Raw genomic sequence first — 114,667 nt, 5'->3', positions numbered from 1 at the left:
CACCCGCGCTGCCGAGGGAACCGACGTCGACTTTGGCGCCCTGACCCGCGAGCTCATCGGCTTCATGGGCAGGCACGACGTCGAAATCAACTACGGCACGACGGTCACCGACGTCGCACGCACCACTGACGGCGCCTGGGATGTCTCGCTGAAGCACCGGGCGTCGGGCGAGCGCGGCAAGGTCAAGGCGAAGTTTATCTTCATCGGCAGCGGCGGCGGCGCACTTCACCTGCTGCAAAAGTCTGGCGTCCCCGAGGGTAAGGGTTTCGGCGGTTTCCCCGTATCGGGCCAGTTCTTCCGCTGCACGGACGAGAATCTTGCCTCCAAGCACAACGCCAAGGTCTACGGCCAGGCGTCGGTCGGCGCACCACCCATGTCGGTTCCGCACCTTGACACCCGCTATGTAGACGGCAAGCGTTCACTGCTGTTCGGCCCGTACGGCGGCTTCTCAACCAAGTACCTCAAGACCGGAAGCTACATGGACCTCCCCGGTTCCATCCGCCCCAACAACCTCATCCCGATGCTGGCAGTTGGCAAGGACAACCTGGATCTGGTGAAGTACCTCGTGAGCGAGGTGACCAAGTCGCGCAGCGGCAAGGTCGACGCGCTGCACGAGTACTTCCCGGAAGCCGACGGCACGAAATGGGAACTGATCACCGCAGGCCAGCGCGTGCAGATCATCAAGAAGGATGCGAAGAAGGGCGGCGTGCTGCAGTTCGGCACCGAGGTCATCACGGCAGCCGACGGCACCCTGTCGGCACTGCTCGGCGCCTCCCCCGGAGCGTCTACCGCCGTGCCGATCATGATTGAGCTCCTGCAGCGTTGTTTCCCGCGAAAGTTCAAGCTTGAATGGCAGGACTCGCTGCGCACCATGATGCCGACCTATGGCACCAAGCTCAACGAGGACGCCGACGCATTTGAAAAGAGCCTGGCCTCCACGGCGGCCTCCTTGCAGTTGAAGACGGAAAAAGCTTAAAGTTCCTTCGCAGCCGAACGGAACAGCCACAACACAACTGGGAGTGTTTTAATGTTTCGTTTGGCCGCGCTGTCCCTGGGCAACCGGGCGCTGATCGCGCTCATCACCATCTTCGCGGTGGTGTTTGGCGTGATCACGCTCGGTTCGCTCAAGCAGGAACTCATCCCCTCGATTGAGTTCCCGCAAATCACTGTCGTATCGGCCATGCCCGGCGCCTCCCCCGATGTGGTGGACAAGCAGGTCAGCGAACCGCTGGAAGCCGCATTGAACGCCGTCGAGGGCCTGGAGTCCAGTACCTCGACCTCCCGCAGCGGCGTCTCCACCATCAAGTTGGCCTTCGCGTACGGGACAGACCTTGACCGGGCCCGGAACCAGATTGACCGGGCCATCTCCAACGTCACCGCCCAGCTTCCCTCCGGCGTCCAGCCGCAACCCATCGCCGGCAGCATCGCCGATTTCCCGATTGTCTTCATGGCCGTCTCCTCCGATCAGAACCTGGCCGCCCTCAACACTGACCTGCAACGCATCGCCGTCCCGAAATTGATGAAGATTGACGGCGTCCGCAGCGCCGACGTCACAGGTGCCAACACCCAGCACATTGCCATCCTGCCGGACCCGGCCAAGATGGCAGCCCAGGGTGTCAATGTCGGCGGGATTTCCAGCGCCCTGAAGAACAACGGCTCCCTGGTCCCCATCGGAACCCTATCCGAGGCCGGCAAGACCCTGTCCGTGCAGGCCGGCAGCCCCGTGGATTCAATTGAAACCATCAAGTTGCTGCCCCTTGCCGTCAACGCCGGGCAGCCCGTCGCCATCGGCCAGGTGGCCAGCGTGGCACTTGCCGACGATCCCACCTCCTCGATCACCCGGACCAACGGCAAGCCCACCCTGGCCCTGTCAGTGACAAAGATCCCGGCCGGGGACACTGTCACCTTGTCCCATGAAATCGCCGCCCAGCTCCCCCGGCTGGAGGCGGAGTTGGGCCACAACACGAAGTTCACCACCGTCCTGGACCAGGCGCCCTTCATTGAAAAGTCCATCCACGACCTCACGGTGGAGGGGCTGCTGGGACTCGGGTTCGCCGTCGTCGTCATCTTGTTCTTCCTCATGTCGGTGCGCTCAACGCTGGTCACCGCCATCTCCATACCGTTGTCGCTGCTGGTGACGTTCATCGGCCTCTGGGCCACCGGCTACTCGCTGAACATCCTGACCCTGGGCGCCTTGACCATCGCGATTGGCCGGGTGGTCGATGACTCGATTGTGGTCATCGAGAACATCAAGCGGCACATGAGCTACGGCGAGGACAAGAAGTCCGCCATTCTCTCCGCGATCCGTGAGGTGGCCGGGGCTGTGACCGCCTCGACCCTGACCACGGTGGCAGTGTTCCTGCCCATCGCGTTCGTCGGCAGCCTCGCCGGGGAGCTGTTCCGCCCCTTCGCCCTGACGGTCACCTTTGCCCTGCTGGCCTCCTTGCTCGTATCGCTGACCATTGTTCCGGTGCTGGCGTACTGGTTCCTGAAGGCACCGGTGCACACCTCCGACGCCGGCACGGCCTTGGGCGGGAAGGCCCTGTTGGCTGCGGTGGAGGAGAAGGAACGCTCCTCCAGGCTCCAAAAGGGCTACCTGCCGATCCTGGCGAAGACCCAAAAGCACCCCGTCATCACGCTGGTCGCCGGCGGCGTGATCCTGCTTGCCACACTCGCCATGACGCCGCTGCTGCCGACGAACCTGTTGGGCAACACGGGCCAGAACAGCCTGACCGTGCAACAGGACCTGCCCCCTGGCACCAGCTTGGAGGTGACCAACGCGGCCGCCGAAAAGGTGGAGAAGAAACTCTCGGGCATCCGGGGGATCGCCGACATCCAGGTAACGGCAGGCAACAGTTCCGGCGGCTTCTCCGCCTTGTTCTCCTCCGGCGCCTCCAGCGCAAAATTCCAGATCATCACCGACCCCAACGCCGACCAGGTCAAGCTGGCGCAGACCGTCCAGTCGGCGATTTCCGGCATAAAGGATGCCGGGAACATCACACTTGGCGGCGGCTCCGGCGGATTTGGCATGTCCAGCACGGTGGACATCACCATTTCAGCCACCACGGGTGCCGAGCTGCAGCAGGCGGCGGACGCCGTCCTGAAATCCATGGTGGGCGTCCCCGGGGCCCAGTCGGTCACAAGCAACCTCGCAGCCGCCCAGCCGGTGGTCCAGGTGAGCGTTGACCGGGCCAAGGCCGTGGCCGCCGGCCTGGATGAACAACAGATCACGGGTCTGCTGGCCGCCACTGTCAGCCCCATCCCGGGAGGAACCGTGCGCATCGACACCACCGACTACAAGGTTCAGATCGGCACGGGCACAAACTTTGATTCCGTCGCTGCCCTTGCCGCCGCCCAGATTCCCACGCCGGCCGGTCCCGTTGCCCTGTCCTCCGTGGCCAGCGTCAAACAGGTGGACACGCCGTTGACCATCACGTCCTCCAACGCCCAGCGCACCGCGACGGTATCGGTCACGCCGGAGGGCGACACCCTGGGCTCGCTGAGCTCCGAGGTGCAAAAGCGCCTGGATGAGACCACCTTGCCTGCCGGGGTCATCGCAACGATCGGCGGCGCGGCAACACAGCAGGCCGACTCCTTCCAGCAGCTGGGCCTGGCCATGCTGGCCGCCATTGCGATCGTCTACGTGATTATGGTGGCGACGTTCAAGTCGCTCGTCCAGCCGCTGATCCTGCTGGTGTCCATCCCGTTCGCCGCCACCGGCGCCATCGGCCTGTTGCTGATCACCGGGGTCCCGCTGGGCCTGCCGTCGCTGATTGGCATGTTGATGCTTGTGGGCATCGTTGTCACGAACGCGATCGTGCTCATTGACCTGATCAACCAGTACCGCCGCCCGTCCGGGGACAGGCCCGCCATGAACGTCGCCGACGCCATCGAGCATGGTGCCAGGCAGCGCCTGCGCCCCATCCTGATGACGGCACTGGCCACCATCTTTGCCCTGACGCCCATGGCCTTGGGGCTGACTGGCGGCGGCGGCTTCATCTCGCAACCGCTGGCCATTGTGGTGGTGGGCGGGCTCGTGTCCTCCACGGCGCTGACGCTGATCCTTGTCCCCGTGCTCTACAGGCTGGTCGAAGGACGCAAGGAACGCCACGACCTCATCAAGGCACTCAAGGTGGTCCAAACTCCGGTGCCGCGGCCGGGTTCCGGTTCCACCACACTCGACGGTGCGAAGCCCACCGCCGAGTTCCAGGACTGGACCACGGGGGCCATCCCCAAGGTCCGCGGCCGCCGGGCAGCAGCTGACTGACCCCCTCACCCTTGGCAACTAACGGGTGCGGTCAGGCCGGCAGGGTTGCTCCGAACGCCAACTTCGGCACGAAGTACAGCGCCACGGCCGCGACGAGGGCAGTGACACCGCAGATGGTCCACACGAGCATGTAGCCAGACAGCGGCGCGGCCGTGCTGCCAGCCCCCGCCGTCAGGGAACCAAGTGCCTGACCCGCCAGTGCAATGCCGAAAATGCATGAGGCAAACGCGCCGCCCAAGGTCTTCGTCGCATTCGTGAGCCCGGTGGCCATTCCCGTCTGGGTCAGCGGCGCGGCAGCCGCGGCGGCCGACGGCAGCGCCGCAACCAGGGCGCCGCTGCCGATACCGGCAAGGGCCATGTTCGCCAACACCTGCGTCATTGAGTCGTGGAACGGCAGGAACAAAAGGTAACCCACAGCCACGAGGAAGGCCGCCCCCATCAAGGTGATTCTCGGCGTCGTCCATTTCGTGACAACGGGATACAGGAGGGCGCCGACCAAAAGGCCCAGCACGTACACCCCGATCAGGATCGAGACGAGGCCGGAGCTGGCGCCGAGGCCGTAGCCGACCTCGGCCGGGTCGGTACGCGCGAACGTCGACAGCGGCGCCTGCGCGCCAAGTACCGATACGCCAAAGAGGAACGCTGTCAGCTGCACAGGCCACATGCTCGGTTGGCGCAGCAGGCGGATGTCGATCAGCGGATCCTTGTGGCCGAGTTCGTACCGTGTGAATGGCACCAAGGCGGCAATTCCCAGCACGACGGCGGCCCACGCCCACCAGGTGCCGGGGCCGTTGATGCGCATGAAGGTCAGGCCAGCCGTGATCATCAGCAGGCCAGTGCTGAGCAGCGTCAGGCCCACCGTGTCGATCCGGCCGCCGGTGCGGTTTTCGGATTCCGGGACGCCGACGAGGATCACAAAGAAGCACAGCGTGACAGCGATGGCCGGGATCATGAGCGTCAGCCACAGCCTGCCGGGCAGTGCACCGCCAATGAACCCACCGGCGAGTGCACCGGCGATCACGCCGAATTCCAGACCCGCCACGAGGATCCCCGCGGACTTGCGTGTCAGGGCGGCTCCGTCGGGGCGGTGATGGGAGCGGCTGTAGATGAGAGCAATTTCCAAGGGGAGCCAGACAACGTAGAAACCTTGCAATGCCCAGGCCAGCAGAAAGAGCCAGAAGTTAGGCGCGAAGGCCACACCCCAGGAAGCGGCGGTTGTCAGCGCGGTGGCAAGCAGGAGCACCCGCCTGTGCCCGATCATGTCGCCCATCTTGGCCAGGACCGGTACCACGAGGGCACTGACCATCAGCTGGGCGGCCTCGAACCAGTTCACATCGGCGTCGTGAATGCCAAGGAAGCGGGCTATGTCCGTCAGGAGCGGTGTGTAATAGCCTTGAAGGATGCCGCTGGTAAGTTCCACCAACACCAAAAAGCCCACGATTGCCGTTGCTGTCGGGGCCATGCGGACACTTCTTCCGGCAATGCCGCGTTCCTGTGATGCCATGCGTTTCCTCCGCCCATGCAGTGACATGCGTTACTTATCTTCAGGAGCAGCCTAGTACCCGAAGGTAACATGACGGGGAAAGGGGCGGTTTTCGGCATTCCGGCGCCCGCACACGCCTAGTTTCCTCTCGGGAACATATTCGCCGTTCCGCGTGTTGACACGTATATTAGATACAAACGCATATATCTTGCGGTGACCCCGCGAGGCTGGAGGAGCAAGAAATGCAGTTCGGAATTTTCAGTGTCGGCGACATCACCATGGACCCCACCACCGGGGGCACCCCCACCGAACACGAGCGCCTGAAGGCGATCACCACGATCGCCAAGCACGCCGAGGACATCGGCATGGACGTCTTTGCCACGGGTGAGCACCACAACCCGCCGTTCTACCCCAGCTCCCCCACCACCATCCTTGGCTACATTGCGGCACAGACCGAGAGGATCATCCTCTCCACATCGACCACCCTGATCACCACCAACGACCCCGTGAAGATCGCCGAGGACTTCGCCACCCTGCAGCACTTGGCCGACGGCCGCGTGGACCTGGTCCTCGGCCGCGGCAACATGGGCGCCGTCTACCCGTGGTTCGGCAAGAGCAACCAGGACTCCGTGGAGCTGACAGTTGAAAACTATGCCCTACTCCGGCGCTTGTGGGATGAAGAAGTAGTGAACTGGGAAGGAAAATTCCGCACACCGCTGCGTGGTTTCACCTCCACACCCCGCCCGCTGGACGGCGTTGCCCCCTTTGTCTGGCACGGCGCCATCCGCACACCCCAGGTGGCCGAAATCGCCGCGTACTACGGCGACGGCTTCTTCGCAAACAACATTTTCTGGCCCAAGGAGCATTACCAGAAGTTGATCGGCCTCTACCGTGAGCGCTACGCACACTACGGCCACGGAACCCCCGAGCAGGCCATCGTCGGCCTGGGCGGGCAGTTCTTCATCAGGAAGAACTCTCAGGACGCCGTGAACGAGTTCCGCCCGTACTTCGACAACGCCCCCGTCTACGGCCACGGCCCGTCCATGGAGGACTTCACCTCCCAGACCCCGCTGACCGTCGGCAGCCCGCAGGAGCTGATCGAGAAGACACTCTCCTTCCGCGACTACTTCGGCGACTACCAGCGCCAGCTGTTCCTGGTGGACCACGCTGGCTTGCCGTTAAAGACCGTCCTGGAGCAGCTTGACCTGTTCGGCTCTTTGGTCCTGCCTACCCTCCGTGAGGAATTCGCGGCCAACCGGCCCGCTTCCGTCCCTGACGCACCCACCTTCGAAGCCCGCCGCGCCGCCGCCAGGGCCGCTGCCGCCGTCGACCCTTCAACAGATGAAACAACGCCAGCCAACGCATCGGGAGGGAACTAACATGTCCGCAGCCGCGCACCGCCGCCTCGCCACGGAGTCATGGGAATCGCTGCTTCGGGCGCAGGTGACCGTCATGCGCGAGCTGCATAAGGAGCCCATCTTCAAGGAGGTGGGCAGCCGGGAGTATGACGTGCTGTACAACCTTTCGCGCTGTCCCACCGGCTGGCTGCGTCTCAATGAGCTCAACGACAATGTTCTGCTGACGCAGCCAAGTATCTCCCGCATGGTTGACCGGCTGGAGTCGCGTGGGCTGATTCAGCGAAAGACGGCCGAGGACGACAGGCGCGGTGTGCTCATTGGACTGACAGAGGCGGGTTCGGCCCTGCAGAAGAAGGTCGGGCGGGCGCATGTGCAGAACATCATGGAAATCATGGAAGTTGCGCTGACTGACGAGGAAATGCGGACCCTCTTGGAGCTGACCAGCAAGCTGCGGGCATCCGTGGCGGGCAAGTAGCCGCAGCACCGACTCTCGTGTGTTGATGTTGGTTTGGCCGTACTGCTAGCCTCTGCCGCGTGGCTTTTGGATGGGGGCTATCAGTGCGGGCTCTGAATTAGGGTGTCCCATGGGTAGGTTCAACGGGCAACAACCAACTCGGCAGCGAGAAACGGCTTCCATGCCGGTTGCCGGAACTGCCGCCCTGCGATTGCCTGCCCTGACTCCGAGGGTTGTGGATAAGTTCTGGCAGGATTCTTCGCTGTTGTGTACGTTGGTAGGAAGCCAATACAAGCAAGCTTCAACGGTGAGGCCTGCTGCTCATAGAGGACGTATGGGGGCCGGCGATGAGGGAAATTCACAGCACAGCCAAACAGCAACACGAAACATCAGGGCCGGGGCGTGGCACGTCCCTCGTCGGTGTCCTGGCTGCGGGATTTGCAATGCTGATCGCACTAAGCGGTTGCAGTGGCACTAACAACGACGCTGACCCTACCGCTTCATACCCGAGCGGCACGACGCCGTCGGTCAGCGCTGCAGCCACCACGCACTCCCCTCCTCCCACCACGGCGGCGGCATACCAACCCGCCACTGCCGAGGGGCCGGCCCAAAACGTTCCCGTTCCTGTCCTGCCCGAAAAGGCCAAGGAATTCAGCAAAGAAGGCCTCATCGCCTTCGCCGAATACTGGTATAGCACGCTCGGCTACGCATATGAGACGGGCGATGCTGGGCCAATGATGGCCATCAGCGGCCCAGACTGCGGGAACTGCGCCGGGGCTAAAAAGTCCACAACCAGTGGACACTCGGATGGAAAGTGGATTGTAGGAGGACTCATGTATGTTTCCTCCACGGATACTTCGTTTGCTCCACTTGACGACGGAACCTTTCAAATCATCGCGATGGTTCGTCAAGACAAAGTGCAGTACTACAAAGCGGACAAGGAACTTTCGAAGGATCTCGGAACTACGATCTCGGCACCGGACATCCTGATCGCGACTTATCAAGACAACAACTGGATCGCCCAAAAAGTGGCACATCTCGAAGGCCGTAAAGGGCCGTAGCCATGGGAAATCCAGCGAGCGATGGGCCAATGCTTGGAGTCGAACAAAGTTGGCGCCCGGAGCTCGGGCAACCATCTTCTATCGTAAAAACTCTTGTCACTCTCCTGGTCGTGACATTGCTAGTCGCGGTGAGCCTGCCAGCCGCAGCTGGCAACTCTGACGAAGCAAATTGGCAAGACCAAAACATCGACGCTGGCGTCTATGTTCCAATCCCTGGTTCCGATGGACACTACGGTGAGGTCCCATCTAGTGGTTCCGAAGACCCATACGTCTACGAAGCCCGGCTTGCCTGCACAGATGGCGACAGCGCAATTTTTCCCGAATGCGCGGCCGTCATGCCAACATGCTCTTCGGGCTCCGGCACTCCCGACGGTAAACCAGGTACTGCCATATATTGGTACCGCGCACGCAAGAACGCAGTCCCTTCTGACTGGCAATATTATTCGGGTCCCGTCTGCGTTTTTGACGCCAAGCCCCGCGACATCCTGGCCGAGATTGCGGGACTGATCGCCCATGAATTCCAGCGCACCCCAGTCGCGGCGGCAACCCTTGGCAGCCAGCCGGGGCCACACACCCTCCGGGGCAAGGAAACCAACGTCTGGGCCCAGGCAGCAACCCAAACTTTCAACATCACCATGCTCGGCCAAAGAGTCATGATCACGGCCACCCCGGTCGCCTACACCTGGAACTACGGCGACGGCACGGTCTGGGGCCCAACCCCCATCCACGGCGCACCCTTGAACAGGGACCGGATCGGCGAGCAAACCCAAACCAGCCACGTCTACACCCAAACCGGCAGGCTCAGCATCATCCTCACTACCCACTTCAATGGGACCTACACTGTCAACAACGGCCCGCAGCTCCCGATCCCCGGCCAAGGAAACATCCCCTCGGCACCTCTGGGATTGACCGTCTGGCGGGCCGAAACCAATCTCTATGCCGACAACTGCTTCCAAAACCCGGCCGGCATCGGCTGCTGATAAAGGGCGCCGTCGCTACTGGAGCCCCTGTAGCAGCTCCCGGTAAAAAACCACGCCCGCCCCCAGCGAACTGATGCGCACACGCTCGTTGACGGCATGCAAGGTGCCCCGGTCCTCAGCGTCCATCAGCAGCGGTGAGAAGCGGTAGACCGCTGAACAGATGGAGGTGAAGTGCCGTGAATCGGTAGCGCCGGTTTGAACATAGGGCGTCACCACCGCATCAGGGTACGAGGCGGCCACAGCGCGGGTCAGCAACGCGAATTGTTCGTTTTCAAACGAGGATACCGGCGACGGGTTGTGGCCGGAATGCACTGTCAGCTCGACGGAGGGGTCGTCAATGATCGCCCGTACCTGCTGGACCACGGAATCCACCGTCTCCCCTACCGCAATGCGGATGTTGGCGTTGGCGCGCGCCGTGGAGGCCAGCACATTCTGCGCCTTGCTGCCCTCGAGCATCGTCACGGCAACAGTGGTGCGGGTGAGCGCGCGGGTTTCATCCCCCACAGCACCAAACACCTGGGTCAAAAGGGACTTGAACGCCCACATGTTTTCGGTGACAAGCCGCATGGAGAAACCGCTGTGCAGCCCGATCCGGCGGATCATCTCCACAATGGGCTCGGGCATCGAGGCCGAAAATGGTGACTCCTCGAGCGCCACAATGGCCTGGGCCAGCCGCGCTGTGGCGCCCATTCGGGGAGGGGTCGACGCGTGGCCTCCAGCGCTTCGGGTCAGCAGTTCAAGGTCCAGGAGGCCTTTTTCGGCCACCCCAATCACGGCCGCAGGAGCCTTGAGCCCCGGGAATGCCTCCAGGGCCACGGCGCCACCCTCATCGAGCACCAGCCAGGGCTGCACCCCGCGCCCGGCAAGAGTCTCCACGGCGGCCGGAGCACTGTCCCCGGCTGTTTCCTCGTTGTTGCCAAAAGAAAGATAAAGGTCGTGGTGAGGCCTGAACCCCTCATTCACCAGCGACTCAATTGCCTCCATGATGGCAACGACGGCGCCCTTGTCATCCAGGGCACCCCTGCCCCAGACGTATCCGTCTTCCTGATGACCGGAGAAACCGGGGTAAGTCCAGTCGTCGCGTGTGTCAACCGGGACGACGTCGTAGTGGGCCATGAGCACGGCCGACCGAGCAGCGGCATCATCGCCGGCACCTGCCCACCTGAACAGGAGTCCCTGCCCGTTGACAAACTCGCGGGTCAGCGCCAAATGGGTTGCCGGATACAGCCGCTCCAGCGCCTCAATGAAGCCGGTGAACTGCTCAAGTTCGATCTGGTCCCGGGAGCTTGAAAACACGGTGCGGAAGGTGATCAGCTCGCTGAGCCTGTCCGCGGCACGCTGGGCGAATTCGACGCCGATCCGGTCGGCGCTGACACCGGCACCGTAGTCGCCCACAGGCATTGAGGTCCCGGCACGATAGGCCCGTGCACCCATGATTGCCGCGGCTCCGGCGGCCCCCACGGTCAAGACGGCCGCCACTGCACGATTAATCGATTTGGCTGATCCTTTAGGCATGTCACGGATTCTATGCCACAGCTCTGGGAACGCACCGCCATGGGCACCCTTTTCCGCACCCCCAAGGAGGTAGGATGTCCACATGACCAACGTGACGTACCGCATTGCCCGTGTCCGCCCCCTCGACGCCGGAGCGGAAAGCACCGGTCGGCGCAGTGCCGCACCTGCCCCCTTGCCCGAACAGTTCTTTGTCCGCAATGACGCGGCCGACTTTGACAGCCCCGAAGGGCATATCTGGCAACTTGTGGACACACCCTTCCCCACCTCACCGGCCAACCAGAACAGCCCCGCCCGCGACGGCTGGACCTTTGGCGCCACAGTCACCGAGGACGAATTCACCTTCCTGGCCCCCTGCGCCCCCGTCAACGTCTTCGGCATGGCCCACAACACCGGAGCCCCGGGCCGCGCACTGCCGCCGCAGGCCTTCCACAAGGCCGCAAGTTCCGTGGTTGGCCCCGGCGACGCGATCGTGCTGAGCCCCACTGTTGGCTACGTCGACCCCGAGGCCGAGCTGACCGTCGTCGTCGGCACGGCAGCACGCAACCTCACCCTCGAGAACGCGCGCGAGGCCATCCTGGGCTTTACGATCGGCAACGACGTCTCCGCCCGTGACGCGCAAAAGTCCGACGAACTGTGGATCAGCGCCAAGAGCCCTGACACCTTCACCCCGCTCGGCCCGTGGATTGTCGCCGGCCTGAAGGACGACGGCGTGGCCATCAGCATTGTCCACAACGGCACAGAGCTTGCCCCCGCCACGAGCAACGACCTTGGCTGGGGTGTCGAGGAAATCATGGTGTATCTCAGCGGCTTCATGACTCTGCAGCCCGGCGATGTGATCCTCACCGGCTTCCCGGCCGAGTGCCGCCAAATCACCCCGGGCGACGAGGTCATCTGCCGTGTGGGCGGCATTGGCGAACTCCGCAACCCGGTGGTCGCCGGAATTTGATTCGCGCGGCGCCAGGCAACCGGCGCCCGTCGTCAACCCATGGCGTGGCATGGGGATTGGCTGTGACTCACAGCCAATCCCCATGGACCGCTTGGTGCTTTGTGAAGATTAAATGGCATGATTGGATACACATGGCAACAGCAACAGCACCCTCGGATCAAAACCCCGTGGATCCCGCCCAAGGCGCGGTGGACCTCGGGGTCTTTGCTGTGCCCATGGGGTGGCTGCGCAGGCGTCCTGCACTGGTGGGCCAATTGCGCGGGTTCGCCGTTGTCGCGGTGATCTGCACCGTCATTTCAATGACAATATTTGCTGGCCTGCGCCCCATGCTCGGCACGCAATGGGCCAATGCCATCTCCCTGGTGCTGTGTTCCGTCCTCAACACCGAGCTCAACCGCCGCATCAGTTTTGGCCTGAGAACGCGCGTCATGTGGTGGCGCGACCAGCGTCGCGGGATGTGGGTCATGCTCCTTGCCCTGGTCATGACCAGCGGCAGCCTGTGGCTGCTGCACGAGGTCGATCCCGGGGCCTCCATCATGCTTGAACTTGCGGTCATCGTGCTGGGCAATGTGGCCTCGGCCGTGACCCGGTTCCTGCTGCTGCGATACTGGATTTTCCACCGGGTGCGCCACGGGGTGTAGGGCATAAGGAAGGTGGGGCGGCGCCAATGGAAGCGACCACCTTCGGCAGGCGGAAGTGGACCCCGGTGTCGATGAAGGTGGCGCAGTGTGAGTGGTCGTTGAAGGAGCAGTCCTCCACCGAGCATTCTGAGACCGGGACAGTCTTGATGACCTCCTGGGCTGCGGCCATCCGGCCTCGGACGGGCCGGGTCGATTCAGGCGCCCAAGGTCCTCACCCTGGCGACGGCGGTTGCCAACTCCCTTGCCGCGGCTGACAACTGCGCGGCAGTGACGTCCGAAGCGAAGCTGAAGCGCAGGGCCGTTTGTGCCACCGTCCGCTCGACGCCCATGGCACTGAGCACGGCCGAGGGCTCGTCGGATCCTGCCGCGCAGGCCGACCCCGAGGAGCAGATAATGTCCCGCCGCTCCAACTCCAGCAGCACCGATTCACCGCTGGTGCCGGGGAAGCAGAACGACGCCAGGTTCGGCAGACGCCGGGTCCTGTGCCCCGTCAGGACGGCGCCAGGGACGTTGTCCAGGACAGAGTCGATGAAGTTCCGGCGCAGTTCACTGACATGTTCGACGGCGGCACCCCGGCCCGCTTCCGACAAGCCAAGCGCCGTGGCCATGGCAACGGCAAAAGCAACGTTTTCTGTCCCCGAGCGGGCCCCCCGTTCCTGCCCCCCGCCGTGGATCAACGGTTCATATTGCGTATCCGATCGCACATACAGCAGCCCGACGCCCTTGGGCGCACCGATCTTGTGCCCGGATATCGACAGCGCAGCAACGCCCAGCTCCTGCACGTTCAGGGAAAGCCATCCGCCACCCTGTACGGCGTCGCTGTGCAGGGGCACGCCGGCCTCGGCGGCCAAGCCTGCCAATTCGGGAATGTTCTGGACGGTTCCCACCTCGTTGTTGGCGTACATGACGGAGGCGACGGCAACATCGGATCCATCGCCGGCAAGCAGGCGGGCAAACTCGGCAGCATCAACGAGCCCGTCGGAATCGACGGGCGCCACGTCAATGGAAAAGCCGTGGATGCGGCGCAGGTAGTTCGCCGATTCCACCACGGCAGGGTGCTCCACGGCGCTGATGAGCAGACGGTTGCGTCGGGGGTCACCAGCCCTGCGGGACAGCGCAATGCCTTTCAAGGCCAGGTTGTCTGCCTCGGTGCCGCCCGATGTGAACACCAGCTCCTCCGGGTGCGCGCCAAGCACTGCGGCGCAGCGTTCCCGAGCGTCGGTGAGCGCAGCCGCAGCCTGCCCGCCCAGCTCGTGGTGGCTTGACGGGTTGCCGAACTGGTTGGTCAGGAACGGGAACATGGCCTCAATGGCCTCCCGCCTGACAGGGGTGGTGGCTGCCGCGTCGAGGAAGATCACAAGGCCCTGGCCAGCTCAATGTCGAGCCCGAGGTCAAGCGCCCTGACACTGTGGGTGAGCGCGCCGACCGAAATGATGTCGACGCCGGTATGCGCAATCGCGGCAATGGTTGAGAGGTTCACGTTGCCGCTCGCCTCAACCAGCGCCCGCCCGTTGACAAGCGCCACGCCCTCCACCAGCTGCGCGTTCGTGAAGTTGTCCAGCATGATGGTGTCGACGCCGGCTGCCAGCACGGGCTCAATCTGTTCGATCGAGTCGACCTCCACCTCGAAGTGCACAGTGTGGGGCAGCTGGGCCCGCACTCCTGCGAGCGCAGCCGTCAGCTTGGCGGGGTCGCCGCCGGTGAGCACGGCAAGGTGGTTGTCCTTGGCCAGCACGGCGTCGGAGAGGGAGAAGCGGTGGTTGTGCCCGCCTCCGCACCGCACGGCGTAGCGCTCAAGGATGCGCAGCCCGGGTGTGGTCTTGCGGGTGTCGGTGACCCGCGCCGTCGTTCCTGCGATGAGCTCTGCGTATACGGCCGTCTGGGTGGCGATGGCGCTCATGCGCTGGGTCAGGTTGAGGGCGATCCGCTCCGCCGTCAGCACCCCGCGGGCCAGTCCGCTCACACCCATGATGCGGTCCCCTGTTTCAAAGCGGGCGCCGTCTGAGATCAGCTGCTCCACCACGGCGGCGGAATCCTGCATCTTCATGGCGGCCTCGAACACGGCCCCTCCGGAGAACGTGCCGGGTTCCCGTGCCACCAGCCATGCGGTGGCCGTCGCATCGGCAGGCAGCAGGGTGGCCGAGGTAATGTCGCCGTAGGGGGCGTCCTCGGCAAACGCCCGGCGCAGGATCTCCTCCACGGCTGTGGCCGGCAGGGCAGCTGTTGCTTGGGTGGTGTTCAGGACAGGTGCGACGGCGTTCATACTGTTTCGCTTTCACGCTGGGTTTGGGCTGTGGCCAGGAGGTGGACGGACGGATCCGCAGGGATCGTGCCGTTCGGCAGGATCACGGGATGGGGATTGACCCAGAGATTGCTGCTGCCGGCTGGGTCCGGGGCCTGGGGGAAGTCTGACCTGAAGTGTGCGCCGACGGAGTTTTCCCGGGCCAGTGCGGCCCGGACCAGAAGTCCTGCCACCAGGTGCAGGTTTCTGTCCTCGGCTTCGCTGCGTCCGGAACCTGCAGCGGGGGCCGCGACGGTTGTGGGGGCGGCTGCCGCTGCGAGACTGTCCGCCGCACCGCGCAGGCCGGCGGCGTCCCGCACGACAGCTGCGGAGCTTCCCATCAGGTGCCGCAGGGCCTGCCGTGGCATGGCAGACGCAGGATCATTCACGCCGTCGAGCCACCTGGCCCCCGACGGCAGGACAGGCCAGGTGTACTCAGCGGTGTAAGCGTCGCCCGTTGCAGCGGAAGCGGCAAAGGCGTCCACTGCGCGGCGGCTGAACACCAGTCCTTCGAGCAGGGAATTTGAGGCAAGGCGGTTGGCGCCGTGGACACCTGTGCAGGCAACCTCGCCCGCGGCGTACAGACCGGGGACCGATGTCCTGCCGTGCAGGTCTGTGGCCACCCCGCCCATCCAGTAGTGTGCGGCGGGTGTGACAGGAAGCATCTCGTGCCGCCAGTCAAAACCGAGGGCGGTCGTCGCGGCGTCGATAGTGGGGAATCGGCGGGCCAGGTATCCGGCCCCGTTGGCCGCTTCAACGCCCGTGGCGTCAAGGTACACGCACCCGGCACCTCCACTACCGTTTGCCTTGTCCCCGCCATGGGCGCCGGTGGCTTCAGGCTGGGCTGCAAGGTGGGTGGCGATGCTGCGCGAGACAACATCGCGGGGGGCGAGGTCGCCGTCGGGGTGGTAACGGGTCATGAAAGCCTCGCCATTGGCATCGCGCAGCACGGCGCCGGCTCCGCGCACGGCCTCGGAGATCAGGAAGTTTCCGCCCACGGCCAGAGCCGTGGGGTGGAATTGGAAGTACTCAAGGTCCCCCACCGCCGCCCCTGCCCGCCAGGCCAGGGCGACCCCGTCCGCTGTGGCAACCTCGGGGTTGGTCGTGAACTCGAACATTTGGCCTGCTCCCCCGGAGGCCAGCAACACGGCATCGGCGGCCAACTGCCGCCGTTCGTCGGCAGGGCCAAGGTACGCCACACCCGCGACGACGGTCTCAGGCGGGGTCCCGCCGTCGTACGTGCCGGAGTGGGCCTCGGGAAGGGCAGCCCCCAGCAGCCCGGTGACGAAGCAGCCCTCCATGAGCGTGATCAGGCCCAGCTCCCGTGCGTCAAGCACGGCGCCGATGAGCCCGTTGGCGATGGCCGCACCCGTGGCATCGCCGCCGGCGTGCAGGATCCGCGCGGCCGAATGCGCCCCTTCAAGGCCCAGGGCACGCCGGCCGCCGGGTCCCTTGTCAAAAGCGACGCCGAACCGTTCGAGGGCGGCGATGTCCCAGGCGGCCTCGCCGCACAGGATGCGCACGGCTTCGGGGTCGCACTGGCCGGCACCGGCCTTGAGGGTGTCGGCAATGTGGGCCTCGACGGTGTCGCCGGGGGCTGCCTCCCCCGGGCCGAGCACCGCACAAATGCCGCCCTGCGCGCGGTGCGTGTTGCTCTGCTCCAACGTTCCCTTGGTCATGAGGGTGACACGCATGCCTGACTCGGCCGCAAGTAGTGCGCCATAGAGCCCGGCGATGCCGCTGCCAACAACAATCAGGTGCGAATTGCTCATGCCAAAACGGCGTTCGCAGGCTCAACGCGCTTAGGGGCAGTCTGGGGCAGGGCCGCGAGCATGCGCTCAAGTGCGACGCGGGCGTTGACAGCGGTGGCCTCCGGGACGGTGATCTGGTTGCGCACCTCTCCGGCAACGAGGCCTTCGAGCACCCAGGCAAGGTAGCCGGGGTGGATCCTGTACATCGTGGAGCAGGGGCAGATGACGGGGTCAAGGCAGAAGATGGTGTGTTGGGGGTATTGCGCGGCGAGCCGGTTCACCATGTTGATCTCGGTGCCGATGGCGAAAGTGCTGCCGTCGGGGGCGCCCTGGATGGCCTTGAGGATGTAGTCGGTGGAACCTGCCTCGTCGGCCGCGTCAACAACTTCCATGGGGCATTCGGGGTGGACGATCACGCGTACGCCGGGGAAGTCCACACGGGCCTGGTCAATCTGGGCCGTCGTGAAGCGCTTATGCACTGAGCAGAAGCCCTGCCACAGCACCACCTTGGCGTCATGCATGACCTGTTCGCTGTTGCCGCCCAACGGCATGCGCGGGTTCCACAGCGGCATCGCCTCCAGCGGGACGCCCATGGCCTTGGCCGTGTTGCGGCCAAGATGCTGGTCGGGGAAGAACAGCACGCGCTGGCCGCGCTCGTACGCCCATTCCAGCACTGTCGAGGCGTTCGAGGATGTGCACACGATCCCGCCGTGCTCGCCGCAGAACGCCTTGAGCGCGGCAGAGGAATTCATGTAAGTGACGGGGATGACGGGAACTCGGCCATCGGCGTCGGGCTCGGTGCCGTACAGCTCCTCCAGCTGCGCCCAGCACGCCTCAACCGAGGGCAGGTCCGCCATGTCGGCCATGGAGCAGCCCGCTGCCAGGTTGGGCAGGATCACCGACTGGTGCGCGCCGGAGAGCATGTCGGCGGTCTCGGCCATGAAGTGCACGCCGCAGAACACAATCGCCTCGGCTTCCGTGCGAGTCTTGGCCGCGTTGGCGAGCTGGAAGGAGTCGCCCACGAAGTCGGCAAATTGCACCACCTCGTCGCGCTGGTAGAAATGCCCGAGCACGACGACGCGTTCCCCGAGTTCCGCCTTGGCGGCGCGGATGCGGGCGTCAAGGTCGGCGTCGGAGGCGTCCTTGTACTCCTGCGGCAGCTGGCCCTGGACAGGGGTGGCGGCCGGCGCGGCATCCTCGTTGGAGGCGCCGGGGCCGTAGCCGGGGGTGCCTGCCAGTGCCTCGGCCAGGTCGAATTCCCAGGGACCCTTGGCAAGGTCGTCGTCGCAGCTTTCCTGCGCCCGGCCCGGCACACCGACGAGCCGGGACTGCTCCTCGGCCTGTTCGCGCGTGATGAGCTGGATGGCGGTGTTCACGGATGACATGGTGTGCTCCAAGGGTGAGGCGGCGAAAAGTGCGGGAGGGTTCGGGATATTTACGCAATAGCTGAGGGAGGGTTCGACGGGGCTAGGGGTGGGAGGGCGGATGTCCGGGATGGCCGCCGTCGTCCTGCCCCGTGTAGCGGTAGAGGCGCGGCGGGCGGTGCTTGCCGCCCTGGAGGAACTCCTCGGTGGCCTCGATGTTGGCTGCCTGCTTGAGCTGGCGGCGGAAGTTGGCGGGATCGACGCTGCGGTTCAGGACCGCCTCGTAGACCTCGCGCACCTGGGCCAGAGTAAATGTCTCACCAAGCAGGTGGTACGCGATGGAGCCGTACTCCATCTTGTTGCGCAGCCGCCACAGGGCATAGTCGACAATCTCGTTGTGGTCGAAGGCGAGGGCCTTCAGGCCGTCGGCGCGGAACCACTTGACGTTCTCGGACTCCCGCGCGAGCTCCGCCTCGGTGGACTGGACGAGCGCCCAGTACACAATCGATACGACCCTTTGGCTGGGTGAACGGTGCAACCCGCCAAAGGCGTAGAGCTGTTCAAGGTAGCTGGGCGCGAGGCCCGTGGTGTCTTGCAGGTTCCTGGCGGCGGCATCCAGCAGGGAATCGGCCTGGGTCAGGGGTCCGCCGGGAAGCGCCCATTCGCCCTTGAACGGCTCGCGGATGCGGCGCACGAGAGGCAGCCACAGGCTGGGCCGGCCACTGTTTTCGCTGGGGCGCAGCGCAAAGATGACGGTGGAAATGGCCAGTTCCGGCGGCAGTGCAAGCCGTTCGCTGATGTTTGCCGCGCTGACGAATGGCGTCCGCTCCATGACCTGCACCCCACTTTCTCAGTTAGAGTCATTTTGACTACAACTAATACTAGGCGTGGGCAGCCGGTGGGGCAAATCAGCCCCTCATCGTGGCCGGGCCCGTGACCCGTGCATGGCCGGATTTGGCTGGGCAATTCCATGGGGGATAATTCTTGGCAGGGGTCACCCTGCTCCACGGCCGGACCGGGCCGGTTCCACGAACGAAGGCCCCCTTTAATGATCACCGAGATTGACACAGCAGCGCCCGCCTCCACCGGCCTGGGCAACTCCCTCAAACAGCGCCAGCTGACCATGATGGGCCTCGGCAGTGCCATTGGCGCAGGGCTCTTCCTTGGCTCGGGTGCCGGGATCAAGGCCGCAGGACCGGCCGTGCTGATCTCCTATCTCGTGGCCGGGACCCTGATCATCCTTGTCATGTGGGCGCTGGGCGAGATGGCTGCCGCCAATCCCAACTCGGGCGCCTTCTCCGTCTACGCGCAAAAGGCCATGGGCAGGGTTGCGGGGGCCACCGTCGGCTGGCTGTGGTGGCTGCAGCTCGTGGTGGTCATTGCCGCCGAGGCCCTTGGCGCCTCCCAGCTGCTCGTGACGATATGGCCTGTCCTGCCGGTGTGGGCGCTGACCTTGATATTCATGGTCTTCTTCACGGCCGTAAACCTGACATCGGTGAAAAACTACGGCGAGTTTGAGTTTTGGTTTGCCTTGCTGAAGGTGTCCGCGATCGTGCTGTTCCTTGTCTTTGGCATCGCCCTGCTGCTGGGCCTTGTCCCCGGCACCACCTCCCCTGGGCTGCGTAATTTCGTCGACCACGGAGGTTTTGCACCCCACGGCATGGCCGGCGTTTCCACGGCGTTGTTCGTTGTGGCCTTCGCCTTTGGCGGCACCGAAATTGTGGCCGTGGCCGCCGCCGAAACAACCGACCCGGCGCGCAGCGTTGCCGCGGCCATCCGCACAGTGGTGTGGCGCATTCTGGTGTTCTACGTGGGCTCCATCTTCGTGATTGCCGCGGTCCTCCCCTGGACCTCGGATGCGCTCCGCTCGCCCTTCGCGGGCGTCATGAACGTGGCAGGCCTGCATTGGGCCGGCACGGCCATCACCCTGGTTGCCGTGGCGGCACTGCTCTCAGCCCTGAACGCCAACCTCTACGGCGCCTCCCGCATGATCTACTCGCTCTCTGAGCGCGGCGAGGCACCCGGGCTTTTCGCCCGCACCAGCCAGCGGCGGGTGCCGGTTCCCGCCGTCGCAATTTCCGTGGCGTTCGGCTTTGTCACTGTGGTCCTTGAAATCCTCTTCCCCGGCACTGTCCTTGATGCCCTGCTGAACCTTGTGGGCTCCACCTGCCTTGTGGTGTGGGGATCGGCACTTATCTCGCAGTTCATCTTGCGCCGCCGGGCCGACAGGGACGGCACCGAGCTGCCGCTGCGCATGCGCGGATTCCCCTACCTGAACATCGCCGGCCTTGTCCTGCTGGCGGCAATTTTCGCCGTCGGCTTCAGCGACCTGGCCGGGCGCACCCAGTTGTTGAGCACCTTTGCCCTTGTGGCTGCGATCGCCATTCTGAGCAGGGCCGGCCATTACATCCAGGACAAGCGCAGCGCGTTGCTGTAGCAGGCCCCGCGGGGGCGCAGTTTTCGCTATTGTTGACGTACGACGGCGGCACTGGCCACCGCGGGAAAGGTTGGGCCATGACTCCCCCCGGCAAGCACACGGCAGCGAAAGCCGAACCGGTCCTGCACGACGTTGAAGGCACCCCACCTGGGCTGAATGCTGAGGTCTTTGAGGCCGGCTCCCCCGCCGCCCTGCCCCCTGTCTGCCTGATCCATGGGTTTGCCTCCTCCATCGAGCTGAACTGGGTCAAAACCGGCTGGGTGAAGGCCCTGAACAATGCCGGGCGCAGGGTCATCAGCGTGGACCTGCCCGGTCACGGCCACAGCACCGCCCCTTACGACCTCGACTCCTACACCCCGGGCAAGATCCGCGCCGACCTGCTGCAGATCATTGTGGATGAGGGCGTCCGTCCGCTCGCCGGTGGGGATCCTGCCAGCGGTGTGGACCTGATTGGCTACTCGCTCGGCTCGCGGCTGGCGTGGGAATTTGGCGCGACCCAGCCTGAACTGGTGCGCAGGATGGTGCTGGGCGGACCCAACCCGCTGGACCCGCTGGCCGACTTCGACCTCGCTGCAGCACAGAACTTCCTCAACGACGGCACGCCCATAGACGACGAGTCGACCGCCTGGCTGCTGAACATGGCACAGACAGTTCCCTCCAATGACATCTTTGCGCTGCTGTCGCTGATCCAGGCCGTGAAGTTGGAGCCCTTCGAACCATCCGATGCGGTGCCGCGTATGCCGATCCTGCTCGTGGCGGGGGAATTGGATGAGCGGGCCCGCAGCATGTCGCGGCTTGCGGAGCTTAGCCCGGATGCGCAGCAGCTTGTCATTGCGGGACGCACGCACAACAACACTGTGACGTCACGTGAATTCAAGGAAGCCGCAATCAGTTTCCTGGCCTGATCGAGGCCGGCTGGCCGCTAGCGTCCCGTTGAAAGCTGGCGCCGCAGGACCACCGCGGCAAGAACACCCAGCAGGAACAGCGCCGAGGCTGCCACGATCGGCACAACGAAGGCTGCTTGGTAGCCGACGCCCTGCGCCAGTGATCCTGCCACCGAGGAACCCAGCGCCGTGCCTGCCACAATGCCGCTGGCAAGGGCCGTCATGACAGTGCCCATCCACTGCGGCGGGGCAACGACGCTGCCGACACTGAAGATTGTCACCATGGCCGGTCCAACGGGCAGCCCCACCAGCAGCAACACCCACACCATCTGTCCCAGTGACGTGGGCGCTAGGAAGACGACGGTCCCTGCAGCCATGAAGCCGGAGGTGAGCACCCAGCGCCACACATGGCTGAACTTCACGGACCAATAGGCAACCGACAGTGCCGTCACCGCCGAACTCGCACCCATGATGGCGTACATAAGGCCCGCCTGGTCCACCGAACCGTGGACACCCGTAAAGGCCGTCAGCGCAGTTTGTGAGGAACCGAAGAAGGCGCCCATGCACAGCATGGCGGCAACTGGGACGGCCACAAGGAACCAGTTGGGCTTCCTGCTGGTCACATAGCCGGCATTGCCCACGGTGCTGCTGGCCGCAGGGCGGGCGCTGACAGCCTGTTCCGTAGGATGCAGCGCAAACAGCGTGACGAGCACAAGCGTCATGGCGGCTGCCAGCACCAGCGGCAGCCAGGGGGCCACGAGTGAGGCAAGCAGTCCCACGAGTGCCGGCCCCAGCACGAAGGTCACTTCATCGGCAGTGCCCTCAAGGGACAGGGCAGTGTCGACGGCGGGCGCCTGCTCCCGCGCCGGCAGCTTCTTGCTCAGCGCCATCCACCGCACGCGCGACAACGGCCCCACCTGCGGTGATGTGGCTCCCGCGAGCAGTGCCGCGGCAAACACCACAAGGGTTGCCCCGTCCGTGGCCTTTGCACCACTGTCGGGCAGCAGGGAGTAGGCGAGGAAAACGACCGACGAGACCAGGATCGCGTTCACCACTGCAGCCACCAGCAGCACGGGCTTTTGGCCCAGCCTGTCGGCCAGGTACCCCGTGACGGGCGCCCCGATGGCCGCGCCGATGCCGATGCAGCCCGCGGCAAATCCGCCAATCGCATAGGAGTTGCTGACCTGGGTGACGAGGGTCAGCACACCAATGGTGAGCATGGCCAGGGGCACCCGGGCAAACACGCCCAGGGGGATGTAGCCCTTCCCTGCCAGCCTGGGCAGCACGGAATAGCGGCCGCCCTTGACGGCAGGGGTGGACACAGGTGCTTCCAGGGACGGCGTGGCGCTCAGCTTCTTTCGTATGTGGGCCCGGACAGGGAGTTTCCTGGGCACGGACCCATCAAGTCTAACCGCCTACGGTGTCTGCGCCCCCGCCATCGTCAGCTCCAGCGTTGAGCCGTGGCGACCCTTGTGCACGTGCAGGTGCAGGGGGATGCGCTGCTTCATTTCGGCCACGTGGCTGACTAGCCCGATCATCCGTCCGCCGTCACGCAATCCTTCAAGGGCGTCCATGACCTGCTCCAGTGATTCCTCATCGAGGCTGCCAAACCCTTCGTCGACAAAGAGCGTCTCAATGTCGAGGCCGCCTGATTCATATTGCACAACATCAGAGAGTCCCAGCGCCAGTGAGAGGGACGCCATGAACGATTCCCCGCCGGACAATGTTGACGTGTCCCGGCTGATGCCCGTCCACCCGTCAACCACCTCGAGGCCGAGCCCTGACTTCCGGTTCCCGGATTTCGCGTCGGTGTGACGCAGCGTGTACCGCGCGTCGCTCATGGTGGCAAGGCGCGCCGACGCCGCCTCGGCAACTTGTTCAAGGCGCGCAGCCAGGACGTAGCTTGTCAGCGTCATCTTCAACTTGTTCTCGCCCAGTCCCCGCACTGCGTCGGCGAGCCCTGCCAGCAAATCGGCCCGCTCACGCAGTGGCCCCACGTCCGCCTCCAGTGCTGCGAAAGCTTTTTCGGATTCGGCGAGCTGTGCGGCGGCCGACCTGGCCAGCCCCAGCACCAGCGCATCCGCCTTGGCCCGGGTTGCGGCGTCCTTGGCGTCAAGCCCCATGACCGTCAGGTCCGCTGCAGTGGGAACCCCAACGCCGGCGTCCACCTCCGCCTGCGCGGCAACGGCCTCGGGCGCGGCCAGCCTGTCGGCGTTGACGGCGAGCGCCCTTGCATGGTCCTTGATGTCCTTGTCCAAGGCAGCGGCAGCCGTCGGTGTCAGTAGCGCATCGTGCACCTGGGCCACGCCCTCAAACGGGGAGTCCGCGAGCGCCTGCACCAGGGCCGTGGCGGCCTCCTCGGCGGCCCCGACCGCCGTCGTTCGCTGGCGCACGGCATGGAGCAGGGCCTCCCCGGGCACCTGCGCCTGCGTGAGTGCCGTGCGGCGGGCAGCCAACGACGCGTAGCCGTCCCGGGCCCGTGTGAGGTGCTCCCCCAGCTCGGTGATTTCCTGCGCGAGTGCGGTGTTGGCTGCGCGCACTGAAGCAGCCTGGCGCGTTGCCTCGACGACACCCGCCTGCGCCAGCGCCTTGCGATCTTGGAGATCCGCCGCCTCGGCTGTCAGCGCCGCCAGCTCTGCAACGGCCGCCGCGGCCTGCCCATGGGCCAAATCCTTAAGCACGACGGCGTCCCTCGCCGCCTGGAGGTCGCCGGCTCCCCCACGTTCGGCCAGGACTGCGAGACTGTTCCTTGCCTCGGCCAGCTTGGTCCTTGCGGTTTCGGCCAGGGTTTCCGCTGAGTCGAAGGCCTTCTTGGCGGCCTTTTCGGCCTTCACGAGGTCGGCCCCGGTGCTGGCCAGGGGCGAAGGCTCCGGGTGGACGGTGCTGCCGCACACCTGGCATGGTTCCCCGTCGACCAGGTGGGCGGCAAGCTCGCCAGCGGCCTGGCTGAGCCTGGTGTTGAACGCGTCAAGCCAGCCCTCCTTGGCCTCAAGCGCCCTTACCCTGGCCTGGTTCTCCGCACTTGACAGTGCCGTCACCGCAGCCGCCTGCGATTGGTGCTCCTCGATGGCGGTGACAAGCTGCACTGCCTGTGCTGCGCTGGTGGCGGCGTGTTCCACATTCAGGCCGGCCCTGTGCAGTTCATCCTGCCGGGCCTGCACCTCGGCCAGGCGGAGCGTGGCGGCCAAGAGGGAGGCGGCATGACTTTCCTCCCGTAGGAGCGCCTGCGCCAGCTCGTCTTCATTGGTGGCGTGTGCCGCTTGCTTGCGGCTGTGCCTGGCTTCATCGGGAAGGGCTGCATCGACTGCCGCGATGCGCGTGGTTAGCTCGGTGCCGAGTCGCTCAAGGTCGGGTTCGCCTGCTTGGTCAGCGGCACTGCCAAGGATGGCGGATGCCAGCTCGTTGCCGTCGACGGCCGACGCGGCCACCGCGACCCGGGCACGCGCCTGCTGTGCCGCCTTTGACGACTTCTCCGCTGCGGCCACCACGGCTGCGATGACCTGTGCACTGTGGTGCTGCTTCTGGTCTCGGCGCCATTGGCTGGCCTGGTCTTCGAGTTCGGCAAGCCTGGCCTGTTCGGCCAGTGCCGATTCAAGCCCCTGGTGCCGGCTGCGGCGCTTGTCGGCGTCGGCAAGCGCCTGCGCCACAGCCTCGGAATGCAGTTGGGAGGCGTCGGCCCGCTGCGCGGCACTCCCCACGGCCTGGGCAACGGTGTTCGTGAGCCACCCGAAAAGCTCAAGTCCGTGCAGGCCTTGATCGTCCGGCTGGCCGCCCTCCGTGTCCCCTGCGCTGTCGGGACCGGAACCCTTGTCGGTTGCGTTCTGGTCGGCCTCGTCCTGGTCTGCGACGACTTTGGCATGGGTGGCAAGAACGGGCGCAGCCTGGCTGCGGCCCAGTTGTTCAATGGCGGCCAGCTCGGCCAATCCGGCAGCGACGGCGGCCTGGGCCACCTTTGAATCGGCGGCGAGGCGGGTCTCGAGGTCCTTGTAAATATCTGTGCCAAAAAGCTTTTGCAGCAGGCTCTGGCGCTCCTCGGCCGTCGCCCGGAGGAAGGCGGCGAAATCACCCTGGGCGAGCAGCACGACCTTGGTGAACTGGGCCATGTTCATGCCCAGCAGCTCCTGGATCTCGGCTGCGGCCTCATCGTTGCGTGTCGACTTCACCTCCCATCCGTCGGCGGTCCGCTCCTTCAGGTGCGTGCTTGCCTGTTCCTTGGTGAGACCGCCTCCGCGCTTGGCAGGGCGCATCCACTCCGGGCTGCGCCGCACCTCCAGGCGCCTTCCGCCTGCGCTGAACTCACACACCACCTCGGGGCCCACACCCTCGGCTGCGTGGTGGCTGCGCAATTGTGCCTGGGCACCCTGGCGCGCGCCGGGCACCCTGCCATACAGTGCGTAGGCGATGGCATCAAGGACGCTGGTCTTGCCGGCGCCGGTTGATCCATTGAGCAGGAACAGCCCCTGGGCGCCAAGCGTGTCAAAGTCGACAATTTCACGCCCGGCGAAGGGGCCAAAAGCCTGGATTTCCAGCCGGTGGATCCTCACAGTGATGCCTCCTGTTCCCGCACGCCGGCCAGGGCCTCGCGCAAAACCTGTTGTTCGTCGTCGTTCGCGCCGCGTTCACGCACATGGTCAAGGAAGCCGCAGCACAGCTCCAGCTCGTCGGCGGCCTTGGCCAGGCGCGCACCGTAGCTTTGTTTGTCGGACGCACGCGCGGTTTCGGGCTCAAACATGAGCACCAGCGTGTTCGGGAACCTGGTCCGCAGCCGTTCCATGGCCAGCGCCGGGCGGTCGTTGTCGGTGAGCGTGATTTGGCAGTAATTGTCCTCGGCAAAGGCCCATTGTTCGGACTGCAGCAGGTCATCAAGTTTCCCCGTCAGGACGCTCAGGGCTCGTTCGGGTGCCCAGTCAACCTTTTCAACGCCCACCAGGCCGTCTTCGGTGATTTCGACCAGCCATGCACCTTTGATGTGCCTGGCCTCGGAGAATGAATAATGCAGCGGGGAACCGGAGTAACGCACCGTTTCGCTCAACTTCTGCGGCCCGTGGAGGTGGCCAAGGGCGGTGTAGGTGAACGGGTCAAACAGGTCAAGCGGAACGGCGCCGACTCCACCGACCGACAATTCACGTTCACTTGAGGAGGTGAGGCCGCCACTGGCGAAGGTGTGGGCCAGCACAACCGATGCCGTTCCGGGCGCACGGGTGGCCAGGTCCGCGGAAATGAGTTTCACGGCAGCCTCGGTGACGCTGAAGTGGGTGCCGTTTTCGACGCCGAAGTCCTCGGCGACAAGCCGTGGTTCAAGGAAGGGGATGCCGTAGATGGCAAGCAGGGGGCCGTCGCCGGCGGCCTTGTCGGATGCGGGGCCGTTGAGTGGCAGCAGGACGGGGATTGCCAGGTCTGCCAGCCGTGTCCGCAGGTGCACTCCTGCGCGTTCAAGCAGGCGCCCGCCAAAGCCAAGCCGTGTGGCGGAGTCGTGGTTGCCGCTGGTGATGACCACCTGAACTCCGGCCTCGTTGAGCCTGGCAAGGATGTCGTCAAAGAGGTTGACGACGTCAACGCCTGGCAGTGCGCGGTCGTAGACGTCGCCGGCCACCAGGACGACGTCGACCTTTTCGGCGGTGACTGTGTCAAGAAGCTGGTCGGCAAAGCGCCGTTGGGCCGCCAGCGTGCCGACTCCGTGGAACGATCTGCCCAAATGCCAATCCGATGTGTGCAGTAACTTCATGCCTCAACGCTAGCGGAGGCCACGGACATTCAAGGACCGGATGTCGTTGCAGCCGTGCACGACGCGTTGCCGCAGGGGACTCAGGTGCCTTAGCGGCGGGGTGTTTCCACTGTCAGGGATTCGACGGCGGCGACGTTGGCCAGCCTTGTGCCGTAGGCGATGGACACCACCAGCAGCGCGCAAGCCAGCACCACCATGATCATTTGGGTGCCTGGCGCGTCAAGGAAGAGCAGCCCGGCCAGTGAAATGGCGGCCGCGGCAATGCCGCTGACCCACATGGGCTGGACGGTGACGGCGTGCCCCGCCTTCCAGGCATCGGCGCTGGCCATGGTCTTGGCCGTGCGGATCCCGACCAGGGGGTTGACCTTGATCCGTCCCCTCGCACATGCCTGGTTCAGCGCTGGTATCCCCAGGGAGCAGGCGGCCAGAAGCAGGAGGGAGAAGATCAGCATTGGTTAAGCCTACCCGTTAACGCGTACGGCCCGCGGCCGGCAGGCAACGGTTTCCCGTGCGTGCCGGCCTCCAGCTGTGGGCCGGGCGGTGGAACGAAGGTTACTTGCCGGGGCCGTCGAAGAAGGACTTGGCATCATCGGATGCCGCGACGGGCTTGGCGGGTGCTGCGCCCTGATCATCGTCATCGTCCTCATCCTCATCCGATGCGTCGCCCGCTTCCACGGGGTCCTTCGCCAAGGTTGCCGACGACGCAACGGCGACCGGAGCCGGGGCGGGGGTACCGGCGTCGTGAGTCAGCTCGGCACCATCGGCATGCACTGAAGGTGAGAACGCGCGGAAGATCGCTGCGGCCAGGGCTGCACCGACCAGCGGGGCGAGCCAGAACAGCCAGAGCTGCCCGGCGGCCCAGGACTCGGCGAGGAACACAATGGACGTGGCGCGGGCCGGGTTCAGCGAACCGTTGCTCAGCGGCATGGTGATGCCAACGGCGACGGCAAAGGCGAGGCCGATGGCAACGGGGCCAAGGGATGTCTTGTTCCGGGGCGAGGTCACGCCAAGGATCATCGCCGTCAGCAGTGCGACGAGAACAATTTCAACGATCAACACGCCAACCATGGGCACCTGCGAGGGTGAATGGGAGTCAAAGCCGTTGGCGAGGGCGCCGAAGAGCTTTGCGGTGTCCGGGGTGGCACCTGCAGGCATGACCTTCATCATGGCCAGCCACACAACCGAGGCCAGGAGGGCGCCGACAGTCTGGGCAACGATGTACAGCACCATGGCCGAGTACTTCAACCGGCCCGCGACGGCCATGCCGAGGGAGAATGCCGGGTTGAAGTAGCCGTTGGTGATGTGGCCGAAGGAAATGATGGCGGCAACCATGGCCAAACCGTAGGCGAAGCCGACGGTGGTGCCCGAGCCTGAGGCGCTGAACAACGCCGTGCCAAGTCCCGCCAGCACGATGAAGAAGCTGCCCAGGCCCTCAATGGCAACACGGATGCTGAGCGGATAGGCCTGCACCGGGGCCGTGGCCGTTCCGGATGAAGTCATGGTGTGTGGATCCTTCGGTAGGAAAACGAAAAAAGTCATGGGTGCCGGGGGCGCAGCGTGGCTCCGCCGACCTAAAAACCCAGGGCCAGGGCGCACATGGTGGCCACGGCCAGAGCCACTATAGCGGCCGATGCTGTGCGTAACATAAGAGCCCCGGGGGCAATGCCGGAGCTGTGCCCCAGCACTCCTACACCGGCGTGGAGCGTTCGGATGCGCAGGATGGCGCAGGCCACAAGGACCACGGTTGTCAGGGACGCGACCATGACGCACACGCCCAGGGCAATGACGTGCGCCGAGTGGCCCTCGGTGAACAATCCGTCGGTGTTTCTCTGCGAGCCAGCCCGTCCGAGGGCATGGAACCAGCCGCGCCAGATGAGGATGTCGGCGATGACGGCGCTCATGATGGTGCGCCGCCACGCCAGGGCCGTGCGCTCGGGCTGCAACCCGGGATCCCGCGAAGGAGCGGGGCCGGCCTCCTCGGTGCCTTCGCCCACGTCAGGGACGGACCAGGATCAGCACCGCAAAGACAAGCGCGGCCAGCGAGACAACAACAGTCATGCCCAGCATGAGCCAGGAATGCGGCAGTTCTTCGTCGTTGCGCATGGCCTGCTCCTGGTGCGCCCAGCGCCTGTAGCTGACGATGGCAAGGACGCCGCCGATCAGGGCCAGCATCATGCACAGCACGATCCGCACCACCGGAGGGGCGATCTCAGGGGCCAGTTGGTCAATGGCGACGGCGCCGGCGAGCAGAGCCAGGGCGGTGCGGACCCAGGCCAGGAACGTACGCTCGTTGGCCAATGAAAAGCGGTAGTCGGGGGTCTTGCCCGTCTCTCGCCAAGCCGGTCCGCGCATGGGTCTCCTCATCATGGTGGGGGTGGTTGTCCAGCTTCGATTCTACCGGGCACGGCAAAGTCGGCGCGGACAGCTCAGGAAACGGTAAATTGGATCCATGACCAACACATCAGGGCCCGTCAACACTCCCCCGGCCGACTTTGCCACCCGCGTCCAGGGCACGCTCATGGGCGGCGCACTGGGCGACGCCTTCGGATACCTCGTGGAGTTTGATTCGCTCGTGACGATCGAAGCCGCCTACGGCCCGTCGCTCCTGGTTGATCTGTCCCAGGCCGGCCGCACCCCGCACTTTTCCGACGACACCCAGATGATGCTGTACACCCTTGACGGCCTGCTGGATGTGCTGGAATGGGCCAACGACGGCATCAGCTCCGACATCAACGCCTGCCAGTGGCTTGCCTACCTGCGCTGGCTCAAGACCCAGGGCATCCCCACAGCGGAGCACGCCCCCGAGCAGCCCCCGCGCTGGATCGACCGCCAGAGCGTCCTGCACCACCAGCGGCACCCCGGCAATGCCTGCATCACGGGCCTGGCCACGGGCGAGATGGGCACCGTTTTCCGTCCCGTGAACCCCGATTCCAAGGGTTGTGGAACCGTCATGCGGTCGGCCCCCTACGGCCTGCTGCCCAATGTCGACACCGAAACCGTGTACAAGATCAGCTCGGATGCGGCCTCGCTGACCCACGGCCACCCCTCGGCCAGGCAGTCGTCTGCGGCCTTCAGCTGGCTCATCCATGGGCTGGCGATCCGCGGCCTGCCGCTGCGTGCAGCCGCGGAATCCGCAAGGGACCGCGCAGCTGCCGAGCCCGGCGCCGATGCCGATCTGATGTCCCGCCTTGAGTCTGCACTGACCCTGTCCGCGCACGACGGCGAACCCCTATCCGGCGATGCGCTCACCGGGGCGCTGGGGCTGGGCTGGGTTGCCGAGGAGGCCCTCGCAGTCGCGCTTTACTGCGTGCTCGCCACGACCAACGGCGCAGTGTCCGCTGTTGACCATTTCCTTAAAGCCATCCGGCTTGCCGCCAACCACAGCGGCGACAGCGATTCCACGGCATCCATTGCCGGGAACATCCTTGGCGCGTTGTACGGCGAGGCCGCACTGCCGCCGTCGTGGTTGACAATGTCAGAGGCACCACAGCTGATCCGCCGCCTGGGCGCCGAGTTCATCCGGCTCACGACAGGGGAATAGCCTGGCCCTTCCGCAGGCCCACGTTGGCGCATTCCTCGCAGATGCCGGCGGGGATGAGCCCGCGGCGCGCCAGGAAGCCGAAGATGATGCAGCCCAGGCACAGCCCGAGGAAGGCCTCAAGGGCAGCAGCCAGCACCAGCAGGACCATGAGCGTCCAGCCGGCCAGCGCGGCGCCGGACAGCAGCAGCCCGAAGGCCGTGGTGGACAGGACGGCCCCGATCCCTTGGGCGAAGCGCTTCGGCGGGCCGGGGACAAGTTTGGGCTCACCCATGAGCGGGGCAAGCACCTTCACCGATAGCAGGGCGGCCGGGGAGACCCGTGGGCCGAATGCCAGGCGCAGCACAAACCCTGCGGCGATGACGCCGACGAGCCAGACCTGTGTTGCCACAAGGGCCGCCAGTGTCAGCACAACAACAATGCCCGCGGTGATCCGTGCGGCGTGGTCGTTGACGGGGTTGGGGAACGCGAAGAAGCGACCCAGCCGCCCGGGCCTGGCTGCGCCGGTGGGAGCGGCTCCTGTCAGGCCTGCATCGGTCAGGGGCAGGCGGATCAGGTCGGTGGCGTCTGTGATGCCGGCACGCTGGGTCATAGGCCCACAGTAGGACCGTGCACTGGCGCTCCGAAAGGTTTGTTGCGCCCCGTGACGGGATCGGCGCCGGACTCCCGGCACCATGACGTCGAAACGGACATCCGCTGCCGATATATCACCAGCGGATGTCCGTTTCGGGGTCCTAGCCGACCATTTGCATGAATTCGCCCTCGGAGAGCACCTCGATGCCCTGTCCGCGGCGCTGCAGTTCAAGCACACGCGCGGCCTTGGACGTGAGCCGGCCGCTGCGCAGGTCCGTGGCCGTGAAGCCGCTGCCCACCACCAGGACGGTGGTTTTCAGGGTGACGCTGCTGGCGCACTGCGCGCCGTGGACGGCCGCGCGGCTCTTGGCCTCGGGCCGACCCAGGGCGAGGTCGCCGGTAAAGACAATCGTCTGCCCGAACAGGGGGTGGGAGATGTCTGCATGGGCGTTCGGGACGGGATTGGGGCCCTCGCTCGACCAGCTGGAACGGCGTCCGGGGGCCGTCCCGTTGGCAAGTCCAGCCTTCATTTCGGCCATCTTTTCAAGGGCCGAGCGCGTTGCCTTGGACATCTCGTCGGTGTCGGGGTTGTAGGCGTCGACGTGCGGCATGGCCAGCTTCATGGAATCAAACACGCCGCGCACCGAGGCGACGTTATGCTTGGCGGCGATGTCGACCATGATCCCGGCACAGGCGCGGGCGTCCTCGGTCGCATCGTGGTGGTGGAGCAGCGGCACGCCAGCAGCCTCGGCCACAAACGGCAGCGAGTACGACGGCAGCGAATAGTTCTTGCGCGAGAGCACCACGGTGCAGGCGTAGTCGAACGCCGGGGCGCGCATCCCCGAGACCTCGGCGGCAGAGCGGATCACGCCGACGTCAAATGCGGCGTTGTGCGCAACAAGTGCGTCCGTGCCGATAAAGGCGTGCACCTCGGGGAACACGTCGCGGAAGCGCGGGGCGGTTGCGACGTCGTCGGGGGTGATCCCATGGATCGTGATGTTGCGCGAGTCGAAGTGATCGTGCCCCTCCGGCGGGCGCATGATCCAATACCCCTCGTCGACGACCACCCCGCCACGGACCTTTGTAAGACCCACGGAGCAGGGTGAGCCCCTAAATCCGTTGGCGGTTTCGAAGTCGATTGCAGTAAAGTCCAGAGCCACGTTCCAAGGCTACCCCTCCGCGCCGGCACCGGCTGCAGAAGGTGAGCGTCCCCACCCCCTCACGGCACGTGACATACGACGGCGGCAGGCGGGGTTGGCGAAGGTGCGCGTCAGCGACTGGATACCCAGGCACGTCCAGTTGCTGGTGCGCTGCTTGTGCAGCATGGTGCGGCGAAGGGCTCGACGGTTGCGGCCTTTCCGGCAATAATGATGGCCGAACCGCGGATGTACTCGGCGTCGTCGTCGAGCAGGTGGTCGTAAAAGAGTTGACGCGCGGCGGCCGAAAGCTGGCCGCGGGAGAGCTTCTTGATCCGGCTAATCTCCCTTTCATTTTTGTAGGGGTTCTCCCCCGAGATCTCCACGTCTCCCGAGCTGGCAAAGCCCTGCATCGTCATGATCGACATCAACGTTCTCTTGCCGGCGCCGTTGCGTCGAGCGCCGTCACGTCGAGCGCCGTCACGTCAAGGGCAAGCGGCCTGACGAATTACTAGTAACAACCCTCCCGTCGCCGTCCTACTAGGACGGCGTGGGCTTCGGTGGCGACAAACATGCCTATTCCCGGGAGCTTTCTTTCAGAGAGGTGCCGTACGCTTGGACGGTGATACTTTCTGCCTTGAGCGATTTCGCCCTGCCCGCACTCATGGGTCACGGCCCATCCCCAACTCTAAGCATCCTGCCCGATTGGCTGGACCCCCAGGTGATCCTGGGCAACCAGGCCATCGGCTTCTGGGTCGTCGTCATTGCCTGCGCCATCATCTTTGCCGAAACCGGCCTCCTTGTCGGCTTCTTCCTCCCCGGGGACTCCCTGCTGTTCACGGCGGGACTGCTCGTAAGCACGGGCCAGATGCCCATCAACATTTGGGTCCTGACGGGCCTGCTGATCGTCTGTGCGTTCGTCGGCAACCAGGTCGGCTACCTGATTGGCGCGAAGGCCGGGCCCGCGATCTTCAACAAGCCCGACTCCAAGCTGTTCAAGAAGGACCACGTCGAGCACGCCCACGCCTTCTTCGAAAAGCATGGCGGCAAGGCCCTGATCCTGGCCCGATTCGTCCCGATCGTGCGCACCTTCGTGCCTGTCATCGTTGGCGTTGCACGCATGAACATGCGCCACTTCGTGATCTTCAACGCCATCGGCGCCGTGCTGTGGGCTGGCGGCGTGACGCTGCTCGGTTACGTCTTGGGCGACCGTTTCCCCTGGGTGCAAAAGAACCTTGACATCATCTTCATCCTGATCGTGCTGGCGTCGGTGGTACCGATCGTCGTCGAGTTCACCAAGGCTTTCCTTTCCAGCCGCAAGGCCAAGAAGTCCTAACCCTTACCTTAACCAACGACGGCGACCCACGGCTTGAGAGCCGGGGGTCGCCTTCTGTTTGTGGGCCGGATTAAGAGAGGGCCTTCACAATGTGCGGCAGGAGTGCCCTGAAGGCGTTGCCGCGGTGGCTGATGGCGTTCTTCTCCGCGGAGCTCAGCTCGGCGCAGGAGACCTCAAGGCCCATGGGCGCCAGGATGGGGTCGTAGCCGAAGCCGCCCTCTCCCCGAGGCGCCGCCAGCAGGGTCCCCTCAAGGGTTCCTTCCTCCACCACGTCAAGGGATCCGTCGGCGTTGGCCAGGGCCGCAGCACAGACAAAGCGGGCGCCGCGGTTCTCCGGGCCAATATCAGAGAGCTGGGCCAGGAGGAGGTCGAGGTTGGCCGCATCGTCGCCATGTTTGCCGGCCCAGCGGGCCGAGAAGATGCCCGGCGCTCCCCCGAGCACGTCCACGGCCAGGCCGGAGTCGTCAGCAATGGCAAGGACCCCACTGAACCGGGCCACGGCGTGGGCCTTCAGCCGCGCGTTGGCCGCGAAGGTGACCCCTGTTTCGGCGACGTCCGGCGCCTGGATCGCTGCGGCGTCGACCACGTCGTTGTCCACATCCAGTCCGGGCACCTGGCCGCGCAACAGCTCACGGAGCTCACGCAGCTTGCCCTGGTTGTGGGTTGCCAACACCAGCTTGGGTGTGGTCATTACGCGCTGAGGGTTTCGCGCTGGATCTGGGCGAGCTCGGTGGTGCCGATCAGGGCCAGGTCCAGGAGCTTGTTCAGCTCATCGCGGTCGAACGGTGCGCCTTCGGCAGTGCCCTGGACCTCGACGAACTTGCCCGATCCGGTGACAACGACGTTCATGTCTGTCTCCGCGCGCACGTCTTCCACGTAGGGCAGATCCAGCATGGGGACGCCGTCGATGATCCCAACGGAGATGGCCGAGACGGTGTCGATGAGCGGCTGGGCGTTCTTGGCGATCAGCTTGTTTTCCTTGGCGTACGCGATGGCGTCGGCCAGGGCAACGTAGGCGCCGGTGATCGCGGCGGTGCGGGTGCCGCCGTCGGCCTGGAGGACGTCACAGTCCAGGACGATGGTGTTCTCGCCTAAGGCCTTGGTATCGATGATGGAGCGCAGTGAGCGGCCAATGAGACGGGAGATCTCGTGGGTGCGGCCGCCGATCTTGCCCTTGACGGATTCGCGGGAGTTGCGGGTGTTCGTGGCGCGGGGCAGCATCGCGTATTCGGCCGTGACCCAGCCTGTGCCTTCGCCCTTGAGCCAGCGGGGGACGCCGGGGGTTAGGGAGGCGGTGCAGAGCACGCGGGTGTTGCCGAACTCGATCAGGGCCGAACCTTCGGCCTGTTTGGACCAGCCGCGGGTGATGGTGATGTCGCGGAGCTGGTCGTTGGTGCGCCCGTCGGCGCGCAGTGTTTCGCTTGTAGTCATGGGCTAAGCCTATCGGGCGGGGGGCCACGGGCGAGCGGAGCGAGGTCGGGGAGCCCGGTAGGCGCTATCGGGCGGGGGGCCACGGGCGAGCGGAGCGAGGTCGGGGAGCCCGGTAGGCGCTATCGGGCGGGGGGCCACGGGCGAGCGGAGCGAGGTCGGGGAGCCCGGTAGGCGCTATCGGGCGGGGGGCCACGGGCGAGCGGAGCGAGGTCGGGGAGCCCGGTAGGCGCTATCGGGGGCCGCCCCTACCTCCCCTTGCTGGCCAGGCGGAAGTCCTTCCTTGCCTTGAAGAACGCACCGGCGGGTCCTGTGAAGCACAGGAAAATTGCGGCGATGCCCAGCAGGACCTGCACGATGGTGGCTATTCCCCCGGGCATTGTCATCCCAAAGAGCCTGCTGATGGACACAATCGCCAGGACTAGGCCGACTGTTCGCGCCCAGCCCATGCCCTTGCGGATGAAGATTCCCAGCACCACATAACATCCGACAGCCACCACGGCCACGCCAATGGCGGTAACGAGAGAAAACGTCATGATCGTGTCGATCAAGGCAGGGGTGACGCCGGAGACTTTCTGGTTTGCCAGCTGCTGTTCCACCATGTCGCGGGTCTTGCCCGAGCTGGCATCGATGACGCCGAAAATGGCTGCGATGATGCCGAAGAAGGCTGCGCCGAGGAGCAGGTAGAAAATGGTGTTCATGACGGGCGGGGCAACAGGAACCTGCGGCGGCTCATACGCAGCTGGGCCCGGGGTGTAACGTGGCATCTCGCTCATGGAGTGTGTCCTTTGCCGTCGAAGTTCGACGGCGTCTGCCGTCCCTGTCTGCCATCGAGCCTAGCTGCCGCAACGGGAGAAAAGGATAATCCTTTGGGACGATTTTGGGCTGCCGCCCGGCACCCGGGCTAAATGGTGTAGTGGACGCCCGCCACGGCCGCCGCCACATCCCCGGAGTACACTGCGCGCGCCTCGGCCACCACCTTGTTACTGTCAGTCCAGACGGGGATGTGGGTCAGCAGCAGCCTGTGCACGTTGGCCCGGGCGGCGGCCTCGCCTGCCCGCTTGCCTGTCAGGTGGACGTCCTTGATGGCGTCGTCGCGTCCCTCTTCAAACGCTGCCTCGCAGAGGAAGAAGTCCGAATCCCGTGCGGCGTCCTCCAGGCCCTGGCAGGCGTCCGTGTCCCCTGAATACGTCAATGTCACGGTGCGGTCCATGCCCGTGCCGTCGAATTCTCTCACCTCAACCCGCAGGGCATAGGCTTCGGCCACGGGGTGGTTCACTGCATAGGGGGTCACCTTGAACGGGCCCACTGTCACTGGCTCGAGCGCGGCCCAGTTTTGGAAGTCGAATTCCTCGCGCATGCCTGGGTCAAGGTCCAGGCCGTAGGCGGTGGCAAGCCTGTCGGCGGTTTCTGCCGGCCCCCACACCGTGATCCTGTCGCGGTCCCAGCCGTTCGGGTTCCAGCGCACTGCCACGTACAGGCCGCACAGGTCCATGCAGTGGTCTGGGTGCAGATGGGTGAGGAAGATCGCGTCAATGTCTTCAATGTCCATATACTTTTGTGCTGCGCCCAGGGCGCCGCTGCCCAGGTCCATCAGCACCCGCCAGGGCCGTACGCCGTCGTGCGCCGTCAACAAGTAGCAGGACGCGGGCGACGCCGGACCGGGAAAGGACCCGCTGCATCCAACAATGGTCAATTTCATGTTTGCTCCCCCGCACCTGTTCCCGGAACAGCCAGTCTGCCCACCGAATCGGCTAAAACAAAATTGGAGACGCGGCTTGAAGCCGCCCCCGACGAGTTTTCGCGTGCTGCGGCGAGCATGTCTTCGGTAATGAGGGCCAGCGATCCCGTGGGATAGTGCGCCGAAACGTGGCTGACTTGCTCCACACCGCGCACCTCCGGTCCAAGGAAGCGCCTGGCCAACACGCCAAAACTGCCTGCATCACCCGTTGAGAGGAACTGGTGTGTGGGCGCCGTCCCTGACACGCGTTCCAGATCATGAGAGACAAGGGCCCGGTAGACGTCCTTGGCCGTTTCCTCGGCGCTTGAGACAAGTGTCACCGAATCGCCCATGACATAGGAGATCACACCCGTCAGCAACGGGTAATGGGTGCAGCCGAGCACCAGCGTGTCCACCTGTGCCTGCTTTAGTGGCGCCAAATATCTTTCTGCTGTGGAGAGCAGCTCCGGGCCGGCTGTGATGCCCGACTCCACAAAACGCACAAAATCGGGGCAGGCAACCGATGTGATGCTCAGGTCCGGTGCGGCAGCAAAGGTGTCCTCGTAGGCGCGGGATCCCACGGTTGCCACAGTGCCGATCACGCCGACGTTGCCTGTGCGGGTGGCGGCCACTGCGCGCCGCACGGCTGGCTGGATCACCTCAATGACGGGGATTCCGTAGCGCGCCGTGTACCGTTCCCGGGCGTCGCGCAGCACGGCGGCGGACGCCGAGTTGCACGCGATGACAAGCAGCTTCACGCCCGAATCGACAAGCTCATCCATGACGCCGAGCGCATTGGCGCGGACCTCGGCGATGGGCAGCGGGCCATAGGGGCCCTTGGCGGTGTCGCCGACATAAAGGATTGACTCGTTGGGCAGCTGGTCGATGACGGCACGTGCCACCGTGAGCCCGCCCACGCCCGAGTCGAAAATCCCGATGGGCCTGTCCGCGACGGGTCCTTGGTGCGTTCCGGAACGTGGTGCGGGAGATGCGGCTGTGACTGCTGGATGTGTGCTCATGTTCGTTTCAACAATAGTTGCTTTGTCAGGCCCGCGGGAATGCTCCTGCGGGCGGAGCACTCCTATTTTGTGCGCTGCAGTGCCGCCAACATGGCCTGGACAAGGCTCTCCTGGAGCCACGTGACGAAGTTGTAAACGAGAGAAAGGTAACTTTCGACGTCGTCCGCGTCACCCCAGTCCTGCACCTCGTGCACCTTCTCGGCGTCTTCCTCGTCACGGATTTCGAGGCGTTCGGCGAGCACAAGCCGAACATCGTTCAGTGCCATGGCCCACAGCCTGGCGGCATCCTTCTCAAGCACCAGCTTCTCGGAGTCCAGGCCCAACGAGGCCGCGCGCAGGGCGCCAATCTTTGTTTCCCGCAGCGATCGCTCTGTGAGCTGTCGGAACTCAAGGGCGGCCTCGTCGTCGTCCTTCACGGCGTTCGGCAGGAGCCGGAGCAGTGCGGGATCGGCGGGCACGCGCACTTCCATGTCGAGGCCGATCAGGGCCGCCAGCGGGTCTTCGTGGGCGGGGGTTTCGGGCTCCAACATCGTGATGATGTCGGCGAAAAGCTTGCGTAGGAGGTTGCGCTCGGCGGGCTCGAGGTAGCCGGTGATGCCGCGACGGCCGGCGGAAAAGGCCTTAGCCACGAGGGCCGCCCTTCTGGACTGTCGCCCACAGGCCGAAGCCATGCATGGCCACCGCGTGGGCTTCCATCTTTTCCTTGGCCCCGTGGGCCACGGCGGACTTGCCCTCCGTGTGGACCTCCAACATCAATTTCGCCGCCTTTGCCTCTGGATAGCCAAAATAGGATTGGAAGACGTAACTGACGTAGCTCATCAAATTGACCGGGTCATTCCACACGATCAATTCCCAGGGGATGTCCGGGGAGATGAGATCACGCGTTGAGACTTCCCGGTCTGTTTCCGGGGCTGTGCTGACACTCATGTGTCCATTCTAGTGTTGCCCCACTAAAGTGAATTCCGTGACTACGCCATCAAGCTGGGGCCATCCCCGCACATCACTGTTCACGGACCACTATGAGCTGACAATGCTGCAGGCCGCCCTGCACTCGGGAGCCGCGCACCGCCGCAGCGTGTTTGAGGCCTTCGCCCGGCGCCTGCCCGACGGCCGCCGCTATGGCGTTGTTGGGGGAACGGGCCGTCTGCTTGAAGGCTTGGAGCGTTTCCGTTTTGGCACCGATGAGCTGAATTTCCTGGCGAACAACAATGTTGTCAACGACGAAACCCTGGCCTGGCTGTCAGATTTCAAGTTCTCGGGCGACATCTACGGTTATGCAGAGGGCGAACTTTACTTCCCGAATTCACCCATTTTGACTGTCGAATCCACGTTTGCCGAAGCCTGCATACTGGAAACGTATGTGCTCTCGATCCTGAATCACGACTCCGCGATTGCCTCCGCCGCGTCCCGCATGATCGGGGCCGCCGGCTCCCGCCCCTGCATCGAGATGGGCTCCCGTCGCACGCACGAGGAATCCGCCGTTGCCGCCTCCCGCGCCGCTGTGATCGCCGGTTTTTACGGCACCTCCAACCTCGAGGCCGGCCTGCGCTACGGCGTCCTGACGCTGGGCACCGCAGCACACTCCTTCACCCTGCTCCATGACTCCGAGGAGGAGGCGTTCCGTGCCCAAATCGGGTCGCTGGGCGCCGGCACCACGCTGCTCGTTGACACGTACGACGTCGAAGCCGCCGTCCGCAAGGCCGTAGCCATCGCGGGCCCCTCCTTGGGCGGTGTCAGGCTGGACTCCGGCGATCTGCTCGCCCAGGCGCGCGATGTCCGGGCACTGCTTGATTCACTGGGCAACACCAACACCCGCATCACGGTCACGAGCGACCTCGACGAGTTCGCCATCGCGGCACTGGCCGCGGCCCCCGTTGACTCCTACGGCGTGGGCACCTCCCTGGTGACAGGATCTGGCGCCCCCACCGCGTCAATGGTCTACAAGCTCGTGGCCCGTGAGGGCGACGACGGCGGGTTCGTCTCTGTGGCGAAGGCAGCGAAGAACAAAGCCAGCGTGGGCGGGCGCAAGTTCGCCACCCGCCGCCTGAACGATGCAGGCATTGCCACCAGCGAGGTTGTGGGAATCGGACAGCAGCCCGCCGCAGATACCAATGACAGGATCCTGCTCCAGGAATTCATGCACGACGGCGTACTGGTCCCGGGCTGGACCGGCGCGGCCGGCGTGGTTCGGGCCACCGCCCGCCACACGGCATCCATGGCCGAGATGCCGGGCACCGCACGCCGGCTCCAGCGGGGAGAGCCAGTCATCCCCACCGAATACGTACAAGCAACAGCAGCAGCGAAGTAAAGAGGAACATCCCATGGCAAAGGCCCTAATCATTGTTGACGTGCAGAACGATTTCTGCGAGGGCGGTTCGCTGCCCGTTGCTGGCGGGGCCGACCTCGCCAGCAACATCAGCGAACTGCTCGAGACCGCGCAGGACTTCGACTTTGTCGTTGCCACCCAGGACTGGCACGTCGATCCGGGCAGCCACTTTTCCGAGAAGCCTGACTTTGTGAACAGCTGGCCCGTACACTGCAAGGCCGGGTCCAAGGGCGCTGCGCTGCACCGCAACCTGGACACCGAAGATATCGACGCCTACTTCCGCAAGGGCAGGTTTGATGCCGCCTACTCGGGCTTCGACGGCCTGCTTGCGCCCGAGGACGAAGTTGCCGTGGGTGAGCGCGAGGCGCACGAAGCCGCCGCAGAAGATGGCGACGCGCCCGTGAGCCTTGACGACTGGCTGCGCGAGAACGACGTCGAGGACGTCGTGGTGGTGGGCATCGCGACCGAGCACTGCGTCCGCGCGACTGCCCTGGACGCCGTGAACGCCGGCTACAACACCACAGTCCTGCGCGACTACGTTGCCGGCATTGACGATGACGAAGCCGAAGAGGCCTTCGACGAGCTAGAGGACGCCGGCGTCGAGGTCAAGTAGACCCTCAACAACTGGCCCGCAAGGCCGGCCCATGGGCCCACGCTTGCCAGGTTCCCAAAGAATCGCGCCAGCGATTGTTTGGGCCGGCAAGTGGGGACTATTTGCGGCCGATGAACCAGTCCTGGAGCTTCTTCATACGGGTCTGTAGTTGTGCCTCGTTGGCCTGGGCCACGGCAGGCCCACCGCAGATGCGCCGCAGTTCGCTGTGCACCATGCCGTGGGGCATCCCGGACCGGGCGCTCCACGCTGAGACGTTCTTTGCCAGCTCGCCGCGCAGGTCCATCAGCATGCGGTGGTCAACCAGCGGCGGGGCCTCTGGCTCTGCCGCAGGTGCCTTCTTGCGCCGACGGGTCTGCTGGTCTGCCTGGCGCTGGCGCAGCAGCGTGCCCATCTGGTCGGCGTCGAGCAATCCCGGGATACCCAGGAAGTCCAGCTCATCATCGCTGCCGATAGCCGCGCCCGTGCCGAATTCGCCGCCGTCGAACAGCACGCGGTCGAAGGATGCCTGGGATTCCAGTGCCTCAAACTTGAACTTCTCGAGGGTGTCGGAAGCCTTTTCCTCGCGGTTGGCCTCCTCCATTTCGGCGTCCTCCTCGATGAAACCGTCGGCGTCCTTGTCGGGACGGTCAAGGGCGTGGTCCCGTTCCAGCTCCAGCTGGTTGGCAAGTTCCATGAGGTTGGGCACCGACGGCAGGAAGATCGACGCCGTCTCGCCCCTCTTGCGGGCACGCACGAAGCGTCCCACGGCCTGGGCGAAGAAGAGCGGCGTTGCCGTCGAGGTCGCGTACACGCCCACCGCAAGGCGGGGCACGTCAACGCCTTCGGACACCATGCGCACCGCCACCATCCAGCGTTTTTCACTGGCGGAGAAGGAATCGATCTTCGAGGATGCCTTCGCATCGTCGGAGAGGATGACCGTGGGTGATTCGCCCGTAATTTTCTTCAGCTCAGCCGCGTAGGCCCGTGCATCCTCGTGGTCGGTTGCAATGACCAGCCCTCCGGCGTCGGGCACGGTCCGGCGCACCTCGGTGAGCCGCTTGTCAGCGGCGGCGAGGACTGCAGGGATCCACTCCCCTTCGGGATTGAGCGCCGTGCGCCAGGCCTGCGAGGTGACATCCTTCGTGACGGCCTCGCCGAGCGTTGCCGCCATTTCCTCGCCGGCACTTGTGCGCCAGCGCATTTGGCCCGAATAGGCCATGAACATGACGGGACGCACCACGTGGTCCTTTAGTGCCTCGCCGTAACCATAGGTGTAGTCGGCCTTGGAACGCCTGATTCCGTCACGGTCCTCCACGTATTCCACGAAGGGAATGGCGGCCGTATCTGAACGGAACGGGGTGCCTGTCAAGCCCAGACGCCGCGCAGCGGGATCAAAGGCCTCCCTGATGCCGTCACCCCAAGACAGGGCGTCACCGCCGTGGTGGATCTCATCCATGATGACCAGGGTGCGGGCGGCTTCAGTTTTGGCCCTGTGCAGCATGGGCTTGCTGGCAACTTGAGCGTACGTCACCGCAACGCCAATGAAGCCCTTTCCGTGGCGCCCGTCGGCGTTCTTGAAGTTGGGGTCAATGGCAATGCCGACGCGGGCGGCGGCGTCCGCCCACTGTTTCTTGAGGTGGTCGGTGGGCGTGACAATCGTGACCCTGTTGATGGTGCCGCGGGCGATCAACTCCGTGGCGATGTGGAGGGCGAACGTTGTCTTTCCTGCACCCGGGGTTGCCACGGCCAGGAAATCCTTCGGGCTCTCCTGGAAGTACTTCTCCATGGCTTCACTCTGCCACGCACGTAGTTTCTGGGCCGTTCCCCACGCCGCACGCTCAGGGTAGGCCGGAGGCAGCGACGGGCCACCAAACAATGTTTCCGTCACGAATTCTCCGCCATCCTTGTCACATCTTTCACGCTTCCGCACCCGAATCCGGGCGCAGTGAATCAACGGCGTTGGGCCGCATTAAAACTATTTATTGTCTAAGGGCTACTTCTTGGGATCTTTCGGACCCTTGCCCTTGCCGCCCTCGGGCTTCAGTCCGTCATAGATAGCCTTGCAATCGGGGCATACCGGGAACTTGTGGGGATCGCGGCCCGGCGTCCATACCTTGCCGCATAGCGCCACAACGGGATCGCCCGTCATGGCCGATTCCATGATTTTTTCCTTGCGGACGTAGTGCGAGAACCGCTCGCTGTCGCCCGGCTCAACTTCCTGGCGCAGTTCCTCGCGCTCAATGACGGCAGTTGATCCGCCGGTCTGGCCCGGTCCGTAGTTCGGATCGTTTTCAAAGGGGTCTGGAGGCAAACTCATGATTCCATTCTAGCGTCAACGCGATCGCGACTCGCCGGGTAAACGAACAACCGCGGCGGGGAAGCTGTGAAATTCGCTTCCCCGCCGCCCCGGCCGCATATTTCCTAGACGCCCTGCCAGGTCGGCTTGTTGTCGTAGGCGTGGCGGTAGGTTGCCGCGTTGGCCAGCTTGGAGGCTGCGGCTTCGTCGATGATGATGGTGGCTCGCGGGTGGAACTGGAGGACGGTTGCCGGGCACGATGCCGACACGGGGCCCTCAACGAAGTCGCGGACTGCGCTGGCCTTGCCCTCGCCAAAGGCCACGAGGACCACGTGGCGGGCATCAAGGATGGTGCCAAGGCCCTGGGTCACGACGTGGTGCGGAACCTGGTCAATGGTGTCGAAGAAACGCGCGTTGTCCACGCGGGTCTGCTCGGCCAGGGTCTTGATGCGCGTGCGTGATGCAAGAGAGGAACCGGGCTCGTTGAAGCCGATGTGGCCATTCGTGCCAACCCCGAGGATCTGCAAGTCGACGCCGCCGGCGGCTGCGATGGCTTCCTCGTAGTGCTGGCAGGCACCGGCGATGTCCTCGGTGGAACCATCCGGGCCGTGGACGTTCTCGGCGGCAACATCCACGCGGTTGGTGAACTCGCGGCGGATGACCTCACGGTAGGACTCGAAGTGGCCGGCGGGCAGGCCGACGTACTCATCCAGGGCGAAGCCGCTGACGCCTGTGAAGCTCAGGCCGTCCTCGTCGTGGCGGCGGGCCAGCTCGTCATAGATCGGCAGCGGGGAGGAACCCGTGGCCAGGCCAAGGACGGCGTTGGGCTTGTTGCGCACTAGTGCCTCGATGGCGTCGGCCGCAAGGGCGCCAACTTCCTTGCTGCTGGGGAGGATGATGACCTCCATGAAACACGCTTCCTTTCACGGCACGCATGTGCCTGTGCTGATCCAAATTGTTGCTGGTTTGCTGATTCCACCTTAGCGACCGCCGCACTCATTCAACTAACGGTGTCAACGGTCGGCGGAGACCGCCAGCAGCAGTTCGGGGGCGCGCTCGTTGTAGGTCCTTGCCCCTCTGCGGATTCCCACACTGAGGAACACGGCACCGAGCACACTTCCCGCCACCAGTGCCAGCCAGGCGAGCAGCATCTGCCCTGTGGCGACGGCCACAATGGCCAGGATGAGTTCGGGCAGGGCCAGCACGCCAAGCCCGGCAAATCCGGCGAGTTGGACAGCGGCTGAGGCGAGCCCGTTGCCGGGGCGGGTCTTCAGGGGGCTTTCCCCGGGCAGCGGGGCGTTCATGGTGAAGTGTGCCGAGAACACACTCGAGAGCCCCAGCCCCGAGCCGACGACGCCAAGGACCAGTCCAACCGTTGCCAGCAACTGCACCATGTCCCCCACCAGGATGCCACCGACGACGGCGTACAAGAGTCCCAGCGCAAGCCCTAGCATCCCTGCGGCCAGTGCGCGGCCGGTGCGGTCGGCACTGCCGTCCACACCCGTGGCAATGTGCAGCGCGAAGGCGGTGTTGTCATAGGAGATGTCGGAGCTGATGGACCAGACAACAAGGAACGCCGCCAGGGCTCCGCCGAAGCCGAGCGCCAGGCCCAGCGGCATTCCTTCACCGGTCTGCGAACCGGCGAAAACAAAAATCAGCGGCACCAGCGGGGCAATGAGCAGCCCCGCGCTGTAGCGCGGATCCCTGAACCAGTAGGTCAGGGACCGTGCGGCAACGGCTCCTGTCGGGGTGGCAGGGAACCAGCCGAAGAAGCCAAGCGTGCCGCCTCCGCGCCGTGATCCACCGGCGTAGGCAGGGGTGACCAGGGCCCGGGAAAGGCACACCTTCCACACCCAGAGCAGGACGGCGATGGTGGCAACGGCAATCAGGAATTTCAGCGCTGCCGGGCCGTAATGGCCTTGGGCAAAGTCGGCGGGAACCGACCAGACCGCGCCCAGGGGGGTCCAGGATACCGTGGCGGCCAGGGCAGGCAGGTACTCGCGGAGGTCGTTCACACCCTGGCCAATGCTGCTGATGATGGGGCCAAGGAACATCAACGGAACAAGCAGCACGATACCGCTGGCATCCTTGAAGCGCCGCGAGGAGGCCAGGCTGGCACTGGCAGCCGTGATGGCCCGTGAGGCGGCTATGCACGTCACCGCACCCAACACACCACACATCAGGGCCAGGAGCCCCGCCAGCGGATGGCGCCACCACGACGCGGCGGTGCCGATCGAGGCCATCAGGGTGACGGCTCCGGGAATGCCAATGAAGCTAGAGACGAGCAGGCCCGTGAGCAGGGATTTCATGGGGATGGCGTAGGTGGTGAAGCGTGCGGGATCAAGTGTCATGTCCAGCCCTGCGGCCACGACGGGAATGATCAGCCAGCCAAGGATCAGGGCGGCACCTGCCAGCACCACCACCATGCCGATGAGGTCAGGCTCCCCCGCGCCCAGCGCTGCCAGGCCCGCGATGAGAAGGCCCAGCATGCCCAGCCCGTACAGGCCACCAAGGATGAGGCCCACCAATTGCCAGGGACTGCGCTTGAGTGAATTGCGCAGCAGCGCCAGCTTGAGCCTTATCAGGTGCGCAACCATGAAAGCCCCGCCTTCTCATTGCGGCCGCCGACAAGTTCAACAAACTTCTCTTCCAGGCTTTGCCCGGCACGGACCTCCTCCACCGTGCCCGCGGCCAGGACATGCCCGCCGAGTAGTCCACCACCAGGGTGCCGGCATCCTTGCCCAGGTCAAGTGCCTGAAGCAGGTCCTTCACGCGCGATGCCACTGTGTCTTTGTCCATGCCCCGCAGCAGGCCGGCGTAGCTGACGAGCTGCTCGCCGCTGAGCCTGTCAAAGAGGCGCACTCCGTCGGGCAGCAGGCCCATCCGGCGCTTGGCCTCCAGCGGCTGCCGCCACACATCCACGCCGATGACGTGGACCTGTCCGGCATCCGGGCGCAGCAGCCCAGTTGCCATGGACAGTAAGGTTGTCTTGCCTGCACCGTTAGGTCCGACGAGGCCGTAGAAGGACCCCGCGGGGACGTCAAGGTCGATGTTGTCGACAGCGACCTTTCCACCAAACCGCTTGGTCAACCCGCGGATTGACAGGGCTGCCGGGCGCCCGTCGTCTGAAGACTGCACAAAATTATTGTTCATGGCCACACCCTAACAACCCCATGCATGGCCCCAACCATCCCAAAGGATGACATTGCAGCGCGCTGCATCGGATGGCACCGGATTAACTGACGCGGGTTCCTACCCCGGCTGCGATACGCACGGTATAAGCGTGCGGGTCTCAGCCAGGGTCGGAACCCGTGAAAAGGAAGTGCTGGAAACAGCCCTAAAACAGTGCGCGCGCCAGGGCCTGGCGTGAGGCCGATACGCGCGGGTCGCTGACACCCACGACGTCGTACAGCTCAAGCAGGCGGACCCGTACGGTGTCGCGCTCGGGGCCAAAGTGCGTGCCGATGAACTTCACGAGCCGCGCCAGCGCGTCCTCAACATGTCCGCCTGTGACGTCCAGGTCAGCCACTGCAAGGACGGCCTCAAGGTCCTCGGGGTCGGAGGCGGCGCGGGTGCGCAGTTCCTCGGCCTGGAGGACGTTGATTTCGGCCGTGCGGCGCATCAGCTGCACCTGTGCCAGCCCAATCTTTGCGTCGGCATCGTTGGGCTTTTCCGCCAGTGCCTTCTCATAGCTCGCCTGTGCCAGCGCGAGGTCGCCTGCGTCAATGGCGTCGCGCGCGGCCTGGTGCAGGGGCGGCAGCGGCGGTTCCGCCGGGGCCTGCGGATCCTGCGCGCCGCCCAGGTTGCCAGTGACGCCATTGCTGGCGGCAACTTTGAGCAGTTCCTCGAGGAACTCGCGGATCTGCTCTTCGGCAAGCTCGCCTTCAAACATGGGTACGGGCTGGCCGTTGATCAGGGCAATGGTCGTCGGCACTGCCGTGACGCCGAACGCCTGGGCGATCTGCGGGCTGGTATCCGCGTCAACGCGACCCAGGGCGATCCGCCCGCCGTACTCGTTCATCAGTTTCTCAAGCACCGCGGTGACCTGGGCCGACTGGTGGGAACGTCCCGATCCCAGTGCCACAACAACGGGCACCTTCTGCGACAGCTGGACGAATTCCTGGAAGCTCTGCTCGTTGACGTCAACCGCGTAGGGCGATCCCCCGGAGGGAGCTCCCGACTGCGCCGCTGTGGCGCGGTTTTTCAGGGCTGAAAGGTCGACGGCGCCACGAAGGTTGATCCCGGGCGTTGCGTTGGGCGGCAGGGGGCTGGTTTGGCTCATGGATTCACTCTAACTGTGCCGGCCCGCGGCGATCTGACTTCTCGCCGCGGGTGAAACTTGGCACTTCGGGCTTGACCGGCCGGTAGGCTGGCAGGCTACTTGAACGTTCCGCCCACGAGGTCGCGGGTTGCGGACAGGATGGTGATTTGGGCATCCCCGGTTGCCGGCGGGATGTACATGACAACCGGTTCGGCGTAGGTCAGGGTGAAGCCCTTGGTGGTTTCCTTGCCGCCGGTGAACACTGCGGCCTCGTCGTCCACGGTCAAGGTTGCGTCCTTGTTGCTTGTCGCGTCAATGCCGAAGTTGTAGCCAACAACAACCATTGCGCCGCCGTCGGCCGTGCGCATGGATACCGCCGACGTGTTATCGGCCTTGTGGCTGAAGACGTAGCTGGCATCCTTGGCGTCGGCAACAATCTTCTTTTGGAGATCGAGGACACTTGTGACGTACACGCTGTCCTTGAAAGAGTCCTTGAACTTGCTGTCAGCCTTGGTGAGGCGGTCGCTCAGGGCGGCAATGGCGGCTTCCGGGCTCATCTTCAGGCCGCTGGTGTCATCCAACGCAACTGCCTTGGTGCCTTCCTTGTCGACGGTGGGGAAGGTCTGCCCTGGCAGCAGGGGGGTTGCCTTGATCAGCTTGTAGTTCTCCCGGGCTGACTCCTGCACCAGCGTCAGCAGCTGCGGCAGGGCATTGTTCTCGCCCTTGGTCACGATCATGGCAGAACGCGGCCAGGTTTCAGTTGTGGTGACAACCTTGGCCAGCAGCTTGGTGGCATTGACAGGCTCCGCGGCTGCCTGCTTGGGAACGTTTGAGCGGATCTTGTAGTTGGCGGTGCGGACTTCCAGCGCCATGCCCGCAACACGCGATTCCAGTTCCTTGGCGTTCTTCGCATTGTCGCCTGCGGCGACAGCCGTTGCGACCGCCGTGGCAATGCGCTGGACTTGGCTGTCAAGCAGGTTGGGGAAGCCGGGCGCGGAAGAAGCGGCGCTTGCTGTTGCGTCCGCACCGGTGGTGGCCGGCGCGGTGGCCGTACTGCTCGGCGTGGGGGCAGGGGTGGTCGAGTCGTCGGCGATGGCCGGGCCAACGCTTCCCGCCACCAGGACTGCGGCAAGGGCTGCGCCCCAGCGGGCCTTCATCTTCACGCCGGAGGCAACCGTTCGTGTGGTCGTTGCGGAGAATTCGGACGTGCCGCCCTTTTTCTTCGGAGCAGCCTTCTTTGAACCGGCCGCATTCCTGGCCTTGCCCGGCTTCACGTCTTCGCCCGTGGCCTGCGAACCGTTGCCGGCATCCGAACCGTTGCCGGCATCCGGACCGTCGCCTGGGCCGGCATCCTTCTTCGACCCAGCTTCCTGCGCTGATTCCCCGGCGCCGGGATCCTTCGCGGGCTCTTCATCCTCGGACCCGGTCTTTTGACCGTTCGCCGCGTCTGCGGCGGTCCTGGCATCTGCGGCGGCAGTGGCCTTCGGAGCGTCATTGGGCCGCTTGGCAGTGGAGCCCTTGTCAGCGGATTCATTCTCAGGCGAGTCAACGTCAGGGGCATCAGCCCTCAAGGAAAGCGGGAGCGCGGAGGTTGCATCAGCCACGACGGGCGAGGAAGTTGGGGCGCCGTCGGCCGTTGCATCCGCGTCGGTCCCTGGAGCGTCGGTCTTCTTCTCTGCGTGCTTGAGCTCGGCGATGGTTGCGGGACCGGCAGCCCTTGGGCCCTTGCGTGCGGCCACAATCTTCTCGACCTCGATGGAGCCGGTGGCGGGGTCGGCGGGCCGGACTGCTGATCGGCGTCCGACAGCGGCCGCGGCTGTTTGGGGCTTGCGCGGGGCGATCAGGAACAGCAGGGCAGCAAGGGCCAGGAGGGCCGAACCAAGGACCATGAGCGGCACGGCCCAAGGGGTTCCGGCCTTGTTGTCAACGGTGACCGAAATGTTGGTGGGGGCCGGGGCCTTACCGTCTGAGGACAGCAGCAGCGCCCAGTCGCCGTGGCCGGGGGCCTGCCACGTGTAGCTCATCTCGCCGGTGGCCTTTTCCTCGGAGACCCACATGTCCGAACCTGCGGGGTTGGGCACGGTTTCAGCGCCGGCCTTGCTCTCACTGGCAAGCGATGTGAAGTCGGCATTGGCGCCGCCGACCTGAGTGTGGGCGGCATTGCCGATCCACCCTGTGACGTCATCGACGCGGCCAACGGCCAGTTGGATGGGGCCCGCGGACTTGATGGTCAGGGTGAACTGCCCATCGCGCGTTTTAAGCAGGTCGGGGCCAATCACTGTCAGCGGCGCAGCCTTCGCGCCTGCAGGCACACTGGCAGTCAGAGACGCGGGAGGGAGCCAAATGGTGCGCTGTCCAATCCCCGTTCCCAGCACCAAGAGGCCCAAAACGGCCAGGATAATTGCTATTTTTGAACGCAAGAATTTACCTAACATCGACGGAACACTGCTGTGATCGTTAGTTCAAGGGTAACCGAACCGTTATCTTTAGGTCATTTCTCTTTGACCATTCTCACGTTTTTTATCCTGCGGCTTGACGCCCTGCATGGCCCACGCTGATACTGTCGAGTCACAATTTACCAGCGGCGGCAATCCCCGCCCCGACCCCGATCCGAAGGCAGCCACCGTGAGCACGTCTCCTAACCCCACTGAAAAAAGCCCCGTCCCGGAGGAACCGCACGCCCAGACCGGGCGAGACACTCACGACAGTTCTAGGGAGGCCGACGGCGAAATCCCTCCAGCAGACGCCACCGGGGAATCCTCCGGGGACGTGCACGCCGCTGCCGCCCCTGTGGCTGCGGCAACCGCCTCCCAGCGGGACCAGGGTCCGCCCGCGGCTTCCGGATGGCGCGAATGGGTCAGGAAGAAGCTCCGCCAGCCGCTTCCGGGCGCCCAGCCACGGGTGCGTTTTGATCTTCCTTTCGACTCCCGCGAACACAACGGCGACGGCGCTGCGGCAGGTGTTTCCGGTGCCGGCCAGCCGTCAAGTATGTTCCGCCACCCCATTTACTTTGGCTTCATGGGCACCGTCGGCGTGGGCATTGCCCTGTTCCTGAGCTACATCCTGGCCAACACCCAGTCGCTGCTGCTGTGGATTGTCACCGCCTTGTTCATCGCTCTGGGACTGGACCCTGTGGTGCGCTGGCTCGAGCGGCGGAAGGTCCCGCGTCCGCTGGGCATCGTCCTGGTGCTCGCTGCACTCCTTGGGGTTGTGGCCATCTTTTTCGCCACCCTCATCCCCACCATGGTTGAACAGACTACCCAGCTGGTGACCAAGGCCCCCGTCTGGATCAAGGATTTCCTGGATTCCGAGTACTTCAAGCAGGTGGACGTCCAGTACCACGTGCTGGACACCGTCAACGAGCAGGTTGCCAAGTTCTTCCAGGACGCGCAGGCTGTCGGCGGCATCTTCGGCGGCGTGGTCGGGGTGGGCAGCTCCATTGCCAACGGGCTCTTTGGCACGTTGATCGTGCTGGTGTTGAGCCTGTACTTCCTTGCCTCGCTGCCGTCCATCAAGAAGTGGGGCTACCGCTTGGCACCGCGCTCACGCCGGGCACGCGTAGAGGAACTGAGCGAGGAAATCACCGCCGGCGTCGGCAACTACGTCATCGGGCAGGTCTGCGTTGCTGTCATCAACGCAACCTTTGCGTTCATCGTCATGACCATCCTGAACATCCCCTTCAGCGTCCTTTTGGCCTTCGTTGTTGCCCTGTTGGCCTTCATTCCCCTGGTGGGTGGCATGATCGCAGCCGTTGTGGTCATCGCCGTCAGCCTGACGGCCGGGTGGCAGACGGCCGTCATTTACGCCATCTGCTACTTTGCGTACCTCCAGTTCGAGGCCTACTTCGTCTCACCGCGCATCATGCAGAAGGCCGTGGCCGTGCCAGGCGCCGTCGCCGTGATTTCGGTGATCGCCGGTGGCAGCCTGCTGGGAGTGCTCGGCGCGCTGATCGCGATCCCGACTGCGGCCGCCGTGATGCTCCTGGTCAAGGAAGTGTTCATCGCCCGCCAGGACAAGAACTAGCGGGCCGACAAGAACTAGGCGGGCAGCTGGGCGACGGCGCCGGACCACTGTGCAGGAAGGACCGTCACGGTGCCCAGCACGGCCGAGGCAATTTCATTCAGCGCCCGGGCTGCGTACTTTTCACCCACCCACAGGTGTTTGGCACCGTCGACGGCCACCATCACGGCCTGCGGAACCAAGGAGAAACGCCCCGCGGCGGCCTCCGGCTGCAGGTAGTCGTCAAGTTCTGGCACCAGTACGCTCAGCGGCTTGCCGTAGGAGGCCCAGGCCGCCAGGTCCGCGTCAACGGCCCTGTGCAGCGGGGGTGAGAGCAGCACTGCGCCCTCGATGTCTGCGGCCACCGGCGGCACAGCACCATACTTGAGCACCAGTTCGGTACCGAAGGACCAGCCGACGAGCCAGCGGTTGGGCAAGCCGCGGTCGACGGCGAACTGCACGGCCGCCTCAACGTCAAGCCGCTCACCAAGACCCTCTTGGAACATTCCGCCGCTTGTGCCGCGCGGCGACGTGGTGCCGCGGGTGTTGAAGCGCAGCACGGCAATGCCGGCAAGGGCCGGCAGCCGGTAGGAGGCCTTCTTGAACACATGTGAGTCCATGAAGCCGCCGTGCGTTGGCAGCGGGTGGAGCGTGATGAGCGTGGCCTTGACAACCCCGTCGGCAGGCAGAGCCAGCTCCCCCACCAGGGTGAGCCCGTCCGCCGTGGTCAGTTCAATGTTTTCCCGCAGGGCAAGCAGGATGGTGGCTGCGCGCACGGCAACGGGGCCACCGGCGTCGACAAAGGAAAGGGAGGCGGGATCAAAAACCATGCCTTCAAGCCTACCTGTAACGGTAACTGCGCCCCCGCCAGCAGTTGCTGTGCCAGTGGCGGCGCTCTCGCAGGCCGGCCTCGGCGCCGAACATGGCGTCCTCCTGCCACACGACTAGGTGCTGCACGCCGGGCAGGACCTGGTGGTGGCAGCCGGGGCAGGTGTACACCTTTTGGGCGTTGCCGGCAGTGATGGTGCGCACCGCCCAGACGCCGTCGGGGGCAGATTCAGTGGCCGGAATGCCAAGGCGTGCGCGGTTGAGGCCAACCTCACCGTCGTCGTCATTCCAGCCGCCTGCAGCCTTGGCGCCACGTGCGGCGGAGGTGCGGCGGCGGGGATGGTTGGAGCGGGGCATGCAACCATTGTGCCGCACTCAAGGGCGCCCGCGCGAAGCGGCCTCCCCCGCCAGCGGCTACAGTGGAGGGCGTGCGTTTAGTGATTGCCAAGTGCTCCGTCGATTACGTCGGACGCCTCAAAGCCCATCTTCCCCTCGCCGTCAGGCTGCTGTTGGTCAAGGCCGACGGCTCCGTTTTGGTACACTCCGACGGCGGCTCCTACAAGCCGTTGAACTGGATGAGCCCGCCGGCAACCCTGCGAACCGTGGGACCTGCCGACGCCGAGCTTGAGGAGGGCGTTATTGCGCAGTGGATCGTGAAATCCACGAAGGCCGACGAGCAGCTCATCATCAACATCTATGAGGAACTGCACGAGTCCAGCCATAACCTTGGCACGGATCCCGGCCTGATCAAGGACGGCGTCGAGGCTGACCTGCAGCGACTGCTGGCCGAGCAAATCGACCTGCTAGGTGCCGGCTTCACACTGATCCGGCGCGAGTACTTCACGGCGATCGGGCCCGTTGACATCCTGGCCCGTGACGCCGCCGGCGGCACGGTTGCCATTGAGCTCAAGCGCCGCGGCGACATCGACGGCGTTGAACAGCTCACTCGTTACCTTGAACTGCTCAACCGGGATCCCCTGCTGGCCCCCGTGCGCGGCATTTTCGCCGCACAGCAGATCAAACCGCAGGCCAAAACCCTGGCCACTGACCGCGGCATTGAGTGCAAGACCCTCGATTACGACGCCATGCGCGGCGTTGATGACAGCGCGTCACGCCTTTTCTGACTGTTGGGCGCGCCACGCTGGCTAGACTTGGGACATGACTGATCCCACCACAGAGCCCACGTCCGTGAAATTCCTGATCCAAGGCGCCCTCGCCACGGAACACGGCATCATTGAAGGCGGACTGCTCGCCATCGACGGCGACCGGATTGTGTACGCCGGGCGGGTCGACCACTTCGATGAACAGGGCTTTGGCCCGGAAGACCTCGATGCGGCCAACATCATCTCCCTGCCCGCCGGCCACCGGATCCTCCCCGGCCTGGTTGACATCCACAACCACGGCGGCAATGGCGGTGACTTCCCCAGCGGCGACGAGGCATCGGCGCGGACAGCCGTCGACTTCCTGCACCGCGCAGGCACTACCACGCTGCTGGCAAGCATGGTCACAGCCTCCCCCGAGGACCTTCTGAAGGGCATCGGCCTTTACGCCGCCATGACGGACGAGGGGCTGCTGGCAGGCATCCACCTCGAGGGTCCCTTCCTCTCGCATGCACGCTGCGGCGCCCAGAACCCGGCGTTCCTACTTGAACCCGACCTGGATCTGACGGCGGCGCTGATTGAGGCCGGCCGCGGCACCATCACCACCATGACGTATGCGCCGGAGCTGCCCGGAGCCGCCGATCTCGTTGACCTGCTCACGAGCCACGGCATCACCCCGTCGGTCGGCCACACCGACTCCGACACCGCTACAGCGGCCGAGTCGCTTGAGCGCGCACGCGAGGGCCTTGATTCCACCGGGTTCGACGGCGTATCCGGACGCCCCACCGTGACCCACCTCTTCAACGGCATGCCTCCCATGCACCACAGGTCCCCCGGCCCCGTCGCTGCCTGCCTGCGCGCCGCCGGCGCCGGGCACGCCGCCGTCGAGCTTGTTGCCGACAACACCCACCTTGACCCCGAAACCGTCAAGACGGTCTTTGCCCTGGTCGGTGCCTCGAACATCGTGCTCGTGACGGATTCCATGGCGGCTGCCGGCCTGGCCGACGGCCAGTACATGCTTGGCCCGTCCCCCGTCACCGTGTCAGAGGGCGTAGCGACCCTTGATGCCACGGGCTCAATTGCCGGCGGCACAGCCACCTTGCTCGACGTCGTCCGCCGCACCACTGCGGCAGGTGTGAAGTTCACCGATGCCCTAAAGTCAGCCACTGTGGTCCCGGCCGCAGTCCTGGGCCTGACGGACGAGGTCGGTGCGCTGCGCCGCGGCCTGCGCGCCGACGTGCTGATTGTTGACTCCGAACTGCACCTCCAGCACGTCATGCGTGCAGGAGCGTGGCTGACGTAGTTAATATTTACGACTCTTTTGTGCACTTCGTTGACCTTGCATGTGACTCATGTCATGCTGAAATCGCGCCCGTCGAGGCAATAAGTCAAAGGCGGAGCAATACACAGAGCAGTACAGTATTGGCTTTCATCACAAGGAGAAATGTACATGGCACAGGGAACCGTCAAGTGGTTCAACGCTGAAAAGGGCTTCGGCTTCATCACCCCCGACAACGCCGAGGGGGATGTGTTTGTCCACTACTCGGAAATCCAAAGTGGCGGCTTCAAGACCTTGGATGAAAACGCCCGCGTTGAGTTTGAAATCGGCCAAGGCACCAAGGGCCCGCAGGCCACCGGTGTGACAACGCTCTAACCGGAATCATCAAGCCCTTCACAGGATTTGCACCACCCCAACAGCCCCCGGCATCGATGCCTGGGGCTGTTGGCGTTCGGGTACTACTGCCGCCGCAACATCTTGGCCACCGACCGCACCGACACGTTGGGCATGTAAGCCTCCCCCACGGCCCGTCCGATGGCGGGCAGCGACAACGGGTCCGGGTACATCAAGTACATTGAGCGGTGGCGCGGCTTGAATCGCTGTTTGAAGTTGGCCAGCGAGGCGAAACCGTAGACGGGTTCAAGGGTTCGCGCCAACAGGCCAAGGATCCGGCCAAGGCTGCTGCCCTCCTCCTGGCTGTTGGCCAGCGGGGAACCCGAGAGGGAAATGTACTCCACTGTTTCCTTGAAGTGGTGAACGGCCTGGGCGATCAGGTATTCCATGACGCCGTTGAAGGCCCCCGCGTTGCGGCGCATGAAGTCAAGCGTCCAGCTCACCACCTCGCCCTCGGCGAAGACAGGCAGCCAGCTTGTCACGGCATGGATGCGTCCCGTGTCGTCAATGGCCAGGCACAGCTGGACGTTGTCGTCCTTGAGTTGCTCTAGGCCGCCAAGGGTGAAGCCCAATTCCGGCAGCGCCTGGCCCGATACCCAGTCCTCTGAGATCTCGTTGACCTGCGTGCGCTGGCCGCCTGTGAGCTCGGAGTACGTGCACCAGTGTGCGGTGACCCCCAGCTTTTCGGCCTTGTTCAGGGCCGTTCTGACGTTTTGCCAGTCCTTACCCTTGAAATTCATCGTCTGGATGTCAAGGAGTGTCTCCGCGGCGACGGGCATGCGCCTGAACCCCCGGCGTTCAAGGACGTCCGCGGGTCCCTCTGTCACCGAGTAAAAGCATGCTGTGAGCGACTCGTGCGTGCAGAAGTCCAGGAACTCATCCATGGCGGTTTCGAAGTCCACCGGCTCCCCCACGGGGCCGCCGACGGTGAGTGCAACGCCGCTGTGGGCCTGGTAGGCAACGGCAACAGTCCCGTTTGTGTTGAACCAGTACTGGTTGTTCTCCCACAACGTCATCCAGGACAGGGAGTCACCACCACGGCGCACCAGTTCCGCGGCTTTGATGCGGTCGGTTGGGCCACTGCGCCGGTGCCTGCTCAGGAATACTGCCAGAACGCTCACGGTGGCCAGCACCCAGAAAACCGATCCGCCCAGGCCGAAAAGCAATTGGGAGAAGAAGCCGTGCGGGTAGACGCTCGCAGCATAGGAGAACGGGAAAGGGAACGGCAGGACGATTCGCGGGATTCCCGCCACCAGGCCCACCAGGCCCAGCCTGCTGTCCTCGTTGCCCTCGGCAAACCATGCGGCAGCGTACAAACCGATGAGGGCCAGCAGGGCCACAGTCACGAACACGAGCGAGCGCCTGCGCAACGCCGGATCGGGATCAACCGGGAAATGCCGACGGCGCGCCACCAGCAGTGCGGCGATCACGATAGGGACCAGCACCACGGGCAGGAGCTCCCACACGGATTCGCTGATGCTCAGGGTGCGGTGCCCGCTGCGCATGGACAGGCCAAGTCCCGCAAAGACCTGAAAATAGAACGCCGCTACAAGCCCAATGAGCAGGTGGAGGTAAACGGCGGCCCACAACGCCAGCCGGTTACCGCGCCGCAGCCCCTCGGCGCAGACGAGCAGGAGCACCATGGGCATCACCGCGAGCAGGTGCCCGCCGGGACCCATGAAGCCAAGGTTGTTGACAAGGCTGTGGCAGGCAGCGGTGGCATCGAGGCAGCTGGCGTGCCATTGGGGCAGTGTGGGGTCCTGGCCGGTGATCCAGGTGCGGAGCACGGCAAGGGGCCCCTCGGCCCCGTGTGCGACAGCGGCGGCGACCGGGCCCACGGCAAAGACGGCAACGACCATGGCAAGGTTGGTGCGTACTTCCCGTGTTGTCGACCGCCTGAGCACGCCCTCACCGACGGCCTTGACGAACAGCCGGCCCAGGGCAAGCCCGGCAAGCGCCGCCAACAAGATGAACACATGCTGCGCATGGCCAACATAGACGCTGAGCATGATCGACGTCGCAACGATCAGAACGCGCAGGCGCCGCCGCCACAGGAGGCTGATGGCCTGGCTCGCGGCCATCAACGTCCCCACCGACGCGGCAAACGGCCCCAGCAGCGTGGCACGGTTCATCCCGGTCGGCCAGTCAATCCCCGCTGCCGTGCCCCACTCGAGCAGCCCCGAGTAGAGCACGACGGCGACAAGTTGCGATGCGATGAAAAGTGCCCCTGCACGCAGGGTCCCCAAGGTTGTTTCCGCCAGTCCAAACACCACCCCCAGCACCACGACACCCAGCAGCATCGAAGCTATGTTGGTGCTCAGGAACAATGTGCTCAGGCTGTTCCACCAGTGGCTGCCAAACAGGTCTGCGGCCTGGAAGCCCCAGAACCCCGCGGCTGACGCCGGGAGGTGGTCCAAGAAGGCGCCCGAGGTCATGTGGATAACGATGATTGCAACCATCAGGGAGGTGGTCAACGGCGCCCGGCGGATCCATCCCAGCAGGGAGCGGGCCATGGCCTGCACTGTGCCTTTGCTTGCAGGGTCCCCCGGCACCGGTTTCGTTGCTGCGGGGCCTGGGGCGTGGGAACCGGGACTGCCAAGGCCGGGTGTATCGGAGCCCACGGCAGTCACGGCAGCCCCATGGCGGCATACATAAAGGCCAGGCCATGCGGCAGCGCTTCATTGGCAACCGTCCAGGAGTGGCCGCCGGGAAAACTTGCGCTTTCGGTGATCATGCTGGCCTTGCGTGCGGCGGCGTGGAGTACTTTCACATTGGCAGAGTACAAGGTATCGCCGCTTCCCGAGGCAAACCAGCCGTGGACTGTCGGGTATTGGTTCCTGGCCAGCAGCACCAGCGGCACCTGGGCATCGAAGGCTGCCTCATCGCCACCGAAGGCGCGGGATATGGTGATCGAACGCTCCACTGCGAGTGCGGGCTCGCGTTCGGGTGAAATGGCCATGAAGGAACGGTAGACCTCGGGATGCCGTGTCACCATCTGCACGGCGCAGGTGCCCCCGAAGGAGAAGCCGCCGACGGCCCAATGGGCAGGATTGGAGTCGACGTTCAGGTGCGTCTTGATCCAGTTCGGCACGTCCTCTGCCATGTAGGTGTCGGCCTGGGCAATGCGTGAATTCAGGCACATGGTGTTGGCGGACGTGCTGCCGTTGGGATCGGGAATGACAACCAGGGGGGCCAGACCGCCATGGCGGTCGGCGTATGAGTCAAGGTCTGCGATCAGCTTCGTTGTGCTGAGCCAGGACGTGGGGGCACCGGGCTGGCCGCTGACGAGGACCAGCACTGGCAGGAGTGGGCGCTTGGCGGAAAAATAGGCAGGCGGCAAATACACGACGGCGTTGCGTGCGGTGAAGCCCGAAAGGGTGCCGGGGATGGGTTCGGACATGACCTTGCCTGAGGCGGGCAGCCCGTCAGGTGCGTTCCAGCGTGCCGACACCGGGGTCTTCATGAACTGGGTGTCAGATGACTTCTCAAGTTGCGGCAGGGCGCCACGAACGGCAACGACAGGGTCGGCCGTCAAAGTGCCCACGGTGGGGTATAGCCCAAAGTTGGCATTGATGTGTACACCGACAAAAGCACACACGACGAGGGTGGCCACTGCGGCAAGGACCCTGCGTTCAACTGGCGTTGCCGCCGGACGCCTCCGCGCGGATTTTCCGTGCCGCTCATCCGGGAAGGCTCCGGGGACGTCCGGAGTGCGGCGGCGCAAACCGGCAAACGCCGTCGTGCCTCCCATGATCACGGCCCACAGAAGGAGGGCAAGGTTGATGACAACATCAAAGGAGAGGTCTTCGGGCCACCAGAAGAACACATGGATCACAGCCCAGCAGCCGATCATGCTGATCAGGTAGGCGGCAACCGCAGTCACCAGCGCAAACAGCCACCACCGCACCGAACGCCGCGCCAGAAGGAAAACGACTGCCACGGCGCACAGCACCTTCACGAGCAGGGGAAGGGGGCCATCAACCAAGCTGATGCCGTTAATCCAACGCACAGGTCCGCCGTACTCTTGTAGGAACTCCCGCACTTATAAGTGCAGGCACCTCAATAATATCGTCTACTGCTGGGAATCATCTGCACGGAGTCTGCGTGCACACTGCGCAACGCAGGGTCAGCGCCAGGTGCCAACACCCGTGTGCGGACCTGCCTCAAGCCAGGACGACAGGCCAGCGTAGGCGCCAAACCGCATGGCCAGCAGCACGTCGTCGCCCTCGTAGGACAGCATCACTATGACCACCCCGGGTGGAACCCTCGTGAGTTCGGCCTCGCTTGGCTCGCGGCGCCCGAGCAGCACAATCTTGCTGCGCGCCATGGTCCTCGCCGGGATCGGGCTTAACGAAAGAAGCCGGACCCACTGAAGGCCCGACTCCTGATAACGACAAACCCCCATGGCCCAGCGGTTGCCCGCTGTGGAAATGGAGGCGTCCACGGTGCCCAGGGCACGCCGCAACATCATGCGGCGCACCCCGAACAGGCACAGTGCTACTACAACCAGCAGGAAGGCTACTGCCAGCACGATGAACGTAATACCGAGTTCGTCCATCAATTGATTACTAGCGAATCCCTGAGCCAGACGTTGCGCCGTCAGACAGGTGCGCATTGTCAGCAACGATCACGACCCGGTTGTTGTCAACCGAGAAGAAGCCACCGTCCACTTCCACAAAGAAGCGGGATCCGTCAACAGGAGCGATCTCCAGCAAGCCCGGCGCCAAAACCGCGAGCAACGGGGAGTGACCGGGCAAAATGCCGATCTCGCCCTCGCTGGTGAAACCCTTGACAAGGGTCGCTGCACCGGACCACACAAAGTGGTCCGCCGCTACGATTTCAACTTCGAGGTTAGCCATGCTTACTTGGTCGATTCCTGGATCGCAGCCCACTGACGCTCAACATCATCCATACCGCCGATGTTGAAGAACGCCTGCTCGGCAATGTGGTCCACGTCGCCGTCGCAGATGGCGGTGAAGCCTTCGATGGTGTCCGCAATGGAAACCGTCGAACCTTCGACGCCGGTGAACTGCTTGGCCGTGTAGGTGTTCTGTGAGAGGAACTGCTGGATACGGCGGGCGCGGGCCACGACGATCTTGTCCTCTTCACCGAGCTCGTCAATACCGAGGATCGCGATGATGTCCTGCAGTTCCTTGTTCTTCTGAAGGATCTGCTTGACACGCACTGCGGTGTCGTAGTGGGCCTGGCCGACGTACTGCGGGTCAAGGATGCGTGATGTTGACGTCAACGGATCGATGGCCGGGTACAGGCCACGTGAAGCGATTTCACGGGAAAGTTCCGTGGTCGCATCCAGGTGGGCGAAGGTCGCGGCCGGGGCCGGGTCGGTGTAGTCATCAGCGGGCACGTAAACAGCCTGCATCGACGTAATCGAGTGACCCTTGGTCGAGGTAATGCGCTCCTGGAGGAGACCCATCTCATCGGCAAGGTTGGGCTGGTAACCCACGGCCGAAGGCATGCGCCCCAGCAGTGTGGAAACCTCGGAACCGGCCTGTGTGAAACGGAAGATGTTGTCGATGAAGAGCAACACGTCCTGGTTCTGCACATCGCGGAAGTACTCGGCCATGGTCAAAGCTGACAGGGCCACGCGCAGACGCGTTCCCGGCGGCTCATCCATCTGGCCGAACACGAGTGCGGTGTCCTTGAGAACACCCGACTCTTCCATTTCCACCCAGAGGTCATTACCTTCTCGTGTTCGCTCGCCAACCCCGGCGAATACCGAAGTACCACCGAAGTTGCGGGCCACGCGGGTGATCATTTCCTGGATCAAAACCGTCTTGCCAACACCGGCACCACCGAAGAGGCCGATCTTTCCACCCTTGATGTAGGGAGTCAGCAAGTCAATGGACTTGATACCGGTCTCGAGCATCTCCGTGGAGCCTTCGAGGCTCGCAAATGCCGGGGGCTTGCGGTGGATGGACCAGCGCTCGGTGTAGTCGAGCTCCGCTTCCGTCACGTCAAGGGGCTCGCCCAGGACGTTGAAGATGTGGCCCTTGACGCCGTCGCCTACCGGCACGGTGATGGGCCTACCCAGGTCCTGCACAACGCTGCCGCGGACAAGTCCGTCGGTGGCCTGTAGGGAGATGCCGCGGATGACGCCGTCTCCCAGGTGCTGGCTGGTTTCGAAGGTGATGGTCTTGGTCTCACCGTTGAGAGTGATCTCGGTGGTGAGTGCATTGTAAATAGCGGGAATGCCGTCAGCCGGGAATTCGACGTCGACAACCGGGCCGATAACGCGCGCAATGCGGCCTCTGGCACCGGCCTTCGCTGCGGTTCCCTGCTCGTTGAGTTGGGCAGTCATCTCTCTCACTTCACTTGTGTAGATGGCATTGAATAAGTATGAATTGGGCTGCTAAGAGGCGTTGAGCGCGTCAGCGCCCGCAACAATCTCGGAGAGCTCCTGCGTAACTTCAGCCTGCCGGGCATTGTTACGAAGACGCGTGTACTTCTTGATCAGATCATTGGCGTTGTCGCCTGCGGACTTCATGGCCCGCTGACGTGCCGCAAGCTCGGAAGCCGCTGCCTGCAATAGTGCCGAGAAGATGCGTGACTCAATGTACCGCGGCAACAAAGCGTCCAAGACGTCCTCGGGCTGCGGCTCGAACTCGTACAGCGGCAGCAGGTCGGATGAGGATTCAACTTCTTCCTCAACAACTTCCAACGGCAGCAAACGAATTACTGTTGGCTCCTGAACAACCATTGACTTGAACTGAGTGTAGACAACATGGATTTCATCCACGCCGCCGTCCTCAAAATCGGTTGCGAAGTCCAACAGCAGGGCCTCGCGGAGTTGACGTGCAGTTTCAAACTCCGGCGCGTCAGTGCCACCGGTCCATACCTTGGCGTAATCGCGGCCACGGAAGTCAAAGTACGCCTGTGCCTTGCGGCCGACCAGGTAGGTCGTGACGTCTTTGCCTTCTCCATGCAGCAACTCGATAAGGTGCTCTGCCTGCTTCAAAACACTGGCAGAGTAGGAACCGGCAAGACCACGGTCGGAAGTCATCACCAATACTGCAGCCCGGCGGATGGAATCCGGCTCGGTTGTCAGCGGGTGGTCGACCTCGGACTGGGACGCAACGGCAGAAACGGCACGGGTGATCGCATTGGAATACGGCAATGAAGCCGAAACGCGCAAGCGCGCCTTTCCAATGCGGGACGTAGCGATCAGTTCCATCGCCTTGAAGATCTTTTGCATCGACGTGGTCGAGGCGATCTTCTGGCGGTAGACCCGGATCTGGGCTCCCATGTTTTTCCTTTCCTTATCCTTGTTCGGGTTGTTGGCCCTTCACGGGCCAACAACCCGTATCAGGGATGGTGTCAGCGTTTCTGCTTAACGATCTTTTCCTGGTCGACATCCTGCGCGGAAAGCGCGTCGAACTCTTCGTGGCCGGCGCCAACAAGCTTGTCGTCGCCCTCCCCGAAGAAGCCCTTCTTGAAGTCAACAATGTTGGACTTGAGCGCGTCAACAGTCGAAGGTTCGAGCAAATTGGTCTGAGCCAAGGTGGTCAAAACCGACGTGCGCAGACGCAGGTGCTCGAGGAATTCGGTCTCGAAGCGGCGTACATCTTCCACCGGGACGTTATCCAGGTATCCGTTGGTGCCCATCCAGATTGAAACAACCTGGTTCTCGACCGGGAACGGTGCATACTGACCCTGCTTGAGCAGTTCCATCAGGCGTGCACCACGGGTCAGCTGCTGCTTGGAGGCGGCATCCAAATCCGAGGCGAACATGGCAAATGCAGCCATGTCACGGTACTGAGCCAATTCCAGCTTCAACGTACCGGAAACCTTCTTCATGGCCTTGACCTGTGCAGCACCACCAACGCGGGATACAGAGACACCGACGTCTACTGCAGGGCGCTGGTTGGCGTTGAAGAGGTCCGACTGGAGGAAGATCTGTCCGTCGGTGATGGAAATAACGTTGGTCGGAATGTAAGCCGATACGTCATTTGCCTTGGTCTCAATGATCGGCAGGCCGGTCATTGAACCTGCGCCGAGCTCATCGGAGAGCTTGGCACAACGTTCCAGAAGGCGGGAGTGCAGGTAGAACACGTCACCGGGGTATGCCTCGCGGCCCGGCGGGCGACGCAGCAACAGTGAAACGGCGCGGTATGCCTCGGCCTGCTTTGAAAGGTCATCAAAGACAATCAGAACGTGCTTGCCGGCATACATCCAGTGCTGGCCAATAGCCGAGCCGGTGTAGGGAGCCAGGTACTTGAAACCAGCCGGGTCCGAAGCCGGGGAGGCAACGATCGTGGTGTATTCCAAGGCACCGTTGTCAGCCAGGGTCTGGCGGACGGCAGCAATGGTGGAAGCCTTCTGGCCGATGGCTACGTAAACGCAGCGCACCTGCTTCTTGACATCGTTCGAAGCCCAGTTGGCCTTCTGGTTGATGATGGTGTCAACGGCCAGGGCCGTCTTTCCCGTCTGGCGGTCACCAATGATCAGCTGACGCTGGCCACGGCCGATCGGGATCATGGCGTCAATGGCCTTCATACCGGTCTGCAACGGCTCAGTTACAGACTGGCGCTGGGTTACACCCGGTGCCTGAAGTTCCAGAGCACGGCGGCCTTCGGATTCAATCTCGCCCAGGTCGTCCATAGGCTGACCCAAGGGGTCAACCACGCGGCCCAGGAAGTTGTCGCCCACCGGCACGGAGAGGATCTCCCCTGTGCGGTGAACCTGCTGGCCCTCGGCGATGCCGGCGAAGTCGCCAAGGACAACAACACCGATCTCGCGAGTGTCCAAGTTCTGGGCCAAGCCCAGTGTGCCGTCTTCGAAACGAAGAAGCTCGTTGGCCATGACGGAGGGAAGACCCTCCACCTTGGCAATGCCGTCACTAGCCGTTGTGACGCGGCCAACCTCGACGCGCTCTGCGTTGCCCGGTTCATAGGACGCTGCGAACTCATTCAAGGCATTGCGGACGTCGTCGGCATTGATGGTCAAGTCGGCCATCTGCAGTCCCTGCTCTCCTAAGTTGTGGCTGCCACCTGAAAAATTGTGTGGTGGCAACCTAAATTTTTGATTCAGTCTGTTGTGGACTGGCTGTCAAGGAAACTAAAAAGTTTCCTACACTGCCAACCGGCGGCGAAGATCGGAAAGTCGGGTGGCTGCGGATGCGTCAACAACCTCATCCCCCACGACAACCTTGATCCCGCCGACTAATGTCGGGTCGATGTTGACATTGATCTTCAAGTCCCGACCATAGAGATTGTTCAAGCCGGCCTGCAGGCGGTTGAGCTGCTCCACGCTCAGGTCACGGGTGACACTGACGTAGGCGATCCAACGCTGCTGGCGTTTGGCAACCAATTCCACGAAACGTTGCACCAGGGCCGTGGGCTTGAGCCCGCGGGGGGCGGCTACGGCCTGGCGGATCAACAGCGCCGAGACGGGGCTGGCGAGCGGAACAACCTTGAGCGCCAACGCACCCTTGGCTGCAGCCGTTGCCTGTCCGTCATCCAGTGCGCGCTGCAGATCATGACTGGATCCCACAACTCGGATAAACGTGAAGAGTTCCTCTTCAAGCGCATCCAGGTTGGCAGAACCGCCGCCTTGACCTTCAGCAACCGCGATCGCCGATGTTGCTGCCAAGACTTCCAGTGCATCGCCCAGGTCACGTGCATCGCTCCATCGTGAAGCAACCAAGTCCAGGAACACGCTCTGTGCCTGGGCACCGACCTTGCCTGCAAGAAGCTTGGTCGCCAGCGCTGACTTGTCCGCGCTCTCGCGAGTGGGATCGATCAGTGCGCGGCGCAGGCCGGCGTTGCTGTCCAGGACCTCAAGAATTGCGAAGAGGTCCTGGGCCAATGCGATCGACGCAGTGGCGAGCTTGGGTTCCAACGACTCCAGAGCCGCTGCCAATGACTTGCTCGATACACCTGCCATTACTTCGTTGCACCCGCGTTCGACTGGTTTTCCAAGTCGGCCAGGAAGCGCTCAACCACGCGGTTGGAACGCGCATCGTCTTCGAGGGCTTCGCCAACAATTTTGCCTGCCAGCGACGTAGCCAGAGTTCCGACCTCGCTGCGGAGGGCGTTTACTGCGGCAATACGCTCGGCTTCGATCGCAACCTGGGCCTGTGCGGTGATGCGTGCAGATTCCTCTGCAGCCTTCGCCTTCAGGTCGGCCAGGATCTGGGCGCCTTCTGAACGCGCGCTCTCACGGATGCCATTGGCTTCCGTGCGGGCGTCCATCAGCTGGGCCTTGTACTGCTCCAGGAGTGCGTTGGCTTCGGCCTGGGCCTCTTCCGCCTTCTCGATCCCGCCTTCGATGGCCTCCACACGATCTGTGTAGGACTTCTCAAAGGTGGGTGCGATGAACTTCTTCACCACGAAGAGCAGGACAGCGAAAGACACGGCAGTTACTAGTACTTCCCACACATTGGGAATAAGCGGGTTTGCACCCTCACTAGAAGCGAGGATTACTGCTGCGGTAATCATTTCTCACTAATCCTTAATCTGGTATTTGTCCATGAACACTTAGGCCCCTACGGGAGGGACCGGAAGGGTTCTTGAACTATGCGCCGATGACGAAGGCGAAAACCAAGCCCAGGATGGCGAGTGCTTCCGCAAGTGCGAAGCCAAGCAGGGCGATGGGCTGCAGGATGCGCTGTGCTTCAGGCTGGCGTGCCACACCGTTGATGTAGGCAGCGAAGATCATGCCCACGCCAATTGCCGAACCGATAGCCGCCAGGCCGTAGCCAATCATGTTAAGGGAGCCGTGCATTGTTTTGTTCCTTTCAAGATACCGGCGTTGTGCCGGCAGGTTGTGAGGTGATTCTTTATTCGAGAAAAACTAGGGGTGTTGCTGGGGGGAAAACTTAGTGTGCATCCGCGTCAAGGCTGCCCTGGATGTAGATCGCGGTCAGCAGGGTGAAGACAAATGCCTGCAGGACCATGATCAGCAATTCAAGGAAGTACATGGCCACTGAACCGGCGATCACTGCAACGCCGGTGGCATTGAGCAGGATGCTGTCCTGGACAACAATCAAGTACTGTGCACCTGCGCCTGCCAGTGACACGATCATGTGGCCGGCCAGCATTGTTGCCATCAAACGCAGCGAGTGCGTCAGCGGGCGGACAATGAAGTTGGAAATGATTTCCAAGGGCACCATGAGCGGCATGATCCAACCGGGAACACCGGAAGGAACAACTGCCAGCTTGAAGTAGCGGATGCCGTGCTTCTGCACGCCAACACCAATCCACGTGAAGTAGATGATGATGGCAATGGCGTACGCACTGCCTGCGTGAGCGAAGGAAGGCAGCTGCAACAGCGGAATCGCGCCGAAGATGTTGTTCAACAGCACAAACAGGAACACGGAGAAGAGCAGCGGCACCCAGGGGCGGAAGTTCTTCTCGCCCATGATGTCGCGGCCAACAGTGTTGCGCGCGAAGCTGTAGAAGCCTTCGGCAAAGAACTGAACCCGACCGGGAACCAGTTTCGGGTTACGGATCGCAATTCTAAAGAAAGTTGCGATAAGGACAACCGACAAGATGACCAGGATCATCTGCTTGCCGAGCCCGGTGCCGTAGTCGGACATCCAGGGAAGGATGTCGGGGAGGTGGGTGTCACTAATTGTCGGTGGAACGAAGCCACCGTCATTCGAGGCCATCGGAAGCGCAAACGCGGTCAACGCGCTGTCCTCTCTGCAGTTTCGGTCAAAGGGCAAGTATGGTGATCCATCAAGGATGGCACGCACCGTGGAAAAGTCTGATGGTGGCAATCAATGTTGCTGGTTATCATCTGGGCGACCATGCCTTTGATGATGCCGGGCCAGGAAATACCCGCAGACCGCCCCAACGGGCAAGGCCGCGAACACAATCCAAGCAGTGTGCAACAAAAAGTCCAATCCCCACCCTATCAAACCCCAGAGCAGGATTCCGCCAATAATGTAGGTGTAGTCCAGCTTTCCGGCATTCGACTTGGGGGGAACCACGACATGGTCGGGCTCGTTACCGGCAGGTGTCTTACTGGCCATCTGTCGGCTCCTTCGCTTCGCTTTCGCCGGAGTCTCCGTCATGCGCGGAAGCCCCGGGCGCAGGCACGGCCGACTCGTCAAACACCAGGAACCGCTGCTTGCTGAAGATGACAACCTCGGTTGCCTGCCACACAAGGACACAGACGACGGCGGCACCGGCAAACCAGGGTTTGTTAAGCCAGTCGGGGATGCCAAGCGCAAGGAGCACCGCGGCAAACCCGACAACCTTGACAATGTAGGTCAGCACGAAGGCGCCCATGACAGCAGACGGCATCCGCCTGCTGACAATGTGGCCAACCAACAGGCTGAGACCGAAGAAGGCAATCACCAGCAGCGAACCGGACAACACGCTGAGCACGCCGTGCATGTCCGTAAGGATGAATGCCGCAAGCACCATGGCAACCACGGCAATGCCGTCAACCAGGAGGCACTTTTTCAAGATGTTCCAGCTGGGACTCGCCGAGGGACCGGAGGCCGTCAACAGGCCGCGCTCAGCGCCGGGGTGGGCGCCTTTGTCCTTCATGGGAACTCCATCATCTGGAAATCATCGGGAAAAGTCCTCGCCTGCGGCGGTGGGGGTGAATGTCACCAGAGGAAATTCTACACGAGATAGAAGTTCATTACGACCCGTGGCCGCCGTCTTTTCGTGACGCAGTGTGACGAAGCATCATTTGGAACAGGGTGGGCGTGCGCAAATAAGCAAGCACCACGGCGAAGCCGGCGGCAGTCGCAAGAATCTGCGCGACTTCCCCGCCCCGGGCCGCCACAACGCCCAGGACGCTGACGAGGATGGTTGCCGCGCAAACAACGCCGGTGGCCTGCACATGGCTCAGGCCGACGATGGTCAGGCGCTGGTAGACGTGCTGGCGGTGGGCGACGTACCACCGCTCACCTGCAAGGAGCCTGCGCAGGAACGTCACAAAGGTGTCGATCAGGTAGATCAGTACCGGGGAGAAAATGTATTCAACGGAAACACCGGCGAGGAATGCGCACATGGCTGTGACGGCAATCGAGGCACCCAGCAGGTAACTGCCCACATCCCCGAGGAAGACCTTGTTCCGGCTCAGGTTCCACGGAAGGAACCCGGCGAAGGCCATCGCGATGGCAATGCCGGCATAAACCATCCAGCCGTGTCCTGTCATGTACCCTGCGTAGGCGTAGAAACCGCCAACCAGCAGGCCGTGCGTGCCCGATATGCCGTTGATGCCGTCCATGAAGTTGGTGACGTTGACGTATGCCGCAACAGCCACGGCGCCGGCGGGGATCAGCCACAACTGCTGCTGACCCGGGTCAAGGATGGCCACAACTGCGGTGGCCACGCCGCCCAAAGCAAGCTGCAGCCCTGCCCGGACCTTGACCGACAAGCCGCGGATGTCCTCGACCCAGCCAATCGCGGCTGCGCCAAGCACGACGGCGAGAATCACCGCAAGGGTCAGCGAACCCTGGAGCGCGTTGGCCGACTGGGGCAGGAACACCGCGACGATAACGGCGGCAGGCAAGGCGACCGCCGTCGTGATTCCCATGCCGCGGATGGTGGGCTCGGTGTGGGAGGAGCGGGCGTTGGGTACGTCAAGCACCCCGGCGCGAGCCAGGATCGGACGAACGAAGAACGGCAGCACCAGTGCAAGCACAAGCGCGATGGCACCTACGGTGACTTGTGCCCACAGTTCCATCAGGCACCCGCCGCGACGTCGCCGTCGGACTCATCAATGCTGGGGGCATCTGGCCCCGCCTCATCACGGCAGCGTTGCAGCCACAAATCGAGGTCGAGCTCTGCGGGGTCCAGCGGCTGGGCGTGCGTGTGGGAAATCTTGGCGTGTCCGTCGGGATCCTTCGACTCGTCGTCCCCCGTAAGCTGTTCGTGCAGCTTTTCCGAGGGGCGCAGGCCGGTGATCTTGATCTTGATGTCCTTGCCCGACATGGCGATCATGCGCTCGGCGACATCCATGATGCGCACGGGCTCTCCCATGTCAAGGATGAGCACGTCGCCGCCGTGGCCGATGGCGCCTGCTTGGATCACCAGCTGGCAGGCCTCGGGGATGGTCATGAAGAAACGGGTCACGTCCGGGTGCGTGACGGTCACGGGGCCACCCTTGTTGATCTGGTCGGTAAACAACGGGAGCATGGAACCGCGACTGCCGATCACGTTGCCAAAGCGGACGGAGACATAGCGCTTGCCCGTCTCGCCCGCCATCCAGGATGTGAGCTTCTCGGCTGCACGCTTGGAGTGGCCAAGGGCCGTGGTGGGGCTGGCTGCCTTGTCGGTGGATACGTTGACGTACGTCTCGACACCCACGCGGCGCGCGGCCTGAAGGACATTCAAGGAACCGATGACATTTGTCTTCCAGCCCTCCTCGGGGTACATCTGCAGCAGCGGCGCGTGCTTGAGCGCGGCAGCGTGGAACACGACTTCGGGGCGCCTGTCCGCAAAGATCCTCGTCATGGAGTCGGCATCCCTGATGTCAGCCAGCACAATGTCCTCGTTGTCCAGCAGACCGTGGCCCTCGATGGAGAGCTGGGTGTGCTGCAGGCCGGATTCGTCACGGTCAAGCATGATCAGCGCTGCCGGATCAAAGCCCTGCAGCTGGCGGCACAGCTCGGAGCCGATGGATCCGCCGGCGCCCGTCACGAGCACCCGCTTGCCCCGGATATAGCCAGCCACCTGCTCCACCTGCGTTTCCACGGGTGTGCGTCCGATGAGGTCTGCGACGTCGATCTCGCGGAAGTCGGTCAGGCCTCCCCTGCTGTCCCTGTTGGTGTCGGGGCTGAGCATTTCCTGCAGTGGGGGAAGGACCAGGACTTTCACGCCCAGGCCTGAAACACTGTCGGAGATTTCACGAATGCGCTTGGCGCTCAGGTGGGCCATGGCCAGCACAACAACTGTTGACTTGGTGCGCCTGATGATGTCGGGGAGCTCATCTCCCCCGCCCAACACCCCGACCGAGCTCAGGCGCAGGTGCTTCTTGGACGTGTCATCGTCAACAAGACCCACCGGGACGTAGGGCGATTCCGGGTCCTGGACCATGCGGTTCACGAGCGAGTTGCCAAGGAAGCCTGCACCGTAGACAAGGGTCTTTTGGGCTTCCTCGCCGAAAACCGGCTTGCCCTCAACGTAAAGGCGCTTGGCGTAGCGCACGGCGGCCATGGTCAGTGCGGCGAACGGGAAGGCAATGATGGCCACGGAACGGGCCACGTGGATTTCATTGATTAAGATTGAGAGGAAGACACTGGTAACAACTGCCACTATCAGTGTGACGGCAATGAGGACGCGGGCCTCCTGAATGCTGCCGAAGGTGTAGCGTCCGCGGTACAGCGCCATGTACCACCCGGCGATGAGCTGCGTGGCAACGGCGACAGCGATCAACAGCACCAGGCCCGTGACGTTGATGAGCTTGACATCGAGCTCGTAGCGCAGCAGCACGGCGAGCATCAGCGCCACTATCCAGCAGAGCGAATCCAAGACCGCCTGTGACAATAGCCATAGGCGCGGCTTCCTGTCACCGTCAGTTGAAGGGCGCCCGGGTTCGCCGTGTGCCTGTGTGCTGGAGGTATTCAAGGTGATTCGTATTTCCGTATTCTGCCAAGTGGTTGCCGGCTGTGCGCTGTTGCCTTCGCCGCAACAGTTCGTTGGATGGAGGCTGTACTAAAGTGGAAGGTACACATGAATAGTAATCCCTTCCGATGATTACTCACTGTTTAGCCGTGCCGGATGCCGCGCAATGCCGCGGGCACCACCCGAGAGGACTCCCCCTTGACTGATTCCGTAGCCGTCGCTGCCGTCACCTTTGACCGGCCTGAGGACGTGCGCACCTTGTTGGGGGCACTGTCACAGCAGACCCACACCCCCCACGCCATTGCGCTGGTTGACTCGGGCACACAGGACGTGCGGGCCATCGCGGCCGAGGCGCCGGCGGAGGTGACCTATGTTCGTTCCCTGGCCAACCTTGGCGGGGCGGGCGGCTTCTCACTGGCCATCCTGAACGCCATCGCCTCGGGCGCCGAATGGGTCTGGATCATGGACGACGACGCCCATCCCGAAGACCCTGCCTGCCTGGCAACCCTGCTTGAGGCTGCCAAGGCCCGCAACATGGATGTGGTGGTGCCCCTCATCGTGGCCCCGGGCGAGCCGAGCAAGCTTTCCTTCCCGTTCCGTCTTGAGGGCCACCTGACGCACGAGCGCTCGGAGGTTGAACCCTTGGGCTTCATTGAGAACATCGGCCAGTTCTTCAACGGCGCACTGATCCGCACCGACGTGTTCTTCAAGGTGGGCCTGCCGGACCTGCGCCTGTTCATCCGCGGCGACGAGGTGGACTTCATGCTGCGCCTGCGCCAGGCGAACATCAAGTTCGGCACCGTTACCACGGTGGCTCTGACCCACCCGGCCGGCTGGGGCGAGGTGAAGCTGGTTCTGGGTGACAGGCTGCACGTGCTTGTCCCCGAAACACCGTTCAAGCGCTTCTACTACTACCGCAACCGCGGTTTCCTCACCCGCAAGCACCGCCGCGTGCGCTCCTTCGTGGCCGACGCCGTCGGATATCCCCTGTACTTCCTGAAAAAGGGAGACCTCAAGGGCCTGGCCAAGTGGGCAGGAACCTATGGCGCCGGCCTGCGTGGTGCTAAGTTCGGACCCATTGAGGACCAAAAGTTTTGAGCACGGACCGCCACAGCGGGTTTTTCCTGGTCATCACCACGTACAACCGCTCCGACTACCTCGAAGGGCTGCTCGCCTCCGCCGCGGCGCTGAATCCCGCCCCGGCAGGTGTCATCGTTGTCAACAACGCGAGCACGGATGATACGGCAGAGGTCATCGAGGCCTCCCGCGCACAGTTCCCTGTGCCCCTGATCCACCACCTGCTGGCCGAAAATTCCGGCGGTGCGGGCGGCTTCTGCGCAGGTGTCGAGCGCGCCTTGGCCGAAGGCGCGCAGTGGATGTGGCTGATGGACGACGACGTCACATGCGTTCCCGATGCCATTGGCGCCTTCGCGCCGTGGATGGAAAAATACGACGCCATGGTGGGCCGCCGCTACGACGCGGCGGGCGGGCCGTTCTACTGGCAAAACGACTTCAGCGCGTTCCTTGGCTTCCCCCTTCCCGTGCGCGGGGACGTCTTCGCAACGTCGGATGAATTCGCCACCAATGTTGGCTGCTTCGAAGGCATGCTGCTGCACAGGGACGCCGTGGAGTCGGTGGGCCTGCCTGACCCCCGCTTCTTCCTCACCTGGGACGACGCCATCTACGGCTGGCTTGTCTCCCTGCAACGACCCGTCATGTACGTCAACGAGTTTGTGCTGCACAAGGTGCGTGCCCAGCGGACGATCGACCTGGGCATCCGCCACCTGAACGACTCAAGCGACCTCAGCCGCTTCTACGTCATGCGCAACCGCGGACTTGTGGGACAGTACCTGCGCGTCCACGGCCGTTTCAACCCTCTGGGGTTCGCCCTCGGCACGGCGCTGACGGCCGCCAAGGAGCTTGTGCGTCTTGTGGGCGTGGAAAAGACCCTGCGTGGCAGCGGCAGGCTCATTGCCGGCTGGCGCGAGTCGCGTCGGATCCTGGCAGCCACCGACTTCGAGCCGATGCCAGCGCTTCGCCACAAGCCTTAAGTGCCTTCTCACAGGTAACGGCAGTGCCTCCCTGCGACCCAGGCAGGGTTTCCCTACCACGGCGGCACCAGGTGGGTGAAGGAACTGCGGTGCGAGGAGGTTTCCTTGGCTGGCGGGTGTCAGCATCGACTATTACATGCCCATGGAACGCGGCAATGTAGGCGGCGTCAATCCTCAGGGACCCGCAAGCAAGGGGCCGGCCGACATGGTCGCCGGCAACGTCCCCTTTGGCGTCATTGCCGACGGCGGGCCACCCGCCGTGCCTCCTTCGCCTTGCTTGCGACCATGCGGAAATGGCCTCCAAACACAGAGTTTGGAGGCCATTTCCATGGAGTCGGACTAGGAGCTGGATCCGGCCGAATCCTTCGTTGCGTCGGCGTCCGTGTCGGCGTCGTCCTTCTTGGTTAGGTCCAGCGCCGGGGCAGGCTCTTCGCTTGACAGGTTCGACGGCGTCCACATCTCGGGCTCGGCCTCCGGGCCAAGGGCGCTGGGGATGACACGCTGGATCTCCGCCAGGGAGATGGCGCCTTCACGGACAACGCGCAGACGAAGTCCGGTGGCGTCAACGATCGTGGACGGGGCCGGATCGGTGCCCTCCAGCGGACGGAAGCCGCCCTCGAGGTACACCTCAACTGATTCGGCAAGCTGCACGCGTGCCTCAGACGCGGTCTGGGCGGCTGCGTTCCCTGTCCTGTTGGCACTTGATACGGCCAGCGGGCCGGTGATGGTCAGCAGGTCAAGGGCCAGTTGGTCATCGGGTACGCGCAGCGCTACCGTGCCCTGCGTTTCGCCAAGGTCCCAGGTCAGGGTGGGCTGGGCGTGGAAGATCAGGGTGAGGGCGCCGGGCCAGAACTTCTCGGCGAGCTTGCGGGCGTCGTCGGGAATCTCGGTTGCCAAACCCTCCATGGTGCCGATCCGAGGGATCAGCACTGGCGGCGGCATGTTGCGTCCACGGCCCTTGGCTGCCAAAAGGGTTGCCACTGCCTGCGGGGAAAAGGCGTCCGCTGCGATGCCGTACACCGTGTCCGTGGGCATGACGATAACCTGTTTTGCTGCAATGGCCTTTTGGGCGTGGGCAAGGCCCTCCGCGCGCTGGGCGTCATTGGTGCAGTTGTAAGAAGTGGTAGTCACAAACTCATTCTTTCATCACGGCGCCCATGCATTTGAACGCGTTTTTGCAAATCACTTTCGTGTGCGCGCAGTTATTCTAGCGCCGGTACCCGCTGGTTGCCCTATCACGCCCTGTGAGGTCAAGGTGTGTGCGCACGTTTGACCAATGCCCGCTCTCGCTCAGCAGTGCAGCCATCTGCTCGGCCTGCACTTGGGCATGCTCCATGACGAAGAACCCGCCGGGGCGTAACAGTCGCGCCGCGGTGGCAGCGGCGGCCGTTGGCATGTCCATGCCGTCCGCTCCCCCGCCGTACAACGCCATGTGCGGATCGTGCAGCCGCACCTCAAGGTCCCGCGGAATGGCGGCGGCTGGAATGTAAGGCGGGTTGGACACGACCACGTCGACCGTCCCGTCAAGCTCGGCCAGTGAGTCCCGCATGTCACCGTGGACAAGGGTTGCACCGGTTCCGGCCAGGTTTCGTTGCGCCCACGGGAACGCGTCGTCACTGAGCTCGACGGCGTACACGCGGCAGCCGGCGACCTCGGTGGCCAGGGCCGCCGCAATGGCGCCGGACCCCGTGCCAAGGTCGACGGCGAGGAGTCCGTCCTCAGCCCCACGTTCCTGGCGCATCTGTGCCAATACGTCAATTCCGAGCTGGACAACCGACTCGGTTTCGGGCCGCGGCACAAAAACTCCCTTGCCGACGGCAAGTTCAAGGTGCCTGAAGTACGCCACTCCGGTGATGTGCTGCAGGGGCTCGCGCGCCGCACGTCGGGCCACAAGATCCTCGTAACCCTCCGGTGACACGGATGTGCCAAATAACATCGCAGCCAATTCACCGCGGCTGACGCGCAGCAGGTGGGCGGCCAAAAGCTGCGCATCCACCGCCGGTGACGGCACGCCGGCGGCCGCAAGGACCGCCGTCGCACGCGTCACTGCATCCTCCAGGGACTGACGTTCATCAGTCACCCAGGGCGTCCAATCGGGCCTGCTCGTCCATCTCAATGGCCGACTGCACCACGGGTTCTAGGTCGCCGTTCATCACGGCGTCAAGGTTGTACGCCTTGTAGCCGGTGCGGTGGTCGGCGATCCGGTTTTCCGGGTAGTTGTACGTGCGGATGCGCTCGGAACGGTCCATGGTGCGGATCTGTGACTTGCGCACGGCCGAGTTCTCGGCGTCGATGATGGCCTGCTGGTGTGCCAGGATGCGGGCACGCAGAACGCGCATGCCGGCTTCACGGTTCTGCAGCTGGGACTTCTCGTTCTGCATGGCCACCACGATGCCCGTGGGCAGGTGGGTGATGCGAACGGCGGAGTCGGTGGTGTTCACCGACTGGCCGCCGGGGCCCGACGAACGGTAGACATCAATCTTGAGGTCGTTCTGGTTGATGTCCACCTCTTCAGGCTCATCAACTTCAGGCAGGACCAGGACGCCTGCGGCGGAGGTGTGGATGCGCCCCTGCGACTCGGTGGCCGGCACGCGCTGGACGCGGTGCACGCCGCCTTCGAACTTCAGGCGGGCAAAAACGCCTTCTGCGGGGTCGTTTGAGCGGCCCTTGACGGCGATTGAAATGTCCTTGTAGCCGCCCAAATCGGAGTGGGTGGCGGAGATGATTTCAGTCTTCCAGCCACGGTTTTCCGCGTAGCGGGTGTACATGCGCACCAGGTCGGCGGCGAACAATGCAGCCTCGTCGCCACCTTCACCGGCCTTGACCTCAAGGATCACATCACGGGCGTCGTCGGGATCGCGCGGGATCAACAGGCGGCGCAGTTTTTCCTGCGCGGCAGCCAGCTGCCCCTCCAACACCGGAACCTCGGCGGCAAACTCTGCGTCCTCCGAAGCCATTTCACGGGCGGCCTCGAGGTCGTCGCTGATGGACTCGACCTGGTGGTAGCCCTCAACGACGTTGCTCAGTTCCGCGTAGCGACGGCCAAGCTTGCGTGCCAATGCCTGGTCTGCGTGCACTTCAGGCTCGCTCAGGCGCATCTGCAGCTCGGCGTGCTCATCAAGGAGCCCATGGATGGATTCAAACATTTCAAAAACCTCTCTCGACGTCAGTCAAGTCTAATTTCTTGTGCACGGCCCATTTCAAGCCGCAAGTTAACGCACGAAACCGCCGTCGCTGCGCAGGGGCCGGGCGCAGTGTCACCTGCTGCCCCGGCCCCTCGCAACGGAGGCGGTTTCGCTACTTTAGCTATTTGTCGTGCTCGGCCTTGGAACCCAGGGTTGTCTTCTGGATCTGCATGAGGAACTCGACGTTTGACTGCGTTTCGCGGATCTTGGAGGTCAGCAGTTCAAGCGACTGCTGCATTTCCAGGCCGGAGAGCACCCGGCGCAGACGCCACATGATCTTCACTTCATCCGGGGAGAGCAGGTTCTCCTCGCGGCGCGTGCCCGATCCGTTGACATCGACAGCCGGGAAGATGCGCTTGTCCGCAAGCTGGCGTGAGAGGCGGAGCTCCATGTTGCCTGTGCCCTTGAACTCCTCGAAGATGACCTCATCGGCCTTGGAACCGGTTTCCACCAGTGCCGTGGCCAGAATCGTCAGCGAGCCGCCATTTTCAATGTTGCGGGCTGCACCGAAGAAACGCTTCGGCGGGTACAGTGCAGCCGAGTCAACACCACCGGAGAGGATGCGGCCCGAGGACGGTGCGGAGTTGTTGTACGCACGGCCCAGACGGGTCATGGAGTCCAACAGGACAACCACGTCCATGCCCATTTCAACGAGGCGCTTGGCGCGCTCGATGGAGAGCTCGGCGACCTGGGTGTGGTCATCGGCGGGACGGTCGAAGGTTGACGCAATGACCTCACCCTTGACCGTTCGCTGCATGTCGGTGACTTCTTCGGGGCGTTCGTCAACCAAAACCATCATGAGGTGAACCTCAGGGTTGTTAATGGTGATCGCGTTGGCAATCGACTGCAGGATCAGGGTCTTGCCGGCCTTGGGCGGAGACACGATCAGGCCGCGCTGGCCCTTGCCGATCGGGGCCACCAGGTCGATGACACGGGTGCCGATAACCTTGGGGTCGGTTTCCAAACGCAGGCGCTCCGACGGGTACAGCGGTACCAGCTTGGAGAACTCGACGCGGTTCTTGAGCTCCTCAGGGTTCTTGCCGTTGACGCTGGTGACACGCACCAGGGCGTTGAACTTCTGGCGGGCACTCTGGGCATTGCTGCGGTCTTCACCCTCGCGCGGTGCACGGATGGCGCCAACGACGGCGTCGCCCTTGCGCAGGTTGTACTTTTTGACCTGGGACAGGGAAACGTACACATCGTTTGAACCGGGCAGGTAGCCGGAGGTGCGCACGAACGCGTAGTTGTCAAGGATGTCAAGGATGCCGGCCACGGGCAGCAGGACGTCGTCCTCGGTCACCTCGGTGTCATCGAAGTCGGGGCCCTGGGTGCGGCCGCGGCGGCGTTCGTTGCGGTCACGGAAACGGTCGTTGCGGTCGTTGCGGCTGTTCTGGTTGCCCGAACGGTCATTGCGGTCGGTGCTGCGCTCGACTGAATCGTTGGCATTCCGGTCACGGCGGTTGCGGCGGTTGCGGTTGTTGCGCGAGCCGTCCTCGTCGTCGTTTGCGGCGTTATTGTTCTGGCTGCGGTCGTTGACCGAACGCTCGGCGGTTGCACGCTCGCCACCGTTGCGCTGGTTGCGGTTGTTCCGCTGGTTGCGCTGGTTGCGGTCGTTGTTCTCGCCGTTCTCGTCCTGCTGCTCGGCACCGCCTTGGGCGGATCCACCGGACTCGGCGGGAGCGGGCTCAACTGCGGCTTCGGAGACGGAATCCTGCTGGCGTCCACCACCCTGGGCACGGCGGTTGTTGCGGGTGCGCCCCTGGCGGCGGTTCTCGCCGTCGTTATCGCCCTGGCTCGGCGCATCGGCAGTGGCAGGCTCGACGGCGGCCGTCTCAACGGCCGCAGCGGGGGCCTGGGTGCTGGTTTCCTGGGCAACGGCGGCGGTGCCGGTGGTGATGATGCCGTCGCTGCTGGCGGCGCGGCGTGAGCGGCCGCGGCCACGGGCCGGGCGCTCGGCGGCGGTGCCGGAGTCGGCGGCGGGGGCATCTGCCGTCTTGGTGTCTGCTGTGGCTGCTTCGGCGGCCGGCTCGGCTGCCTTCCGTGCCGTGGAGCCACGCTTTGCGGCAGGCTCGGCGTCGGCAGCCTTGGCGGTGCGGACGGGGCGGTCAGCCACGGACGAGCCGCGCTGGTGCGCCGAGATGGCGTCAACAAGGTCGCCCTTGCGCATCCTGGAGCCGCCGGTGATGCCCAGCTGTCCTGCCAGAATCTGAAGCTGTGCCAATTTCAGGCCTGCCAAACCTGCGGACTTTGCAGGCGCGGCCTTGGCAACGGTGTCCAAATCAGCGGCCTTGGGAGCGGCGGCTGAAGTTACGGTTTCGGTCACGAAGGATCCTTCCCCCTCGATGGCGGGCCCAATTATTGGGGCCGCGATGATTAGTGTCAGATTCCCCTTTTGCTGCCGCACTGGCCTGCAATGGGAAAATTCTGAGGTTCCATTCCCGAATCCGATTAACCGGGCATGTCAGGGAATGGTGAAGTTCACTCTTTGAATCTTTTCTCAAATGGGAGCGATCCTTTAGGCCAATCCGGCGGCTGCCTGGGCTGGCCCAGCGGTCACCGCACAAGATAGTGCAGGCCGCAAGAGTGGCACCGGGAGCCGAATAAACATTGCTCATTTCCACGCTGACCGGTTATGGGCCATTGCGGGGAGAGTGTTTGTGGGCTACTGATGCACTTCCACTTTAGCACCTTCAAGGTCAACCTGGAGCCGTAAAACCCGCCAAGACACGCCGTGTCCGGCCGCTTTTGGGGAACTGTCCGGTCCCGTGCCACCCAATTCGGTGATGCGGCGCACAATTGCATCCGCCTCGTCGCCCCCGTTTGCGAGCACCATGACGGTCGGGCCGGCGCCGGAGATGAACGCTGCGTGGCCCTCTTCGCGCAGCCGTGCAACGAGTGCTGCGCTTTCGGGCATGGCCTCCGCGCGGTAATCCTGGTGCAAGTAGTCGCGCGTGCCGGCCAGCAGCTTCGACGGGTCAGCCGTGAGGGCATGCATCAGCAGCGCCGCGCGGCCGGAGTTCGCCGCAGCGTCGGCGTGCGGCACGGTGGCAGGGAGCATCCCGCGGGCGCGTTCTGTTTTCAGTTCGACGTCCGGAATGGCCACTACGGGAACCACCGACACGGACGGGGAAACTTTGGCGCTGGAGTATCCGGCGCCTTCCTGCCACGACACAGCCACCGCACCAAAGATGGCCGGGGCAACGTTGTCGGGGTGGCCCTCAAGCTCGGACGCCAATTGCAGGATCCAGGCCCGGTCCTTGCGGTCCTCGGGTGCGACAAGTGCGTTGGCCGCCATGATGGCGGCAACAATGGCCGACGCCGAGGAGCCAAGGCCGCGCCCGTGCGGCAGGACATTTTCCGCGGCGACCCGCAGGCCCCCGCGGGTGTAGCCAAGGCGCTGCCAGGCCAGGTCCATGGTCTTCACCACAAGATGGCTGGCATCCCGGGGGAGCTCCTCCACGCCTTCCCCGCTCAAGTCGAACTCCAACACCGGGGCGGCCAAAATGGTGATGCGCAAGGTGTCATACAGCGTCACGGCAAGGCCCAGGGAATCAAATCCGGGACCCAAGTTGGCGCTGGTGCCGGGGACCCGCACTGTGGCGGTGGCGCCGGCAGCGGGAGTCTTCAAAAGCGGGGAAGTCATGGTTTGCCCTGTCATGATGGTGTGCTGCTAGTCCGTCAAGCCCAGTGCGGTGGCAACCGTAACCACGTCAAAGGCAACCGACTTCGGCGCTGCTGTACTTCCATCGGCGTTCTTCAATGCCCAGTCGGGGTCCTTGAGGCCGTGGCCGGTGACGGTGATGACGAAGGTCTTGCCCGTGGGGACCTCCCCGGCTGCGTGCTTCTTGATCAGGCCTGCGACGCCTGCTGCCGAGCCTGGCTCGACGAAGACGCCTTCCTTGGCTGAAAGCCAGCGGTGTGCTGCAAGGATTTCCTCGTCGGTCACGGCCTCGATGAGTCCGCCGGACTCGTCACGTGCGGCAATGGCCATGTCCCAGGATGCGGGGTTGCCGATGCGGATGGCGGTGGCAATCGTGTCCGGGTCTGAGATGGGGTGGCCGGCAACGAACGGCGCCGCTCCTGCTGCCTGGAAGCCCCACATGATTGGGGTGTGCGTTGAAACTGCGTCAAGCGTGCCGGCCGTGGCCGACTCGTAGGGGGCCGAGTATTCCTTGTATCCGCGCCAGTAGGCGCTGATGTTTCCTGCGTTGCCCACGGGCAGCACATGGTAGTCCGGCGCGTCGCCCAGGGCGTCGACAACCTCGAAGGCGCCTGTCTTCTGGCCTTCGATGCGGGCGGGGTTGACAGAGTTCACAAGGAATACAGGGTAGGAGTCGGCGAGCTTGCGGGCAACGTCAAGGCAGTTGTCGAAGTTGCCGTCGACCTGCAGGATCGTGGCGCCGTGCGCCACTGCCTGGCTCAGCTTGCCCATGGAGATCTTGCCCTCGGGCACCAGCACCGCACACGTCAGTCCTGCAGCCTTGGCGTAGGCTGCTGCCGACGCCGAGGTGTTCCCGGTGGAGGCGCACACCACGGCCTTGGCACCGGCGGCAACTGCCGCCGTCATGGCCATGGTCATGCCGCGGTCCTTGAAGGAACCCGTCGGGTTCATGCCCTCGACCTTCAGGTACACGGTGGAACCGGTCAGTTCGGAGAGTTCACGGGCAAACACCAGCGGTGTGCCACCCTCACCCAACGTGATGATCTTGGTTTCTGCCGTTACCGGCAGACGTTCTGCATATTCGCGGACAACCCCGCGCCACTGGTGAGCCATTAGACTCCCTCCACCCTCAAGACACTCGTAACTGAATTAATGACGTCAAGGCCATTGATGGCCTCCACGGTTGCTGACAGGGCAGCCTCACCTGCAAGGTGAGTGACAATGCGCAGCTCGGCGGAACCGGGCCCCCCCTTGACGTTTCCATCGCGGTGCACCGTCTGCCGCATCGTCTCAATGGAGACGCCGTTCTCGGCAAAGAGTGCTGCAATCTTGGACAGGACCCCCGGCTGGTCTGCAGCGTCAAGGCCGATGTAGTAACGCGTTGAGACGGCCTGGATGGGCAGGACCGGGAGCACTTCAATGGTTGAATCCGTCCGGCCGGGGCCACCTAAAACGAGGCGGCGGGCGGCCGAAACGACGTCGCCCATGACGGCGGACGCCGTGGGGGCGCCACCTGCACCGCGGCCGTAGAACATGAGCTCGCCGGCATTCTCCGCCTCAACGAACACGGCATTGAAGGCACCTCGCACGGCACCCAGCGGGTGTTCGCGCGGCAGCAGGGTCGGGTGCACGCGTACACTGACGCCCGAGGTGGGCGCTCCGGCGTCGTCGGTCGACTCTATTTTCTCGGCAATGGCCAGCAGTTTGATGACGTAGCCGGCCTCCTTTGCGGCGGCAATGTCGGTGGCCGTCACGGACGTGATGCCCTGGCAGTGCACGTCGGCCAGCGCGAAACGCGTGTGGAAGGCGAGCGATGCAATGATCGCGCCCTTGGCTGCCGCGTCGTGCCCCTCGATGTCGGCGGTGGGGTCTGCCTCGGCGTAACCCAGCCGCTTTGCCTCGGCAAGCGCATCCGCGAACTGGGCACCGGTGGTGTCCATGGCGTCGAGGATGAAGTTGGTCGTGCCGTTGACAATGCCCATCACGCGGGTGATCTTGTCCCCGGCCAGGGAATCGGTGATGGGGCGCAGGATCGGGATGGCCCCGGCCACGGCTGCCTCATAGGAAAGTTGCACGCCTGCGGCGTCGGCTTTCTCGTACAGGGTGGGGCCATCGACGGCGAGCAGCGCCTTGTTGCCGGTGACAACGGTTGCGCCGTGGTCGATGGCTTCAAGGATCAGCGTGCGGGCCGGCTCCAGGCCGCCCATGAGCTCGATGACGATGTCGGCCCCGCGCACCAGCGCCGAGGCGTCGGTGGTGAACAGTTCCTTGGGGATTTCGACCTCGCGCGGGGAATCGATGTTCCGCACCGCAATGCCAACCAACTCGAGCCGGGCGCCCGTTCGGGCAGCCAGCGCGTCGGCGTCGTGAAGCAGGATGCGGGCAACCTGCGAGCCCACATTCCCGGCGCCAAGGAGGGCCACTTTGAGGGTTTTGGTCGTTGCGGACACGTCAGTGTCCACGGTGTTGCGCTGTGTCAAGGTCTCTAGGCCCCTAAATCGCGTGCCAGCAAATCGTCTTCGGTTTCTCCCCGCACAATCAAGCGTGCGGTGCCGTTTTTGACGGCAACTACGGGCGGACGGGGCACATAGTTGTAGTTGCTGGCCAGTGCCCAGCAGTACGCGCCCGTTCCGGGAACTGCAAGCAAATCCCCGGCCGCCACGTCATTGGGCAGATATACATCTCTAACAACAATGTCACCACTCTCGCAATGTTTGCCCACCACTCGGGACAAAGCGGGAGTCGCCGCGGAGGCGCGGTTGGCCACAACGGCCGAATAATCCGCTTCGTAAAGCACCGGACGGGCGTTGTCGCTCATGCCGCCGTCCACCGACACATAACGGCGCGGGGCCGTCACATCCGTCTGGCCGTCGACCTCGACCTGCACGGTTTTCAGCGTGCCAGTCTCGTACAGGGTGAACGTTGTGGAGCCAACGATGGCGCGTCCGGGCTCGATGGAGATCTTCGGCGCTGCCATGCCAAGTTCCGCACACGTCTCACGCACGACGGCGGCCATCGCCTGTGCGACCTCTGCAGCCGGGCGCGGGGTGTCCACGGCGGTGTAGGCAATGCCGTAGCCGCCGCCAAGGTCCAGTTCGGGCAGGCTCACGCCGTACTTGTTCTGGATCGTGTTGGTGAAGGCGAGCAGCTTGCGGGCCGCAATTTCAAAGCCCTCGGCCTCGAAGATCTGCGATCCGATATGGGCGTGGAAGCCAAGGAAGTTAATGCTGTCGGCTTCAACTGCCAGCTTCGATGCGGCTTCCGCGGCGCTCATACCGGGAGCTTCGGGGTCTTCGGCGATGAAGGACAGGCCGAACTTCTGGTCCTCGTGGGCCGTGGCGATGGATTCGTGGGTGTGTGCGTGCACGCCGGGCGTCAGGCGAAGCATGACGTTGGCCTTTTCCCCGCGGGCTGCGGCAATGTCCGCAACGCGTGCCAGCTCGTGCAGGCTGTCAACGACGATCCGGCCCAGCTTCATGTCGAGGGCGCAGTTGATCTCTGCGGCCGACTTGTTGTTGCCGTGCAGGCCAAGCTTCTCCCCGCTCAGGCCCGCGCGCCTGGCCACTGCCAGTTCGCCGCCTGAGCAGGTGTCAAGGCGCAGGCCCTCGGAGTCGACCCAGCGGGCGACCTCCGTGGACAGGAATGCCTTGCCGGCGTAGTAGACGTCAACGCCGCCGCAAATCTCCGCAAAGGCAGCATCAAAGGCGTCCTTGAAGGTGCGTGCGCGCTTGCGGAAGTCGTCCTCACTCATGACATACAGCGGCGTGCCGAACCGGGCCTTTAGCTCGCTGACCGGAACACCGCTGATGGTGACCTCGCCGCCGTCGTCGCGTTCGACGTCGTGCGCCCACATCGCGGGCAGCAGCTCATTGACGTCCCCTGCCGCGGGCAGCCATTCGGGGGCCAGCTCTGCGCCGGCGATCTTCGTTTCGGTCATTGTTCCTACATCCGTTCCGGTGCGGAGACGCCCAGCAGGGACAGTCCGTTGGCGAGAACCTGGCCCACGGCGTCGTTGAGCCACAGGCGGGTGCGGTTGGTGTCGGTGATGGCTTCCTCGCCCATGGGGGTCACGCGGCAGGCGTCGTACCAGCGGTGGTAGGCACCGGCGATGACCTCAAGGTGGCGGGCCACGCGGTGCGGTTCCCGGAAGGATGCCGCCTGCGTGAGGATGCCCGGGTACTGGCCCAGGACTGCAAGCAGCTCGGACTCCGTGGGGTGGGTGAGGGCTGCGGCGTCGAAGGTGGTGCGCGCGACGCCTGCCGCCTCGGCGTTGCGGCCCACTGCGCAGGTGCGGGCGTGTGCGTACTGGACATAGAACACCGGGTTCTCGTTTGACTTCTTTGTCAGCACATCCAGGTCGATGTCGATGTTGGAGTCGGACGAGAAACGGGCCAGGGAGTAGCGGGCGGCGTCAGTTCCAACGACCTCCACGAGGTCCTCCATGGTGACGACGGTGCCTGCACGCTTGGACATGCGCACGGGCTTGCCGTCCTGGACAAGGTTCACCATCTGGCCGATCAGGACCTCGACGCGGTTCGCGTCATCACCCATGGCTGCCGCGGCGGCCTTCAGGCGGGCAACGTAGCCGTGGTGGTCGGCCCCGAGCATGTAGATGCACAGGTCGAAGCCGCGGTCGCGTTTGTTCTTGAAGTAGGCGATGTCGCCTGCGATGTAGGCGGCGTTGCCGTCACTCTTGATGACAACGCGGTCCTTGTCATCGCCGTAGTCGGTGGAGTTCAGCCACCAGGCGCCGTCCTTGAGGTACATGTTGCCCGAGCCCTTGAGCTGGTCAAGGAGCTTCTCAACTGCGCCGTCTTCGAACAGCGAGTTTTCGTGAAAGTAAACGTCAAAGTCGACGCCGAACTCGTGCAGGGATTTGCGGATCGCCGCGAACATGAGCTCAACACCCTGGGCGCGGAATTCTTCCTGCGGGTCCTCGGAGTCTAGGATGCCGGGGTTGTTCGCCATGACCTCATTGGCGATGTCGACGATGTACGCTCCGCCGTAGCCGTCTTCAGGTGCGGGATCACCCTTGGCACTGGCCAGCAGGGAGCGGGCAAACTTGTCGATCTGGTTGCCGTGATCGTTGAAGTAGTACTCACGGGTGACGTCGGCGCCCTGCGACAAGAAGATGCGGGCCAGGGAATCGCCCACGGCGGCCCAGCGGGTGCCGCCCAAGTGGATGGGGCCCGTGGGGTTGGCGGAGACGAATTCAAGGTTGATCTTGGTGCCTGCCATCGCGGCGTTGGTGCCGAATCCGGCGCCCGCCTCGACGATGGCCTTCGCCAACTCGCCCGCGGCAGCGGCGTCAACTGTGATGTTCAAGAAGCCGGGGCCGGCGATGTCAACCTTGGCAACGCCGGGGATTTGTTCCAGGCGAGTCTGCAGGATCTCGGCGATCTTGCGCGGCGGAACACCGGCCGGCTTGGCCAGCTGGAGGGCGATGTTGGTTGCCCAGTCGCCGTGCTCGCGGCTCTTTGGCCGGTCCACCTTGACTTCCGTGGGCAGGGCTTCGGCGGGAACGTTGAGTTCACCGGCCTCCACGGCATCTTTGAGGCAGGTGGTAATGGCGGCAGAAAGTTCTTCAGGAGTCACACCCCCCAGTGTACGGTTCAGGCCGCACCCTCCCCCAATCCGGGCGCATTTTGCCCACAATATGGAGCGCAGGGCCGCCGCTGCCGTCCAAACAGCAGCTGATGCGGTTTCCGGCATCCTCCGGGTTTCCAAACTGCAGCTGATGCGATGAAATCGGCCGATTTTTCGCATCAGCTGCGTTTTCGATGGCGTGGAGGCGAATTGTTCGCATCAGCTGCTGTTTGGAATCGGGTACGGGCGGGTTCGGTGAAGAAGGTGGCCTTCGCGAATTCGATCCGCCGATGCAGGCTCGTGGAATGCTCGAAACTGCAGCTGATGCGAAATCGGAACCCCAGCCCATTCCAAACAGCAGCTGATGCGGTTTTTAAGGCTGAATGACCGCATCAGCTGCGATCTCAACTGTGGGCGGGCCCAGGGAGGAAGTCGTCCTCAAGCATCTTGGGCCGGCAAATGATCCAGGCACCTGCGCCCAGCAGCAGCAAGGTGGCGAAAAGGAACATGAACGGCGCAGTCCAGGACCCCGTCCACTGGTGCAGCAGGCCAAAGAACAGCGGACCCGTGCACGCAAGTGAGTAGCCCATGCCCTGGCTGAAGCCGGACAGCGCGCCGGCACCGACTTGTGTGCGTGTGCGGTGGTTGATCAGCAGCAGCGACAGCGGGAAGGTCCCCGGGCCCAGCCCGGCAAAAGCAACCCAGATCCAGGTGCCGTTGGCCGGAGACAGCAGCAGGCCAAGGTAGCCGGCAATGAAGCAGCCAAGCATGAACATGACGGCAGGGAAGGGGTTGCGCATCTTCGCCGCAAGGAGCGGGATGCCAAGGCTCAACGGCAGGCCGAGGGCTGCAAAGAGGGCCAGCATTGAACCTGCCTGCCCCCTATCAAGCCCCGCCTCGCTAAGAATTTCAGGCAGCCACGCAAACATTGCGTAGGTGTTCAGGGACGTGCAGCCAAACATGAACGTCAGTCCCCAGGCTGTGGGTGAACGCCACAGGTTCATCCTCGGCGCAGGCTCAACCGGTGCCGAATGCACTTCCAGTTCGCCCTGACCCGCGACTGCCGCCTGCCCGGCCACGGCCGAAGGTGCCCCTGACGCGGTGGTGCCGGCCGGCGTCGTGCGCTGGGAAAAGAGCGCCACAAGCCACGGGATGAGCGCGATGGTGCTGATCCCGGCCCAGGAAGCAAGGGAGATTTGCCAGCTGGTGGCGTCGGCGATCGGGACGGCGAGCTGTGCGGGCAGTGCCGTGCCGACCGAGAGTGCCGTGACATACAGGGCCGTCATGAGGCCGACCTTGCCGGGGAAGTATTTCTTGACAAGCGGAGGCAGCAGCACGTTGCCGGCGCCAAGTCCGCCGAACGCGATGACAGAGAAGACAAGGAAAAGCGGCGTGTTTGGCACGAGCACGCGGACAATCTGGCCCACGATTCCCACTACAACTGACAGTGCGATGAGCTTTTCAAGCGACGCCCAGCGGATCACATAGGGAGTCAGGAAGCCGAAAAGCCCGAAGGCCGCCGTGGGGAGCATGCCAAGGATGCCGATGGTGGCGGGGCTGAGGGGACGATCGTTGTTGATGGTTGAGATCAATGGTGGAACCACCGTCACGGCGGATCGGAGCGTCAACGCGGTCAGGATGATGGCGACCGCGAAGAGCCACACCGTGCGCTGTTTTTTTACCACCATGTGTTCACCATTGCCCCAACGTTACCCGGGGCGTCGGGCGCAGGCAGTAGAAATCCGGCCACAAGTTCTGTGATTATTGCCGCGCCCGGGAACGCGTTGGAGAGTCGGTTTTACATAGGGCGCCCTGCACCTGCTAAGCTCTTTCTCGTTCCCTCTTGGCAGCCACGGTTGCCACGCCTTCGTAGCTCAGGGGATAGAGCGTCGGTTTCCGGTACCGTAGGTCGGGGGTTCGAATCCCTCCGAGGGCACATGTGGTGGCCGGTTATGCGAATTATTTCGCATAACCGGCCACTTTTGTTTTCCGCGGCAATATTCGACGACGTTGGGCCGGATCGGTGGGCGGGCCTCCAGCGACCTCCCGGCTTTCGCTCACCAAAGCGTGACAGCGCAGTTCCGACGCCACGACTCCCCGACTCCACGACTCCACGAACAGCCAAGCCCTGCGCACAGAGTACGGGCCCGCCCGGTTCGCAGTTCCGTTGTGGTGATCGGTTCCCTGGCCACAACTTTTATCCTGGTGGCGAACGCATGGCTTCGCGACATCGCCGGGCTGGGGCTCATTGTGGACTCGGGACTGATATGGTTTGGCGCCTTCATCCCACTGCTGGGGATTCTGGCCCTGTCGACGCGCCGCACAATCTGCGGCGAGCCTTGACCTCAACAGGCGCGGAAGTTCTTGGCCGGCAGGAGATCGACGGCGCATCCAGGGACTCCGTCAACACCGCACTCGCCCTTTACTACGCGCACTCGTACCGCATCGGCACGGTTGGCCTGTGGAGCGATTACCTCATCGAGCGCATCGTCGTCGTCGGTGTGGTCCATGCGGCGTCAACCGACCGCCATTTTTCGGCCCTCACGGAGCACCTCGATGAGCCGCGGCACGACGGCGGCCTGCCGGAGTTCACGTGGCAGGCATCGCCGTTTCCGTTGGGCCGCCTTGACCACCTCCTGCAGCGCGGCATGGCTGTCACAGCCAACTAGGCGGTCCCTGCCCGGATGGCGCCCTCATGAATCCTCGAACCCTTGACTTCCCGCCGTGCTTCCGAAAAGCTCAGGCCAAGCCGTCAATGAAAGGTCTCCATGGACAAGCCAGGTTTCCCCAGTTTCCCGCCGGACTTTGTGTGGGGAGTATCCACCGCCTCCTATCAAATTGAAGGCGCCGTCAAGGAAGGCGGACGCGGCCCCTCGAGCTGGGACGCCTTCGTGGCCGAGCCCGGCAGAATCGCCAACGGGGACACGGGCGAGGTTGCGTGCGACCACTACCATCGCTACCCCGAGGACATCGGGCTCATGAAGGAGCTGGGCGTTGACGCCTACCGTTTCAGCTTCTCCTGGTCCCGTATCCAACCAGATGGTTCCGGTGCCGTTAACGCTGACGGGCTGGCCTTCTACGATCGCCTGGTCGACGGGCTGTTGGACGCCGGCATCACCCCGAGCCCCACCTTGTTCCACTGGGACACGCCACTGGAGCTCGAGCAGGCCGGAGGCTGGCTCAACCGGGACACGGCCAGACGGTTCGCCGATTATGCGGAAATTGTCGGCGGGCACTTTGCCGACAGGATCCCGCGGTGGATCACCATCAACGAACCTGTCGTATTGACGATGCTGGGCTACGGGGCAGGGATCCATGCCCCGGGGTTGTCGCTTGGCTTTGACGCGCTGCCGGCCGCACACCACCTGCTGCTCGGCCACGGGCTCGGCGTCCAGGCACTGCGCGCCGTCGGGGCATCGACCATTGGCATCGCCAACAACCACGCCGCTACCTGGCCCGCCAGCGAGCACGAGGAAGACCTGCAGGCAGCCAGCCTCTACGACAACATTGCCAACTGGATCTTCGCGGACCCGATCCTCACGGGTTCCTACCCTGAAGAACTTGCGCCGTTCCTGCCGCCGGTCCCCGACAGCGACCTTGCGATCATCTCCACGCCCATCGACTGGTACGGAATCAACTCCTACAACCCGGCCCTGGTTGGTGCACCCACGGCGGGTGAGGCCGCACTCGTTGACGGCCACGAGCTTGATGCGTCACTGCCGTTCTCGCTGCGGGAGATCGAGGGCTATCCGCGCACCGACTTTGACTGGCCTGTGGTCCCCGAAGCCTTGACCGAGCTGCTCGTGGGCTTCAAGGAGCGATATGGCGAGAAATTGCCGCCCATCTACATCACCGAAAACGGCGCAGCCATCAATGTCGGGCCCGACGCCGACGGCCGGGTCCGGGACCAGCGCCGCATCGACTACACCGATTCGCACCTGCACGCCCTGAAGGCTGCCATGGACGCCGGCGTGGATGTTCGCGGCTACTTCCACTGGTCCCTCCTGGACAACTTTGAATGGGCCGCCGGCTACTCCCAGCGCTTCGGCCTGGTACATATTGACTACGCCACCGCGAAGCGCACCCCCAAGGATTCCTACTTCTGGTATCAGGAACTCATCAAGGCCAACAAGGGACCACTCCAACAATGACAACGTACGACGGCGAAACCGGCTCCGCGCCCATCGTCACCTTCTCCGCTGGTCAAGTCCGTGGTGAAATCCGCGACGGCAACGCACGATTCTTGGGGATCCCTTTCGCGGCGGCTCCCGTGGGGCCGTTGCGGTTCGCCCTGCCCGCACCCGCTCCTGCGTGGGAGGGAGTGCGCGAGGCCACCGCGCCCGGCGCTACGGCACCGCAAAACCCCTACTCGGGCGCGCTGGCACGCATCCTGCCCACCGTCATCAATACGGGCGATGACTTCTTGAACCTGAACATCTTTGCGCCGCCCGTCCACGGGGATGGCTTGCTGCCTGTCGTGGTCTGGTTCCATGGCGGTTCCCTGCAGCACGGATCCAATGCCCTTGACGGGTATGACGGCACCGCCTTTGCCCGTGACGGCATCGTCTTCGTTGCCCCCAATTACAGGCTCGGGGCTGAGGGCTTCTCGGTTCTGGCGGGAGCGCCCCTGAACCTCGGCTTGGCTGACCAGCTGGCGGCGCTGCGTTGGGTCCAGGCGGAGATCAGCCACTTTGGCGGGAACCCGGATTCTGTGACTGTCATGGGCCAATCGGCAGGCGGAAACACAGTCGCCGCCTTGCTCGCACACCCCCAAGCCTCCTCCTTGTTCAAGCGTGCCATCATCCAGAGCGGACCGCTGATGGCCCAGCCACCGAAGGACGCGGGCAGGATCACACGTGCCATGGCCAAGGACCTGGGCGTTCCCGCCACCCGGGACGCGTTCATGAAGTTCTCCCCTGATCAGTTGCTCGCCGCCCAGGCCCGTGTGATAGCGGGGTCAACACCGTTGACCGGAGGCGCAGGTTTTGCCCTTGCCCTTGATCCTGGGCTCATTCCTGCCAACCCGATCGTTGCCTTGGAATCCGGCGCAGGCAGCGGCATTGACCTGCTGATCGGCACCACATCCGAGGAAGCACGGCTCTGGCTGGTTCCCACAGGCCTCGTCATGAAAATCACGTGGTTTCATTTGGCCGTGGCCCGGCGCAAAGTGGGTATTTCAGCTGCCGCGGTGAAGCTTTTCAAGCGCAACCGGCCCTACGCCGTGCTGGGTGAAGTCCTTGGTGACCTGGCGACAGACAAGCTGCTGCGGGTGCCCATGAACCAGGTGGCTGACGCCCGGCTAGCACGTGGTGCCGCAACATTTGTGTACGAATTCGCCTGGCCAAGCCCGGTGGAATACCTACGGGCCGCACACGCCGTCGAACTTGGTTTTGTCTTTGACAGGCTGGCCTCGCCCGATTCACTGGGGCTCGCGGGAGCCACCGCTCCCCAGGATCTCGCGACTGACATGCACCGTGCCTGGGTCAATTTTGCCGCCACGGGTGATCCGGGGTGGGAGCCTTGGTCGCTTCGGCGCCCAGTCAAGACGTTCGACGGCGGCAGCAACCCTGTGGTGTCAGCTCCCCGAGAGGACGAGCGGGCCGCGATAACGATGTAGCTCGGAGCCTTATCCTGTAGCTATGACGACCTTGTTTGGCGAGAACTTTTGGGATGAACGATACAGCAGGAGCAACGCTGTCTGGAGCGGCAACCCCAACCCGCAATTGGTAGCTGAAGTTGCTGGGCTGGCTCCCGGGCGGGCCCTTGATGTTGGTTGTGGTGAGGGCGCCGACTCGCTGTGGCTGGCTGAACGCGGCTGGCAGGTCACGGCCGTGGATTTCTCCCAAGTTGCCCTGCGCAAGGCTTCCGACCACGCCTCGCACAGGGCAGAGGCAGGCCCTGTCCTGTCCGGCACCATCAATTGGGAACACCACGACCTGCTCTCATGGACTCCCCCAGCGTCCAGCTGCGATCTAGTTTCAGCACAGTACATGCACCTGCCCACGGTTGAGCGGGAACCGCTGTTTTCTCGACTTGCTGCCGCTGTTGCACCCGGCGGAACCCTGCTGATTGTGGGTCACTCAGCGACGGATATACAAGCTGGTGCGCGACGGCCGGTCGTACCCGATTTGTTCTTCACAGCCGCCGAAGTAGCCAACTCACTCGCGCCACAGCAGTGGCAGGTCCAGGTCTCTGCATCGAGGCCGCGTGCGGGCAAAAATGCCGAGGGTGAGCCGATCACTATTCATGATGAAGTTTTGAGGGCGGTCCGAAGGCCGTAATCGTGCACCTGCAGTGAGGTTCCGGTTCGTTCGACTGTGTCAGCCAGTTTCTGGCAAGGGTGGCGCCGTCGAGACATAACGGTGGCCTGTGGGAGTCTTGATTTCCGTTTGAGGCGGCCCATTTGCTCCCCCTGCCACTCGCGTGGAAGACCATCCCTGTGCTTCCTTTTCATGGTTGCACGATGTGCACATCCCCTGTCCGTTCAGGATGTTGGTGGGGCCACCGGCAGCGTACGCCTTGACATGGTCGTATTCCCGGATCGGCGCGTCGCAATATGGCTCGCTGCACCGCTGATCTTGCACACGCAGGAACTCTTGCATGCCGGCTGGGAACAGTCTGGCGTTCGAATCCATGGCCAACAGGGCATTGCTGTCAGGATGAGTGAAAAGCCGTTTGAGCCACACCCGGGGTGAACGGGCTCCTGGACCGGTGCCCCGCCCATCGCCTTCTTCTTCGGCAAAGCCCTCCCCCAAGACCATGCTGCGGGCAAGGGGTGCCGGAAGAGGGTCATAACCCACCAGAACGGCGGGATCGTTCGCACCGCCAAACAATGCACGGTCCGTCATGATCAGTTCCAAGGCAATGTCAGGATCGTTGGTTCGTGTGCACAACTGTTCTTGAGTGGAGCCTCGGGTGGAGGTGGAACCGCTCCAGACACCGAACTCAGTTCCGAAACTGACGCCTGTCGCCTCCTCCGGCACACCACGGTGGTCGCCAATGGTTCCGGCCCCGGCGTCGCAGGGCGCGTGCTGGATCAGACGGTGCATAAGGGCGTCGGCCATGAGCTGGCCCTTGCCCCGTTCGTCTCCACGGGCCTTGGCACTGTCGGCAACCCTGGTCAGGGTGGCAAGTATCCGCACGCCCTGTTTCAGTGGGATCAAGGCCGTTAGGAACGTCATTCCGTCAGGTGCCGGTCGCAGCGAGACATATCTGTCCCCGACAGCTTTCCGCTGGCGTTTGACAAAGGCCTCAGGATCTAGGGCGTAGGCTGCCTTCTTGCTGGCAGCAGCCAACTCCCCTGTGCCCATAAGCGCGACGGCGTCAGGGTCGCCACAAATCAGTTGGTCCACTTTGCTGCGATCTTCAAACGAAAGAAGAACAGTCTCCCGGGCCACGAGGGTTGCCCGGTATTCACTGATCTTCCCCATAACAAGGGCGTTCATGGTGTGGGGCATCTCCCGGACCAGGACTTCTGCCAACTCCGCCAACTGCCGGCCACGGTGTGGGGATTCGTGCCGAGCCAGCGCCACTTGCTGGACGATGCCGCGGCCCAGTTTTTCCTGTGGCACTGATGATCGAGCCTGATCCAGCCGCTGCTGTGCCACAAAGAGGGCCTGTGCCTGTGCTTGGGCGCCCGACAACGCGTTCTTCGCTTCTTCCAAGACGGCAATGGCGTCCACGAGGGACGCCGCCGACACCGCATCAACAATTGCCGGGTCATATCCGTGTTCTGTGGGTGTGCCGCCTAGGGAAGTGATGACGGCAGTGGCCTCGACAGCTCGCGACGACGCTTTGGTGGCAGCCGCCTTTAACGCAGATTCCTGGTGGGCCAGGTGCACCAGGGCCTCTGTCGGGCGGGATTCGCGCATGCCCGCTTCCATTGCCTGCGCCGCGCGGTTGGCCCTGCTTCCCGCACGGCCCGCGAGCTCGTGGGCCAGTGCGGCATCCAGGTTGGCCAAAACCACTGGGTCAAAGAACGCCCGGCAGCGCTGGAGCGCGTCCACTCCCGTCCGCACAAGGCTCGCAGAGTTGCGCCTTGGGGCGGGGTCGCTCGATGCAGTGTCAGGCGTGACGCCCGCCCGGCCATCGGCAGGGGCCCGGCCATCGGCAGGGGCGCGGCCATCGGCAGGGGCAGAGACAGCAGCGGCTTCTGAAGGGAACATGCCAGAACCCGTCCCGCTGATTCCGTTGAACCATTCCGGTGCTGCCATACCGCTCACCTGCCTGAAAACGCTGTTCCGGCGGAAGCCGGAGCAACTGGCGAATGAAAGAACTCTTGTACTGGTAAGCCCTAACCAATCAATACCTTCAGGTTATTGCACGGCACTGACTTTCAAAGGGGCAAAGTCCCGTTGGTGGACAGCGCCGAACCCAGCCCACCCCGTGGAGGAATCAATGGCCTGGAATCCCTCAGTGGAGGCGCGTTTTGAACCCGGCATGGGACTGCACAAACCCCAACCGCTCATAAAATCGATGGGCGTCAATCCGGGAATTGTCGCTTGTGAGCTGCACCAAGGCGACGCCGCGACGTCCAGCCTCATCCACGGCCCAGTGCATCATGGCCGACCCCAACCCGTTGCCTCGCAGCTGCTGAGAAACCCGCACAGCCTCGATCTGCATCCTCAACGCGCCGCCGCGGGCAAGCCCCGGAACCAGCAAAAGTAGGCCAGGGCGGTTCCCATGACGGAAAGGTAGGGGTAGCCCAGCACATTCGGCACTGTCAGCGGCTCGGTCGGCAGTCCTTCAAAGACCATCAGGGCAATGGCCAACGTGGCGCCGCCGGCCAGCAGCCGGGTCGCCGTGAGCTTCTCCCGCAGGAACCGGCTCGCAAGCAGCGCCACGATGAGCGGCTGCGCCCCGCCCACAATCGCGGCGACGCCCCCCGGGTAGCCGGTAGGCAGCCACAAACAGCAGGCCAAAGAAAGCGCCGATGTTCAACGTGCCCAGCGCCCGCGACGTCCGCCACCAGGACCCCTCCGGCAGGCGCCGTGACAACGCCAGCAGCCCCAGCCCGACCGGCACGGCACGGCGCACGGCGGCCAGTAGCGGCGCACCCCACCGGCTCACCCCGGCCACCCTGCCGGACCACCTCGCCACCGAACACGCCATGACAGCAACATTGACCAAGGCCGAGCAGGCACAACTCGAAGCCCTGCTAAAGAGGCTCGGCGACGCCGCAGACCATGACAGACTTTCCCCATGACCAAGTTGATTGCCCTGCTCGCCGTTCTCACTTCAGTGGCGTGGGGCATCACGGCAACTGCCTCGTGGATTGCCAAGAAAAAGGCGCCCCGGGCCATCGCCGCAGGCAGGACCCCTGCCCTCCCCACCACGGCCGAGCAGGACAAGGCCATGCTCGGAGCGCAACTGCGGACAATCGCCGCGATCATTTTCGCCCTGGTCATGTTTGTCGCGTTGTTCCGGGTGTCGATTGGCCTGTCAGGCCAGGCCGGCACTGCCATTGCACTGACGGCAGGGTTGTCGGCCAGCGGCGGGCTGTTGCTGTATTCGGCCCTGCCCGCCCGCAAGCAAACCGCATCCAGGCAGCCCCTCGTGGCCGGACGCGCCTTCATCCTCCCGGCGGCATCACTGCTGGCCTTCCTTTCCTTCCTCGCCACCACGGCGCTGGCTCCTGCGTTCGCTGAAATCCACCTCGACGGCGTTCCCTTGGCCGTCGTCGCGGCCCTCTTCAGTGGCGCAACGGCACTTGCCGTGCACCGCCTGTCAACCACGCTTTCCCTCCCCGATCCGCGCATGGCAGCACTTGACCGGAGTTGGCGGCAGCTCGCAACACGCAACCTCCTGCAGTTTGCAGCCGGCGTGCTGCTCGCGGGGCTCGGCGGCACAGCGATCATGGCAGGTATGGAACTGCTCAAGGCCACCGGATCCACAGCCGCTGCGCACCCCGGCCCCGACTGGGCCATAGCCATAACGGCCGGTGGGGCAGGCGCTGCGGTGACCGGCGTCGTACTTCTTATACTGGCGGCAAAAGGGACACTCACCATGCGTGCCACAGCCCGCGACAGGGACGCAGCGCCAATCACCGCATAAACTGGGTGACACCATGACTTTGACTATCACCTACCCCGCCGCGCTCCCCGTATCGGAGCGTCGCGAGGACCTCATGGCTGCGATTGCCGCCAACCAGGTCACCATCATCGCCGGCGAGACCGGTTCCGGAAAGACCACCCAGATCCCGAAGATGTGTGTGGAACTGGGCTTGGCCGAGAAGGGCCTGATCGGCCACACCCAGCCGCGCCGGCTCGCCGCCCGCACTGTTGCCGAGCGCATCGCGAGCGAACTTGGCGTGGAAATCGGGCAGGAGGTGGGCTTCCAGGTCCGCTTCACCGGGCATGTGGGACCGGCGACGAAGATCAAGCTCATGACCGACGGCATCCTGCTCGCGGAAATCCAGCGCGACCGCCTGCTGCGCAAATACTCCGTCATCATCATTGACGAGGCCCACGAGCGTTCCCTGAACATCGACTTCATCCTCGGTTACCTGCGCCAAATCCTGCCCCAGCGCCCGGATCTGAAGGTCATCATCACCTCGGCCACGATCGACCCGGAGCGCTTCGCCGCGCACTTCGCCTCCCCCGAGGGGCCCGCACCCATCGTTGAGGTCTCCGGACGCACGTTCCCCGTCGAGATCCGTTACCGCCCCCTGGGCAGTCATGGAACGGACGACGACGAAGCCGAGTCCGCTGCCGACCGCCGCCTTGACGGGGGCAACAGTGAGGAGGACAGGGATCCGCTGGACGCCGTGTGCGACGCGGTGGATGAGCTGTCCAAGGAAGCCCCCGGGGACATCCTGATCTTCTTCTCCGGAGAGCGCGAGATCCGCGACGCCGCCGATGCGCTGGCTGGCCGGGTCAAGTCCAATCCGCGCCTGCGTGACGTCCAGATCCTCCCCCTCTATGCGCGGCTGTCGCTGGCCGAGCAGCACGCCGTGTTCACGCCCAGTTCGCGGAAGCGAATTGTGCTTGCCACCAACGTTGCCGAAACCTCGCTGACAGTGCCCGGCATCAAGTACGTGATCGACCCCGGCACCGCCCGCATCTCGCGCTACTCACACAGGACCAAGGTCCAGCGCCTGCCCATCGAACGCGTTTCGCAGGCATCGGCAAACCAGCGCTCGGGCCGCTGCGGCCGTGTCTCTGACGGCATCTGCATCCGCCTGTACTCCGAGGAGGACTTCAAGGCCCGCAGCGAGTTCACCGACCCCGAAATTCTGCGCACCAATCTTGCCGCCGTCATCCTGGCGATGACGGCCATGGGCGTGGCCAAGGGGCCCAAGGACGTGGAGAAGTTCCCGTTCGTCCAGCCGCCGGACTCCCGGGCCATCACCGACGGCGTGGCATTGCTGCGCGAGCTCGGCGCCGTGACCGCCCAGGGTGGGATCACCGGCGTCGGACGCCAGCTCTCCCAACTCCCGGTTGACCCGAGGCTGGGCCGCATGATCGTTGAGGCTGCCAAGCGCGGCGTGGCCACCGAGGTCATGGTGCTCGCCGCGGCCCTCACCATCCAGGACCCGCGTGAACGCCCCACCGACAAGCAGCAGCTCGCCACCGAGAAGCACAAGCGCTTCCAGGATGAGAACTCGGACTTCACAGGATTCCTGAAGCTGTGGTCGTATATTAAGGACAAGCAGGAGGAGCTGTCCTCCAGCGCGTTCAGGCGCCTGTGCAAGGCCGAGTTCATCAACTACCTGCGCGTGCGTGAGTGGCAGGACCTGTTCGCCCAACTCAAGCAGATGGGGAAATCGCTGGACATCAAGGTGTCCGGCTCCGTCGTGGATCCCGTGGCGAACCACGACGCCATCCACATGTCACTGCTGACGGGCCTACTGAGCCACATCGGCCTATACGATGCGCGCAAGCGGGAGTACGCCGGAGCGCGTGGCACGAAGTTCATGGTGTTCCCGGGGTCCGCGCTGTTCAAGAAGTCGCCCGACTGGGTCATGGCCGCCGAGCTCGTGGAAACATCACGGTTGTGGGCCCGCGTTGCCGCGAAGTTTGACCCATTGTGGGCCGAGCAGGTGGCCCCCGACCTGGTCAAGCGCACCTACAGCGAGCCGCACTGGTCCAAGAAAATGGGCTCGGTCATGGCGCACGAGAAGGTCACCTTGTACGGTGTGCCGATCGTGCCTGACAGGCGTATCCACTACGGGCGCATCGACCCGGAACTGAGCCGCGAGCTGTTCATCAGGCATGCTCTGGTGGAGGGCGACTGGCACACGAACCACAAGTTCTTTCACAGGAACCAGGCCGTCCTGGCCGAGGTGGAGGAGCTGGAAACACGCATGCGCCGCCGTGACCTGCGCGTGGATGACGAGACGCTTTTCGAGTTTTACGACGAGCGCATTGGCAAGGAGGTTGTCTCCGAGCGGCACTTCGACAAATGGTGGAAGGACGCGCGGCACGAGAACCCGACCTTGCTCGACTTCGACACGCACGTGGTCATGGCCGAGGAAACTTCTCTTGATGAGACGGCGTTTCCGAAGACCTGGGTGCAGGGCGAGTTTGAGCTGCCGCTCTCCTATGAGTTCCATCCGACGGCGCCCGGTTCAGCCCCGAACCCGTCCGACGGCGTGAGCGTACAAGTACCGCTGTTGTTCCTGAACCAGCTCTCCGAGGCCCCGTTCAGGTGGCAGATTCCCGGGCTGCGCGCCGAGCTGGTGACTGCGTTGATCAAGTCGCTGCCGAAGGCGATCAGGAAGAATTTCATCCCCGCCCCGGATGTTGCCCGCCAAGCCGCCGCCGCCTTGGCCACCGACTTTGACCCCGCCGTGGACGCCCTTGAACCGTCCCTGGAGCTGGCCCTGCGCCGGCTCAAGGGCCATGTCATCCCGCCGGGGTCATGGAACTGGGATGCCGTGCCGACCCACCTGCGCATGACGTTCTCCGTCGTGGACAAAAACGGAAAGATCCTGGAGGAAAGCCAGGACCTCTCCGATCTGCAGGGCAAGCTGGCCGGCGCCACCCGGCGCGCCATCGCGGAATCGCTCGGTGCCACGCCCAAGACCGTCACGCCGGCGCGCCCCCTGGCGGACGGCAAAAAGGGCGCCCACAAGGGTGCCGGCGCCCAAATACCGACAACCTCAACCACCGCTGCCACCGACGGTATTGCCGAACGCTCGGGCCTGACGGAGTGGAGCATCGGCACGCTCCCCCACGAGGTGAAGCGACTGGTGGCAGGCCACACCGTGACGGGCTACCCGGCATTGGTCGACGAGGGCACCACTGCGGGATTGCGCATCTTCCAGCGCCAGGACGTCCAGGAGGCAGCCATGCGCGGGGGCGTCATCCGCCTGCTCGCGCTTCGCGTGCCGTCGCCGGACAGGTATGTGCTGGACCATCTGAGCAACACCGAAAAGCTCACGTTCAGCCAGAACCCGCATGGCAGCGTCACCGAACTGATTGCAGACTGCGCCCTCGCCACGATCGACAAGCTCACCCCGGCGGCCCTGCCGTGGAATGAGAAGGACTTCAACGCACTGTATGAAGTGGTCCGCGCCGAATTGATTGATACCGTGTTCTCGGTGACCGCCATCGTGGAGAAGGTCCTCGCGGCGAACATGCGCATCCAGAAGAAGCTTCGGGAGACCACAAGCCTGCCGCTCATCAGTGCGCTGAACGACCTGAAGCAACAGCTGGAGCTGCTCGTGTACCCGGGCTTTGTGGCGAAGACCGGGTTCGCCCAGCTCAGCCAGCTGCCGCGCTACCTCGCCGCGATCGAGAAGCGGCTGGAAAAGCTGCCTTCGAACGTGGCCAGGGACACGCAGTCAATGGCGATCGTGCAGCGTCTGGAAGACGAGTACGACGACGCCGTGGCAGCCATGCTGCCCGGCCAGCGGTCCACGGCTGCGCTCGAGCACGTGCGCTGGATGATCGAGGAACTGCGCGTGAGCCTGTTCGCCGTCGAGCTGGGAACGGCGTATTCGGTGTCTGAAAAGCGGATCCGGGTGGCGCTCGCGAAGGCGATGTCCTAGCCCAACCGTCGCTCCCGCACTTAATGGTTGGGGAAGCACCGGCCTTGTCCCAGCTGTGCCAGCCCGGTGAGATCACCGGCGGCATAGCTGGTGACGACGTGCTGGCCGTGTTCATACATTAATTGGTGGGGGTCCTGGACGTGGTCCAAGCCCAGCACGTGGCCAATCTCGTGCTCGACGACGCCCCGTGCGTTTGCCGCGCTGGCGGGGTCCCCCAGCATCTCACCAAACAGCCTGGCGTTGAGTTTGATGATGCCCGTGACGTAGACAGCACTGCCGGCACTGCCCGCAATGGCCTGGCTGCCTGCCAGACCGGCAATTTCGTAGTTGCCGGGAACGGCGGCCGCAGTGAATCGCGGCTCCTCGGCCGTCGTGGTCCAGTTGAGGAGCACGGGAGCCCACCTTTTGCCGTACAGATCCGGCTGGTAGGAACTGCGTTCTGCGGTGTAGGTCTCAACAGTGGTGCCGTCATCGACAAAGACCAGCCCTGTCGCGGTGGACGCGGCGGCGAAGGCGTCCGTGATCAATTGCCGGCTTCCGGGCGGGGCATTGTCCGCTCGGGTCACGTAGTGGATGGGTCGGCAGGGGTCGTAGGCGACGGGTGTGCCGTGTGCGTCCTTGTGCATGAATTGATATTCAGTGCCTGCCGTGGCCAAAGGTGCCGGAGCACCCAGCGGTTGTGTGGCGGCTTCAACTCCCCGTGGCGGAAATCCTTGGACCCAGCGGCCATCCGGTGCCTGGCCAATCCCGCCATCGGGGGGACCGAATTGCTCGTCGGCGATGGCATCGGTCACCTTGGCGGGTAGGCCCGGATACGCATAGTAGGTGCAAATCAGTGCAATGGTAAGGACAGTGGCCATCGTCGAAAACCACTTGGCGACCCGCCGGTGATTCCTGGGACCCCGGCTTTTGGCGGGCTTCGCGGAATTGCCGGGCCTGAACGCGACGTGCCCGCGCGGCCCAGGGAGTTGCGCGAAAGGTGAATCAGGCACGGATTCGGCCATGTGCCGGAGTTGCTCGTCAACGACCCACTGCGGTGTCCGGCCCGAGCGCGAGCGGGGAAGCGCATCCTCTTCGCGAGGATCGGGTGCCGTCATGCTGAAACCGCCATTTTGCCCCCACATCGGCGCCGGAAGTAGTTCCTGGGATGAATGTTAGCCTAGTCCCCCAACGTCTATGACGCAGTTACTGCACAAAAATGCGTCGGGAAAGCGTTCTCCAGTGCAGTAACTGCGTCATAGACGGGGTGGGGCGGGAGAATTAGGCAGCCGACCAGCCGCCGTCTGACGGCAGGATCACGCCGTTGACGTTCACGCAGTCGTCGCTGAGCAGGAACGTGGTGGAGGCTGGGAGCGCGTCGGCCTCGACGGGGTCGGGCAGGGTCGCCATGGCGCTCTTGACCCGGGCCTCACCCAGTGGCGAATAGAAGCGGGCCCGGATGTTGGTGATGGTGGGTCCGGGGGCGACGGCGTTCACGCGGATGCCTCCGGGCCCGTACATGAACGCGCTGCTCTTGGTCAGGCCTGCCACAGCGTGTTTTGAGGCGGTGTAGGCGACGCCGGCGGCGGACCCGCCGCCGTGTTCACGATCGAGCCTTCGGCCTGCGCCAGCATCCTGGGGATGACTGCCCGCATGAGCTTCATGGTGCCCTAGACGTTGATGGAGAACATGCGGTCCCAGATTTCGTCGGAGACCTCGTTCACGGGCGTCATGTTGTCCATGATCCCGGCAATCTTCGCCAGCCCGTCGATGCGTTCGCCAGTGGAAGCGAAGATGGCGCCCACCGCGGCATCGTCGGTGATGTCCCCGTCCACGGGGACGATGTCGGCATGGGGCAGTTGGGCGGCGAAGTCGCCAAGGCGTTCCTTGGAAATGTCGACGGCGATGACCCGGCAGCCTTCCATGGCAACGCGTGACGCCGTTGCCCGGCCAATACCGGATCCAGAACCTGTCACGATAACGGTCTTGCCTAAGAAGCGGCCCTCAGTCACGTGTTCAACCCACGGCTCCAGCTCCGGCCCGGCATCCGCTACAGCGCTGGCCGGCTGGGCCTCCTCCTCGGGGATCGCCCCGGCCTAGACCTGTTGCATCAGGCCGTCAATCATTTCCTGGGTGAAGGTGCCCTGGCTCATCTGCAAAAGCCTGTTCAGGGCCAGCTTGCCGATGGGCTGCAGACTGTCGTCGCCCTGGCCGCGGCGCGCCCGCAGCGCCCGGAGCACCGGTCCCCCCGGCCGGGTGCGCCAACCATGAGTTGATGGATGATTCACCGTTGAGATTGTTGGGGTCGTTGCCCATGGAAGGTTGCTCTCCGTTTCTCGCGTTCTTCTGGGGATGGACTGTGCAACAGCGTCGGGGGTTGGCGGCGACCCGCCGGATGCCATACCGGACAACACTGTCTAGTTGATGACAACGTCGCCGCACTTGAGGAATTGGCTGTGAGGCCCGACACAACCCTGGATGGCTTGTTTGACCTTGTGTCCGAGCAGGCCATCGTGTCGGCCGCCCTGATCGACATGATCGTCACCGAGCGCGCGGACCCCCGCGCCGAGGCAATGGCCGTTCGGGTCACTGCAGTGGCTGCCACCCTGCTGGCGCGCACCCAGGAATCGGGGACGTTCGGACAGCATGTGGAAGCCGACGACGTCATGCTTTCCATCTCCATGCTGGCGTTCCTCATGGCCCGGACACCGCCGCAGGAGCGGACCGGAACGGTCGCCCGTGCCCGCGCCATCCTGGACAGGTCCTTCGCCCCGCCCCCATCCGACGGCCGGTAAGCAGGCCCAATGCCACGGAAGAACGCGGAACAGGATGCGACAGCAGGCAGTGCGCACACACTCGCCGCGGCCTACAGGCGTTTCGGCGTGGAGGCCGTGGCCAAGTCCTCGCCGCTGTATGGGCGCGTGGCCGATGCGCTGGCAGGTTCAACCGACGTCTTGGCTGCCATTGGCGCGATGCCTGCGCGCCGGCGAAATCCCGTGGCCATCCTCGCCGCGCTGCACGACCTCGCGCTCTCGGGGCAGGCCCCCGCGCTTGCCTCGGCCTACGCCGTCTCCGACGGCGATGCTGCCGTCGTCGCCGCGATCGACACCCTTTTGCGGATGACCGATTCTGTCATTGCCGTTGCCCTGCGCAGGCCTGTGCGAAGTGATGAAACAGGACGACATGCAGTGCTGTATCCCGCCATAGCCGAGGGCGCGCACCGTATCGGGGCGGAGTCCGTGGGGCTTGTCGACCTCGGGTGCGGGGCCGGCTTCAACCTCAACGTCGACCGCGTTGGCATCACGTTCAGCAACGGTCAGGTGCTGGGCGACCTGTCATCCCCCTTGCGGCAGGCGGCGTCGATCGTGGGAAACAGGCCCGTCCCGACGACCGAAATCCCCCATGTTGTTGTCTGCATCGGCATCGACGCCACCCCCATCGACGTCACTGACACGGACGACGCGCGGTGGTTGAGCGCCTGCTTGTGGCCGGACAAGCTTGTCCAGGCCGAAAGGCTTGAGGCGAGGACCGCCCTCGCCGCGACGGCCACTCCACTGCTGCGGCAGGGGGATCCCGTCGAGTTGCTGCCCGATGCCATCGCCCGCGTCTCGGGGCACGCGCTGCCCGTCATCACCACCACGTGGGCGCTTTCAAGCCTGTCGCCCGGGCGCCGCCTGAACTTCCTGGAGCGCCTCGGCGACGCCGCGGCGACGCCGCGGCGGACCGTCCCCTCGTGTGCGTCTCCGTCGAGGGTGTCGGGGTCGCCCCGGAAATTCCCACGTTTGGCGACCGCCCCACCTCTGGCCACAGCATTATCGGCATCGCAGGGTTCGACGGCACCAGGATCGACGGCGGCCGAATATTGCGCACCGAGGCCGTTGGCCGCTGCTGGTCGCGCGGCCGCTTGCTGTCGTGGCGCCCGTGACACCTGTCAGTCGACGGCGACCATGACGTCTGATGCCTTGACAACTTCATAGGCGACGGAGCCGACCGTGAGGCCGAGTTCGTCCACTGCCGGGTTGGTGATGGAGGAGGCGATGGTCGAGTCGTCGACCTGGATGCCCACGTGCGCAGTCCTCGCTCCCTTGTTGATGGAGGTGACTGTTCCCTTGGGCTGGTTGCGGGCACCGTTCTGCATGCTTTCTCTGCTTGGGTTGGTCCGGCACGGACAGGGGGTGGGGCCGGGACCGGACATTTATGCGGCGGGGACAAACTCCCCGTGGCCGGCATCGCGCAGGGCAACCCTGAGCTTCTCGGCATTGGCATCCATGGCCGCCGGGTCGGGGTTGTTGTCCACTGCCGCGAAGCTGAAGTTATCCAGTCCGTACGCCGGGAACACGTGAATGTGCAGGTGCTCCACCTCAAAGCCGGCGATGATCACCCCTGCCCGCGGCGCGCCAAAAGCGGCGACCTGCGCCTGGCCGATGCTCTGCGCCACCGACATCAGCTTGGACATGAGTTCAGGCGAAGCGTCGGTCCACTTGTCCACCTCCTGCCGGGGCACCACCAGGGCGTGGCCGTCGGTCAGCGGGCCAATCGTCAGAAACGAAACGCAGTCAGCATCCTGCCAAATGAAGCGGCCGGGAATGTCGCCATCGATGATCTTGCTAAACAAAGTGCTCAAGAATTACTCCTTCGTGGATCACAAACAGTGGATGGCAAACAGCGGGTTAGAGGGTCGAGGCGTCCAGCACGAACCTGTACTTGACGTCGCCCGCCACCATGCGGTCGTACGCCTCATCCAGCTCCGCGGCGGAGACCATTTCGATGTCGGAGAGGATGCCGTGCTCCGCACAGAAATCAAGCATTTCCTGTGTCTCGGCAATACCGCCGATGAGCGAGCCGCCATAGGCAAGGCGCTTGCGGATCAGCAGTCCGGGGTCAACCGGCGGCATCTTTTCAGAAGGCAGGCCCAGCTGAATCAAGGCGCCGTCGCGGGCCAGGGTGCGCAGGTAGGGGTTGAGGTCGTGCACGGCGGCAACGGTGTCAAGGATGGCGTTCAGGGAGTGCTGCGCCCCTGCCATGTCGTCGCTGTCAGTGGAAACCACCACGTTGTCGGCGCCGAGGGCAAAGGCGGCGGACGCCTTTGCAGGCGAGGTGGTGAACACCGTGACGGTTGCGCCAAGCGCCTTGGCGATCTTCACAGCCATGTGGCCGAGTCCGCCCAGGCCGATCACCCCCACTGTGTCGCCCTCCTGCACGTCAAGGTAACGCAGCGGCGAGTATGTGGTGACTCCGGCGCACAGCAGGGGCGCGGTGGCTGCGGGGTCCATGCCCTCGGGAATGTGCACCACGTAGTTCTCGTCCACCACGATCCCCTGCGAGTAGCCGCCCTGGGTGATGGTGCCGCCATTGCGCTTGTCAGCAGCGCCGTAGGTGCCGACCATCCCGGCTTCGCAGTACTGCTCGAAGCCCTCAAGGCATGAATCGCATTCGCGGCATGAATCAACCATGCAGCCGACGCCGACGCGCTGGCCCACGGTGAAGCCCTCCACAGAGTCGCCGACACGGCTGATGATGCCGACAATTTCATGCCCCGGCACGAGCGGATACTTTGCCTGACCCCATTCGGAGCGGATCGTGTGCACGTCCGAGTGGCACAGTCCGCAGAATTCAATGTCGATGGCGACGTCGTGGGCACCGGTTTCACGGCGTTCGATGGTGCTGGGGCGGAGCCCGGATGTGGCTGATGTGGCTGCGTAAGCCTTTACGTGGGTCATGCCCCAACCCTATCGTCGTTGCCGGCCGTCCCGGCAGAACGGCCCGTCGCGACGGGTCGGCCGGCCTGGTTTGACCATGCCGACCACGACCCCGGATACAATGCAGCCTTGAACCCGGCAATTTCAAGCGCCGCAATTTGGTGCGCGGCCGTCACGCCCGATCCGCAATACACGGCCACTGCACTGCCGGGCCCAACTCCCAGCGCCGCAAACCGCGCCCGCAGCTCATCGGCCGGCAGGAACGTGGCGTCCGCCGCAAGGTTTTCAGAGGTCGGCGCGCTGACTGCGCCTGGAATGTGTCCGGCGCGCGGATCCATGGGCTCAATCTCGCCCCTGTACCGCTCCCCCGCGCGCGCATCGAGCAGGATTCCGTCCCATGCGGCGGCTACATCGCCGTCAATGGTTGCCTTCGCCCCAAAATGTACGACGGCGTCACCGGGCTCAGCCTGTTCCTCACCGCCGGCGAGCGCAAGGCCGGCGGCGCGCCAGGCTGCCCATCCGCCGTCGAGCAGGAAGATGTTCTCAAGGCCTGCGTACCCCAGGAGCCACCAGGCGCGGGCTGCGGCGGCCGACCCGGCGTCGTCGTAAATCACCACCGTGTCCCCTGCATTGATGCCCCACGCTGTAACGGTCCGGGCAAAATCGGCCTCAGCAGGCAGCGGGTGGCGGCCGTCCTCGGGCCTGCCGTGGGAGGCAAGCTGCCCATCCATGTCGGCAAACACGGCGCCGGGAATGTGGCCGGCCAGGTAGTGCTCACGGCCGTGCGAATCACCCAGCGCCCATCGGACATCCAGCAGCACCGTCCGCTTCCCGGCGGCCATCCGCCCGGTCAGGTCTGCAACGCTCATCAGGACGGTCATGGAGGCTCCTAGGGGATGGTCGAGGATCTTCCCCTAAATGTACTGCGCTACGCTGAATTGCATGAATACCGCCGCAACCGCCCCCGCCGCCGCCCCTTCCCCCCAAGCGGCACGGTCATGGACCAACAGCGCTATTGCCACGGTCCAGGCCGAGAACAACCGTTCCGCCGACACCCACCTGTACAAGATTGAGCTGCCCGCGCACTGGGGCGTCGACCTCTATGTAAAGGACGAATCCTGCCACAGGACGGGCAGCCTGAAGCACAGGCTTGCACGCTCCCTGTTCCTTTTCGCCCTCGTCAACGGCTGGATCAACGAGGGCACCACCGTGGTTGAGGCCAGCTCAGGAAGCACTGCAGTGTCCGAGGCATACTTCGCCCAGCTGCTCGGCCTGGACTTTGTGGCAGTCATGACGGCAGGCACCAGCCCGGAGAAAATTGCGTTGATCGAGCAGTTCGGCGGCCGCTGCCACTTCGTTGACCACGCCGACGAGGTGTACTCGGCCGCCACAGCCATCGCCGACGAGTGCAACGGTCACTACATGGACCAGTTCACCTACGCCGAGCGGGCCACCGACTGGCGCGGAAACAACAACATTGCCGAGTCCATTTTCAGCCAGCTCTCGCACGAGCGGTTCCCCGAACCCGCCTGGGTCGTGGTGGGCGCCGGCACCGGCGGCACATCGGCGACGATCGGCCGTTACATCCGCTACCACGGCCATGCCACGCAGTTGATGGTGGTGGATCCCGAGGGCTCGGCGTTCCTGCCGGCGTGGAAGAGCGGGGACGCCTCGATCCTCACGGGCAATTCCTCCCGGATCGAGGGCATCGGCCGCCCCCGGGTGGAGCCCAGCTTCGTCCCCGGCGTCATCGACTCCATGCTCGAAATCCCCGACTCCGCCTCCGTGGCGGCCATGGTGCATTTCGGACAGCTCACGGGACTGCATGCCGGCCCATCCACCGGAACGAACCTGTGGGGCGTGTGGCAGCTTGTCGCGCAGCTGGTTGCTCGGGGCGAAAAGGGCAGCATTGTCACGCTTATGTGCGACGGCGGCGAACGGTATGCCGGCAGCTATGACAACCCCCTATGGCTGGCCGGTAAGGGCCTAGACCCCGCCCCGCACCTGACGGCCTTGGACGAGTTCTTTGCCAGCGGCGTCTGGAACGGCTGACACCTCTGGTACTGCCCAGGGCTGCGCCGCCGTCGAAAGGTTTGCGTGGAGACGCCTAAACCTCCACCGACTGCCCTGAGTGCAGATGCCTGAACTTCACGCCGTGGAGCCCGCCAATCCGGGCAATGTGGGACTCGGTGAAGGCAAGTCCTTGTTCATTGAGCAGCCCGTCATGGATCTGGTAGGCGTGCGGGGCACGAACAGAGACCACGAAGTCGACCACTTCGGAAACCTTGGACCAGGGCGCATGGACGGGAACCAACAAGGTGCCCACGGCGACCCCGTCGGGAACGATCAGGGAGTCACCCGGGTGGTAGACGTCGTCGTCAATCAGGTAGCCAACATTGGCCACCACGGGGATGGTGGGGTGTATGACAGCATGCTGGCCGCCAAAGCAGCGCACGGCAAAACCTGCCACCGAAAAGGTGTCCCCTGCCGCGGCGTCGAGAATCCGGGCGGCCGCATCGGGCGCCTGGACGCGCAGGTCGCGGGCCACTCCGGCAGGGGCGTAAACGGTCAGCGCCGGTGAATCCGCAAGGGCGGCGACAAGGGCGGGCCCATCATAGTGGTCTGCATGCTCGTGCGTGATAAGGACGGCACCGGCGCCGGCAAGGGCCGTGGCCGACTCTGAGAAGATGCCAGGGTCAAGGACCAGCACGCGGCCGTCCTGTTCGAGGCGGATGCAGGCGTGGGTGAATTTAGTCAGCAACATGGTGACAGCTTAGGCCTCCACCGCCCCGCCCGGCCATGACCCGCCCAAACGGCTGTTCCCGGGCTGGTGGGATAAGCTGGATGATTGGACCGAGCAACAGGAAAGTGGGTTGGCCCAATGTCGGATGCACCGGTGAAGGAGCAGCGCGTCACCAGGCAGCGCGTTGCCATCAGCGCGGCATTGGACACCCTGGACGACTTTGTCAGCACCCAGGAACTGCACCGGATGCTGCACGAACAGGGCACTCCCGTTTCGCTGGCCACCACGTACAGGATCCTCGCCTCCATGGCCGAGGAGGGCCTTGTCGACACCCTGCGCAACGGCGAGGGCGAGGCCGTGTACCGCCGGTGTTCGGCCACCAGCCACCACCACCACCTGTTGTGCCGGAACTGCGGGAAAACCGTCGAGGTCGAGGCCCCCGAGGTTGAAAGCTGGGCGGCATCGATCGCCCGCGCCAACGGTTTCACCCAGGTCCAGCACACAGTGGAAATCTACGGACTGTGCCCGGAGTGCTCGGCGAAAAAGTAACGGCCCGCCACATCATGCACCAGGCGCGGAGCGCCGAATCGGCGCCACCAGCACCCCTGCGGGCTCCCGCACCCACCAATTGCCGCTCTCGCGCCATTCACGCCAGCTGGTGTACCGGTAGGAGAAGACCCTGGCCCGCACCTGCTCAGGCGCCTGCCCGCCAAACGGATCATCGCGCAGCAGTTTCAGCGTCGCCGGATCGGCCTCCAGCAATTTGCCAAGCAACGGCCCGAACCACGACATGCCAGGCTGCCCCAACGCCAGAAACCACATCATCCAGTCGAGCCGCAGGTGGTATGGCGCCCATTGCCGCGGCATGCGCGAGGGATCGCCCGGCTTGCCGCGGAACCCGTATTCGCGCCAGCCGAGCCCGTCCCAGCCTTCAACCACCACCTCGTAGCGCTCACGCGTGATGCTGCCGAACGCCCCGTACGCATTGCCCAGCCGCCACCGGTTGAAACTGGCGTTCATGGCTTGATTCCGCGACAGCAGGTTCTTCAGCGGCCGCCACGCCAGCACCACCATGAGCCCACCCATGACCAGGACGACGGCGGCAAACCAAACAGGCAATCCAGGCGCCGGGGTGCCACCCTGCAGTGCGACGGCGGCCTCCCCCGGCAGAATTCCTGACAGTTCCACGTCCCCCACCGCAGAGAACGCCAGCACCAGCGTCAACGCGTTCAGCCAGGCAAAGTTGCCGGAAAGCACAAGCCACAGCTGGGTCACAATCACCACTGCCGCCGCCCAGGTGGCGACTGGCTGAGGGGCGAACAGCAGGAAGGGCACCACGAGCTGGGCAAAGTGGTTTCCCAGCACCTCCATCCTGTGCAGCGGCTTGGGCAGATGGTGGAACCACCAGCTGAGCGGGTTGGGCATGGGCTGGGTTTCGTGGTGGTAGTACAGGGCCGTCAGGTCGCGCCACACCCTGTCACCGCGCATCTTGATCATGCCGGCGCCAAACTCGAGCCTGAACACGAGCCAGCGGATCAGCCAGAGGGTGATGACCGGCGTCGGGCCTGCATGGTTGCCAAGGAAGGCGGCAAGGAAACCTGCCTCGAGCAGCAGAATTTCCCAGCCAAAGCCGTAGAACACCTGGCCCACGTTGACGATCGACATGTACAGCAGCCACATGGCAAGGAACACGAGCATGGGCAGCCAGACCGGACCCTGTTGTGGCAGACCGAGTACGGTGAGGGCGCCCAGGGCCGCGCCCGTCCAGGTGACTGCGCGCAGGAGGTCGTCGGAATAGTGCCGGCGGAACAGGGTTGGGCCGGGGGTGCGCACCACCCTGGCGAGGTAGCGCGGCACGGGGAGCAGGCCGCGTTCGCCCAGCAGGACGGGAAATTGCAGGGCGCTGGAGACGAACGCGATCACATAGACAGCGGCGATCCCCCGCTGCAGCACAAAGCGGGCAACGTCATAGCCGGCTGTGCCAAACCACCCGGCGCCCAACCATTCCATGGCTCCACGCTAGATCCATTTCGGTCCACATGCACGGGTCCGGCGTTGCTTGTGCGTACGCTACGTGGCCGAACCCTGCGCATAACCGGTTATGCGCAGGGTTCGACCCCGGACAGGACGCAGACCGTTCGCAGTTAAGCCACCGACGGCCTCGCGGACCACCCACGGCGCCGCCGCAACGCCCCGGCAACCCTGCACAGCAGGTAAATCACGAACGACAGCGTGGTGACGTAGGGGCTGATCGGAATGTTCCCGCCCAGGGCCAGCATGATGCCGCCCACTGTTGAAATCATGGCGAAGGCGACGCTGAGCAGCACCACGATGCGCGGCGATGCTGTGACCTGCAGCGCCGCGGCCGCGGGCGTGATCAGCAGGGCAAGGACAAGGAGCGTACCCACCACCTGGATCGACAGCGCCACGGCAATGCCCAGCAGGAACATGAACACCAGCGACAACGTCCGCACCGGCACGCCGCGGGCTGCGGCAATGTCGGGATCGGCGCTCGCGAAGGTCAACGGCCGCCAAATCAGGGCGAGCCCCACAACCACCACGAGTGCTGTGGTTGCCAGGACTGACAGCTGTGTTGAATCGACGGAGACGATCTGCCCCGTGAGCAAGCCGAACTTGTTGGCGGAGCGCCCCTGATACAGGGAAAGAAACAAGATGCCAAGGCCCAAGCCAAAGGGCATGATGACGCCAATGACTGAGTTCCGCTCCCTGGCCCGCACACCCATCACGCCCAACAGCAGCGCGGCAAGGATGGAGCCCACGAGGGATCCGAAGATCACGTCGGCGCCGATCAGCAGCGCAAAGGCGGCGCCGGCGAAGGACAGCTCGGCAATGCCGTGGACGGCAAAGGCGAGGTCGCGCATCATGACGAAGGTGCCGATCAGCCCGCCAACGACGCCGAGGATGGCACCTGCCAGCAGGGTGTCGCTGAAGAGCGGCAGCAGTTCGCCGTAGTTGGAAAAGTTGAAGGCCGCGCCGATGAAGTCCGACCAGTTCATGAATTATCCTGTCCGGGCATGCCCTGAAGTTCCGATGCGACGGTACCCGGGAGTTCCACATCGGGGTGTCCATCGTGGAGAGAATCCGGGCGCCCCACCACCACCAGCCTGCCGTTGACGTTGAGCACCTCCACATGGGTGCCGTACAGCTTGGACAGGACCTCGGTGCGCATGACCTCGGCGGGCGTGCCGAGCGTGAACCGCCCTCCTGCCAGGTACAGCACCCTGTCCACGTGTTCAAGGATCGGGTTGATCTCATGCGTGACGAAGACGACGGCGGTCCCGTTGGCCTTGGCTTGCCGGCCCACCAGTGCGCTGACTTGCTTTTGGTGGTTCAGGTCAAGGGACAGCAGCGGCTCGTCGCACAGCAGGACCTTCGGGTTGGACGCCAGCGCCTGGGCGATGCGCAGCCTCTGCTGTTCGCCACCGGAAAGCATGCCAACGGGGATACGCCCGTAGCTTGCTGCGCCAACCTGTTCAAGCAGCTCGTCAACGCGTTGGCGGTAGGCGCGGCCGCGGATCCGAAAGCCCCACTTGTCGCCGTCGACGCCAAGGCCGACAAGGTCCCGGGCCCGCAGCGCGGTGTCCTGGGCGAAATTCTTTTGCTGTGGGACGTAGCCAATGGTGCGGTTGCCGCGTTGGGCGGGGACGCCGTCGAGCATCACCTGCCCCGCGCTCAGGGGCGCCAGGCCAAGCAGGATCTTCAGGAAGCTGGTTTTTCCGCTGCCGTTGGCGCCAAGAACGGCGAGGAACTCACCGGGGCGGACCTCAAGGTTCAGGTCCTGCCAGAGGGTCCGGGAACCGTACTTCAGGGTTGCGCGCTTGAGCGAGATGACGGCGGGGGGGCTCATTTGGCTGCCGCGGCGTTCAGGACCTGTTCCAGGTTGGAGACGTTGGCGGCCATCCATGCCAGGTAGCTGGAACCCTGCGGAAGTGTTTCGGTGAAGTTCACGACAGGCACGCCAGCCGCCACGGCCGCGGACTTCGCCTGCTCGGTCTGCGGGCTTCCCGTCTGCTCGTTGTAGGCCAGCAGCACGATGCTTTTCGAGGCGAGCAGCGCCATCGTATCGGTCACGGCCGAGACAGGAGCATCACTGCCGTTTTCCACGGCTTCGGTGAACTTGGCCGGTGTCTTGTTCACGAGGCCCGCCTGCTCAAGCATGTACAGGGGCACAGGTTCGGTGATGGCCACACCCTCACCGTCGCGGGTCTTCTTCATGGCCGCGAGCCGGGTGTCCAGCCCTGTCAGCTTGTCCTTGAACGCGCCAGCCTGGGCTGTAAAGGCGGAGGCATCGGCGGGGAGAGCCTTGCTGAAGCGGGCGGCAAGCTCGTCGGCCAGCTTGGCCATGGTGGGCAGCGAGTACCAGACGTGCTCGTTGAAGTCGGCGCCGGTGTCCAGGCCCGACAGCTCGCTGACGTTGATGATTTCCTTGTCGTTGAGCTGACCTGCGGCCAACTGCCCGAAGAAGCCGTCGTAGCCGCCGCCGTTTTCAATGCCGATCTGGGCCTTGGACACTGCCAGCTTGTCCTGCGCGTTGGCCTCGTAGCTGTGAGGGTCGGCGCCGGGCTTGGAAATGATGGCGTGGACCTCGACGTACGCCCCACCAACGGCCTGGGCAATGTCCCCGTAGACGTTGGTGGAGGCCACCACCGAAATGGTGCCGGCCGGGGCGACTGTGCCACCTGCCGCGCCCGCCCCTCCCCCGCCGCCGCAGGCCGCCAGGGTGAGCGATGCAGCCAGGGCTGCGCCAACAAGAAGGAGCGGGCGGCGGGAGCGGGTCATGAAATTCCTTTACGGGGCGCTAATGAGAACTGTTACCAATAGCTTCCAGCATAGCCCATATTGGGAATGGTTCGCATCAAGCCCTTTTGCGGTCGTGGATTTGGGTTTGCGTTGCGTCCCGGATCTCGCCCACCAACTGCTCAATCACGTCCTCAAGAAATAAGACGCCCAGGGTTTCCCCGCCGTTGTCGATGACACGTGCCATGTGGGAACCAGTGCGCTGCATGGTTGCCAGCACGTCCTCAATCTCCTCGTTGGCCGCCAGGTTCACCATGGAGCGAACCCGCGCCTCACCAATGGGCTTCTCGTAGCGCTCGATCGGGATCCGCAGGACATCCTTCAGGTGCAGGTAGCCAAGCAGTTCGCCTGCGGCATCGGCAAAGACAAAGCGGGAGTACCCCGTCTTGCCCACCTTGTGTTCAAAGTCCACGGGCGTGGCCGCGGCGTCGAGCGTCACGAGGTCGGCCAGCGGCACCATGATGTCGCCGGCTGTCTGGGAGGAGAACTCAAGGGCGCCGGTAATCAGGCCCGTTTGGTCATTCACGAGGCCGCTGCGCGTGGATTCCTCCACGATAGACTGCACTTCCTCAAGGGTGAAGGAGGAGGAAACTTCGTCCTGGGGCGTGATGCCAAACAGCCGTACTATGTGGTTGGCCGTCCAGTTCAACGCCACGATGACGGGGCGCACCACCTTGCCAATGAGCACCAGCGGCGGCGCCAGCAGAAGTGCCGCCTTGTCCGCTGCCGATACGCTCATGTTCTTGGGCACCATTTCGCCGAAGGTCACGTGCAAGAAAGTCACAAGTGCAAGCGTGACAACAAAGGCCACAGGCGCTCCAACATTGTCCTGGACGCCCATGGCATGCAGTGGTTCGGCCAGCAGGTGGTGGATGGCAGGCTCTGAGACGTTCAGGATCAGCAGTGAACACACAGTGATGCCAAGCTGCGAACAGGCCAGCATCAGCGAGACGTTTTCCATGGCGCCAAGAGTGATCTTGGCACGCTTTGACCCCGCGTCGGCCAGGGGTTCAATCTGGCTGCGGCGGGCTGTCATGACGGCAAATTCCGCGGCCACGAAGAAGGCGTTGCCCAACAACAGCACCACCAACCAGGCAATTCCGGCCCAGGGGTTCACAGGGAACCACCGTCCTGGTTCGATGCACCGGTTTCTTCGGCATCGACCGAAGGCGCGGGGACAAAGCGGATCCGGTCAATCCGGCGCCGATCTATCCTGTCAACGACCAGTAGGCCGCCTTCAACCGCAACGGAGTCGCCGACTGCCGCAATCCGGCCAAGTTCGGCCATCATGAAGCCGCCCACGGTTTCGTAGCCCGCCTCGTCAGGGACGCGGAGCGGGCCGATGCGTTCGGTGACCTCGTCGGGGCGCATGAGGCCGGGGAAGAACCATGTGCCGTCGGCAGCGAGCAGAATGCCTGGCTTGACGCGGTCGTGCTCATCGGAGACCTCCCCGACAATTTCCTCAACGAGGTCCTCCAGGGTTGTCACTCCGGCGGTGCCGCCGTATTCGTCCTGGACAACTGCCATTTGCAGGTTTCCTTCACGCAGTTCGAGAATCAGGGCGTCAAGGTGCACCGTCTCGGGCACGCGCAAAACGTCTGTCATGATGGCGCCCACCTCGATGTCCGCCCGCTTGCGGAACGGAACGGAAACGGCCTTCTTCAGGTGGACCACCCCAAGGATCTGGTCGGCGGATTCACCAATGACGGGGAAACGGGAATAGCCCGTGCGGCGGGCGGCCTCAATAATGTCGGCCACCGACTTTGTGCTTTCAATGGTCTCGACCCGCATGCGCGGAGTCATGACGTCGGCGGCCGTGCGCCCGGAAAAGCTCAGGGTGCGTGCAACAAAGGTTGCCGTTCCCTTATCCAGTGTGCCCATGGCTGCCGAGCGGCGTACAAGTGAGGCCAATTCCGACGGCGAGCGGGCGCCGGAGATTTCCTCCTTGGCTTCCATCCCAAAGAGATTCAGGACCTTGTTGGAAAAGCCGTTCAGGACGATGATGGCAGGCTTGAAAATGGCTGTGAACACCAGCTGCGGCCGGGCCACGGCCTTGCCAATCTCAAAGGACTTGGCGATGGCCATGTTCTTGGGGACAAGCTCGCCGATCAGCATGGACAGAAGTGTCGCAATCAGCATGGCCAGCACGAGCGCAACACCGGTGACGGCGGGCGCGGGGACTCCCAGGGCCCCGAGCGGTCCCGCCAGCAGCACGCCGAGCGAGGGTTCCATGAGGAAGCCTGTGAGCAAGGTGGTCAGGGTGATTCCGAGCTGGCAGCTTGATAGCTGGGTCGAGAGGGATTTCAGGCAGCGAAGGAGCGGCTGGGCACCTTTGTCTCCTTCGTTGACGGCACGCTGGACCGTGGACTGGTCAAGGGCCACAAGGGAGAATTCCACGGCCACAAAGAAGCCCGTGCCGAGAATCAGGAGCAG

At 64.1% G+C, this 114,667-nt stretch carries 107 protein-coding genes, 1 tRNA gene and 1 pseudogene (2 of these 109 cut by a window edge); 33 read left to right on the top strand and 76 right to left on the bottom strand.

What is annotated here, in order from left to right:
* Both AAGW05_RS01555 and AAGW05_RS01550 read left to right on the top strand, forming a co-directional pair.
* A protein-coding gene (locus AAGW05_RS01555) for a malate:quinone oxidoreductase (protein WP_411802703.1) crosses the window boundary here: on the top strand, nt 1–976 show its 3' portion. The gene continues 524 nt to the left of window position 1, outside the view; 976 of the gene's 1,500 nt are visible here — the last part of the coding sequence; the start codon falls outside the window, past its left edge; its stop codon occupies nt 974–976.
* A 51-nt stretch (nt 977–1,027) separates the two neighbouring features.
* On the top strand, nt 1,028–4,267 hold the full coding sequence (locus AAGW05_RS01550; RefSeq protein WP_411802702.1) for an efflux RND transporter permease subunit: 3,240 nt from the start codon (nt 1,028–1,030) through the stop codon (nt 4,265–4,267).
* Between the two features lie 31 nt (nt 4,268–4,298).
* On the opposite strand, the gene AAGW05_RS01545 is transcribed toward AAGW05_RS01550, so the two are convergent.
* Entirely contained in the window at nt 4,299–5,771 is a 1,473-nt protein-coding gene (locus AAGW05_RS01545; protein ID WP_411802701.1) for an MFS transporter, read from the bottom strand.
* 221 nt (nt 5,772–5,992) lie between these two features.
* Here AAGW05_RS01545 and AAGW05_RS01540 point away from each other — a divergent pair, with 221 nt between their 5' ends.
* The 4 genes from AAGW05_RS01540 (at nt 5,993) to AAGW05_RS01525 (ending at nt 9,603) form a co-directional block, all read left to right on the top strand.
* On the top strand, nt 5,993–7,129 hold the full coding sequence (locus tag AAGW05_RS01540; RefSeq protein WP_411802700.1) for an LLM class flavin-dependent oxidoreductase: 1,137 nt from the start codon (nt 5,993–5,995) through the stop codon (nt 7,127–7,129).
* Between the two features lies 1 nt (nt 7,130).
* Nucleotides 7,131–7,583, top strand: a complete 453-nt coding sequence (locus AAGW05_RS01535) for a MarR family winged helix-turn-helix transcriptional regulator (protein ID WP_411802699.1) — start codon at nt 7,131–7,133, stop codon at nt 7,581–7,583.
* Between the two features lie 422 nt (nt 7,584–8,005).
* Entirely contained in the window at nt 8,006–8,623 is a 618-nt protein-coding gene (locus tag AAGW05_RS01530) for a DUF6318 family protein (protein ID WP_411802698.1), read from the top strand.
* Between the two features lie 335 nt (nt 8,624–8,958).
* A complete protein-coding gene (locus AAGW05_RS01525; protein ID WP_411802696.1) occupies nt 8,959–9,603 on the top strand; it encodes a PKD domain-containing protein in 645 nt (214 codons plus the stop codon).
* Nucleotides 9,604–9,618: 15 nt separating this feature from the next.
* On the opposite strand, the gene AAGW05_RS01520 is transcribed toward AAGW05_RS01525, so the two are convergent.
* Entirely contained in the window at nt 9,619–11,118 is a 1,500-nt protein-coding gene (locus AAGW05_RS01520; RefSeq protein WP_411802695.1) for a M20/M25/M40 family metallo-hydrolase, read from the bottom strand.
* 82 nt (nt 11,119–11,200) lie between these two features.
* Here AAGW05_RS01520 and AAGW05_RS01515 point away from each other — a divergent pair, with 82 nt between their 5' ends.
* Complete coding sequence (locus AAGW05_RS01515) at nt 11,201–12,064, top strand: fumarylacetoacetate hydrolase family protein (RefSeq protein ID WP_411802694.1); 864 nt, start codon at nt 11,201–11,203, stop codon at nt 12,062–12,064.
* 131 nt (nt 12,065–12,195) lie between these two features.
* The gene (locus AAGW05_RS01510) at nt 12,196–12,705 is read left to right on the top strand and encodes a GtrA family protein (RefSeq protein WP_411802693.1); all 510 of its coding nucleotides are present in this window, start codon (nt 12,196–12,198) and stop codon (nt 12,703–12,705) included.
* 194 nt (nt 12,706–12,899) lie between these two features.
* On the opposite strand, the gene AAGW05_RS01505 is transcribed toward AAGW05_RS01510, so the two are convergent.
* From AAGW05_RS01505 to AAGW05_RS01485, 5 genes are all read right to left on the bottom strand, one after another.
* Nucleotides 12,900–14,063, bottom strand: coding sequence for a cysteine desulfurase family protein (locus tag AAGW05_RS01505; RefSeq protein WP_411802692.1), 1,164 nt, complete (start codon nt 14,061–14,063; stop codon nt 12,900–12,902).
* Nucleotides 14,060–14,968 (bottom strand): carboxylating nicotinate-nucleotide diphosphorylase, encoded by a 909-nt coding sequence (nadC, locus tag AAGW05_RS01500; protein WP_411802691.1) that lies wholly within the window; start codon nt 14,966–14,968, stop codon nt 14,060–14,062. Before nadC ends, AAGW05_RS01505 begins: the two co-directional genes overlap by 4 nt.
* Complete coding sequence (nadB, locus tag AAGW05_RS01495) at nt 14,965–16,758, bottom strand: L-aspartate oxidase (RefSeq protein WP_411802690.1); 1,794 nt, start codon at nt 16,756–16,758, stop codon at nt 14,965–14,967. The genes nadC and nadB overlap by 4 nt, the downstream gene beginning before the upstream one ends.
* Nucleotides 16,755–18,122 (bottom strand): quinolinate synthase NadA, encoded by a 1,368-nt coding sequence (nadA, locus tag AAGW05_RS01490; protein ID WP_411802689.1) that lies wholly within the window; start codon nt 18,120–18,122, stop codon nt 16,755–16,757. The genes nadB and nadA overlap by 4 nt, the downstream gene beginning before the upstream one ends.
* 82 nt (nt 18,123–18,204) lie before the next feature.
* A complete protein-coding gene (locus AAGW05_RS01485) occupies nt 18,205–18,933 on the bottom strand; it encodes an NUDIX hydrolase (protein WP_411802688.1) in 729 nt (242 codons plus the stop codon).
* A 219-nt stretch (nt 18,934–19,152) separates the two neighbouring features.
* On the opposite strand from AAGW05_RS01485, the gene AAGW05_RS01480 reads away from it, so the two are divergent.
* Together AAGW05_RS01480 and AAGW05_RS01475 are read left to right on the top strand one after the other, a co-directional pair.
* Nucleotides 19,153–20,538: an amino acid permease gene (locus AAGW05_RS01480; RefSeq protein WP_411802848.1), complete on the top strand. Its 1,386-nt coding sequence runs from the start codon at nt 19,153–19,155 to the stop codon at nt 20,536–20,538.
* A 77-nt stretch (nt 20,539–20,615) separates the two neighbouring features.
* Nucleotides 20,616–21,443 carry an alpha/beta fold hydrolase gene (locus tag AAGW05_RS01475; RefSeq protein ID WP_411802687.1) on the top strand — a complete coding sequence of 276 codons (828 nt, stop codon included), beginning with the start codon at nt 20,616–20,618 and terminating at the stop codon, nt 21,441–21,443.
* Between the two features lie 17 nt (nt 21,444–21,460).
* Here AAGW05_RS01475 and AAGW05_RS01470 read toward each other — a convergent pair whose 3' ends face one another.
* The 7 genes from AAGW05_RS01470 to AAGW05_RS01440 form a co-directional block, all read right to left on the bottom strand.
* On the bottom strand, nt 21,461–22,816 hold the full coding sequence (locus AAGW05_RS01470; RefSeq protein WP_411802686.1) for an MFS transporter: 1,356 nt from the start codon (nt 22,814–22,816) through the stop codon (nt 21,461–21,463).
* A gap of 21 nt (nt 22,817–22,837) precedes the next feature.
* Nucleotides 22,838–25,966, bottom strand: a complete 3,129-nt coding sequence (locus AAGW05_RS01465) for an AAA family ATPase (RefSeq protein WP_411802685.1) — start codon at nt 25,964–25,966, stop codon at nt 22,838–22,840.
* Entirely contained in the window at nt 25,963–27,147 is a 1,185-nt protein-coding gene (locus AAGW05_RS01460; RefSeq protein WP_411802684.1) for an exonuclease SbcCD subunit D, read from the bottom strand. Before AAGW05_RS01460 ends, AAGW05_RS01465 begins: the two co-directional genes overlap by 4 nt.
* An 89-nt stretch (nt 27,148–27,236) precedes the next feature.
* Nucleotides 27,237–27,599, bottom strand: coding sequence for an SdpI family protein (locus tag AAGW05_RS01455; RefSeq protein WP_411802683.1), 363 nt, complete (start codon nt 27,597–27,599; stop codon nt 27,237–27,239).
* Nucleotides 27,600–27,699: 100 nt separating this feature from the next.
* The gene (locus tag AAGW05_RS01450; protein ID WP_411802682.1) at nt 27,700–28,647 is read right to left on the bottom strand and encodes an aquaporin; all 948 of its coding nucleotides are present in this window, start codon (nt 28,645–28,647) and stop codon (nt 27,700–27,702) included.
* A 71-nt stretch (nt 28,648–28,718) separates the two neighbouring features.
* Complete coding sequence (locus AAGW05_RS01445; RefSeq protein ID WP_411802681.1) at nt 28,719–29,141, bottom strand: DUF202 domain-containing protein; 423 nt, start codon at nt 29,139–29,141, stop codon at nt 28,719–28,721.
* A gap of 1 nt (nt 29,142) precedes the next feature.
* Nucleotides 29,143–29,499, bottom strand: coding sequence for a YidH family protein (locus tag AAGW05_RS01440; RefSeq protein WP_411802680.1), 357 nt, complete (start codon nt 29,497–29,499; stop codon nt 29,143–29,145).
* Nucleotides 29,500–29,596: 97 nt separating this feature from the next.
* Between AAGW05_RS01440 and AAGW05_RS01435 the strand changes: the two genes are divergently transcribed.
* Nucleotides 29,597–30,688 (top strand): ADP-ribosylglycohydrolase family protein, encoded by a 1,092-nt coding sequence (locus AAGW05_RS01435; RefSeq protein WP_411802679.1) that lies wholly within the window; start codon nt 29,597–29,599, stop codon nt 30,686–30,688.
* Here AAGW05_RS01435 and AAGW05_RS01430 read toward each other — a convergent pair.
* The 3 genes from AAGW05_RS01430 to AAGW05_RS01420 form a co-directional block, all read right to left on the bottom strand.
* Entirely contained in the window at nt 30,672–31,277 is a 606-nt protein-coding gene (locus tag AAGW05_RS01430; protein WP_411802678.1) for a DUF4395 domain-containing protein, read from the bottom strand. The genes AAGW05_RS01435 and AAGW05_RS01430 overlap by 17 nt on opposite strands.
* A gap of 142 nt (nt 31,278–31,419) precedes the next feature.
* A complete protein-coding gene (locus AAGW05_RS01425; protein ID WP_411802677.1) occupies nt 31,420–32,418 on the bottom strand; it encodes an exonuclease domain-containing protein in 999 nt (332 codons plus the stop codon).
* Nucleotides 32,419–32,528: 110 nt separating this feature from the next.
* Nucleotides 32,529–32,822, bottom strand: coding sequence for a hypothetical protein (locus AAGW05_RS01420; RefSeq protein WP_411802676.1), 294 nt, complete (start codon nt 32,820–32,822; stop codon nt 32,529–32,531).
* A gap of 209 nt (nt 32,823–33,031) precedes the next feature.
* Between AAGW05_RS01420 and AAGW05_RS01415 the strand changes: the two genes are divergently transcribed.
* Complete coding sequence (locus AAGW05_RS01415) at nt 33,032–33,730, top strand: VTT domain-containing protein (RefSeq protein ID WP_411802675.1); 699 nt, start codon at nt 33,032–33,034, stop codon at nt 33,728–33,730.
* Nucleotides 33,731–33,800: 70 nt separating this feature from the next.
* Here the strand turns inward: AAGW05_RS01415 and rdgB are convergent, their stop codons facing one another.
* From rdgB to clpS, 7 genes are all read right to left on the bottom strand, one after another.
* On the bottom strand, nt 33,801–34,421 hold the full coding sequence (rdgB, locus tag AAGW05_RS01410; protein ID WP_411802674.1) for an RdgB/HAM1 family non-canonical purine NTP pyrophosphatase: 621 nt from the start codon (nt 34,419–34,421) through the stop codon (nt 33,801–33,803).
* Entirely contained in the window at nt 34,421–35,161 is a 741-nt protein-coding gene (gene rph / locus AAGW05_RS01405) for a ribonuclease PH (RefSeq protein ID WP_411802673.1), read from the bottom strand. Before rph ends, rdgB begins: the two co-directional genes overlap by 1 nt.
* A 245-nt stretch (nt 35,162–35,406) precedes the next feature.
* Nucleotides 35,407–35,934, bottom strand: a complete 528-nt coding sequence (locus AAGW05_RS01400; protein ID WP_411802672.1) for a hypothetical protein — start codon at nt 35,932–35,934, stop codon at nt 35,407–35,409.
* Between the two features lie 128 nt (nt 35,935–36,062).
* Entirely contained in the window at nt 36,063–36,860 is a 798-nt protein-coding gene (locus AAGW05_RS01395; RefSeq protein WP_411802671.1) for an MBL fold metallo-hydrolase, read from the bottom strand.
* Nucleotides 36,857–37,897: a glutamate racemase gene (gene murI / locus AAGW05_RS01390; protein WP_411802670.1), complete on the bottom strand. Its 1,041-nt coding sequence runs from the start codon at nt 37,895–37,897 to the stop codon at nt 36,857–36,859. The genes AAGW05_RS01395 and murI overlap by 4 nt, the downstream gene beginning before the upstream one ends.
* A gap of 62 nt (nt 37,898–37,959) precedes the next feature.
* On the bottom strand, nt 37,960–38,526 hold the full coding sequence (locus AAGW05_RS01385) for a DUF2017 domain-containing protein (RefSeq protein WP_411802669.1): 567 nt from the start codon (nt 38,524–38,526) through the stop codon (nt 37,960–37,962).
* Nucleotides 38,519–38,824, bottom strand: coding sequence for an ATP-dependent Clp protease adapter ClpS (clpS, locus tag AAGW05_RS01380; RefSeq protein ID WP_411802668.1), 306 nt, complete (start codon nt 38,822–38,824; stop codon nt 38,519–38,521). Before clpS ends, AAGW05_RS01385 begins: the two co-directional genes overlap by 8 nt.
* A gap of 76 nt (nt 38,825–38,900) precedes the next feature.
* Here clpS and AAGW05_RS01375 point away from each other — a divergent pair, with 76 nt between their 5' ends.
* A complete protein-coding gene (locus AAGW05_RS01375; RefSeq protein ID WP_411802847.1) occupies nt 38,901–40,205 on the top strand; it encodes a nicotinate phosphoribosyltransferase in 1,305 nt (434 codons plus the stop codon).
* 13 nt (nt 40,206–40,218) lie between these two features.
* The gene (locus AAGW05_RS01370; protein ID WP_411802667.1) at nt 40,219–40,836 is read left to right on the top strand and encodes an isochorismatase family protein; all 618 of its coding nucleotides are present in this window, start codon (nt 40,219–40,221) and stop codon (nt 40,834–40,836) included.
* A 97-nt stretch (nt 40,837–40,933) separates the two neighbouring features.
* Here the strand turns inward: AAGW05_RS01370 and AAGW05_RS01365 are convergent, their stop codons facing one another.
* From AAGW05_RS01365 to AAGW05_RS01335, 7 genes and pseudogenes are all read right to left on the bottom strand, one after another.
* Nucleotides 40,934–42,703 (bottom strand): DEAD/DEAH box helicase, encoded by a 1,770-nt coding sequence (locus AAGW05_RS01365; protein ID WP_411802666.1) that lies wholly within the window; start codon nt 42,701–42,703, stop codon nt 40,934–40,936.
* Between the two features lie 105 nt (nt 42,704–42,808).
* Nucleotides 42,809–43,132: a DUF3039 domain-containing protein gene (locus tag AAGW05_RS01360; RefSeq protein ID WP_411802665.1), complete on the bottom strand. Its 324-nt coding sequence runs from the start codon at nt 43,130–43,132 to the stop codon at nt 42,809–42,811.
* 104 nt (nt 43,133–43,236) lie between these two features.
* On the bottom strand, nt 43,237–44,019 hold the full coding sequence (gene nagB, locus AAGW05_RS01355) for a glucosamine-6-phosphate deaminase (protein WP_411802664.1): 783 nt from the start codon (nt 44,017–44,019) through the stop codon (nt 43,237–43,239).
* Between the two features lie 105 nt (nt 44,020–44,124).
* Entirely contained in the window at nt 44,125–45,708 is a 1,584-nt protein-coding gene (locus AAGW05_RS01350) for a transporter (protein ID WP_411802663.1), read from the bottom strand.
* Nucleotides 45,693–46,264, bottom strand: a pseudogene (locus tag AAGW05_RS01345) (ATP-binding cassette domain-containing protein). Before AAGW05_RS01345 ends, AAGW05_RS01350 begins: the two are co-directional and overlap by 16 nt.
* A gap of 184 nt (nt 46,265–46,448) precedes the next feature.
* Nucleotides 46,449–47,393: a tetratricopeptide repeat protein gene (locus AAGW05_RS01340; RefSeq protein WP_411802662.1), complete on the bottom strand. Its 945-nt coding sequence runs from the start codon at nt 47,391–47,393 to the stop codon at nt 46,449–46,451.
* Between the two features lie 95 nt (nt 47,394–47,488).
* Nucleotides 47,489–49,792, bottom strand: a complete 2,304-nt coding sequence (locus AAGW05_RS01335; RefSeq protein ID WP_411802661.1) for a hypothetical protein — start codon at nt 49,790–49,792, stop codon at nt 47,489–47,491.
* Between the two features lie 310 nt (nt 49,793–50,102).
* Here AAGW05_RS01335 and AAGW05_RS01330 point away from each other — a divergent pair, with 310 nt between their 5' ends.
* The gene (locus AAGW05_RS01330; protein WP_411802846.1) at nt 50,103–51,395 is read left to right on the top strand and encodes an AI-2E family transporter; all 1,293 of its coding nucleotides are present in this window, start codon (nt 50,103–50,105) and stop codon (nt 51,393–51,395) included.
* 14 nt (nt 51,396–51,409) lie between these two features.
* On the opposite strand, the gene AAGW05_RS01325 is transcribed toward AAGW05_RS01330, so the two are convergent.
* Both AAGW05_RS01325 and AAGW05_RS01320 read right to left on the bottom strand, forming a co-directional pair.
* Nucleotides 51,410–52,201 carry an alpha/beta hydrolase gene (locus AAGW05_RS01325; RefSeq protein WP_411802660.1) on the bottom strand — a complete coding sequence of 264 codons (792 nt, stop codon included), beginning with the start codon at nt 52,199–52,201 and terminating at the stop codon, nt 51,410–51,412.
* Between the two features lie 10 nt (nt 52,202–52,211).
* Complete coding sequence (locus AAGW05_RS01320) at nt 52,212–52,556, bottom strand: ATP/GTP-binding protein (RefSeq protein ID WP_411802659.1); 345 nt, start codon at nt 52,554–52,556, stop codon at nt 52,212–52,214.
* Between the two features lie 71 nt (nt 52,557–52,627).
* On the opposite strand from AAGW05_RS01320, the gene nucS reads away from it, so the two are divergent.
* From nucS to AAGW05_RS01305, 3 genes are all read left to right on the top strand, one after another.
* Nucleotides 52,628–53,323, top strand: coding sequence for an endonuclease NucS (gene nucS / locus AAGW05_RS01315; RefSeq protein ID WP_411802658.1), 696 nt, complete (start codon nt 52,628–52,630; stop codon nt 53,321–53,323).
* Nucleotides 53,324–53,357: 34 nt separating this feature from the next.
* A complete protein-coding gene (locus AAGW05_RS01310) occupies nt 53,358–54,602 on the top strand; it encodes an N-acetylglucosamine-6-phosphate deacetylase (RefSeq protein WP_411802657.1) in 1,245 nt (414 codons plus the stop codon).
* Nucleotides 54,603–54,749: 147 nt separating this feature from the next.
* Nucleotides 54,750–54,953: a cold-shock protein gene (locus AAGW05_RS01305; RefSeq protein WP_054011799.1), complete on the top strand. Its 204-nt coding sequence runs from the start codon at nt 54,750–54,752 to the stop codon at nt 54,951–54,953.
* An 83-nt stretch (nt 54,954–55,036) separates the two neighbouring features.
* Here AAGW05_RS01305 and AAGW05_RS01300 read toward each other — a convergent pair whose 3' ends face one another.
* The 15 genes from AAGW05_RS01300 to AAGW05_RS01230 form a co-directional block, all read right to left on the bottom strand.
* The gene (locus tag AAGW05_RS01300) at nt 55,037–57,601 is read right to left on the bottom strand and encodes a bifunctional lysylphosphatidylglycerol flippase/synthetase MprF (protein WP_411802656.1); all 2,565 of its coding nucleotides are present in this window, start codon (nt 57,599–57,601) and stop codon (nt 55,037–55,039) included.
* On the bottom strand, nt 57,598–58,980 hold the full coding sequence (locus AAGW05_RS01295; RefSeq protein ID WP_411802655.1) for an alpha/beta hydrolase: 1,383 nt from the start codon (nt 58,978–58,980) through the stop codon (nt 57,598–57,600). The genes AAGW05_RS01300 and AAGW05_RS01295 overlap by 4 nt, the downstream gene beginning before the upstream one ends.
* A gap of 117 nt (nt 58,981–59,097) precedes the next feature.
* On the bottom strand, nt 59,098–59,529 hold the full coding sequence (locus AAGW05_RS01290; RefSeq protein WP_411802654.1) for a DUF2550 domain-containing protein: 432 nt from the start codon (nt 59,527–59,529) through the stop codon (nt 59,098–59,100).
* Nucleotides 59,530–59,539: 10 nt separating this feature from the next.
* Nucleotides 59,540–59,830, bottom strand: coding sequence for a F0F1 ATP synthase subunit epsilon (locus AAGW05_RS01285; protein ID WP_411802653.1), 291 nt, complete (start codon nt 59,828–59,830; stop codon nt 59,540–59,542).
* A 2-nt stretch (nt 59,831–59,832) separates the two neighbouring features.
* Nucleotides 59,833–61,290 carry a F0F1 ATP synthase subunit beta gene (gene atpD / locus AAGW05_RS01280; protein WP_411802845.1) on the bottom strand — a complete coding sequence of 486 codons (1,458 nt, stop codon included), beginning with the start codon at nt 61,288–61,290 and terminating at the stop codon, nt 59,833–59,835.
* A 51-nt stretch (nt 61,291–61,341) separates the two neighbouring features.
* Nucleotides 61,342–62,235, bottom strand: a complete 894-nt coding sequence (locus AAGW05_RS01275) for a F0F1 ATP synthase subunit gamma (RefSeq protein ID WP_411802652.1) — start codon at nt 62,233–62,235, stop codon at nt 61,342–61,344.
* A gap of 71 nt (nt 62,236–62,306) precedes the next feature.
* Nucleotides 62,307–63,944: a F0F1 ATP synthase subunit alpha gene (gene atpA / locus AAGW05_RS01270; protein WP_411802651.1), complete on the bottom strand. Its 1,638-nt coding sequence runs from the start codon at nt 63,942–63,944 to the stop codon at nt 62,307–62,309.
* 114 nt (nt 63,945–64,058) lie between these two features.
* Nucleotides 64,059–64,874: a F0F1 ATP synthase subunit delta gene (locus tag AAGW05_RS01265; RefSeq protein ID WP_411802650.1), complete on the bottom strand. Its 816-nt coding sequence runs from the start codon at nt 64,872–64,874 to the stop codon at nt 64,059–64,061.
* On the bottom strand, nt 64,874–65,425 hold the full coding sequence (locus AAGW05_RS01260) for a F0F1 ATP synthase subunit B (protein WP_411802844.1): 552 nt from the start codon (nt 65,423–65,425) through the stop codon (nt 64,874–64,876). Before AAGW05_RS01260 ends, AAGW05_RS01265 begins: the two co-directional genes overlap by 1 nt.
* Before the next feature lie 79 nt (nt 65,426–65,504).
* A complete protein-coding gene (locus tag AAGW05_RS01255) occupies nt 65,505–65,714 on the bottom strand; it encodes an ATP synthase subunit C (RefSeq protein WP_062287156.1) in 210 nt (69 codons plus the stop codon).
* 94 nt (nt 65,715–65,808) lie between these two features.
* Nucleotides 65,809–66,621, bottom strand: a complete 813-nt coding sequence (gene atpB / locus AAGW05_RS01250; RefSeq protein ID WP_411802649.1) for a F0F1 ATP synthase subunit A — start codon at nt 66,619–66,621, stop codon at nt 65,809–65,811.
* A 90-nt stretch (nt 66,622–66,711) separates the two neighbouring features.
* Nucleotides 66,712–66,966 carry a hypothetical protein gene (locus AAGW05_RS01245; RefSeq protein ID WP_411802648.1) on the bottom strand — a complete coding sequence of 85 codons (255 nt, stop codon included), beginning with the start codon at nt 66,964–66,966 and terminating at the stop codon, nt 66,712–66,714.
* Entirely contained in the window at nt 66,956–67,489 is a 534-nt protein-coding gene (locus AAGW05_RS01240; RefSeq protein WP_411802647.1) for a hypothetical protein, read from the bottom strand. Before AAGW05_RS01240 ends, AAGW05_RS01245 begins: the two co-directional genes overlap by 11 nt.
* Nucleotides 67,490–67,586: 97 nt before the next feature.
* A complete protein-coding gene (locus tag AAGW05_RS01235; protein WP_411802646.1) occupies nt 67,587–68,639 on the bottom strand; it encodes an MraY family glycosyltransferase in 1,053 nt (350 codons plus the stop codon).
* The gene (locus AAGW05_RS01230) at nt 68,639–70,426 is read right to left on the bottom strand and encodes a polysaccharide biosynthesis protein (protein WP_411802645.1); all 1,788 of its coding nucleotides are present in this window, start codon (nt 70,424–70,426) and stop codon (nt 68,639–68,641) included. The genes AAGW05_RS01235 and AAGW05_RS01230 overlap by 1 nt, the downstream gene beginning before the upstream one ends.
* Nucleotides 70,427–70,717: 291 nt before the next feature.
* On the opposite strand from AAGW05_RS01230, the gene AAGW05_RS01225 reads away from it, so the two are divergent.
* A complete protein-coding gene (locus AAGW05_RS01225; protein WP_411802644.1) occupies nt 70,718–71,617 on the top strand; it encodes a glycosyltransferase family 2 protein in 900 nt (299 codons plus the stop codon).
* Entirely contained in the window at nt 71,614–72,570 is a 957-nt protein-coding gene (locus AAGW05_RS01220) for a glycosyltransferase (protein ID WP_411802643.1), read from the top strand. Before AAGW05_RS01225 ends, AAGW05_RS01220 begins: the two co-directional genes overlap by 4 nt.
* A 339-nt stretch (nt 72,571–72,909) precedes the next feature.
* Here AAGW05_RS01220 and AAGW05_RS01215 read toward each other — a convergent pair whose 3' ends face one another.
* From AAGW05_RS01215 to AAGW05_RS01170, 10 genes are all read right to left on the bottom strand, one after another.
* Nucleotides 72,910–73,701 (bottom strand): L-threonylcarbamoyladenylate synthase, encoded by a 792-nt coding sequence (locus AAGW05_RS01215; protein ID WP_411802642.1) that lies wholly within the window; start codon nt 73,699–73,701, stop codon nt 72,910–72,912.
* A gap of 76 nt (nt 73,702–73,777) precedes the next feature.
* Nucleotides 73,778–74,650, bottom strand: coding sequence for a peptide chain release factor N(5)-glutamine methyltransferase (gene prmC, locus AAGW05_RS01210; protein WP_411802640.1), 873 nt, complete (start codon nt 74,648–74,650; stop codon nt 73,778–73,780).
* Nucleotides 74,643–75,716, bottom strand: coding sequence for a peptide chain release factor 1 (gene prfA, locus AAGW05_RS01205; protein ID WP_411802639.1), 1,074 nt, complete (start codon nt 75,714–75,716; stop codon nt 74,643–74,645). The genes prmC and prfA overlap by 8 nt, the downstream gene beginning before the upstream one ends.
* A 160-nt stretch (nt 75,717–75,876) precedes the next feature.
* Nucleotides 75,877–78,078: a transcription termination factor Rho gene (gene rho, locus AAGW05_RS01200; protein ID WP_411802638.1), complete on the bottom strand. Its 2,202-nt coding sequence runs from the start codon at nt 78,076–78,078 to the stop codon at nt 75,877–75,879.
* A 339-nt stretch (nt 78,079–78,417) separates the two neighbouring features.
* On the bottom strand, nt 78,418–79,398 hold the full coding sequence (gene thrB / locus AAGW05_RS01195; RefSeq protein ID WP_411802637.1) for a homoserine kinase: 981 nt from the start codon (nt 79,396–79,398) through the stop codon (nt 78,418–78,420).
* Nucleotides 79,399–79,425: 27 nt separating this feature from the next.
* Nucleotides 79,426–80,529, bottom strand: a complete 1,104-nt coding sequence (gene thrC / locus AAGW05_RS01190) for a threonine synthase (RefSeq protein ID WP_411802636.1) — start codon at nt 80,527–80,529, stop codon at nt 79,426–79,428.
* Nucleotides 80,529–81,896, bottom strand: coding sequence for a homoserine dehydrogenase (locus AAGW05_RS01185; protein WP_411802635.1), 1,368 nt, complete (start codon nt 81,894–81,896; stop codon nt 80,529–80,531). Before AAGW05_RS01185 ends, thrC begins: the two co-directional genes overlap by 1 nt.
* A 5-nt stretch (nt 81,897–81,901) precedes the next feature.
* Nucleotides 81,902–83,353: a diaminopimelate decarboxylase gene (gene lysA / locus AAGW05_RS01180; RefSeq protein ID WP_411802634.1), complete on the bottom strand. Its 1,452-nt coding sequence runs from the start codon at nt 83,351–83,353 to the stop codon at nt 81,902–81,904.
* A gap of 5 nt (nt 83,354–83,358) precedes the next feature.
* Entirely contained in the window at nt 83,359–85,011 is a 1,653-nt protein-coding gene (gene argS / locus AAGW05_RS01175) for an arginine--tRNA ligase (protein ID WP_411802633.1), read from the bottom strand.
* Nucleotides 85,012–85,406: 395 nt separating this feature from the next.
* Nucleotides 85,407–86,690 carry a CynX/NimT family MFS transporter gene (locus tag AAGW05_RS01170; protein WP_411802632.1) on the bottom strand — a complete coding sequence of 428 codons (1,284 nt, stop codon included), beginning with the start codon at nt 86,688–86,690 and terminating at the stop codon, nt 85,407–85,409.
* Between the two features lie 175 nt (nt 86,691–86,865).
* On the opposite strand from AAGW05_RS01170, the gene AAGW05_RS01165 reads away from it, so the two are divergent.
* The 6 genes from AAGW05_RS01165 to AAGW05_RS01140 all read left to right on the top strand — a co-directional run bounded on the left by AAGW05_RS01165 (nt 86,866) and on the right by AAGW05_RS01140 (nt 91,283).
* A tRNA-Arg gene (locus AAGW05_RS01165) sits at nt 86,866–86,938 on the top strand.
* Between the two features lie 233 nt (nt 86,939–87,171).
* Entirely contained in the window at nt 87,172–87,345 is a 174-nt protein-coding gene (locus AAGW05_RS01160; RefSeq protein WP_411802631.1) for a hypothetical protein, read from the top strand.
* On the top strand, nt 87,342–87,671 hold the full coding sequence (locus AAGW05_RS01155; protein WP_411802630.1) for a hypothetical protein: 330 nt from the start codon (nt 87,342–87,344) through the stop codon (nt 87,669–87,671). The genes AAGW05_RS01160 and AAGW05_RS01155 overlap by 4 nt, the downstream gene beginning before the upstream one ends.
* 99 nt (nt 87,672–87,770) lie before the next feature.
* Nucleotides 87,771–89,153, top strand: coding sequence for a GH1 family beta-glucosidase (locus AAGW05_RS01150; RefSeq protein WP_411802629.1), 1,383 nt, complete (start codon nt 87,771–87,773; stop codon nt 89,151–89,153).
* Nucleotides 89,150–90,619, top strand: coding sequence for a carboxylesterase/lipase family protein (locus tag AAGW05_RS01145; RefSeq protein ID WP_411802628.1), 1,470 nt, complete (start codon nt 89,150–89,152; stop codon nt 90,617–90,619). The genes AAGW05_RS01150 and AAGW05_RS01145 overlap by 4 nt, the downstream gene beginning before the upstream one ends.
* 22 nt (nt 90,620–90,641) lie before the next feature.
* A complete protein-coding gene (locus AAGW05_RS01140; protein ID WP_411802627.1) occupies nt 90,642–91,283 on the top strand; it encodes a class I SAM-dependent methyltransferase in 642 nt (213 codons plus the stop codon).
* A gap of 39 nt (nt 91,284–91,322) precedes the next feature.
* Here the strand turns inward: AAGW05_RS01140 and AAGW05_RS01135 are convergent, their stop codons facing one another.
* The 3 genes from AAGW05_RS01135 to AAGW05_RS01125 form a co-directional block, all read right to left on the bottom strand.
* Nucleotides 91,323–93,215: an HNH endonuclease gene (locus AAGW05_RS01135; protein WP_411802626.1), complete on the bottom strand. Its 1,893-nt coding sequence runs from the start codon at nt 93,213–93,215 to the stop codon at nt 91,323–91,325.
* Between the two features lie 199 nt (nt 93,216–93,414).
* A complete protein-coding gene (locus AAGW05_RS01130; RefSeq protein ID WP_411802625.1) occupies nt 93,415–93,624 on the bottom strand; it encodes a GNAT family N-acetyltransferase in 210 nt (69 codons plus the stop codon).
* Nucleotides 93,625–93,626: 2 nt separating this feature from the next.
* Nucleotides 93,627–93,911: a hypothetical protein gene (locus AAGW05_RS01125; protein ID WP_411802624.1), complete on the bottom strand. Its 285-nt coding sequence runs from the start codon at nt 93,909–93,911 to the stop codon at nt 93,627–93,629.
* Between the two features lie 23 nt (nt 93,912–93,934).
* On the opposite strand from AAGW05_RS01125, the gene AAGW05_RS01120 reads away from it, so the two are divergent.
* From AAGW05_RS01120 to hrpA, 3 genes are read left to right on the top strand one after another with little or no spacing between them, the layout of a single operon-like run.
* A complete protein-coding gene (locus tag AAGW05_RS01120; protein WP_411802623.1) occupies nt 93,935–94,207 on the top strand; it encodes a hypothetical protein in 273 nt (90 codons plus the stop codon).
* Nucleotides 94,204–95,055, top strand: coding sequence for a hypothetical protein (locus AAGW05_RS01115; protein ID WP_411802622.1), 852 nt, complete (start codon nt 94,204–94,206; stop codon nt 95,053–95,055). The genes AAGW05_RS01120 and AAGW05_RS01115 overlap by 4 nt, the downstream gene beginning before the upstream one ends.
* Before the next feature lie 13 nt (nt 95,056–95,068).
* A complete protein-coding gene (hrpA, locus tag AAGW05_RS01110; protein WP_411802621.1) occupies nt 95,069–98,995 on the top strand; it encodes an ATP-dependent RNA helicase HrpA in 3,927 nt (1,308 codons plus the stop codon).
* A gap of 20 nt (nt 98,996–99,015) precedes the next feature.
* Here hrpA and AAGW05_RS01105 read toward each other — a convergent pair whose 3' ends face one another.
* The 4 genes from AAGW05_RS01105 to AAGW05_RS01090 all read right to left on the bottom strand — a co-directional run bounded on the left by AAGW05_RS01105 (nt 99,016) and on the right by AAGW05_RS01090 (nt 101,262).
* Nucleotides 99,016–99,855 (bottom strand): matrixin family metalloprotease, encoded by an 840-nt coding sequence (locus tag AAGW05_RS01105; RefSeq protein ID WP_411802620.1) that lies wholly within the window; start codon nt 99,853–99,855, stop codon nt 99,016–99,018.
* Between the two features lie 400 nt (nt 99,856–100,255).
* On the bottom strand, nt 100,256–100,525 hold the full coding sequence (locus AAGW05_RS01100) for an SDR family oxidoreductase (protein ID WP_411802619.1): 270 nt from the start codon (nt 100,523–100,525) through the stop codon (nt 100,256–100,258).
* A gap of 119 nt (nt 100,526–100,644) precedes the next feature.
* Nucleotides 100,645–100,986: an SDR family NAD(P)-dependent oxidoreductase gene (locus tag AAGW05_RS01095; protein ID WP_411802618.1), complete on the bottom strand. Its 342-nt coding sequence runs from the start codon at nt 100,984–100,986 to the stop codon at nt 100,645–100,647.
* A gap of 84 nt (nt 100,987–101,070) precedes the next feature.
* The gene (locus AAGW05_RS01090; RefSeq protein ID WP_411802617.1) at nt 101,071–101,262 is read right to left on the bottom strand and encodes a hypothetical protein; all 192 of its coding nucleotides are present in this window, start codon (nt 101,260–101,262) and stop codon (nt 101,071–101,073) included.
* A 168-nt stretch (nt 101,263–101,430) separates the two neighbouring features.
* Between AAGW05_RS01090 and AAGW05_RS01085 the strand changes: the two genes are divergently transcribed.
* Nucleotides 101,431–101,769, top strand: a complete 339-nt coding sequence (locus AAGW05_RS01085) for a hypothetical protein (RefSeq protein WP_411802616.1) — start codon at nt 101,431–101,433, stop codon at nt 101,767–101,769.
* A gap of 9 nt (nt 101,770–101,778) precedes the next feature.
* On the top strand, nt 101,779–102,951 hold the full coding sequence (locus AAGW05_RS01080) for a DUF2332 domain-containing protein (protein ID WP_411802615.1): 1,173 nt from the start codon (nt 101,779–101,781) through the stop codon (nt 102,949–102,951).
* Here the strand turns inward: AAGW05_RS01080 and AAGW05_RS01075 are convergent.
* Genes AAGW05_RS01075 through AAGW05_RS01060 form a run of 4 tightly spaced genes read right to left on the bottom strand, consistent with a single transcriptional unit; the run spans nt 102,906 to nt 105,554 of the window.
* Nucleotides 102,906–103,112 (bottom strand): TOBE domain-containing protein, encoded by a 207-nt coding sequence (locus tag AAGW05_RS01075; protein ID WP_411802614.1) that lies wholly within the window; start codon nt 103,110–103,112, stop codon nt 102,906–102,908. The two genes, AAGW05_RS01080 and AAGW05_RS01075, sit on opposite strands and share 46 nt — an antisense overlap.
* A gap of 57 nt (nt 103,113–103,169) precedes the next feature.
* Nucleotides 103,170–103,598, bottom strand: coding sequence for an HIT family protein (locus AAGW05_RS01070; RefSeq protein WP_411802613.1), 429 nt, complete (start codon nt 103,596–103,598; stop codon nt 103,170–103,172).
* Between the two features lie 46 nt (nt 103,599–103,644).
* Nucleotides 103,645–104,694, bottom strand: coding sequence for an NAD(P)-dependent alcohol dehydrogenase (locus tag AAGW05_RS01065; RefSeq protein WP_411802612.1), 1,050 nt, complete (start codon nt 104,692–104,694; stop codon nt 103,645–103,647).
* Entirely contained in the window at nt 104,691–105,554 is an 864-nt protein-coding gene (locus AAGW05_RS01060) for a sulfurtransferase (protein ID WP_411802611.1), read from the bottom strand. Before AAGW05_RS01060 ends, AAGW05_RS01065 begins: the two co-directional genes overlap by 4 nt.
* A gap of 61 nt (nt 105,555–105,615) precedes the next feature.
* Here AAGW05_RS01060 and AAGW05_RS01055 point away from each other — a divergent pair, with 61 nt between their 5' ends.
* Nucleotides 105,616–106,725 (top strand): PLP-dependent cysteine synthase family protein, encoded by a 1,110-nt coding sequence (locus AAGW05_RS01055; RefSeq protein WP_411802610.1) that lies wholly within the window; start codon nt 105,616–105,618, stop codon nt 106,723–106,725.
* A gap of 55 nt (nt 106,726–106,780) precedes the next feature.
* Here AAGW05_RS01055 and AAGW05_RS01050 read toward each other — a convergent pair whose 3' ends face one another.
* The gene (locus tag AAGW05_RS01050) at nt 106,781–107,437 is read right to left on the bottom strand and encodes an MBL fold metallo-hydrolase (RefSeq protein WP_411802609.1); all 657 of its coding nucleotides are present in this window, start codon (nt 107,435–107,437) and stop codon (nt 106,781–106,783) included.
* 117 nt (nt 107,438–107,554) lie between these two features.
* Between AAGW05_RS01050 and AAGW05_RS01045 the strand changes: the two genes are divergently transcribed.
* Nucleotides 107,555–107,965, top strand: coding sequence for a Fur family transcriptional regulator (locus AAGW05_RS01045; RefSeq protein ID WP_411802608.1), 411 nt, complete (start codon nt 107,555–107,557; stop codon nt 107,963–107,965).
* 12 nt (nt 107,966–107,977) lie between these two features.
* On the opposite strand, the gene AAGW05_RS01040 is transcribed toward AAGW05_RS01045, so the two are convergent.
* The 6 genes from AAGW05_RS01040 to AAGW05_RS01015 form a co-directional block, all read right to left on the bottom strand.
* Nucleotides 107,978–109,426 carry a lipase maturation factor family protein gene (locus tag AAGW05_RS01040; RefSeq protein ID WP_411802607.1) on the bottom strand — a complete coding sequence of 483 codons (1,449 nt, stop codon included), beginning with the start codon at nt 109,424–109,426 and terminating at the stop codon, nt 107,978–107,980.
* A 134-nt stretch (nt 109,427–109,560) separates the two neighbouring features.
* Nucleotides 109,561–110,433 (bottom strand): metal ABC transporter permease, encoded by an 873-nt coding sequence (locus AAGW05_RS01035; RefSeq protein ID WP_411802606.1) that lies wholly within the window; start codon nt 110,431–110,433, stop codon nt 109,561–109,563.
* Complete coding sequence (locus AAGW05_RS01030; RefSeq protein ID WP_411802605.1) at nt 110,430–111,284, bottom strand: metal ABC transporter ATP-binding protein; 855 nt, start codon at nt 111,282–111,284, stop codon at nt 110,430–110,432. Before AAGW05_RS01030 ends, AAGW05_RS01035 begins: the two co-directional genes overlap by 4 nt.
* Complete coding sequence (locus AAGW05_RS01025; RefSeq protein WP_411802604.1) at nt 111,281–112,216, bottom strand: metal ABC transporter solute-binding protein, Zn/Mn family; 936 nt, start codon at nt 112,214–112,216, stop codon at nt 111,281–111,283. Before AAGW05_RS01025 ends, AAGW05_RS01030 begins: the two co-directional genes overlap by 4 nt.
* 76 nt (nt 112,217–112,292) lie before the next feature.
* On the bottom strand, nt 112,293–113,351 hold the full coding sequence (locus AAGW05_RS01020; RefSeq protein ID WP_411802603.1) for a hemolysin family protein: 1,059 nt from the start codon (nt 113,349–113,351) through the stop codon (nt 112,293–112,295).
* Nucleotides 113,348–114,667, bottom strand: the 3' portion of a protein-coding gene (locus AAGW05_RS01015; RefSeq protein WP_411802602.1) for a hemolysin family protein. 27 nt of this gene lie beyond the right edge of the window; the window shows 1,320 of its 1,347 coding nt (coding positions 28–1,347); the start codon falls outside the window, past its right edge — the gene reads right to left on this strand; the stop codon is at nt 113,348–113,350. The genes AAGW05_RS01020 and AAGW05_RS01015 overlap by 4 nt, the downstream gene beginning before the upstream one ends.

The organism is Arthrobacter sp. LAPM80, from assembly GCF_046736435.1.
GTDB lineage: Bacteria > Actinomycetota > Actinomycetes > Actinomycetales > Micrococcaceae > Specibacter.
The sequence above is the reverse complement of the archived record's forward strand: the minus strand, read 5'-3'. Positions and strand labels throughout refer to the sequence as shown.

Excerpts from the sequence above, each read along its gene's own strand:
- AAGW05_RS01530 (WP_411802698.1), top strand. The coding sequence starts at position 8,006 with ATGCTGATCGCACTAAGCGGTTGCAGTGGCACTAACAACGACGCTGAC.
- nadC (WP_411802691.1), bottom strand. The coding sequence starts at position 14,968 with ATGAACGCCGTCGCACCTGTCCTGAACACCACCCAAGCAACAGCTGCC.
- AAGW05_RS01460 (WP_411802684.1), bottom strand. The coding sequence starts at position 27,147 with ATGAAGTTACTGCACACATCGGATTGGCATTTGGGCAGATCGTTCCAC.
- AAGW05_RS01360 (WP_411802665.1), bottom strand. The coding sequence starts at position 43,132 with ATGAGTTTGCCTCCAGACCCCTTTGAAAACGATCCGAACTACGGACCG.
- murI (WP_411802670.1), bottom strand. The coding sequence starts at position 37,897 with ATGAGCACACATCCAGCAGTCACAGCCGCATCTCCCGCACCACGTTCC.
- AAGW05_RS01265 (WP_411802650.1), bottom strand. The coding sequence starts at position 64,874 with ATGGCAGGTGTATCGAGCAAGTCATTGGCAGCGGCTCTGGAGTCGTTG.
- AAGW05_RS01245 (WP_411802648.1), bottom strand. The coding sequence starts at position 66,966 with ATGGCCAGTAAGACACCTGCCGGTAACGAGCCCGACCATGTCGTGGTT.
- AAGW05_RS01105 (WP_411802620.1), bottom strand. The coding sequence starts at position 99,855 with ATGGCCACTGTCCTTACCATTGCACTGATTTGCACCTACTATGCGTAT.
- AAGW05_RS01150 (WP_411802629.1), top strand. The coding sequence starts at position 87,771 with ATGGACAAGCCAGGTTTCCCCAGTTTCCCGCCGGACTTTGTGTGGGGA.
- AAGW05_RS01115 (WP_411802622.1), top strand. The coding sequence starts at position 94,204 with ATGACCAAGTTGATTGCCCTGCTCGCCGTTCTCACTTCAGTGGCGTGG.
- thrB (WP_411802637.1), bottom strand. The coding sequence starts at position 79,398 with ATGACTTCCCCGCTTTTGAAGACTCCCGCTGCCGGCGCCACCGCCACA.
- AAGW05_RS01545 (WP_411802701.1), bottom strand. The coding sequence starts at position 5,771 with ATGGCATCACAGGAACGCGGCATTGCCGGAAGAAGTGTCCGCATGGCC.
- AAGW05_RS01030 (WP_411802605.1), bottom strand. The coding sequence starts at position 111,284 with ATGAGCCCCCCCGCCGTCATCTCGCTCAAGCGCGCAACCCTGAAGTAC.
- AAGW05_RS01130 (WP_411802625.1), bottom strand. The coding sequence starts at position 93,624 with ATGCAGATCGAGGCTGTGCGGGTTTCTCAGCAGCTGCGAGGCAACGGG.
- AAGW05_RS01305 (WP_054011799.1), top strand. The coding sequence starts at position 54,750 with ATGGCACAGGGAACCGTCAAGTGGTTCAACGCTGAAAAGGGCTTCGGC.
- AAGW05_RS01135 (WP_411802626.1), bottom strand. The coding sequence starts at position 93,215 with ATGGCAGCACCGGAATGGTTCAACGGAATCAGCGGGACGGGTTCTGGC.
- atpD (WP_411802845.1), bottom strand. The coding sequence starts at position 61,290 with ATGACTGCCCAACTCAACGAGCAGGGAACCGCAGCGAAGGCCGGTGCC.
- AAGW05_RS01145 (WP_411802628.1), top strand. The coding sequence starts at position 89,150 with ATGACAACGTACGACGGCGAAACCGGCTCCGCGCCCATCGTCACCTTC.
- thrC (WP_411802636.1), bottom strand. The coding sequence starts at position 80,529 with ATGGCTCACCAGTGGCGCGGGGTTGTCCGCGAATATGCAGAACGTCTG.
- AAGW05_RS01140 (WP_411802627.1), top strand. The coding sequence starts at position 90,642 with ATGACGACCTTGTTTGGCGAGAACTTTTGGGATGAACGATACAGCAGG.
- AAGW05_RS01475 (WP_411802687.1), top strand. The coding sequence starts at position 20,616 with ATGACTCCCCCCGGCAAGCACACGGCAGCGAAAGCCGAACCGGTCCTG.
- AAGW05_RS01440 (WP_411802680.1), bottom strand. The coding sequence starts at position 29,499 with ATGCGCGGACCGGCTTGGCGAGAGACGGGCAAGACCCCCGACTACCGC.
- AAGW05_RS01025 (WP_411802604.1), bottom strand. The coding sequence starts at position 112,216 with ATGACCCGCTCCCGCCGCCCGCTCCTTCTTGTTGGCGCAGCCCTGGCT.
- AAGW05_RS01340 (WP_411802662.1), bottom strand. The coding sequence starts at position 47,393 with ATGAGCCAAACCAGCCCCCTGCCGCCCAACGCAACGCCCGGGATCAAC.
- AAGW05_RS01430 (WP_411802678.1), bottom strand. The coding sequence starts at position 31,277 with ATGACCCAGCGTGCCGGCATCACAGACGCCACCGACCTGATCCGCCTG.
- nadA (WP_411802689.1), bottom strand. The coding sequence starts at position 18,122 with ATGTCATCCGTGAACACCGCCATCCAGCTCATCACGCGCGAACAGGCC.
- AAGW05_RS01290 (WP_411802654.1), bottom strand. The coding sequence starts at position 59,529 with ATGGACGAACTCGGTATTACGTTCATCGTGCTGGCAGTAGCCTTCCTG.
- AAGW05_RS01350 (WP_411802663.1), bottom strand. The coding sequence starts at position 45,708 with ATGGTTGCGCACCTGATAAGGCTCAAGCTGGCGCTGCTGCGCAATTCA.
- AAGW05_RS01055 (WP_411802610.1), top strand. The coding sequence starts at position 105,616 with ATGAATACCGCCGCAACCGCCCCCGCCGCCGCCCCTTCCCCCCAAGCG.
- AAGW05_RS01515 (WP_411802694.1), top strand. The coding sequence starts at position 11,201 with ATGACCAACGTGACGTACCGCATTGCCCGTGTCCGCCCCCTCGACGCC.
- AAGW05_RS01450 (WP_411802682.1), bottom strand. The coding sequence starts at position 28,647 with ATGACTTCATCCGGAACGGCCACGGCCCCGGTGCAGGCCTATCCGCTC.
- lysA (WP_411802634.1), bottom strand. The coding sequence starts at position 83,353 with ATGACCGAAACGAAGATCGCCGGCGCAGAGCTGGCCCCCGAATGGCTG.
- prfA (WP_411802639.1), bottom strand. The coding sequence starts at position 75,716 with ATGTTTGAATCCATCCATGGGCTCCTTGATGAGCACGCCGAGCTGCAG.
- AAGW05_RS01310 (WP_411802657.1), top strand. The coding sequence starts at position 53,358 with ATGACTGATCCCACCACAGAGCCCACGTCCGTGAAATTCCTGATCCAA.
- AAGW05_RS01400 (WP_411802672.1), bottom strand. The coding sequence starts at position 35,934 with ATGAGCGAGATGCCACGTTACACCCCGGGCCCAGCTGCGTATGAGCCG.
- AAGW05_RS01275 (WP_411802652.1), bottom strand. The coding sequence starts at position 62,235 with ATGGGAGCCCAGATCCGGGTCTACCGCCAGAAGATCGCCTCGACCACG.
- AAGW05_RS01510 (WP_411802693.1), top strand. The coding sequence starts at position 12,196 with ATGGCAACAGCAACAGCACCCTCGGATCAAAACCCCGTGGATCCCGCC.
- AAGW05_RS01540 (WP_411802700.1), top strand. The coding sequence starts at position 5,993 with ATGCAGTTCGGAATTTTCAGTGTCGGCGACATCACCATGGACCCCACC.
- AAGW05_RS01395 (WP_411802671.1), bottom strand. The coding sequence starts at position 36,860 with ATGAAATTGACCATTGTTGGATGCAGCGGGTCCTTTCCCGGTCCGGCG.
- AAGW05_RS01240 (WP_411802647.1), bottom strand. The coding sequence starts at position 67,489 with ATGAAGGACAAAGGCGCCCACCCCGGCGCTGAGCGCGGCCTGTTGACG.
- AAGW05_RS01435 (WP_411802679.1), top strand. The coding sequence starts at position 29,597 with ATGACCAACACATCAGGGCCCGTCAACACTCCCCCGGCCGACTTTGCC.
- AAGW05_RS01325 (WP_411802660.1), bottom strand. The coding sequence starts at position 52,201 with ATGGTTTTTGATCCCGCCTCCCTTTCCTTTGTCGACGCCGGTGGCCCC.
- AAGW05_RS01420 (WP_411802676.1), bottom strand. The coding sequence starts at position 32,822 with ATGTCGATCATGACGATGCAGGGCTTTGCCAGCTCGGGAGACGTGGAG.
- AAGW05_RS01535 (WP_411802699.1), top strand. The coding sequence starts at position 7,131 with ATGTCCGCAGCCGCGCACCGCCGCCTCGCCACGGAGTCATGGGAATCG.
- AAGW05_RS01170 (WP_411802632.1), bottom strand. The coding sequence starts at position 86,690 with ATGGTGGTAAAAAAACAGCGCACGGTGTGGCTCTTCGCGGTCGCCATC.
- hrpA (WP_411802621.1), top strand. The coding sequence starts at position 95,069 with ATGACTTTGACTATCACCTACCCCGCCGCGCTCCCCGTATCGGAGCGT.
- AAGW05_RS01520 (WP_411802695.1), bottom strand. The coding sequence starts at position 11,118 with ATGCCTAAAGGATCAGCCAAATCGATTAATCGTGCAGTGGCGGCCGTC.
- AAGW05_RS01075 (WP_411802614.1), bottom strand. The coding sequence starts at position 103,112 with ATGCAGAACGGTGCCCGCAACCAGCCCAAGGGAACAGTCACCTCCATC.
- AAGW05_RS01285 (WP_411802653.1), bottom strand. The coding sequence starts at position 59,830 with ATGGCTAACCTCGAAGTTGAAATCGTAGCGGCGGACCACTTTGTGTGG.
- AAGW05_RS01370 (WP_411802667.1), top strand. The coding sequence starts at position 40,219 with ATGGCAAAGGCCCTAATCATTGTTGACGTGCAGAACGATTTCTGCGAG.
- AAGW05_RS01235 (WP_411802646.1), bottom strand. The coding sequence starts at position 68,639 with ATGGAACTGTGGGCACAAGTCACCGTAGGTGCCATCGCGCTTGTGCTT.
- AAGW05_RS01040 (WP_411802607.1), bottom strand. The coding sequence starts at position 109,426 with ATGGAATGGTTGGGCGCCGGGTGGTTTGGCACAGCCGGCTATGACGTT.
- AAGW05_RS01255 (WP_062287156.1), bottom strand. The coding sequence starts at position 65,714 with ATGCACGGCTCCCTTAACATGATTGGCTACGGCCTGGCGGCTATCGGT.
- AAGW05_RS01455 (WP_411802683.1), bottom strand. The coding sequence starts at position 27,599 with ATGCTGATCTTCTCCCTCCTGCTTCTGGCCGCCTGCTCCCTGGGGATA.
- AAGW05_RS01050 (WP_411802609.1), bottom strand. The coding sequence starts at position 107,437 with ATGTTGCTGACTAAATTCACCCACGCCTGCATCCGCCTCGAACAGGAC.
- clpS (WP_411802668.1), bottom strand. The coding sequence starts at position 38,824 with ATGAGTGTCAGCACAGCCCCGGAAACAGACCGGGAAGTCTCAACGCGT.
- AAGW05_RS01320 (WP_411802659.1), bottom strand. The coding sequence starts at position 52,556 with ATGCCCCGCTCCAACCATCCCCGCCGCCGCACCTCCGCCGCACGTGGC.
- AAGW05_RS01065 (WP_411802612.1), bottom strand. The coding sequence starts at position 104,694 with ATGACCCACGTAAAGGCTTACGCAGCCACATCAGCCACATCCGGGCTC.
- rph (WP_411802673.1), bottom strand. The coding sequence starts at position 35,161 with ATGACTACAAGCGAAACACTGCGCGCCGACGGGCGCACCAACGACCAG.
- nadB (WP_411802690.1), bottom strand. The coding sequence starts at position 16,758 with ATGAGCAATTCGCACCTGATTGTTGTTGGCAGCGGCATCGCCGGGCTC.
- nagB (WP_411802664.1), bottom strand. The coding sequence starts at position 44,019 with ATGGAGGTCATCATCCTCCCCAGCAGCAAGGAAGTTGGCGCCCTTGCG.
- AAGW05_RS01045 (WP_411802608.1), top strand. The coding sequence starts at position 107,555 with ATGTCGGATGCACCGGTGAAGGAGCAGCGCGTCACCAGGCAGCGCGTT.
- AAGW05_RS01550 (WP_411802702.1), top strand. The coding sequence starts at position 1,028 with ATGTTTCGTTTGGCCGCGCTGTCCCTGGGCAACCGGGCGCTGATCGCG.
- AAGW05_RS01485 (WP_411802688.1), bottom strand. The coding sequence starts at position 18,933 with ATGGAGCGGACGCCATTCGTCAGCGCGGCAAACATCAGCGAACGGCTT.
- AAGW05_RS01525 (WP_411802696.1), top strand. The coding sequence starts at position 8,959 with ATGCCAACATGCTCTTCGGGCTCCGGCACTCCCGACGGTAAACCAGGT.
- atpA (WP_411802651.1), bottom strand. The coding sequence starts at position 63,944 with ATGGCCGACTTGACCATCAATGCCGACGACGTCCGCAATGCCTTGAAT.
- AAGW05_RS01035 (WP_411802606.1), bottom strand. The coding sequence starts at position 110,433 with ATGAACTGGTCGGACTTCATCGGCGCGGCCTTCAACTTTTCCAACTAC.
- AAGW05_RS01080 (WP_411802615.1), top strand. The coding sequence starts at position 101,779 with ATGCCACGGAAGAACGCGGAACAGGATGCGACAGCAGGCAGTGCGCAC.
- rdgB (WP_411802674.1), bottom strand. The coding sequence starts at position 34,421 with ATGACCACACCCAAGCTGGTGTTGGCAACCCACAACCAGGGCAAGCTG.
- AAGW05_RS01120 (WP_411802623.1), top strand. The coding sequence starts at position 93,935 with ATGTTCAACGTGCCCAGCGCCCGCGACGTCCGCCACCAGGACCCCTCC.
- AAGW05_RS01060 (WP_411802611.1), bottom strand. The coding sequence starts at position 105,554 with ATGACCGTCCTGATGAGCGTTGCAGACCTGACCGGGCGGATGGCCGCC.